The sequence below is a fragment of the Kitasatospora sp. NPDC050543 genome, from assembly GCF_044457565.1.
In the GTDB taxonomy this organism is placed as follows: Bacteria; Actinomycetota; Actinomycetes; order Streptomycetales; family Streptomycetaceae; genus Kitasatospora.
Window position 1 is genome coordinate 112,758 of the sequence record NZ_JBITGZ010000008.1, and the last position, 114,239, is coordinate 226,996.

The following is a 114,239-nucleotide window of genomic DNA, read 5'->3' on the forward strand; positions in this document are numbered from 1 at the left end:
GGGCCCTCCAGGTGCAGCTCCAGGCGGTCGCAGGCGGAGGTGATCGCGCCGGTCTTCAGCCCGATCCGGCCCACGGTGACCCGGGGGTCGCAGTGCACCGCGTAGATCCGGCCGACGCCGTCCATCCCGCCCGCCTTGATCACGTCCAGCGCACCGCCCGGCATGACCTCCTCGGCCGGCTGGAAGATCAGCCTGACCGGGCGGCGCAGCTCACCCGCCCGCAGCGCCTTCGCCAGCACCAGCGCGGTGCCGAGCACCACGGCGGTGTGCACGTCGTGTCCGCAGGCGTGCGCCCGCCCGGGCGCCGTCGAGCGGTACGGCACGTCCGTCTTGGCGTCGTCGATCGGCAGCGCGTCGATGTCGGCCCGGAAGGCGAGCATCGGCGTACCGGCGGGCGTACCCGGCGGGACGAGGTCGACCGTCAGCCCGGTACCGCCGGGGAGCACCTTCGGCTCAAGACCCGCCGCCGTCAGCCGGTCGCACAGCAGGCCGGTGGTGCGGAACTCCTGGCGGCCCAGTTCCGGGTGCCGGTGCAGGTCACGGCGGAAGGCGATCAGCTCGGCCTCGAACGCCTGCACCCGGGTCCGCAGACCGGTGGCCGGACGGGTGGCGGTGAGGGAGGCCTGCTTGGCGGGCTGAGGATGGTTCATCCCAACAAGGTTAGGCCCGACTGGGGGATTTGGCCTGACTTCCGAAGAAGAAGTCCCCGGATGGGCGCATACCGGCCGCGTGGGTGGGTATGACATCTCGTTTCAGCCGCCTTCCCGGTGATGCCTGCCCTGAGCAACGATCGCCGGCCCGGTCGGACACGGCCGAGGGGCCCGAGTACGCCCCGGGCCCCTCGGCCGTGTTCCGGACGATCCCTCAGAACCGCTCCACCGGCCGGTACACGCCCCACACCTCGCGCAGCGCGTCGCAGACCTCGCCGACGGTGGCCCGGGCGGCGAGTGCCTCCTTCATCGGGTACAGCGCGTTGTCCGCGCCGCCGGCCGCCCGCCGCAGCCCGGTCAGCGCCCGCTCGACCGCCGGGCGATCACGCTCGGAGCGCAGCCGGGCCAGCCGCTCGGCCTGCCGGGCCTCGATCGCCGGATCCACCCGCAGCGGCTCGTACGGCTCCTCGGCCGCCAGCTGGAAGCGGTTCACCCCGACGACCGTGCGCTGCCCGGAGTCGGTCTCCTGCTGGATGCGGTACGCGGTGCGCTCGATCTCCGCCTTCTGGTAGCCGCTCTCGATCGCGGCCACCGCGCCGCCCATGTCCGCCACCTTGCGCATCAGCTCGACGGCTGCCTCCTCGACCTCGTCGGTCATCCGCTCGACCACGTAGGAGCCGGCGAACGGGTCGACGGTGGCCGTGACGTCGCTCTCGTACGCCAGCACCTGCTGGGTGCGCAGCGCGAGCCGGGCGGACTTCTCGGTGGGCAGCGCGATGGCCTCGTCGAAGCTGTTGGTGTGCAGGGACTGGGTGCCGCCGAGGACGGCCGCCAGCGCCTGGATCGAGACCCGGACCAGGTTGACCTCGGGCTGCTGGGCCGTCAGCTGCACCCCGGCGGTCTGGGTGTGGAAGCGCAGCATCTGCGACTTGGGGTTCCTGGCGCCGAACTCCTCGCGCATGACCCTGGCCCAGATCCGCCGGGCCGCCCGGAACTTGGCGACCTCCTCCAGCAGGGTGGTGCGCGAGACGAAGAAGAAGGAGAGCCGGGGCGCGAAGTCGTCGACGTCCATGCCGGCGGCCACCGCGGTGCGCACGTACTCGATGCCGTTGGCGAGGGTGAAGGCGATCTCCTGCACGGGGTTCGCCCCGGCCTCGGCCATGTGGTAGCCGGAGATGGAGATGGTGTTCCAGCGGGGGATCTCGGCCCGGCAGTACTGGAAGACGTCCGCGATCAGCCGCAGAGAGGGCTTCGGCGGGAAGATGTAGGTGCCGCGGGCGATGTACTCCTTCAGGACGTCGTTCTGGATGGTGCCGGTGAGCCGGCCGGACGGGACGCCCTGCGACTCGCCGACCAGCTGGTAGAGCAGCAGGAGCAGGGCGCCGGGCGCGTTGATGGTCATCGAGGTGGAGACCTCGCCCAGCGGGATGCCGCCGAAGAGCACGCTCATGTCCTCGACGCTGTCGATGGCCACGCCCACCTTGCCGACCTCGCCGGCCGCCAGCGGCGCGTCCGAGTCGTAGCCCATCTGGGTCGGCAGGTCGAAGGCGACCGAGAGGCCGGTGGTGCCGTTGGCGATCAGCTGCTGGTAGCGGGCGTTGGACTCGGCGGCGGTGCCGAAGCCCGCGTACTGCCGCATCGTCCACGGGCGGCCGGTGTACATCGACGGGTACACGCCCCTGGTGTACGGGTACGCGCCGGGCTCGCCGAGCCGCTGGGCCGGGTCCCAGCCGGCCAGGTCCTGCGGACCGTACAGCGGCTCGATCGGGAGGCCGGACTCGGTACGGCGCGGTTCGGCTGCCATGGACGTCTCCGCTGGGTGGAAGGAGCGGTGGTCGGGCCCGGCCGATGCCAGGCCGGCCGTCTCGCAATCTAGCGGGCGGCGGCCTCGCCCGGCAGGTGGCACGGCTGGGGCCGCGCGGTCGGATCGGCGGGCGTGGTTGAGATGATCGGATCAACGACTGAAGTGTTTCCTAGGGAGTGGCGATGAGTGAGCAGAAGGTGGCCGTGGTCACCGGTGCCAGCAGCGGGATCGGCGCGGCCACGGCACGCCGGCTGGCCGCCGAGGGCTTCGACGTGGTGCTGACGGCGCGGCGCACCGACCGGATCGAGGCACTGGCCAAGGAGATCGGCGGGCGCGCCCACACCCTGGACGTGACCGACCGCGCCGCCGTGGACGCCTTCGCCGCCACGGTCGGCCGGGTGGACGTGCTGGTCAACAACGCGGGCGGCGCGATCGGCGCCGAGCCGGTCGAGTCCGGCGATCCGGCCGACTGGCTGGCCATGTACGAGGTCAACGTGCTCGGCGTCCTGCACGTCACCCAGGCGCTGCTGCCCGCGCTGCGGGCCTCCGGGGACGGCACGGTGCTGATCCTCTCCTCCACCGCCGCCCTCGCGGCGTACGAGGGCGGCGGCGGCTACGTGGCCGCCAAGCACGCCGCGCACACCATCGCGGCGACGCTGCGGCTCGAACTGTGCGGCGAGCCGATCCGGGTGATCGAGATCGCACCGGGCATGGTGAAGTCCGAGGGCTTCGCGGTGACGCGCTTCCGGGGCGACGAGGACAAGGCGGCGGCCGTGTACGCGGGTGTCGCCGAGCCGCTGACCTCGGAGGATGTCGCCGACACCGTCGCCTGGGCGGTCACCCGCCCCTCCCACGTCAACATCGACCTGCTGGTGGTGCGCCCCCGCGCGCAGGCCGCCAACCACAAGGTGCACCGCGCCTGAGGCAGACACGTAAGCCGGGCAGCCCGGCCGGATTACAAATCGATGATCTTGGATTGATGCCCGGTCGGTAGACAACGGACCATGACATCACTCCGGGCTGCCCGCCCCCGCCTCCTGCTGGCGTCGCTCGCGGCCGGCACCCTGCTGCTCGGCACCGCCTGCAACAACCCCGCCGGCTCCGGTCGCGACCAGGCCGCCGCCACCGCCACGGCGGCCCCCGTGGCCGGGCCCACGGGGGCCGACAACCCCGCCCTCGCGCCGTTCTACGGCCAGGCGGTCAACTGGTCCACCTGCCCGGCCGACCCCGGCGCCGCCCAGACCGAGCCCGCCGCGACGCAGTGCGGCACGCTGCACGTCCCGCTCGACTACACCCACCCCGGCGGCGACGCCCTCGACCTCGCGCTGATCAGGCGCCCCGCCGCCAGAGCCGACCGGCGGATCGGCTCGCTGGTGGTCAACCCCGGCGGCCCCGGCGCATCCGGCGTCGACATGGTCAGGCACGCCACCACCGAGTTCGACGGCGCCCTGCACGAGCGCTTCGACATCGTCGGCTTCGACCCGCGCGGCACCGGCGCCAGCTCCCCCGTCACCTGCCTGGACGACAAGCAGCGTGACGCCCAGGACCAGGTGGACCTCCCCCTCGACCCGCAGGCCCGCCAGGCGCTGCTCTCCCAGGAGAACCGGGAGCACGACGCCGCCTGCCGGGCCCGCTCGGGCAGGCTGCTGCCCTTCGTCGGCACCCGCAACACCGCCCGCGACCTGGACGTGCTGCGCCAGGTGCTGGGCGACCGCAAGCTCAACTACCTCGGCATCTCCTACGGCACCTACCTGGGCGCGCTCTACGCCGAGGAGTTCCCGGGGATGACCGGCCGGCTGGTCCTGGACGGCGCCGTCGACCCGGCCGCCGACGTACTCGACCGCCAGATCGCGCAGCTCACCGGTTTCGAGGCGGCGCTGGGCCGCTTCGCCGCCGACTGCGCCCGCGACCACGCCGCGGACTGCCCGCTCGGCGGCGACCCGGCGACGGCCGCCAAGATCGCGGCCGAGTTCCTGGACGGCCTCCAGCAGAACCCGCTGCCCACCCGGGACGGCCGCCGGCTCAACCGCGGGCTGGGCTGGCTCGGCACCATCGGGTTCCTCTACGGCGACGACCAGACCGGCTGGGAGCTGCTGCGCTCCGCCCTCGGCTCGGCGATGCGGTCGAAGCAGGGGGACGCCCTGCTCGCCGCCGCCGACGTGTACAACGGCCGCGACAGCAGCGGCCACTACGACCCCTCCCAGGACGCCGGGACCGCCATCAGCTGCGCGGACCACGCCCACCCGGCGCCGTCCGCCGCGCGCGCCCAGCAGGTGTACGCCCAGCTCAGGCAGCAGGCACCGCTGCTGACCAAGGACTCCGCCCCCGAGGACTACACCACCGAGGGCTGCGTGACCTGGCCGTTCCGCACAAGCGAGCGGGCGCACACCGTCCGGGCCGAGGGCAGCGCACCGATCCTGGTGGTCGGCAGCACCGGTGACCCGGCCACCCCGTACGCCGCCTCCGAGGCGCTGGCCCGGGGCTTCGCCAATGCGACCCTGCTCACCCGCGAGGGCGAGGGGCACGGCGCGTTCGGCAAGGACAACGACTGCATCGCCTCGGCGCTGACGGCCTACCTGGTGGACGGCACCCTGCCGGCGGCCGGGACGCGCTGCGCGAAGTAGCCGGAGAGGGGCGGGTAGCCGGAGAGGGGCGGGTAGCCGCAGGAGGAGTGGGTGGCCGCGAGGGCAGCTGGAGGCTGAGGGGCCGCAGGTGCAGCGGGTAGCACAGCCGGATGGGGAGAGCACTGACAAGCAGGTGTCAACGTCACAACTTGATAGCTCGATCGGGTGAATTCCGCGCGTGCTCTCCCCAACTGATGACTGCTCAACTACCGTGGTGCCGCTGCCCGGCCGATCCCGGTACCACCCGGATCGGCCCCATAATTCGCCAGTGCCTCGCACAACGACACGGCGTCGCGCAACCAACCGCGCAACCATCAGCGCACCGGTCACCGTCCGCACTCCCGTACGGCGCGAATCCAGACAGCTCCCCCGCCGTGCCGCCCGCTTCCCTTCCCGCCCTCACGAGGAGGACCCGCTGGCCAGCGACGTCCCGCCACAGCGGCTCGACCCTCCACCGGACCCCGTCCGGGGGGACCCGCGCTCGGAGCCGACGCTCGTCGGGCTGCACCGCTTCAACGAGGCCGACGCCGGCGCGGCCGAGGAGGCCCTCCTCGCCTGCTGCGGAAGCCACCGCTGGGCCCTGCGGCTCGCCGCACACCGGCCCTACCCCGACATAGAGTCCCTGCTCGCCGCCGCGAGCGAGGCCTCCTACGACCTGCGCCCGGCGGACCTCGCCGAGGCGCTGGCGGACGAGAGCTGGATGCCGCAGCCGCTGCTGGGCATGCGCGCGCCCGGCAGCCAGGCCGCGCACACCGCGCTGCGGGCGGCCCACGCCGCGTACGAGGCCCGGTTCGGGCACGTGTTCGTGGTCTGCCTGGAGGGCGTCGACCCCGAGGAGATGCTCGACACCGTGCTCTCCTCGATCCGCACCCGGCTGGCGAACGACCTGGACGAGGAGCGGCTGATCGCGGCGGACGAGCTGCGCCGGATCGCGCTGACCCGGCTGGAGCACCTGGTCGCCACGCCCACCGAGGCGGGGGCGCGCTGAGCGTCCCCGCCGCGCGCTACCGCCCGGCCTGCGCGGCCCGGAGCTTGGCCACCTGCTGCCGGACGACCCGCTCGTCCGGCACGGTGGCCGGCTCGGCGCCGACGCCGACGGTACTGAAGACCGCCAGCACCGAACCGACCCGCACCAGCACGGCACGCTGGGAGAGCACCGCCGTACCCGATTCATTCGTCAGGGTGAACCCCGTCACCCCGTCGGCTCCCCCCGGCGTGGGCGCGTCGTCACGGCTCAGCCGGTGCCTGGTCCGGCCGCCCTGGCGGCCCGTGGCGCCCCCCTTGCCCGCCGCCGGCGCGGCCGAGCTGAAGGCCGTGCACTGCCCGAGCACCCGCTCCAGCTCGGCCTGCAACTGCGTTGCCCGGCCCGGCCCGTAGGCCAGCAGCCCGGCGTACACACTGCCCTTCGGGTCGCTGGCCGCGGCCACGCTCAGGTCCGTCTCGGCCACCGGCCGGGAGGCGGGGTTCGCCGGGGTCACCGCGTCCAGCACCGGCTGGCAGGCCGGTAGGTCGGCGGCCTCGCGCTCCCCGCTCCGGCCGGTCTCACCGTGACCGGGTGTCATCACCGTCACGGTGTAGCCGGGGCCCATGTCACTGTCACCCAGCGCGGCGGCCCGCAGCTCTGCGGCGGACAGTTCGCGGGACGCGCCGGCCCGGTCGGCCGAGGAGGAACCCGCCCGGTCGGCCGAGGAGGACCCGGCCGCGGCACAGCCGGTGGTGAGCAGCAGCGCGGCCGCGAGCGCGAGGGCGGGGCGGCGGGAGGGGCGGAGCGGCACGGGGGCCTCGGCAGTGGTCGCGGGCGGACAGGCCGCCACCGTAGCGCAACCGGACGCTCACGCTGCGCGACGGGTTCCCGTCGCATTAGGCCGCACGTGCCTGATTGATCACACCCCGGCCCCCCGGAGGCGGTTCCCGACAGCGCGTCGATAGGATGCTGGCGGCCGGAGGACCGTACCGGCCGGGCTGACCGACACCGAAGCCGGCCGAGCCCCCGATCCGCTTCCGGAGGGTTTTTCCGTGCCGGCTGGAACGCTGTACCGCGGCCGGGAAGGCATGTGGAGCTGGGTGGCTCATCGAGTCACCGGCGTCCTCATCTTCTTCTTCCTGTTCGCCCATGTCCTCGACACCGCACTGGTGCGTGTGTCGCCCGAGGCCTACGACTCCGTCATTCAGACGTACAAGACGCCGCTGGTGAACCTGATGGAGTACGGCCTCGTGGCCGCCATCCTGTTCCACGCGCTCAACGGCCTGCGGGTCGTCGCCGTGGACTTCTGGTCCAAGGGCCCGAAGTACCAGAAGCAGATGCTCTGGACCGTCGTCGGTGTCTGGGTCGTCCTGCTGGCGGCCTCCTTCTACCACATCCTCCAGCACACGCTGCTCACGTGGTTCGGGAAGTGATCGGCATGCCTACGGATTACACGTACACCGACGCCGTGGTGGTTCCCTCCGCCCAGGCCCACACCGGCAAGGGGCTCGGCACCGGCAACGCCGCCGACGCCTTCGTGGTGGAGCCGCCCCGCACGCGTACCAAGAAGACCCCTCGCCGTACGCGTACCAACTTCGAGATGCTCGCCTGGCTGTTCATGCGCCTGTCGGGCATCGTCCTGGTCGTGCTGATCCTCGGCCACCTGCTGATCATGCTGGTGCTCGACGGCGGCGTCTCCAAGATCGGCTTCGCCTTCGTGGCCGGCCGCTGGGCCTCGCCGTTCTGGCAGGGCTGGGACCTGCTGATGCTCTGGCTCGCCATGCTCCACGGCGCCAACGGCATGCGCACGGTCATCAACGACTACGCCGAGAAGGACTCCACCCGGCTCTGGCTGAAGGGCCTCATGGGCGCCGCCACGGTGTTCACCGTGCTCCTCGGCACCCTGGTGATCTTCACCTTCGACCCAAACATCTGAGCCGCAGCACCTAATCGGCAATCGGCAGAGGCCAGAGGCGAGTTAGAACCCCCATGCAGATTCATCAGTACGACACCGTCATCGTCGGCGCAGGCGGCGCCGGCATGCGCGCGGCCATCGAGTCGACCCAGCGCAGCCGTACCGCCGTGCTGACCAAGCTCTACCCCACCCGGTCCCACACCGGCGCGGCCCAGGGCGGCATGTGCGCCGCCCTCGCCAACGTCGAGGAGGACAACTGGGAGTGGCACACCTTCGACACGGTCAAGGGTGGTGACTACCTGGTCGACCAGGACGCCGCCGAGATCATGTGCAAGGAGGCCATCGACGCCGTCCTCGACCTGGAGAAGATGGGTCTTCCCTTCTCCCGGACCGAGCAGGGCCGGATCGACCAGCGCCGCTTCGGCGGCCACTCGCGCAACCACGGCGAGGCCCCCGTCCGCCGCTCGTGCTACGCGGCCGACCGCACCGGTCACATGATCCTCCAGACGCTGTTCCAGAACTGCGTCAAGCACGGCGTCGAGTTCTTCAACGAGTTCTACGTGCTCGACCTGCTGATCAACGACGGCAAGACCGCCGGCGTGGTCGCGTACGAGCTGGCCACCGGCGAGATCCACGTCTTCCAGGCGAAGGCCGTCGTGTTCGCCTCCGGCGGCACCGGCAAGTTCTTCAAGGTGACCTCCAACGCCCACACCCTCACCGGTGACGGCCAGGCCCTGGTCTACCGCCGTGGCCTGCCGCTGGAGGACATGGAGTTCTTCCAGTTCCACCCGACGGGCATCTGGCGCATGGGCATCCTCCTCACCGAGGGCGCCCGCGGCGAGGGCGGCATCCTGCGCAACAAGGACGGCGAGCGCTTCATGGAGCGCTACGCCCCCGTCATGAAGGACCTCGCGTCCCGTGACGTGTGCTCCCGCGCGATCTACACCGAGATCCGCGAGGGTCGCGGCTGCGGCCCGGACGGGGACCACGTGTACCTCGACCTGACACACCTGCCGCCGGAGCAGCTGGACGCCAAGCTCCCGGACATCACCGAGTTCGCCCGGACCTACCTCGGCATCGAGCCCTACACGGACCCGATCCCGATCCAGCCCACCGCGCACTACGCCATGGGCGGCATCCCGACCAACGTCGAGGGTGAGGTGCTGCGCAACAACACCGACGTCGTTCCCGGCCTGTACGCGGCCGGCGAGGTCGCCTGCGTGTCCGTGCACGGCGCCAACCGCCTGGGCACCAACTCGCTGCTGGACATCAACGTCTTCGGCAAGCGGGCGGGCATCGCGGCCGCCGACTACTCCTCGACGGTCGACTTCACCGAGCTGCCCGAGAACCCGGCGGACAAGGTGCAGGCGCTGGTCGACGGCCTGCGCGAGTCCACCGGCACCGAGTCGGTCGCGCAGATCCGCAAGGAGCTGCAGGAGACCATGGACACCAACGCCATGGTCTACCGCACCGGCGCGACCCTGAAGCAGGCGGTCGAGGACATCGCGGCGCTGCGCGAGCGGTACAAGAACGTCGCCATCCAGGACAAGGGCTTCCGCTACAACACGGACCTCCTGGAGGCCGTCGAGCTGGGCAACCTGCTCGACCTGGCCGAGGTTCTGGCGGTCTCCGCGCTCGCCCGCGAGGAGTCGCGCGGCGGTCACTACCGCGAGGACTTCCCGACCCGTGACGACGTGAAGTTCATGCAGCACACCATGGCGTACCAGGAGGTGGCCGAGGACGGCAGCACCTCCATCCGCCTCGACTACAAGCCGGTCGTCACGACCCGCTACCAGCCGATGGAGCGTAAGTACTGATGAGCACTCCGACTGTGGAGAAGCACTCGGCCGCTCTGGACGCGGCCGAGGCGGGCGGTGTCCAGCTGATCACCGTCACCCTCCGGATCCGCCGGTTCAACCCGGAGGAGCACCCGGAGCCGGTATGGGTGGACTACCAGCTGGAGATGGACCCGAAGGAGCGCGTCCTGGACGCGCTCAACAAGGTCAAGTGGGAGCTGGACGGCACCCTGACGTACCGCCGCTCCTGCGCTCACGGCATCTGCGGCTCGGACGCGATGCGGATCAACGGCCGCAACCGGCTGGCGTGCAAGACCCTGCTCAAGGACGTCAACCCGGAGAAGCCGATCACGATCGAGGCCATCAAGGGCCTGACGGTCCTGAAGGACCTGATCGTGGACATGGACCCGTTCTTCCAGGCGTACAAGGACGTCATGCCGTTCCTCATCACCAAGGGGAACGAGCCGACCCGCGAGCGCCTGCAGTCCGCCGAGGACCGCGAGCGCTTCGACGACACCACCAAGTGCATCCTGTGCGCCGCGTGCACGTCGTCCTGCCCGGTCTTCTGGAACGACGGCCAGTACTTCGGCCCGGCCGCGATCGTCAACGCGCACCGCTTCATCTTCGACTCGCGCGACGAGGGCGGCGAGCAGCGGCTGGAGATCCTGAACGACCGCGAGGGCGTGTGGCGCTGCCGCACCACCTTCAACTGCTCCGAGGCCTGCCCCCGTGGCATCGAGGTCACCAAGGCGATCCAGGAAGTGAAGCGGGCGCTGGTCACCCGCCGCTTCTGATCGTCCGATCGCAGCAGTACAGGCGCAGGGGCCGTCCGGATCCGTCCGGACGGCCCCTGCGTCGTTGCCGCGTCAGCGCAGGGCGCCGAGGTCCTCCGGCGAGTCGGGGTGCCACGGCGCGTAGAAGTCGTACGTGACGGTCCGGCTCACGTTGCCGGCGTTGTCCACCGCCTCGACGCGGAGCTGGTTGGTGCCCCAGTCGGGCACCTTGAGGTCGAGCGTGACGCTCCCGTCCGGGCCGGGTCGTACGGCGTCGGGGCGGTCGCAGCCCATGAAGATCCCGCCGGTGTTGCCCAGGGCGTAGCGGTAGCAGGCGATGCCGGAGGCCTCACCGCCGCCGGCCGGGGCCTGGTCGGCGCCGGTGATGGTGAAGGCGCCGGTCTGCCCCGCGTACTTGCCGGGCTTCTGGCCGGAGCCGAGCACCGGGAAGTCCGGGGAGGTGACGGAGAACCTGACGTCCGTCAGGTCCACCCGGAAGTGGCAGTCGGGCGTGGGGGCCGAGATCCTGTGGCCCTGGATCGCCCGGGCCCGCCAGGCGTAGCTGTGGCCGTCGGTGAGGCCGGTGACGCCCCGCAGCGTCGCCCGACCCGTGCCGGCGCTGTCGGCGGTGCCGTGGAAGACGCTGCTGTCCGACCCGGTGGTCAGGTCCCAGACGTCGAAGCGGGCGGAGAGCGTGGTGCCGGTGGTGCTCGCGGCGATGGGTGAGTCCACCGTGGCGTTGAGCGTCGGGCCCTCGATGGTCCGGCCGATCCAGCCCGGGGTGGTCGTCGGATCGCAGGCGTCGGTGACGACCCCGGTGGAGGCGGTGGCCGGGCGGGGGCTCGCCCACGGTGCGGAGACGGTCGACCCCCCGGCCGCCTCCGCCACGGCGGGCGTCGCGAGCAGGCTCACCGCGAGCATCGCGGCACCCGCTGCGGCCACCCGCCGAAGGGATTGCTTCGTTGTCAAACGGTCCACTGTGCCGCCCCGCCCCTGAGTCGCAAATACGTTCGCGCCGAGTACACGTCGTGGTGATCATTCCAGCGGGCGGCCGGAGCGGGCAACAGCTATCGGGCTCAGTCCGGCAGCGACTGCTTCCGCGTGCCGCGCAGGCCGCGCACGCCGACCGCACCGACCAGCGCGCCGAGCACGAAGGACGTCACGGCCAGCGTCAGGTGCACCCAGAAGAAGGCGGTCGGCTGGGAGTGGTCGCCGTCGGTGAAGGCCTGGCCGCCGGAGTCCTTCCAGAGGTTCTTGACGAAGGTGGTCCAGATGATCAGGGACCAGACCCCGAAGGCGGTCAGGAACCAGGACGTACGACGGCTGAGCTTCACGATGCGGTCCTCGGGCGGGCGGGAATGGGCGTCCCGCCCAGTATGCGCAGTGGGCCGGACGGCCGAGGGACGACCCCTCCTGCGAGGGACGCACCGGGGGTCGCAGACGGCCGCACTCGTAAATGGGTACGGTCTTCGAGTGCACACACGCCCTCATCTCGCACACCGCGCGGCCGCCCTGGCCGCCGCCGTCTCACTCTGCGCGGCTCCGGCCGCCGTCGCGGCCCCGCAGGAGGACCCGCCGCCACCCTCGGTGATCGGCGGGGAGAGACTCGGGCTGCCCGGTGTCCAGGTCTCGCCGCTGGACGGTGCCCCACGAGTGCCAGGCGATCTCTCCGCGCAGTCCTGGATAGTCGCCGACGCCGCGTCAGGCGAGGTGCTGGCGGCCAGCAATGCGCATCGACGGCTCGCACCCGCGAGCACGCTGAAGATCCTCTTCGCGGACACCGTGCTGCCGAAGTTCGACCGGTCACTGGTCCACCGGGTCGACCCGTCGGAGCTGATGGGGATCGGCCAGGGCAGCAGCCTGGTCGGCATCAAGGAGGACCTGGACTACCGGGTCGAGGACCTCTGGCGGGGGGTCTTCCTCAGCTCCGGCAACGACGCCGTGCACGTCCTGGCGCACATGAACGGCGGGGTCCAGGAGACCGTCACCGAGATGCAGACCCGCGCGGAGCAGTTGCAGGCCCACGACACCCGGGTGATCTCCCCGGACGGGTACGACCAGGACGGCCAGCTCTCCTCGGCGTACGACCTCACGCTCTTCGCCAGGGCCGGCCTGCGCAACCCCGACTTCCGGGCCTACTGCGCCACCCGCGACGCCCAGTTCCCGGGCGCGTTCGACAAGAACACCGGGCAGCGCGGCAGCTTCGGCATCGCCAACACGGACCGCCTGCTGGGCAAGTACCCCGGCCTGATCGGCGTGAAGAACGGTTTCACCACCAACGCCGGCTCCACCTTCGTCGGCGCGGCCGAACGCGACGGGCGCACCCTGCTGGTGACCGTGATGCACCCGACGACGTATCAGAAGGTCTACGACGAGACGGCCGAGCTGCTCGACTGGGGCTTCGCCGCGGCGGGCAAGGTCACCCCGGTGGGGAAGCTGGTGGAGGAGAAGGCCGCGAAGGCCCCGCCGTCCGCCTCGCCCTCCCCCGCCGCGTCGGCGTCGGCTTCCACCCCGCCCGCCGGGCACACCCCGGTCGCCGGGCAGGCCGGCGGTACGGCCGGGGAGCGGCCCGGCCGCAGCGATGTCGCCCAGGCCCCGCCGCCCGCCGGCTCCACCGGCCCGGGGCCGGCCGGGTGGCTCGCCATCACCGTGGGCCTGGCGGCGGCCGCCTTCACCGCCGCCAGGCTGCTGCTGCGCCGCGGCCGGCGCAGCCCGGGCTCGGCGGCGCCCGCCGCCGCGGAGCCCGAGGGCGGCGGGACGGGCCGCCGCCCCTGAGGCACGGCCGCGGCAGGCTCAGGCGGAGCGGGCCCGGCGCTCCCGGGCGGCCTGCAACCTGCGGCGCACCGCCCGGGTGGCGATCGGGGGCAGCAGGTCCAGCGCGAGCCTGCGGGCCGCCGAGCGAGGCGCGGGGCCGGACCGGGAAGCGGCCGGGGCCTGCGCCTCGCTCGGCGGCTGCGGCTTCTCGGGCTCCTCGGTGGCCGGCTCCTCGATCGGGGCCGGCGGCTCCAGCGGGTTGACGCCCGCGCCGCCGAAGCGCAGCACCGGCCGCCCCGCGATGGTCTCGTGCTCCAGTGCCCAGCCCTCGCCGGTCCAGTCGTGCTGGAGCAGCGCCTGCTGGATCTCGGACGGATCCCCCCAGGTGCCGTAGAACTTCTGCGTGCTCAGACAGATCGGCCGCAGCCCGTGGACGAACACCGCCTCCCAGACCGCGGCGGAGACGCCCGGGGTGTGCTCGGAGCGGAAGTCGTCCAGCGCCACCACGCCGTTCTTGCGCAGTGCCGCGCGGGCGACCCGGATGTCCCCGGCCACGTGGTCGTACAGGTGGGAGGCGTCGATGTGGACGAAGCGGCAGCTCTCCGGCGCGATGCGGTCGCCCTCCAGCACCGAGGTGGTGGCCTGCACGATCTGGGGCAGCTGCGGGTGGAACGCCAGGTAGTTGGCCTCGAAGGCCTTCCGGGTGAGGGTCTGGCGGTAGGACATGGACATCTCGTCGGCGTTGGGGTCGTCCGGGGCCTCGGAGTCGAACAGGTCGCAGACCGTGAAGGTCTCACCGGGCCGCAGGTGCCGTCCGATCAGGATGGCGCTGCGCCCCAGGTAGGTGCCCATTTCCAAGAGGTCGCCCGCGCCGGCGTCCGGGTCCTGATCGTCCAGGATCCGGGTGAAGAGCAGCTGGTCCACGGGCCAGAACCAGCCGGGTACGTCATCCAGGCGACGGGGGGCGCTCTGGACCGCGGGGGATTCGGAGTCGGGATCGGCACTGGGCACGGGCATCTCCTGGGATGTGCGGCCGCGGGGGCAACCGCCGAGTGCGCCTGCCGCGGGGGCGGCAGAGTGCTGTGATCCTAGTCACTCGGGCGGTCATCCGCGACGGCTGCGGCGGCCTGCTCCGCCTCCTGCTCGTCGGCGGTCCGCAGCGCCCGCCGGGCCTGCTCCCGGGCCCGCTCCCGAGCCGCCGCGGGGTCGGCCAGCGCCGTCCAGGAGACGCAGTACATCAGCAGCCGGCAGACGAAGTTGATCCACAGCAGCAGCGCCACGGGCACGCCGAAGGCGCCGTACACGCTCCTGCCCGCGACGGAACCCAGGTAGGACGAGAGCAGCACCTTGAGCAGCTCGAAGCCGACCGCACCGATCAGCGCGCCCTGCACGACGGCCCTTCGGCGCTGGCCGCCGATCCGCGGGAAGGGCGCCAGCAGGTAGGCGAAGAGCAGCGTGTCGCAGATCACCGCGATGACCAGTCCGGCCGCGGTCAGCAGGTAGCCGCCGGGGCCGCTGCGGCCCAGGCCCAGCGCCCCCGCCAGCCGCCCGGCCAGGGTCGTACCGGCCGCGGTGGCGCCCAGGGAGACCAGCGAGACAAGCCCGAGGCCGACCAGCACCAGGCAGTCCCAGGCCTTGCGCACCACCGGGTTGCCGGCCTCCTCGGGCAGCAGCCAGATGTCCCGGATGGATCCGCGCATGGTGTCCACCCAGCCGAGGCCGGAGATCAGCAGCAGGAAGCCGCTGATCAGGCCGACGGTGCCGGCGTTGGCCACCAGCGAGGGCAGGTCGAGGGAGTCGGACAGGCCCGGCAGCTGGTCGGAGATCCGCTGCTGCAGCTCCGCCACCCGGGAGTCCGTCAGGGTGGCGACGGCGATCGCCAGAGCCACCGTGAGCAGCGGGAAGAGCGCGAGGAAGCCGAAGAAGGTGACGGCGCCCGCCAGCCGGTTGCCCCGTACCGCGGTGAAGTGCTCGTGGACGCGGTACGGGTGGCTGCGCAGCACCTTCGCGACGACCGGGCCGACGACCGGCAGACGGGTGAGGAATTCCATCGCGGTGGTCAACCTGCCCTTGGGGTCGTCGGACGGCCGGGAACCGGTGAGAACGTCCCGTTTATACCCGGCCGGCCGCGCGGATCACCTCAGGCTCCCCGGGCCGGGCCCGGGTCAGCCCCGGCGAAGCACGCGCCTGGTGCGGGCGAGCGCCCGGACGGCCTGGTAGGTGGTGTAGCGGCCGTTGCTGAGCAGTTCGGTGCGTACGCCGTCCGCCCCGGCCGGGGGCCGGTAGCCGGCCGGGCGCAGCCGGGCGCAGTGCTCGGCCGCGCGGCGGAAGTACTCCCGGCGGTCGCCGGGCGGGATCCGGCCCGGCTTGCTGACCACGGTGTTGAGGTGGTGCAGCATCCGCCCGTAGACCACCGGGCGCCAGCGGTCCAGGTCGGGGCGGCTGTCCAGGAAGGCGAAGACCCGGTCGTACTGGTCGAAGACGTCGAAGTGCTTGCGGCTGGCGGTGGCGAGGATGTTGCCGCCCTCCTCGCGCTGGCGGTAGTGGACGCCGACCTGGTCGAGCAGGGTGATCCGGCCCGCGGCGAGCAGCGCGGGGAAGGTCCAGGGGGTGTCCTCGTAGTAGCCGGCGGGGAAGGTCAGGCCCTGCTCGGCGACGAAGTCGCGGCGGTAGGCCTTGTTCCAGACGACCATCAGCAGCTCCAGCAGGTCGGGGCGCTGGTCGAGGTCGAAGACGGCGGGGCCGGAGCGGGCGAACACGGGTGCGGAGTTGGCGCGTACCACCCGGCCGTCGGCGTACGTACGGGCGTAGTCGTAGACCAGGATGTCGGGGTCCTCGCCGGCCCTGAGCCGCTGGTCGACGGCCTGGAGCAGACCGGGGGTGAGGGTGTCGTCGCTGTCCAGGAAGATCACGTACTCGCCGGTGGCGACCTCCAGCCCGGCGTTGCGGGCCCGCCCGAGGCCGACGTTCTCCGGCAGGTGCAGCACCCGGATCCGCTCGTCGCCGCGCGCCGCCCCGTCGAGGATCGCGCCGCAGTCGTCCGGCGAGCGGTCGTCCACCGCGATCAGCTCGAAGTCCCCGAAGGACTGCGCGAGTACCGATTCGAGGCACTCCGTCAGGTACTCCCGCACCTGGTAGACGGGGACGATCACGGTGAATCGGGACATTTGCCACTCATTCTGGGTGCGCGGGCGGGTGATGCGATGACGCGGCGTACGGCGGCACTCACGCGCCAGCCGCAGACTAGCCGCCCGCATCCGCCCGGGGGGAACGAGCCCGAGCCCGCCCCGGCAGCGGCGGGTAGGATCCAAGCACACGTCTGCATCCGGATACCGGCTGTGACCAGCGCACTACACCACCGGTCACATCTCCTCCCCAATCGAAAGGCCTGCGCAGCCGATGGCTCCCCGCCTCTCCGTCGTCGTCCCGATCTACAACGTCGAGCGATACCTCGTCGAGTGCCTCGACTCGATCGCCGCCCAGACCTTCGAGGACTTCGAGTGCGTCATGGTCGACGACGGCTCCAAGGACGGCAGCGCGGCCCTCGCCGAGGCCTACGCGGCCAAGGACTCCCGGTTCCGGCTGGTCAAGCAGGTGAACAAGGGCCTCGGCGCCGCCCGTAACACCGGCATCCGGCACCTGACCGAGGGCACCGAGTTCCTCTGCTTCGTCGACAGCGACGACTCCATGCCGCCGAGCGCGTACGAGCTGATGATCAGCACGCTCGAGGAGACCGGCTCCGACTTCGTCACCGGCAACGTGCTGCGCTTCCGCGCCGTGGGCTACTACCAGTCCGGCGGGCACAGCAAGCCGTTCAGCGAGACCCGGCTGAAGACCCACGTCACCGAGCTCCCCTCGCTGGTCACCGACCGCACGGCGTGGAACAAGGTGTACCGCCGCTCGTTCTTCGACGCGGCCGGCCTGCTCTACCCCGAGGGCATCCTCTACGAGGACGCCCCGGTCAGCGTGCCGCACCACTACCTCGCCAAGAGCGTGGACGTGCTCTCCGAGCCGATCTACCACTGGCGCGAGCGCGAGGTCGGCGAGATGTCGATCACCCAGATGCGCACCAACCCGAAGGGCCTGATCGACCGGGTCAAGTCCGTCGAGCTGGTCCGTGCCTGGCTGCAGAACCGGCCCGAGCCGCGCTTCCGCGAGTACCTGAAGTCCTACGACGAGAACACCCTCGTCGAGGAGATCCCGATGTTCTTCTGGTCGGTCGTCGAGGGCGACGCCGAGTACCGGGCCGCGTACATCAGGGACGTCAGCCGGCTGCTCCGGGCGATCGGCCCCGACCAGGTCCGCAAGCTGCGCGCACCGCTGCGGCTGAAGTACCACCTGACCCTCCAGGGCCGGATCGACGAGTTCGTCGAGCAGATCAAGTTCGAGGGCGAGACCCGCGGGGCGGCGCCCGCGCGTGGCCTGCTGCGCCCGTACGCCGACTACCCGTTCCTGCGCGGCGGACGCAAGAGCGTGCCCACCGACGTGCTGCGGCTGGACAACTCGCTGGTCATGCGCAGCCGGATCTACGAGTCCGCCTGGCAGGACGGCAAGCTCCAGCTCACCGGGCACGCCTTCCCCGAGCAGCTCGGCGCCGAGAACAAGCACGACATGGTCCGGGCGCTGATCCTGCGCGAGGCCAAGGGCCGCCGCGTGGTCGCCGTCCAGACCAAGACGCAGTACAGCCCCGAGGCCACCGCCAGCTCCCCGCACGACCTCTACAGCTGCGACTGGGCCGGCTTCACCGCCTCGATCGACCCCAAGCGCCTCAAGCACCGCGGGAAGTGGAAGGACGGCTCCTGGCGGGTGCTCATGGCGGGCGCCGGCAAGGGCGGCGTCTACAAGGGCCGGGTGAACGCCGGCTGGAGCGACAGCGCCGCCTACCTCCCGGCGCGCTGGATGGACGAGGACGTCCGGATCGTCCCGTGGACCAAGTGGAGCGACATCTACCTGCGGGTGGAGACCACCAAGGCCCGGGTGACCCGTCTGGAGGCCTCCGGCGGCCGGCTGGAGATCACCGGCACCGCCCGCTCCGGCCTCGACCTGGTCGGCGCCCGGCTGCGGCTGACCCACGTCGAGTCCGACCGCGCGCTGTACTTCCCGCTGGAGACCGGCACCCCCGTCGGGCGCAACGTGCCGTTCACGGCCGACGTCGAGATCGCCGAGATGACCGCCGTCCGGGAGGCCTGGGCCGCCCTGGACACGGTCGCGGACATCCGGATGCGCGACCGCTGGGACACCGCGCTGGAGCTCGCCGACGCGACCGCCGTACCGGTGGTCATCGACGAGCGGAACGGTCCGCTGGGCCACATCAACCACCCGCTGAACGAGACCTCCGAGCCGACCGAGCGCCGGGCGCTGTACTCCAAGCCCTCCCCGAGCGGTTACCTCCAGTTCGCCGACCAGGTGCTCCAGCCGCTGGTGGAGTCGATCGAGCCCCGCGGCGCGGACGGCTTCCTGCTGAGCGGCAGCTTCCCGCTGGGCGGCACCCACCGCTACGAGCTGGTGATACGGCACAGCTGGCGGGAGGAGGACCACTGCTACCCGGTGGAGATCGCCGACGGCCGCTTCCGGGCCGCGCTGCCCCCCGTGCCGACCGCCTCCTTCGCCGGCAGCGTGCCGCTGCACCAGGGCACCTGGGACACCTTCTTCCGCCCGGTGGGCGCGCTGCCGGAGACCGACTGGCCGCACGCGCTGATCTCCCCGGCCTGCTACGAGACCATGCCGCTGGAGGTCGAGTCGCGCGGCAAGCGGATCGTGCTGGAGCGGCGCTTCTACGACGGCATCTCGATGGAGTCGCACTCCGCGCTGCTGCCCGAGGAGCGCAGCGGCTACCGCCAGCGTGAGCTGCGCAAGACGGAGTACCCCGCCGCGCGTCAGAAGCCGCTGCGCGACACCGTCCTCTACAACGTCGCGCTCGGCGGGCACTACGCCGACTCGCCGCGTGCCATCCACGAGGAGCTGGTGCGGCGCGGCCTGCCGCTGGAGCACCTGTGGGGCACCGACGACCTCCAGGCGGACCTGCCGCAGACGGCGCGCGGGCTGCGGCTGTGGAGCCCCGAGTGGTTCGAGGCGCTGGCCACCGCCAAGTACGTCGTCACCAGTGCGCACCTGCCGGACTTCTTCATCCGCCGCCCCGACCAGGTGGTGCTGCAGACCTGGCACGGCACCCCGCTGAAGCAGATCGGCCACGACTTCGAGAAGGTCTGGTTCACCGACGCCAACTACCTGAAGCAGCTGGACAAGGAGGTTCCGCAGTGGAGCCTGCTGGTCTCCGGGAACACCTTCTCGACCCCGGTGCTGCGGCGCGCGTTCGGCTTCAAGGGCCGGATCCTGGAGAGCGGCTACCCGCGTAACGACGTGCTCTTCGCAGCCGACCGGGAGAAGACCGCCGAGCAGGTCAGGGAGCGCCTGGGCCTGCCCGAGGGCAAGAAGGTCGTGCTCTACGCCCCGACCTTCCGCGAGGACCGCCGCCGGCCCAACGGCGGTTACCAGCTGGACCTGCGGCTGGACCTGGACATGGCCCGGGCCGCGCTGGCCGAGGACCAGGTCTTGCTGGTGCGCGGTCACAGCGTGATGTGCGGGCAGATCCCCGGCGCCGGCGACGGCTACGTCTGGGACGTCGCCAGCTACCCCGACATGGCCGAGCTGCTGCTGATCGCCGATGTGCTGGTCACCGACTACTCGTCCTCGGTGTTCGACTTCGCCAACACCGGCCGGCCGATCATGTTCTTCACGTACGACCTGGAGCACTACCGCGACAACCTGCGCGGCTTCAGCATCGACCTGGAGGCGGAGGCGCCCGGCCCGCTGGTGGCCACCTCCGAGGAGCTGGTCGCGGCTCTGGGCCGGATCGACGAGGTCGCCGCCGAGCACGCGGAGCGCTACACGGCGTTCCGTGAGGCGTACTGCGACCTGGACGACGGCCAGGCCGCCGCCCGGGTGGTCGACGGACTGCTGGAGGCCTGACCCCGGTACACCGCGAGCCGGTGTCCGGTGCACGTTCCGTGCACCGGACACCGGCTCGCTGCTTACACCGGCGGTGAGTCCGGGCGCTCGAAGGGGCTGGGCACCGGGAAGTAGTCCTGCAGGAACGAGGTGACCAGCCGGTCCTGCTCCTGCCGGGGTACACCCTCGATGGCGCCGTCGTTGAGGCAGATGATGTCGGTGGGGCGCCATTCGAGCAGGTCGGGGAGCTGGGCGAGCGAGTCGTAGCGGTCGACGTCGAGGTGCCGGTGGTCGATCCAGCCCCAGATCGCCTGGCCGGAGAAGTAGCCGAGGTAGGCGGCCAGCGTGATCGGGGCGATGTCGGTGCCCGAGCGGAAGGTCGAGCGCGCGGTCGCGCCCAGCTCCTCGCCGAAACGTTCCGCCGCCTCGGCCAGCAGGCTGCGGCGCAGCGCGTGCGGGACGTGGCTGAGCACCTTGGTGGTGGTGCGCCCGCACTCCCGCTCCAGCAGCTGCCGGGTGGTCTTCTGCGAGGCGACGTACTCGTCGTCACCGGGCTCGACCCCGCCCGGCGGGATGATCCTGGAGTCGAAGACGAACTGGCTGGCGCCGTTGCCCAGGAAGAACTGCTCGGGCCGGACGGGGCGGGCGAGGAAGACGTCGTCGTTGAAGTAGACGAAGTGCTCGCCGAGGCCCGGGATCCGGTGCAGCTGGGTCTCGATGGCGTGTGAGTTGAACACCGGCAGGGCGTCCGGGGCGGCGAAGATCTCCCGGTGCGAGACCACCGTGACGGCGGGATGGTCGGTGTCCAGCCAGCTCGGCGTCTGGTCGTCGGTGACCAGGTAGACGTGCCGGATCCAGGGGGCGTACATCGCTATCGAGCGCAGGCAGTAGCGCAGTTCGTCGCGGTTGCGGAAGCGCTCGTCGCCATCGCCCTGGAGCTCGACCGGCTCCACCGGCTCCACCGGCTCCACATCCTGCCCCGGCGCCCCCGCGCCCCGGGCGGCCCGCGCCCGGGCCCGGCGGCCAAGCCAGGCGGGGTCGGTGTCGTCCACCCAGGTGATCACCGCGTCGACGGGGAAGGTGACCTCCTCCGCCCTGGGCCGGGTGAAGGCGTCCGCGGTCGGATAGTCCCGCCCGCCGATCCGTACGGTGCCGGTGCGCTCCAGCGAGGGCACCCACCAGCCGTACGGGGTCTCGGAGATGGAGGCGATCGCACCGTGGGAGGGCGCGGCGGAGTCCCAGAACTCGATGTCGCAGCCGTGGTCGCCGGCGTACCCGAGGGTGCCGCGGCTCGTCACCACCGGCCGGTAGATCCGGACGCCCTTGACCTTGACCGGTGGCTCCTCGTCCGGAGGCTGCTCGTCCGGAGGCCCCGAGAGCTCCGACGAGTCCGGTGGCTCCGGTGGCTCCGGTCGCTCCGGTGGGGGCGTCGGCTCCAGCCGGGCCACGGCGGCCGGCAGGTCCTCGGCCAGCCCGGTCGCCAGCGTCACATCGTGGCCGAGCAGGTCGGCGTACACCGGCAGGCCCGTGAAGCGGTCCGCGAGCGCGTGCAGGACGGCGGCGCGGTGGCCCGGTGCGATGGCGAGCCGGTAGCGGGCTCTGCCGTCCGGCAGCGGGGAGAAGGCGATGCCGGCGTCGTCGAGCACCTCGGCCACCATGGTGAGGGCGGCCAGGAACGCCTCGCCGGAGAGCAGGTCGTCCCGGACCTCGGCCAGCTGTCCGCGGTGGCGGACGAGGCCCGGGTGCGCGGCCAGCAGCCGGGCCTCACCCTCGGCCGTCGGATCCACCTGCTCGACCGGCTCGACCGGCTCAGGGGGCTGGAGCGCCTCGTGTCGCTCGGGCGGCTCGGGTTGCGGCTCAGGCTGCCGGGGCGGTTCGGGTGACGGCTGCTCCACCGCGGGCGCGACGGTGGCCAGGGCCCCGGTGGCCGGCTGCGGGCCGGCCCTTCTGGCAGCACTGCTCAGGGCCCGGCCTGCCCAGCGACGCATGATCTCTCCCGTTTGCCTGGATGCCCGACCGACCCGGGCCCCCCAGGGACCGATCGCGCGCCAACAGTAACGGAAGCCTTGCATCCGGACGAAGGGCAGGCATCCGGGGAGAGGCCGAGTGCCGCCACCTCCCGCGAACGGACCGCGGACCGCCCGTGGGCGGAGTCGGCCCGGAGCGGCCGGGAGTGGACCCGAAGCAGGCCGGGAGCAGGCCCGCCGCGGGTCAGCGTCCGCCGAAGGTGTACGTCCGCCAGGGCCGCCAGACCTCGTCGGCGTCGAAGCGGGAGAGCCCGAAGCCCGGCACGGGGAAGGCCGCCTGGAAGGTCCGGGCCTTCTCGTATGCCTCGTCGAGGATCTCCTCGGGCAGCCCGTGGGCGACCGTCACGTGCGGGTGGTAGGGGAAGGAGAGTTCGCGGGCCAGTGGCCCGGAGCGGACGGCGGCCTCCAGCAGCCGGCACTCGTGCGCGCCCTCCTCCACCCGGACGAAGACCACCGGGGAGACCGGCCGGAAGGTACCGCTGCCCTGGAGCAGCATCCGGAACGGCCGGTGCGCGCGGGCGACGGCCGCCAGGTGCTCCTCGACCAGCGGCAGCCGCTCGGCCGGCAGCTCGGTCGGCGGCAGCAGGGTGACATGGGTGGGTATGGAGCGCGCCAGCGGGTCGCCGTGACCGGCTCGCGCGTCCTGGATCTCGGCGCCGTACGGCTCCGGGACGCTCACGGACACGCCGATGGTGACGACCTCGGGCAGGTCGCCACCACCGGGGAGAGTCGTCAGCGGCATCAGTGCTCGGCGGCCGGCAGGCCGGTCGGCTTCAGGAAGCCGATGCGGTCGTAGACGGCCTCCAGCGTCGCCCCGGCCACTTCCCGGGCCTTGTGAGCGCCGAGCGCGAGCACCCGGTCGAGCTCGGCCGGGTCGTCCAGGAAGCTCTGGGTGCGCTGCTGGAACGGCGTCACCCACTCGGTGAACACCTCGGCCAGCTCGGTCTTCAGGGCGCCGTACATCTTGCCCTCGAAGTGCGCGACCAGCTGCTCGATGCTCTGCCCGCTGAGGGCGGAGTGGATCCGCAGCAGGTTGGAGACGCCGGCCTTCTCCTCCTCGTCGTAGGAGACCACCGTGCCGGTGTCGGTGACGGCGCTCTTGATCTTCTTGGCGCTGACCTTGGGCTCGTCCAGCAGGTTGACCAGACCCTTGGCCGAGGCCGCGGACTTGCTCATCTTCGCCGTCGGGTCCTGGAGATCCAGGATCTTGGCCGTCTCCTTGAGGATGTACGGCTTGGGGACGGTGAAGGTCGGCGCGTAGCGGGTGTTGAAGCGCTCGGCGAGGTCGCGGGTGAGCTCCAGGTGCTGGCGCTGGTCCTCGCCGACCGGCACGGCGTCGGCCTGGTAGAGCAGGATGTCGGCGATCTGCAGGATCGGGTAGGTGAACAGGCCGACCGAGGTGCGGTCGCTGCCCTGCTTGGCCGACTTGTCCTTGAACTGGGTCATCCGGGCGGCCTCGCCGAAGCCGGTGAGGCAGTTCATCACCCAGCCGAGCTGCGCGTGCTCCGGCACGTGGGACTGGACGAAGAGGGTGCAGCGCTCCGGGTCCAGGCCCGCGCCGAGCAGCTGCGCGGCGGAGATCCTGGTGTTCTCGCGCAGCACCTTCGGGTCCTGATCGACGGTGATCGCGTGCAGGTCGACGACCATGTAGAAGGCGTCGTTGGCCTCCTGGAGGTCAACCCACTGGCGCACCGCGCCCAGGTAGTTGCCGAGGTGGAACGAGCCCGAGGTGGGCTGGATCCCGGAGAGCACCCGGGGGCGGTCCTTGACCGGACCGTTGACCGCTGCGTTGACCATGTCGGCCATTGTTCCAGCTTCACCGACCGCTCATGAAACGTCTTCGGCTGGAGGTTCCGACAGTGTGACAGCACTCACTCTGATCCGGGCGATCCGGCGGCCCTCCAGCTTGGCCACCGTGAGCAGCACACCGTCCTCCATCCGCACGTGGTCGCCGTCACAGGGCAGCCGGCCGAGCTCGGCGACCACGTAGCCGGCCACCGTCTCGTACGGACCCTCAGGAAGTGTGACGCCCGTCTCCTCGGCGAAGTCGCCCAGGTTGAGCAGCCCGTCGAGCTCCATGCCGCCGCCGGCCAGCCGGCGGGTGGGGGTCTCCTGCGAGTCGTACTCGTCGCGGATCTCGCCGATCACCTCCTCGACCAGGTCCTCCAGGGTCACGATGCCGGCGGTGCCGCCGTACTCGTCGACCACGATCGCCAGGTGGTGGCCCTCGCGGCGCATCTCGCCCATCGCCTCCAGCACCCGCTTGGTGGCCGGCAGCAGCTTCACCGGGCGGGCCAGGTCGCGTACCCGGACGGCCTGTTCGCCACGGGCCCCGTACAGGTCGCGGACGTGGACGAAGCCGACCACCGCGTCGTACGAGCCCTCGACCACGGGGTAGCGCGAGTGCGGCGAGGAGCCGGCCTGCTCGCGGACCTCGGGCAGCAGGCGCTCGGCGTCCAGGAAGGTGACCTCGGTCCGCGGCACCATCACCTCGCGCAGCTGCCGCTCACCGGCCGCGAAGACGTCGGCGATCAGCGCCCGCTCGTCGCTGCCCAGCTCGGTGTTGGCGGCGACCAGGCCGCGCAGTTCCTCGGAGCTCATGCTGCCCCGGCCGGCCGAGGGGTCGCCGCCGAAGAGCCTGACCATCAGGTTGGTGGAGTGGCCGAGCAGCCAGATCGCCGGGCGCAGCACCACGGACATCACGTCGACCACGGGTGCGGCGAGCAGCGCGATGGAGTCGGCGCGCTGGAGGCCGATCCGCTTGGGTGTCAGCTCGCCGAGGACGAGTGAGACGTAACTGATCACCAGGGTCAGCCCGACCAGGGCCACCGCGTCGGCGAGGCCCTCGGAGAGCCCGAGGTCGACGAAGAGCGGGGCGACCTTGCCGGCCAGGGTGTCCGCGCCGAAGGCGGCGGAGAGGAAGCCCATGCAGGTCACACCGACCTGGACGGCCGCCAGGAAGCGGTTCGGGTCGGCGGCGAGGTGCGCGGCCCGGGCCGCCCGCCGGGTGCCCTTGGCCTCCAGGGCCCGGATCTGGCCCTCCCGCAGCGAGATCAGCGAGATCTCGGCGACGTTGAACAACCCGCCCAGCATGATGAAGACCAGGACGAGCGCGGCATCCCCGAGGGTTTCGTTCACGGTGGGTCAGTGTACGGCTGCGGCCGGGCGCCTCACTCCGCACTCGCCGTCCGGCTCGTGCGGGGTGGGGCACCCGGCCGCGGGGTGCGCGTCAGGCTCAGATCAGGCCGAGCTCGGCGACGGCGTCGCGCTCCTCGACCAGCTCGGCGACCGAGGCGTCGATCCGGGCGCGGGAGAAGTCGGAGATCTCCAGGCCCTGGACGATCTCGAACTTGCCGTCCTTGGTGGTGACGGGGAAGGACGAGATGATGCCCGGCTCCACGCCGTACGAGCCGTCGGAGACGATGCCCATCGAGGTCCAGTCGCCCTCGGCGGTGCCGTTGACCCAGGTGTGGACGTGGTCGATCGCGGCGTTGGCGGCCGAGGCGGCCGAGGAGGCGCCACGGACCTCGATGATCGCGGCGCCGCGCTTGGCGACGGTCGGGATGAAGTCGTTCTCCAGCCAGGCCTGGTCGTTGACCAGCTCGGCGGCGTTCTTGCCGGCGACCTCGGCGTGGAAGATGTCCGGGTACTGGGTGGCCGAGTGGTTGCCCCAGATGGTGAGCTTCTTGACGTCGTTGACGGTGACGCCGGTCTTCTTGGCGAGCTGGGCGACCGCGCGGTTGTGGTCCAGGCGGGTCATCGCGGTGAACCGCTCGGCCGGGACGTCGGGCGCGTTGCGCTGGGCGATCAGGGCGTTGGTGTTGGCCGGGTTGCCGACCACCAGGACCTTGATGTCGTCCGCGGCGTGGTCGTTGATGGCCTTGCCCTGCGGGCCGAAGATGCCACCGTTGGCCTGGAGCAGGTCGCCGCGCTCCATGCCGGCGGTACGCGGGCGGGCGCCGACCAGCAGGGCCACGTTGGCGCCGTCGAAGGCGGTGGCGGCGCTGTCGGTGATCGTGATGTCGCGCAGCAGCGGGAACGCGCAGTCGTCGAGCTCCATGGCGACGCCCTCGGCGGCCTTGAGGCCCTGCGGGATCTCCAGCAGGCGCAGGTTCACCGGGACGTCCGCGCCGAGCAGGTGGCCCGAGGCGATGCGGAACAGCAGCGCGTAGCCGATCTGGCCGGCCGCTCCGGTGATGGTGACATTGACGGGGGTGCGAGTCATTTTTGCCTTCTCCAGCGATCGCCAGTACCGCGCTCCACGCGCGCCCGACGCGCTGGAGCCGAGGGTGATCTCTCGACGTCGAGAGACCCGGCGTCAGGCTATCGCAACGCGACGCCGTCGAGGGCGTGTGGTCGTGGCTGGTGCGTCACACAGCGCTGCCACCGCAGCACGCCCGTGCCACCCGGCGGTTCCACGGGCGGTGGTTCCATCGTGTGGATCCAGCATGCGGCGGCTCCACCGGGCGACGGCTCCACCGGGCGGCGCCTGCACCACAACGCGCTTCCACCCTACGCGAGCGGCGCCGTCCGTCCACAGGCTGTGGACGACGCCCCTCGCGAAGGATCACGGCTGTCCCCGGCCACTCAGTTGTTCGACCGGCCGACGAGCTGGCCGATGTTGTCGAGCAACCGCATCTTCAGCCACGGATCGGGCTGGGCGACCAGGGTGAGCAGCACGACCGCACTGCCGAGGACCAGCAGCACGATCACGTCCGTGAAGCGGCTGCGTACGGCCAGCATGCCGACCTCCGGCAGGACCAGCCGCAGCAGCGCGCCGAGCAGCAGCCCGCCACCGACCACCATCAGGCCGTACTTGAAGCCCTCGTGCCCGCCGAAGAAGGTGAGCGCCAGTCCGGCGACGACCACCGACAGGACCAGCGTTATCGGCCACTGCCGGACGGGCAGCGGATGGCTGCGGCCCAGGGCGGCCGCCGAACCCTCCGGTGGCAGGATGCCCGCGGTCTTCATCGGCCTGCGTCGTGACCGGGCCGGTCGTGATTCGCTCATGGCCCGCCGTCCCTAGGGGTCAGATACCGGCGCGGCGCTCGGCCGCCTCGACGATGTTGTTCAGGAGCATGGCGCGGGTCATCGGGCCCACACCGCCGGGGTTCGGGGAGATCCAGGCCGCGACCTCCGCGACGCCCGGGTGCACGTCACCGACGATCTTCCCCTCGCTGCGGCTGACACCGACGTCCAGCACGGCCGCGCCCGGCTTGACGTCCTCCGGCTTGACCAGGTGCGGCACACCGGCGGCGGCCACGATGATGTCGGCCTTGCGCAGGTGGTAGCCCAGGTCACGGGTGCCGGTGTGGCACAGCGTGACGGTGGCGTTCTCGCTCTTGCGGGTGAGCAGCAGGCCGATCGAGCGCCCGACCGTGACACCGCGGCCGAGCACGACCACCTCGGCGCCGTTGATCTCCACCTGGTGGCGGCGCAGCAACTCGACGATGCCGAGCGGCGTGCACGGGAGCGGGCCCTGGATGCCGAGCGCCAGCCGGCCGAGCGACGTGGGGTGCAGGCCGTCGGCGTCCTTGTCCGGGTCCATCAGTTCGAGGACGGGGTTCGGGTCCAGGCCCTTGGGCAGCGGGAGCTGGACGATGTAGCCGGTGCAGGCCGGGTCGGCGTTGAGCTCGCGGACGACGTCCTCCACCTCCTGCTGGGTGGCGGTGGCCGGCAGCTCACGCTGGATCGAGGCGATCCCGACCTCGGCGCAGTCCTTGTGCTTGCCGTTCACGTACCAGCGGCTGCCCGGGTCGTCGCCGACCAGGACGGTACCGAGGCCGGGGACGATGCCCCGCTCTTTGAGAGCCGCCACTCGGACGGCTAGTTCGGACTTGATCGCGGCGGCGGTGGCCTTGCCATCGAGAATCTGGGCAGTCATGGCCCCATTGTCCTGGATCGCGGAAGCTGCCCGCACCCCCCGGCGGGCACTGCCCGGCGGACGCCGCCCGGCGGACGCGCACGGATACGCACGGACACGGACGGACACGGAACGTGCGGTTCGAGTTGCGGTTGCGCCACAGTTACGTGCACGCGCGGAGAGCCGCTGGACACGGCCCCGCCGTCCGGACACGATATGCGGGCAATCCCCGCCGTCCACGGCCTGGTGACGGGCCGCCGGAGGCACGGCGGGGGCGTCCTCGGGGGAAGAACAGTGAGCGATCCGTACCAGACAGCGCCGGCGCGGGCGCGCGACGGCCGCTGCGCGTCGATCGGCGGGCCGGCCGCGCAGCAGCAGCCCCGGCCGTACTCGCGATGACCGCCACGACCGGGAACACCCTGACCGCCCGCTGGCGCCGCAGCGCCGGCTCGCTCCCCGGCGCGCTGCTGCGGGTGCTGCTGCTGGGAGGTGGCGGTGCGCTGGCCGCCGTGACGGTGGCCGCGCTGCACGACGCGCACGACCCCGGGGTGCTCTGCCCGCTGCGCCTGCTCACCGGTGTCCCCTGCCCGCTGTGCGGCAGCACCACCGTCTTCATCGAGGCGGGCCACGGCAATTGGCCGGCCATGGCGGCCGCGAACCCGGTCACGGTCGCGGTGGCGGCCGCACTGCTGATCGCACCGCTGGGCGCCGGCCGCTGGTGGTCGCGGCTGCCGGGCAACCGCAGAGGCACGCTGATCGGCGCGGCCGCGGCGCTCGCCTGGGTCTGGCAGCTGCACCGGCTCGGCATCTCCCGGCCCTGAAGACCCCTCACCCACGCGGGCCCGGGCGCAATCCGCTCCCCTCCTGTCGGCCCACTCCGCTAATGTCCCACCCGGTCGGCAAGACTCACTGCCCGTCCGTCCCAGGATCGTCCTGAATCCGTCCCCTGTCCCATCCTGCCCGGAGGCATCGATGAGCTACCCGCCCGACCCGAACAACCCCTACGGCCAGCAGCCGCCGCCCGGCTACGGCTACCCCCAGCAGGCCCCGCCGCCCGGCTACGGCTACCCGCAGCAGCCGGCCCCGGCCCCCGGCTACGGCATCCCGCAGCAGGCCCCGCCGCCCGGCTACGCCTACGCGCAGCCCGGCACGATCCAGGCCAACAACGGCTACATCAACATCGCCAACCTCGGCAGCGTGCAGATCGCCACGATGGGGCAGCGCTTCCTGGCCCGTCTGGTCGACGGCCTGGCGATCACCGCGATCATCGGCCTCGCGATGGCCCTGGGCCTGGCCAGCGCGGTGGGCATCGCCAAGGACACCAAGACCTGCACCTACACGCCGGGCGACATGACCGGCTACCAGAACTGCCTGCACGAGCAGACCCAGGCCGCGAGCAGCATGTTCGCCGTGCTGATCACGATGAGCCTGGTGATCTGGGCCTTCCAGCTGCTCTACGAGTGGCTGATGGTCGCCCTCGCGGGCGCGACGCTGGGCAAGCTGGCGCTGGGCCTGCGGGTCGTCAAGGAGGCCGACGGCCAGGTCCCCGGCATCGGCGGCGGCTTCGTCCGCTTCATCATCCCGATCGTCGGGTACTTCGTGTGCGGTATCGGCCTGTTGCTGGTCTACCTGTCGCCCTTCTTCGACAACTCCGGGAAGCTGCAGGGCTGGCACGACCGTGCCGCAGGCACCGTGGTGATCAAGAAGTAGCGCAGGACGCGGACATGAAGCGGCCCGCCGCCCCCGTGGGGGTGGCGGGCCGCTTCGTCGTGTCCGAGCCCCGTCGGCCCGTCAGTCGTACGGGCCGGGCCGGCCGGTGCGTCAGTGGAAGAAGTGCCGGGTGCCGGTCAGGTACATCGTCACGCCGGCCTTGGCGGCGGCCGCGATGACCTCCTCGTCGCGGACCGAACCACCGGGCTGGACCACGGCCTTGACGCCGCCCTCCAGCAGGATCTCCAGGCCGTCCGGGAACGGGAAGAAGGCGTCCGAGGCCGCGTACGAGCCCCGCGCCCGCTCGCCGGCGCGCTGGACCGCCAGCTTGGCGGAGTCCACCCGGTTCACCTGGCCCATGCCGACGCCGACCGAGGCGCCGTCCTTGGCCAGCAGGATCGCGTTGGACTTGACCGCCCGGCAGGCCCGCCAGGCGAAGGCCAGCTCGGCCAGCTCCTCGGCCGACAGGGCGTCACCGGTGGCCAGCGTCCAGGTCGACGGGTCGTCGCCCTCCGCGTGCAGCCGGTCGGTCTCCTGAAGCAGCACCCCACCCGAGATCGGGCGGGCCTCCTTGTGGTTGCAGGGCGCCTCGGGAGCGCGCAGCACCCGGATGTTCTTCTTACGGGCCAGCACCTCGACGGCGCCGTCCTCGTACCCCGGGGCGACGACGACCTCGGTGAAGATCTCGGCGATCTGCTCCGCCAGCTCCACGGTGACCGGACGGTTGACGGCGATCACGCCGCCGAACGCGGACAGCGGGTCGCAGGCGTGCGCCTTGCGGTGTGCCTCGGCGACGTCCGCGCCGGTGGCGATGCCGCACGGGTTGGCGTGCTTGATGATCGCCACGGCCGGATCGGCGTGGTCGTACGCGGCACGGCGGGCGGCGTCGGTGTCGACGTAGTTGTTGTACGACATCTCCTTGCCGTGCAGCTGCTCGGCGCCCGCCAGACCACCGGTGCCGTCGCTGTACAGCGCGGCGCCCTGGTGCGGGTTCTCGCCGTAGCGGAGCACGTTCTGACGCTCGTACGTGGCGCCCAGGAACTCGGGGAAGCTCTCGTCGCTCGGTGCGTAGCCGGCCTCGAACCAGGAGGCGACGGCCACGTCGTAGGCGGCGGTGTGCGCGAACGCCGCACCGGCCAGGCGCTTGCGGGTGGCCAGGTCGAAGCCGCCGGCCTGGACGGCCGCGAGCACGTCCGCGTAGCGGGCCGGGTCGACCACGACGGCCACCGACGGGTGGTTCTTGGCGGCGGCCCGGACCATCGACGGCCCGCCGATGTCGATCTGCTCCACGCACTCGTCCGGGGTCGCGCCGGAGGCGACGGTGGCCTTGAACGGGTACAGGTTCACCACGACCAGGTCGAAGGGCTCGATGCCCAGCTCGGCCAGCTGCGCGCGGTGCGACTCGAGCCGCAGGTCGGCGAGCACGCCGGCGTGCACGCGGGGGTGCAGCGTCTTCACACGCCCGTCCAGGCACTCCGGGAACCCGGTGAGCTCGGAGACCTCGGTCACCGGCACGCCCGCGGCGGCGATCCGGCCGGCCGTGGAACCGGTGGAGACCAGCTCGACCCCGGCTGCGTGCAGGCCCTTGGCCAGCTCCTCCAGCCCGGTCTTGTCGTACACGCTGACCAGGGCGCGGCGGATGGGACGGACGTTCTCGGAGACGGGGGGCGTGGTGCTGGCGGCGGCGCTCATGCCGGGATCCGTACCTTTCGGTCTTCAATGCGGTGGCCTTCGCGGGCCAGCCGGCCCACGACCTCGACGAGCAACTGGCGCTCGACAGTCTTGATGCGCTCGTGCAGCGCGTCGCCGCCATCGGCATGGTCGGCGTCGGTGACCTCCACGACGCCCTGCGCGATGATCGGCCCGGTATCGACACCGCCGTCCACCAGGTGGACGGTGCAGCCGGTGACCTTCACCCCGTACGCGAGCGCGTCGGCGACGCCGTGGGCGCCGGGGAAGGCGGGCAGCAGGGCGGGGTGGGTGTTGACGATCCGCCCGGCGAAGGCCGCGACGAACGCGGGCCCGAGGATCTTCATGAAGCCCGCGGTCACCACGAGGTCCGGCTCGTACGCCGCGATCGCCGCGGTGAGGGCGCGGTCCCAGTCGGCACGGTCGGGGTAGTCCTTCACCCGGTGGACCAGGGTCGGCAGGCCCGCGCGCTCGGCGCGCTCCAGCCCGGCGATGCCCTCGCGGTCGGCGCCGACGGCGAGGATCTCGGCCCCGTACGCGGCATCGGCACTCGCGTCGATCAGGGCCTGGAGGTTGGTGCCGGAGCCGGAGACCAGGACCACCAGACGAGCCGGGCCGGGCGTGCGGGGCGGGAAGACTTGGGCGGGGGCGGCGGCCACTGCGCGATTCTCCGTAGGTCGGTGCGCCGCCCGCTGGTACGTCCACCGGTGGTGGGGCCACTACGAACGGCTGGTCGAGCGGGCGCGGCACGCGGATATCCCCGCTGCGTTGCGGGGCCCGGGAACCGTGGTGAGCTGCTGACCGTCACCACGATAACGGCTGGTCGGACGGCGTCAGAAACGCCCTGACGGCGCTACGCGCGTAGTTGAGACCGGGATCTCGTCTCGGGCCGGACGGCAGGCCGCCGATGGGCTCGGGCGGGCCTGCGGGATCATTGGAGGCGGGCACTGGCTCTGGACCGCCCCACCGACCGAGAAGGATTGGCTGACACGATGAGCAGCGGCGACAACACCGGTGAGCGCAACCCCTTCGCGCCGCCGCCGGCGGATGCCCCGGACCAGCCGTGGCAGCCGCGCGCGCCGCAGCGTCCGGCGGGGAGCCGACCCGAGGCGCCGGACGCGCCGGACGCGCCGGGCTCGTCGGGTGCGCCGGGCTCGTCGGGTTCCTCCGGTTCCGACGAGCGGCCGCAGGTGCCGCCCCCGCACCCGTGGAGCCCCGGCTACCAGGGCGGCTGGCACCCGCAGCCCGCGCCGCAGCAGCCGAAGTACGACCCCAGCGACCCGACCCAGCGCCGCGCCCGCAACGCGCTCATCAGCGGAATGGCCGCACTCGTCTGCGCGCTCGCCGGCATCCTGTACGTCGCGCTGTTCGTCGGCGCACTCGCCGTCTTCTGGGGGATCACCGCCCTGCGCACCGACACCAGGACGGCAGCCGGGAACACGGCGGCCCAGCGCAGCGCGGCGAACGCCGAGCCCACCGCAGCCACCCTGGCCGGCCCGACCGCCAACCCGCAGACCCCGGCCGCACTCGGCGGCCTGCTCACCGGCGGCGTGGCGGTCGTCTTCGTCTCCTGCGCGATCGGGCTCAGCCTCTACTACCAGGACTACGTCACCTGCGTGAACGACGCCCTCACCTCGACCGCCGAGCAGAACTGCAGCACCCTCGCCCCGAAGTGGTACGTCGACATCACCAGCCAGAACAACTGACCCCGGCCGGGGACCGGGCGCTCCCGGCCGGGGTCAGCACGCGGTACGGCGGGAACGCGGTAGGGGGCGGGCAGGCGGTACGGCGGGCAGGCGGTACGGCGGCCGCATGTGGCGGCGGTGGAAGCGCTGTGGCGGCGCGCGGACCACGCCCGCGCGCCCGTCCAACGGGGCGTCACCGGCCCGGCCGGGCTGTTCGGCGGAGCCGGCCGGCCGGTTCGCCGCCTACTCCGTGCCGGCCTCGTCGCTCCTCGCGGCCGGCCGGCCGATCCACCCGATCACACCGCTCTCCCCGGCGCGCAGCACCACCCGGTACGCCCGGGCCCGCAGGACCACGGCCCACCGCGCGAGCCGGTCCGCCGTCGCCGCCGCCCAGCCCCGGTCGGGCCGGGCCGGGTACCAGCGGGCCGGCCGCACCGGGCGCCCGCACACCAGTGCCCAGCGGACCAGCAGTGCGCCCGGCACGCCGCTCGCCGCGAACCAGCCGCCCGCGGCGAGCGCGAGCTGCCACGGTACGGGCCCCAGCCGGGCCATCCGCCCCGCCGCGAGGGCGCCGCCACAGAGCCACCCGCACGCCCCCGTGCCGGCACCGACCAGCAGCGCGGTGGCCAGTACGGCCACGACCGTCGCCGCCGGGCGCCAGGGCTCCGCACCGCCCGCCCCTGATACCCCCTCCGGCGCGTCCGCCACGTCTGCGATGTCCGTCCCGTAGACATCGCCCGTCCCGTACACATCGCACGGCATGCTCGCCTCGCCCGTCACATCCCGCCGGCCGGCCGCCGCGCGGCCGAGCAGCAGCACCGGCACCACGGCCGCCAGGGGCGGCAGCGCGCATGCCAGCAGCCGCCAGCCGCCGGCGCCCGGCTCGGGCAACAGCGCGAAGAGCGGAAGGTCGGGCACCGGCCCGAGCGTGGCCCCGGTCGGCGCCACCACCGTCCCGGTGCCCACCGCGAAGCCGGGCCCCAGCGCATAGGCCGCGCCCCAGCACACCGCGTTCGGGAGCAGCGCCACCGAGAGCAGCAGCAGTCCGAGGACACCCGCCGGGCCGCCCCCGGCCACCGGGGCGGAGCGTCCGCCACCGAGCCCGTCCAGTACCGCCGCCGTCGCGACAACCGTCGCGCCACCCGCCAGCAGCCCGTACGCCCAGGCCGCCGCCGCGAGCCGTACGGGCCGGCGGCAGCCCGGCGGCCGGGCCCAGGCCGGGATCCGGGTCGGCGGGAGCCGGTGGACCACCGGCCGGTTCTCCTCCGGCCGCCGTACCGACCAGGCCCCCGCCCCCACCGCACCGGCCGCCAGTACGGCCACCGCCGCCAGGTCCGCGAGCACCCGGGCCCGCAGCGCGCCGTAGTCCGCGCACTCCAGGGCGACCACGACGGCGACCGCCAGATACCCCCCGCAGAGCGCCAGCGGCGCCCGCCACCAGGGCGCCCGGACGGCGGACCGCGCCCCGAGACGGGTGCCCGCCCGGTACAGCTGCCGTGCCAGCAGGACGGTGGTCAGCAGTGGCGTGACCGTCATGGGCGAGCCCAGATCGCCCCTGGCCAGCGGGCCGCCGTGGCCCAGCAGCCAGAGCGCCCCGGCCAGCCGGACGGCCCCGGCCGCTGTGTCGTCCGCATAGGGCGTCACCACCCAGAGGCCGAGGATCGGCGCCCCCACCACGGCGAGCCCCAGCAATGCCGCCCGCACACCGGCGAGCAGGTCGCCCCGGAACCGCCGGGCGCCCAGCTCGCTTGGCAGATCCAGGATCGGACGGCCCATCAGCTGCGTCATGCGCCTCATGGTGCCAAGGCGACTCGCCCTGCACGGTGAAGAGGCAAACCACCGACGTGTCCCAGATTATGGGCTTATGCGCATTTTCAGTCCCCGACGCCAGCCCGGCGCCGCCACCCCGGCCCGGAACGTCTGATGGGCAGGCCGCCGACGGCCGAGCATGCCGCCGACAACCCCACACCCCGGACCCGCCTGACCGGCCCGTCCGGCCCGAACGGCCGCCGCGCCGCCCCGGACGCCGCCGGCCGGCCGGGGTCGCTGACGCCACGTGAGGCCCAGGTGTTGTCCCGGCTCGCCGGCGGCGAGGAGCTCCCGCAGATCGCGGCGGCGCTCGGCATCGCGCCCGGTACCGTGCGCAAGCACCTGCGCCGGGCGATGCACAAGCTCGGCGCCCGCAGCGTCGCGGAAGCCACCGTCCTCGCCGCCCCGCCGACGACGTGCGCCGCCCGGGCCGACCGGGCCGACGCGCCGAACGCAGCGTCGGCCGGCCCGGATGCCGCTCGGCCCACCGGAGCGGAGCCGGGGAGCGCGAAGGCTGCGGGCGCAGCGACGGGGAACGCGGGCCCGGGGAACGTGGAGGCGGGGAACGTGGAGGCGGGGAGCCCAACGGCGGCTACGAGCACGGCGGCGCCGGCGAGCCCGGCGGCGAAGTCCGGCGCCGGCGGCGCGCGGGCGCGGGGCAAGGAGCGTGACGGGGCCGGCAACCGGCCCGCCGACCTCGTCGTGTCCGTGCAATCGGCCGCCACGACGGCGGGTGACACCGGCGAGGCGTCGGCGCCGGCCGGTCAGGGTCAGGGTCAGGGCGGGGACGACGAGGGGCCCCCGGGCAGCCGTGGCGTGGTTGACGCGCCGGCCGAGCAGGACGGGAGCGCCCACCAGCGCCCAGCGGCCGCCGGCCTCGACGGGGTCCGCCGAGCCGCGACCGGCAGGCAGCAGCCGCCGCGTGCCGCCGGGGCGCAGCCGGGGCGCCCGCAGCCCACCCGGCCCGAGCCCGGGCACCCGGAGCCCGGACGCCGACCGCCCACCCACACCGGACCCATCGTCGCCGCCACCGCCGCCACCGCGCCTGCCCCTGCCCGCACCGAAGCCGGGGACAGGAGCTCCGGCAGCCTGCCCGCGAGCGTCCGGGCCGCCGGCCCGGAACCGGCGGCCGCGCCCCCGGCCGGACCGCCCGCCGCCCCCTCCTCCGAGACCCTCGCAACCGTCGAGCCCGTCCAGACCTCCGCGAGCTCCGAGAGCTCCGAGAGCTTCGAGAGCTTCGAGAGCTTCGAGAGCTTCGAAGGCTTGTACGAGGCCGCCCACACGCGTCTCGTCCGGCAGATCTTCCTGCTCACCGCCTGCCACCACCGCGCCGTCCACTGCGTCCGGCTGGCCTTCGGCGCCGCCCAGCGGCAATGGCCGGAGGTGTCCGCCGGGCCCGATCCCGAGGGCCGGGTACGGGCGTGGGCCGCCGAGGCGGCGCTGTCGCCCTGGCATCGCGGCGGCCCCCGGCGCGCCCACGCCTGGCGGCTGCCGCACCGCCGGATCAGGGTGCGGCCCGCGGACGAGGCGCAGGCCGTGCTGCCGGACCACGACCGGCTGACCGACCACGACCGGGCGCTGCTCAAGGCTCTGATGCGGCTCTCCAGGCCGCAGCGCCGCGCGCTGGTGCTGCACGACGGGCTCGGGCTGCCGGCCGCCGCGGTAGCGGTCGAGGTGGAGTCGAGCACCGCAGCGGCCGAGGGCCGGGTGTGGGCGGCGCGGGCGGCGCTGGCCGAGGCGGTGCCCGAGCTGGTGGGCGCCGACCCGACGGCGCCCGGCTTCGGCGACCGGCTCAGCGGGCTGCTGTACCGGGCCGGCGCACGCGGCTGCCCCGCCCCGCATCGGCCGCCCGTCCCGCTGCTGCGGGCGCGGTACAGCGCGAGCACCGCCGTCCGGACGGGTACCGCCGCACTGATCACCGCTGCGATGGGCACCGCGGTGGTCACCACGCTGCTGGGCAGCGGGCCCACCGAACTGTTCCGTACGCCGGTCTCCGAACCGGTGCTGGTCTGCAGTTCGACCGAGAGCGGCAGTGCCGGGCCCACCGCCCCGGGCGGGCCGGCGCCGGGGCTCCACAGCGCGTGGTGCAGTTTCACGCCCGGTGAGCCCGCCGTGGTCACGCCGCCGCTGCCACCGCCGGTCGCGCGGTGGGGGCCCGGACCGGGCGCGGATCGGCTGTCGGCGGACACCGCGGGGCCGCTCGCCCCGCCGACCGCGTGTTCCCGCTGGGCACCGCACCCCTGCCCGGCTCCGCCGCGGAGCGGACCTCCGCCCGCACCCCTGCTCGCACCGCTCGGGCCGAGCTGACCGGCTCGGCGTCGGGGCTCGGGTCCGCCGCCCAGCGCCCCGCAAACACGAGGGCGCCCCTCGCCGGACCCGAGGTCCGGCGAGGGGCGCCCCTGTGAGCGGAAGGCGTCAGCCGATGAGCTCGCGCGCCAGGCGGGCGGTCTCGGACGGCGTCTTACCGACCTTGACACCGGCGGCCTCAAGGGCCTCCTTCTTCGCCTGCGCGGTGCCCGAGGAGCCGGAGACGATGGCGCCGGCGTGGCCCATGGTCTTGCCCTCGGGGGCGGTGAAGCCCGCGACGTAGCCGACGACCGGCTTGGTGACGTGCTCGGCGATGTAGGCCGCGGCACGCTCCTCGGCGTCGCCACCGATCTCACCGATCATCACGATGATCTCGGTCTGCGGGTCCTCCTGGAACGCCTTGAGGGCGTCGATGTGGGTGGTGCCGATGACGGGGTCGCCACCGATGCCCACGGCCGAGGAGAAGCCGAGGTCGCGCAGCTCGTACATGAGCTGGTAGGTCAGGGTGCCGGACTTCGAGACCAGGCCGATCTTGCCGGCCTTGGTGATGTCCGCCGGGATGATGCCGGCGTTGGACTGTCCGGGGCTGATCAGGCCCGGGCAGTTCGGGCCGATGATCCGGGTCTTGTTGCCCTTCGAGCCGGCGTAGGCCCAGAAGGCGGCCGAGTCGTGGACCGGGACACCCTCGGTGATGACGACCGCGAGGTCGATCTCGGCGTCGATCGCCTCGACGACGGCGTCCTTGGTGAACTTCGGCGGCACGAAGATGACGGTGACGTCGGCACCGGTCTCCTTCATCGCCTCGGCGACGGTGCCGAAGACGGGCACCTCGGTGCCGTCGACGTCAACGGTGGTGCCGGCCTTGCGCGGGTTCACGCCACCGACGATCTGGGTGCCCGAGGCGAGCATGCGGCGGGTGTGCTTCATGCCCTCGGAGCCGGTCATGCCCTGGACGATGACCTTGCTGTCCTTGGTAAGGAAGATAGCCATGGTGTTAGTCCCCTTCCTTACTTGGCGTTCGCCAGCTCGGCGGCGCGGTCGGCCGCACCGTCCATGGTGTCCACCTGCTCGACGAGCGAGTGGTTGGCGTCGGTCAGGATCTTGCGACCCAGCTCGGCGTTGTTGCCGTCGAGGCGGACGACGAGCGGCTTGGTGACGGCCTCGCCCTTCTCCTCCAGCAGCGCCAGCGCCTGCACGATGCCGTTGGCGACCGCGTCGCACGCGGTGATGCCGCCGAAGACGTTGACGAAGACGGACTTGACGTCCGGGTCGCCCAGGATGATCTCCAGGCCGTTCGCCATCACCTCGGCGGACGCGCCGCCGCCGATGTCGAGGAAGTTGGCGGGCTTGACGCCGCCGTGGTTCTCACCGGCGTACGCGACCACGTCGAGGGTGCTCATGACGAGACCCGCGCCGTTGCCGATGATGCCGACCTGGCCGTCGAGCTTGACGTAGTTGAGGCCCTTGGCCTTCGCCGCCGCCTCGAGCGGGTTGGCGGCGGCCTTGTCCTCGAGCGCCTCGTGCTCCGGCTGGCGGAACTCGGCGTTCTCGTCCAGGGAGACCTTGCCGTCGAGCGCGATGATCTTGCCGTCGCCGGACTTGATCAGCGGGTTGACCTCGACGAGGAGCGCGTCCTCGGCGATGAAGACCTTCCACAGCTTCTGCAGGACGTCGGCGACCTGGTCGGCGACCTCGGCCGGGAACTTCGCCGCGGCGACGATCTCGGCGGCCTTCTCCGGGGTGCAGCCCTCGTTGGCGTCGACCGGGATCTTGGCCAGCGCGTCCGGGTTCTCCTCGGCGACGACCTCGATCTCCACGCCGCCCTCGACGCTGGCCATGGCCAGGAAGGTGCGGTTGGTGCGGTCCAGCAGGAACGAGACGTAGTACTCGTCCTTGATGTCCGCGGTCTGGGCCAGCATCACCTTGTGAACGGTGTGGCCCTTGATGTCCATACCGAGGATCGCCTCGGCCTTGGCGACCGCGTCGGCCGGGTCGGCGGCGAGCTTGACGCCGCCGGCCTTGCCACGGCCACCGACCTTCACCTGAGCCTTGACGACGGCGCGTCCGCCGAAGCGCTCGGCGATGGCGCGAGCGGCTTCGGGGGTCTCGATGACATCACCGTCAAGCACGGGTACACCGTGCTTGGCGAAGATGTCCCTCGCCTGGTACTCGAACAGGTCCACGTGTGTTCGTCCTTGTTCGTGGTCGCGGATTGTGTCTCTACGAGCGTGCCACGGCAGGATCTTCGCTGCGGGTCGTCGGGGCGGTGCAGGTACGCAGAATTACGGCCTTGCGGCCCACACAGCCACGGGCGCACACGTCAATCAACACGCGCGTCACGTCCGTCTGGCAGGTTATCCCCGCACGACGGGAGTGATTCGCCCGGGACCGGGTCGGGTTTGGTGAGAACCGTCACAACGGGCGTATGGCAAGGCCTCGCGCGCCGCCGACCGGGTACGTACGGGCTTCACTCGTCCGGGTGAAAGCAGGTAGGGCGCCGTTACCACTCGTCACCCGCCGTCACCTCTCCCGGTCAGGGACGGGCAGCGGACGCTTCTCGATCGCCGCCGCCATGATGTCCGGGAACGCGTCCGGCGTGCAGGCGAAGGCCGGCGCCCCGAGCGCCGCCAGCGCGGCGGCGTGCGCGTGGTCGTAGGCCGGGGCGCCCTCGTCGGAGAGCGCGAGCAGCGCGATGAACTGGACGCCCGAGGCCTTCATCGCCGCCACCCGCTTGAGCATCTCGTTGCGGATCCCACCCTCGTAGAGGTCGCTGATCAGCACCACGATGGTCTCGGACGGCCGGGTGATCCTCGACTGGCAGTAGGCCAGCGCGCGGTTGATGTCCGTACCGCCGCCGAGCTGGGTGGCGAACAGGACGTCCACCGGATCGCTCAGCTGCTCGGTGAGGTCGACGACCGAGGTGTCGAACACCACCAGCCGGGTGTCCAGGCTCTTCATCGAGGCGAGCACGGCGCCGAAGACCGCCGAATGGACGACGGAGGGCGCCATCGAGCCGGACTGGTCGATGCAGAGGATGACGTCCTTCTTCACCGCGCGCTGGGCCCGGGCGTAGCCGATCAGACGCTCGGGCACGACGGTGCCCTGCCCGTCCGGCCCGGCGTCCGGCAGGTAGTTCTTGAGGTTCGCCCGGATCGTGCGGTCCCAGTCGATGTCCCGGTGGCGCGGACGGTTCACCCGGGCGCTGCGGTCCAGCGCGCCGCCGAGGGTGGCCCGGGTGCGGTCCGCCAGCCGGCGCTCCAACTCGGCCACCACCTTGCCGACCACCGCTCGGGCGCTCTCCCGGGTCGTCTCGGGCAGCGCGTGCTTCAGCGACAGCAGCGTGCCGACCAGGTGCACGTCCGGCTCGACGGCGTCCAGCATCTCGGGTTCGAGGAGCAGCTGGTCCAGGCCGAGTCGGGAGATCGCGTCCTGCTGCATCAGCTGGACGACGGAGGTCGGGAAGTACTCCCGGATGTCCCCCAGCCAGCGGGCCACCTGCGGCGCCGAGCCGCCGAGCCCGGCGCTGCGCGAGGACGGCCGGGCCGGCCGGCCCTCCTCCGACGCGCCGCGGTACAGCGCCGCGAGCGCCCCGTCCATCGCGGCGTCCCGCCCGGCGAGCCGGTGCCCCGTCCCGTCGGCCTCCCCGCCGAGCACCAGCCGCCAGCGGCGCAGCCGCTCGGCAGCGGGGTCGGTGGGCTGTGCGGTGGTGGCGGCCATCGGGCGCTCCTTCGGTGAGAGGGAAGTCGGGAACTCACAGGACGGGACGGGAGGGAGGAGGCACTCCTGCTCCCTCCGGCCGGACGACCGGACGACCACGTGGGGACGACCGTATCGACGGGCACCGACAGCGGCGGGCCCGGCGCGGGGCGGGGCCGCCCGACGGCGGCGGGACGGCGGGATGGTGGCGGGCCCGGTTGGGCGAGGCCCGGCAGGCGGGGCGGTGGTGGCAGAGGCGCCCGGCCGGAGTGGGAAGTCGGACCGGCCGACTTCCCGCTCCGGGTCAGGCGCCGCGACGGTCGGGCTGGCGGGGGATCCGCAGGCCCGCCGGGACCGTGGCCGGGCCTGGCGCCGGGGCCGAGAGGCCCAGCAGGAGCGCGAGGGTGGGCAGGGCGGCGTCCGCGCGGCTCTGGTCGAGGTCCGGCCCCGGGCCGGCCACGGGTGCGGACGCACCGCCGAGCGGCCCCGCGGCGACGCGTTCGCCGACCGTCCGGCGCACCCCCGCCTCCAGGCCCGAGAACGTCCGCCGCAGCAGCGGCAGTACGTCGGTGAAGGACTCCCCCGGGACGGCGGTGAGCCAACCGTCCAGCAGCTCCAGCAGCCGGGCGTCGTGGAGCAGCAGGGCTCCGCCGCCGGACAGGAAGCCCTCGACCCAGCCGGCCGCGTCGGCCGGCGCGTTGGCCGCCGACAGCACCAGGCCCATCCGCCGCCCGGCCTCCGCCGAGTCCAGCCGGCCGTCGTCCAGCAGCAGCCGCACGGCCCGGCCGCGCAGCAGGCCGGGCACGCCGGTCGCCGGGCCGGCGGCGGGCTCGCGCCGGGCCAGGGACCGCAGGGCGGCCGCCCAGCGGTCCGCGAGCGTGCCGGCGCCCTCCTCGGGGGCGAGCAGCCCGATCGCGGCGTGCACCTCGTCGAGGTGACCGCGCATGGCGGCGGCGCCCTCGGCGTCCAGGCCGGTGCAGGCGGGCGGCAGGCCGACGCAGATCCGCTCGGCCAGGCCACGGGCGACCGCGTCCAGTGCGCCGCCGTCGGTACCGCGGACGTCGCCGTAGCGCAGGGCGCGGACCAGGGCGGGCAGGGCGCCGGCCAGATGGGCCACGTCGGTGTCCAGGGCGGCGCGGTCCGCGAGCCCCCGCATCACGGCGGGCAGCGCGGCCGAGAGCCCGGCGAGCAGACACTGCTCCACCAGTCCGGTGAGCGCGGCGAGTTCGCCGGCGTCCGCGGCGTTCTGCACGGCCTTGCCGGTGGCCGCGCCCTCGACGGTGGTGCCCCACTGGGCGGCCTCGGCGACCCGGACCGCGAACTCCGGCTCCCAGCAGAGCCGCCAGCTCTCGCGGAAGGTGCCGGTGGAGTTGACGGTGGAGCGGCTCGGGGTGCCCCAGCCGATGCCCAGCAGCCGCAGCCGGTGCAGCAGCCGGGAGCGGGCGGCGTCGTTCTCCTTGCGCAGGTCCAGGTCGAGGTCGCGGGGCTGGGCGTCCGGCTTGAGGCGCAGGGTGCGCTGGAGCCGGGTGAGGTCCCGCTGGAGCGGTACGGCGGGCGCGGCGTCCGGGACTTCGCCGAGCGCGTCGCCGATCACCAGCCGGTCGTGGACCAGGGCGAGCGGGACGTCGGAGCCGTCGCACATGACGGACCTGATGGCGTCGAGTGTCTCGGTCAGGCCGGCCAGCGGCCGGCCGCGCATCACGGCGAGCGTGCCGGCCAGCCGGACTGCCTCGATCACGTGCGCGGAGGAGACCGGGTGATCCTCGGCGCGGAGCAGCTCGGCGGCCATGGTCACCCAGCGCACGACCGCCGCGGTGCCTGGCTCCTGGCGGCCGTCGGTGTGACCACCGGTGTGACCGTCGGCGTCGTGCCGGGTGCCGGGCTCCTGGCCTCCGCCAGCCTGCGCCTCGCCGCTGGTGAAGAGGTGGTGGTACCAGCCGGGCGAGAGGATGCCGGCGCCGTAGCCGGTGTGCTGGGAGAGCCTGCGGTGCGTCCACGGCACCCAGGTGATCTCCGTCCTCACCTTCCTGGGGAGGGTGGCGAGCAGCGCGCGGTCGTGGGCGACCGTCGGCATCCGCTCCAGCGCGGGGACGTGCCAGGCGCCGCAGACGACCGCGATCCGCTGGTGTCCGGCCCGGCGGGCGGCGCGGATCTGCTGGCGCATGTACGCCTCGCGCAGATCGTCCCGGCGGGCGGTGCCGCCGCTTTCGGTGCCGTCCCCGGCGGGGCCGGCCTGCTCCCGCAGGGCCGTCATGGCCTCGGCCACGGCGGCGAAGGGCGCCAGCGCGTCGGCGCCGGGCGAGCGGTGTTCGACCACGTCCTCCCACCAGCGCTCGGCGTCGTCGTGCCCGGCGGCCTGGGCCAGGGCCCCGATCGGATCCCGGGCGGCGAGCGCGAGCAGGGTGGGCTCCCCGTCCGGGGAAGTGCCCCCCGGCACTTCCCCGGACGGGTCGCCCTCCTCCCGGGCGAAGCCGTACGCCGCCGGGAGGTCGATGAAGCGGACGGGGAGCTCACGCTCCACCCCGTACCGGATCGCCACCCATTCCGGTGAGAAGACCGCGAAGGGCCAGAACGCGGCCCGGCCCGGGTCGTCCACCGCGTGGGCGAGCAGGGCGACCGGCGGCACCATCTCCTTGTCCGCCGCCAGCTCGACGATCGGATCGGCCTCCGGCGGCCCCTCGATCAGCACCACGTCCGGTCGCAGCCGCTCCAGCGCGGCGGCCACCGCGCGGGCCGAGCCCGGGCCGTGGTGGCGTACGCCGAGCAGCGTCACCTCTGCGTCTGCGCTCATCGCGCCCTCCCCTTCTCGAAGTCGGTGCGGCTCAGCGGGTGTTCTCGCGGGCGGCGCGGTAGAAGTCCTTCCAGCCGTCCCGCTCGCGGACCACCCCCTCGACGTACTCGCGCCAGACCACCTGGTCGGCGACCGGGTCGCGCAGGACTGCGCCGAGGATGCCGGTCGTCACGTCGCCGGCTCGCAGCACGCCGTCCCCGAAGTGGGTGGCGAGGGCGAGGCCGTTGGTGACCACGGAGATCGCCTCGGCCGTCGAGAGGGTGCCGCTGGGTGTCTTGACCTTCGTCCGGCCGTCGGTGGTGATGCCGTCCCGCAGCTCGCGGAAGACGGTGACCACCCGGCGGATCTCCTCCGCCCCGCCGGGCAGTTCGGGCAGGTCGAGCGAGCGGCCCAGCTGCCCGACCCGGCGGGTGACGATGTCGACCTCCTCGTCCAGCGTGGCGGGCAGCGGCAGGACGACGGTGTTGAAGCGGCGGCGCAGCGCGCTGGAGAGCTCGTTGACGCCCCGGTCGCGGTCGTTGGCGGTGGCGATCAGGTTGAATCCGCGCACGGCCTGGGTCTCGCCGCCCAGCTCGGGGACGGGCAGCGTCTTCTCCGACAGGATGGTGATCAGACTGTCCTGGACGTCGGCCGGGATGCGGGTCAGCTCCTCGACCCGGGCGATCTTGCCGTCGGCCATCGCCCGCATCACCGGCGAGGGGACGAGCGCGTCCCTGCTGGGGCCGTGGGCGAGCAGCTGGGCGTAGTTCCAGCCGTACCGGACGGCCTCCTCCGGGGTGCCGGCGGTGCCCTGGACGAGCAGCGTGGAGTCGCCGCTGATGGCCGCGGCGAGGTGCTCGGACACCCAGGTCTTGGCCGTGCCGGGCACGCCGAGCAGCAGCAGGGCGCGGTCGGTGGCGAGCGTGGTGACGGCGACCTCGACGATCCGGCGCGGGCCGACGTACTTGGGCGTGATCACGGTGCCGTCGGGCAACTCGCCACCCAGCAGGTACGTCGCCACGGCCCACGGCGAGAGCCTCCAGCGCTCGGGGCGCGGGCGGTCGTCCTGGGCGGCGAGCGCGGCGAGTTCGGCGGCGAAGGCGTCCTCAGCGTGCTCACGCAGGACCTCGGTGGCGGTGCTCGTCGCGGTCGTCGTAGCCGTCGTAGCCGTCGTGGTCGTCATAGGGGCTCCTTCTGGTCTGCCGCCGGACACACCTGTGTCAGGGGTCGCGGGCGGCGGGGTGATCGGTGGGAGCATCGGCGCAGATGTCGGCGGACCGGTTCGTACAACTGTTCCGGCCTGCGAGAACAACCATGCACCGAGCCACTGACAACGGCCGCCGGCCGGGCACCCGCACGCTGACCGGTGATCAGTTCGCCCGGCCCGGTTGTCAGTACCTCGCCCTAACGTCCTGGGCATGGAGGAACGCTGGAGCACCGAACACGTCCTTTCCCTCGCACCTGACGCCGCGTCGCTCAAGGCGGCGGGCAAGCTGTCCTCACCCGCACCCTGGTCGCAGACCGGCGCGGGCGAGGGCGCGCTCTGGGGCCAGTGCAAGGGCAGCGGCAGCACGCCGTACCGGACGGTCGTCGAGCTGGCCACGCCGGCCTACAAGTGCAGCTGCCCGAGCCGGAAGTTCCCGTGCAAGCACGCGCTCGGACTGCTCCTGCTCTGGAGCGGCAGCCCCGAGGCCGTACCGGACGGCGCCGAGCCCGCCGACTGGGCCGGCGACTGGCTGAAGGAGCGCAGCCAGCGCGCGGAGCAGGCCGTCGAACGCCGCGCGGCCAGGGCCGAGGCCGCCGCCGCGGACCCGGCCGCCGCGCACCGCCGGGCCGAGCGCCGCTCCGCCCGGGTCGCCGCCGGCGCGTCCGAGCTGCGGCTGCGCCTGGCCGACCGGATCCGGCACGGCCTCGCCGACCCGGCGGGCGGCGCCGACCGGTGGGAGGAGGTCGCCGCCCGGATGGTCGACGCCCAGGCCCCGGGTCTGGCCACCCGCGTCCGCGAGCTCGCCACCGCATCACAGGACCAGCTCCTGGAGGAGTACGCCATGCTGCACCTGCTCGCCACCGCCTACGGCCGGGTCGGGGACCTGCCCGACGGTCTCGCCGCCACCGTCCGGTCCCGGGTCGGCTTCACCACCGAGGCCGCCGACCTGCTCGCCGGTCCGACGGTCCGCGACCGCTGGCAGGTGCTCGGCACCCGGGACACCGCCGACGAGCGGCTCACCACCCGCCGGCTCTGGCTGCGCGGTGCCAAGACCGGCCGCCCGGCGCTGCTGCTCGCCTTCGGCCGCCCCGGCCAGGCCCCCGACCTCGCGCTGCCCACCGGCCACATCCTGGAGGCCGAACTCGCGTACCACCCGGGCGCCCGCCCGCTGCGCGCCGTCCTCGGCGCCCGGCACGGCGCACCCGCCCCCGGCCCGCAGGCGCCCCCCGCCGGGCTCGATCCGGCACAGGCGATGGCCGAGTACGGCGCCGCGGTCGCCGACGACCCGTGGCTGGAGTCCTGGCCCACCGTGCTGAGCGAGGTCGTCCCCGTCCTCGGGCCCGAGGGCTGGCAGCTGACGGACGGCCGGCACGCGGTGCCCGTCCGCAGCGGCAGCGTCCCCGAGGCCGCCCTGTGGCGGCTCGCCGCCGTCTCCGCCGGCCGGCCGGTCACCGTCTTCGGCGAGTGCGGCCACCGCGGCTTCGCCCCCGTCACCGCCTGGGACGCCGAGGGCCGCCCGGCGGGACTCGCGCAGTGAGCGGCGCGGGCCCTGCCCGGCGCCCGGCCGAACCGAGCCGCGGAGCGGCACCGCCCACAGCAGCGAGCAGCCCAGCGCCGGGCCCGGCAGCGAGCGGCCCCGCAAAGCCGCCTGGCGCAGAGGCCGGTACCGCAGACCGAGGCGCCGGGCGCCGGCGAAGTGGGGGTCGCAGCCCCGGAGGCCTCAGCAGAGGAGAGCAGACGTGACGACCAGCCAGACCGACCACACCGACCACACCGGTCGGACCACCGGGCCCGGCGGAGTGGGCGGAACGACCGCGGCCGCCCCTGGCGACCCGTGGGAGGAGCTCAGCACCATCGCGCTGCTGGGCACCGACCGCCGGCCGCTCCCCGAGCCCGGCGGCCCACCCGCACTGGCGGCCGCCGCCGCGGCCGTCGACCGCAGCGACCCGGCCGGCGCACTGCTGGAGCTGGCCGCCCTGACGGCGGTCCGCCGCCGCGCCGGAGCCAGGGCCGCCGAGGCCCCGCCGCCCGGCCCGGCCGCGCCGGACGACCCGCGCCCCGAACTGCCCGCGGCCGCCGCCCGCCGGCTCGCCGTCCTGGTCGGCGGGCGGGCCGGCGGCGCGGGGGCGGCCGGCAACGGCACCCTGGCCAACCTGACCGAGCTGCTCCCGCAATGGCTCGCCACCGCGCGGGCCCGCGGCTACCGCCCGCCCGCCGCCCTGGTGCCCGCGCTGCTGGACAGCGCCCGGGCCCGCAGCGAGCTGCGCGGCGACGTGGTCGCGCTGACCGGGCCGCTCGGCCGCTGGCTGGCCGGGCAGAACCAGGACTGGCGGTTCGTCCTGCGCACGGCCACGCCCGAGGAGCCCGCCGCCGGCAACGGGGCCGGCAGCCCGGACGACGTCCGTCCCCCCACGGGTGACCGGACCTCCGCCGGTGACCGGCCCTCCGCCGGTGACCGGCCCTCCGCCGGTGACCGGCCCTCGGCCGGCGGCCCGCCGCCCTCCGGCGATCAGATCTGGCACGAGGGCCTGTTCGCCGAGCGCGTCACCCACCTCACCCTGCTGCGCCGCCGGGACCCGGCCGCCGGACTCGCCCTGCTGGAGTCCACCTGGGCGACCGAGCGCGCCGAGGACCGCCTGCTCTTCCTGGACGCCCTCCAGGAGGGCCTCTCCCCGGCGGACGAACCCTTCCTGGAAGCCGCCCTGGGAGACCGCAGCAAGAACGTGCGGTCGACGGCCGCCGAGCTGCTCTCCACCCTGCCCGGGTCCGCGCTCGCCACCCGGATGGCCGAGCGCGCCCGCAACGCCGTGCGCCGATCCGAGGACGGCCGTCGGCTGCTGGTCACGCCACCGGCCGAGTGCGACGCCGGGATGCAGCGCGACGGCATACCCCCCAAGTCACCGACCGGCCGGGGCGAACGGGCCTGGTGGTTCGGCGAGATCGTCGCCGCCACGCCGCTGGCCGCCTGGACGGACGACACCGGGCTGACCCCGGATCAACTGCTCAGGCTCCCCGTCGGGGGCGGCGACACCAGCTGGGCCGACGATCTGCGGGAGGCCTGGGCCCGCGCCGCCGTACGCCAGCACGACGCCGACTGGGCCCGGGCACTGCTCGGCCCGGCGCCCCGGCCCGGACGCGGTGGCAAGGCCCGCACCGCCGGCGCGCCCGCCAAGCTGCTCTCCGTCCTGCCGCCCGCCGAACGGGCGGCCTGGACGGCGGCCTTCATCCAGGCCCACGGCCTCGGCGAGGCCTTCCAGCTGCTGGGTGCCTGCGCCACCCCGTGGACGCCGCCGCTCTCCACCGCCGTGGTGGCCGCGCTGGAGCGGGCCGCCGCCTCCGGCGCGTACCCGTGGAGCCACAGCGGGGTGCTCGGTATGACGGAGCGGGCGCTGGCCCCGGAGACCGCCCCGGCCGTCGAGGCGCTGGCCGCCGACGCGGCGCCGGACACCGCATGGGCGGAGACCTTCGCCCGGCTCGCCGGGACGCTCCGCTTCCGCGCCGCGATGCTCGACGAGCTGGAGGCCTGACCCGGCTCCGGGCAGGCCGGCGCCGGCCGACCCCGGACGGGCCGGGCGGCGACTCGGAAGGGCGCGGCGCCGGCCCGAACGGGCCCGGGGCGATGTGGCGGGCCCGGGGCGATGCGGCGGGCCCGGGGCGATGCGGCGGTCCTGTGGCGCCGGGGGCGCTGCGGGCCCGCCCGCCGGCCTCAGCTGGCGACGCGGAGGTTCGCCTCGACCCAGGCGACGACGTCCCGGGTCGGCGTGCCCGGGGTGAAGATGTCCGCGACGCCGAGCGCCTTCAGCTCGGCGATGTCGTCCTCCGGGATGATCCCGCCGCAGAAGACCTTGATGTCCTCGGCGTCCCGCTCCCTCAGCAGCTCCAGCACCCGGGCGCAGAGCGTCATGTGGGCCCCGGACAGGATCGACAGGCCGATGCCGTCCGCGTCCTCCTGGATCGCGGTGTCCACCACCTGCTCCGGCGTCTGGTGCAGGCCGGTGTAGATGACCTCCATACCGGCGTCGCGCAGGGCGCGCGCGATCACCTTCGCGCCGCGGTCATGGCCGTCGAGCCCCGGCTTGGCGACCACCACACGGATCGGCCCTGACACACCCATCACTGCCTCCTGGACCTCGTCGTCCACCACCCCACCGGACGTCATCGGGTGTGGGCAGGGTTAACCAGCAATAACGAACCTGAGGGGAGGTTAGCGCCACCCGGCCCGGTTGGCCGTTTCGCCTGTACAGACGAGGGGAAAATCACAACACCGCGTCCCCGCCACGATCCCGGGGAGCCATATGACCATTCCGTTCCAGCGGGCCGCCGACGCCGTTCGGGGCGCGGGCACCGAGGCCGCCGCCTTCGCCGGACACGTGGTCCGCTACCCCACCGGAATCCACCGGGAGCACCTCCCGCCACCCGGTCGCGCCTGCCCGGCGCACCCCACGCCCGCCGGCGCGCCACCGCACCACGGGCCGGTGCTGCTCCTGCACGGGTTCATCGACAACCGGGCGGTCTTCCGCCCGCTGCTGCGCGCCCTGCACCGGGACGGCTGGACGCACCCGCACGCCCTCAACCACTCCCCGCTCACCGGCGACATCCGCGCCGCCGCCGTCCTGCTGGCCCGGCACGTCGAGCGGGCCCGGCACACCCACCACGGCGCACGGATCGCCCTGGTCGGGCACAGCCTGGGCGGGCTGATCAGCCGCTACTACGTCCAGCGCCTCGGCGGGGACGAGCACGTCCATACGGTGATCACCCTGGCGACCCCGCACGAGGGGACGCATGCCGCCCGGCTGCCCAACCCCTTCCCGATCACCCGGCAGCTGCGGCCGGGCAGCGAACTGCTCGACGAGCTGCGGCTGCCCGCCCCGCACTGCGGCACGCACTTCACCGCGTTCTGGGGCGAACTGGACGAGATCGTGCTGCCCGGCCGCAACGCCCTCCTGCACCACCCGGACCTGTCGGCGGAGAACATCGCGGTGCCCGGCGTCGGACATGTCGCACTGCCCGCGGACGCCCGGGTCCTGGCCGCGGTACGCCGGATCCTCGCCCGCCGCGATGCCGCCGACGCCGACGCGGCCACCGATGCCGACGAAGCCACCGCGGCCGACGGGACCGGCCGAGCCGTGGCCACCACCCGGCCGGGGCCCGACACCGCCGACATCCCCGCGCCCCGCCCGGGCCCGGGCGGGGGCCGCCGCCCCGCTCCCGGCCTCAGGAAGATCAATCCACTGAATGACCGTCAGGCCTCTTGACATCCGGACTTTTGTCCGGACTCCGCCAGAACGGCTACAGTCTCGCCTGTTTCTCCTCTGACTCGAGGAACCCCCAAGGATTCTCCGTGGAGGCACCCCCGATGGCATCCGCAGGCGCCCGGCCCACCCGCGCGGAGATGCGCAACGCCGCCCGCGCGCAGTCGCGCGCCCAGCGCCGTGACGCCGCGAAGGCAGCCACCCGCTCCGCCCTGCTGAGTGTGGCGCTGCCCTCGGTGGCCGCGCTCGGGGTCGCCGGCGCGGCGGCCACCACGGTGCACGGTGACTCCGGCCGCCAGACGGTCGCCGATCCCGCGCCGGTCACCGAGGCCGCCACCGCGGCTGCCCCCGTCACGGTGCCGGCCGAGCTGCCCGTACCCTCGGCGGGTGACGAGGCCGGACGCGCCGCCCGCGGCGAGACCAGGCCCGCCCTGTCGGCGGAGGAGCCCACCGAGCCCACCGAGGCGCCCAAGCCGGTGGAGCGGCCCAAGGTGTCGCTGCCGGTCGCGGCACACGGGCTCAGCGCGACCTTCGGGCAGGCCGGCACCCACTGGACGGCCCGGCACACCGGCATCGACTTCCCCGTCCAGGGCGGGACCCCGGTGCTGGCCGCCACGGACGGCACCGTGCGCACGCAGTGGAACTCGGCGTACGGCTACATGGCGATTGTGAAGTCGCCGGACGGCGTGGAGTCCTGGTACTGCCATCTGCGCTCGTACAAGATCCGCAAGGGCCCGGTGAAGGCCGGGGACGTGATCGCCTACTCCGGCACCAGCGGCAACAGCACCGGCGCGCACCTGCACTTCGAGATCCGGCCGGACGGCGGCGCCCCCGTCGACCCGCTGGCCTGGCTGCTCGGCCAGGGCCTCGACCCGCGCTGAGAACCCGCCCCGAACGCCCACCCGGAGCGCGCCCACGCTGAGAATCCACGCTGAGAATCCACGCTGAGCAGCCGCCCTGGGAGCCGCCCCGGGAACGGACCGCACACTGCCCCGGACCGACCGCACGCCGGGACCCGCAGCGCCTGACGCAGCCTGAGCCCGTCCGGCCCACCCGGCCCACCCGCACCGGCACAGCGCGGGCGGGCGGGCGGGCGAGTCGCGCCGGGCCGAGGCGGCCCGGGCGCTCAGCTCAGAGCTTCTCCACCGGCGCGTACCGCAGCAGCAGCTGCTTGCGCCCCGTCGAGCCGAAGTCGACCGTCGCCTGCGCCTTGTCACCGACGCCACTGGTCGCCACCACCGTCCCGAGGCCGAAGGTGTCGTGGGTGACCCTGTCCCCGACCGCCAGCCCGACCACCTCCCGCTCGGTGACCTTGCGCGCCGACTGGCCCCAGCCCGCCTTGGGCGAGGCGGCCGCAGCACCGCGCGCCGACCCGCGGGACCCACCGCCGGACAGGCCCCCGCGGGACCCCGACAGACCCCCGCCCGAGTACCCGCGCGAGGCCGGCAGCGCCGCCGCACCCGTGCGCTTCCACTCCACCAGCGTCTCCGGGATCTCCTCCAGGAATCGCGAGGCCGGGTTGTACGAGGGCTGCCCCCAGGCGCTGCGCAGCACCGAGCGCGTCAGGTAGAGCCGCTGCCTGGCCCGTGTCAGGCCGACGTAGGCCAGCCGGCGTTCCTCCTCCAGCTCCTTGACCTGGTTGAGCGCCCGCATGTGCGGGAAGATGCCGTCCTCCATGCCGGTGAGGAAGACCACCGGGAACTCCAGGCCCTTGGCGGTGTGCAGGGTCATCATCGTGATGACGCCCGCGCCGTCCTCGTCGTCCGGGATCTGGTCGGAGTCGGCGACCAGCGCGACCCGCTCCAGGAAGTCGGCCAGTGAGCCGACCGGCGGCGCGCCGTCCTCGCCCGCGTCGGGACGCTCGCCCGGGTCCTGCTCGTACTCCAGGGCGACGGAGGCCAGCTCCTGGAGGTTCTCCACCCGGGTCTCGTCCTGCGGGTCGGTGGAGGACTGCAACTCGGCCAGGTACCCCGTCTCCTCCAGCACGGCCTCCAGGACGGCGGCCGGGCCGGCACCGGACTCCACCACCTGGCGCAGCCCGGCCAGCAGCTCGTTGAACTTGCGCACCGCGTTGGCCGAGCGCGCGGCCATGCCGTACGCCTCGTCGACGCGCAGCAGCGCCTGGGCGAAGGAGATCCGCTCGCGGGCGGCCAGGGCCTCGATCATCGCCTCGGCGCGGTCACCGATGCCGCGCTTGGGGACGTTGAGGATCCGGCGCAGCGGCACGGTGTCCTCGGGGTTGGAGAGCACCCGCAGGTAGGCCAGGACGTCCCGGACCTCCTTGCGCTCGTAGAAGCGCACCCCGCCGACCACCTTGTACGGCAGGCCGACCCGGATGAACACCTCCTCGAACACTCGCGACTGGGCGTTCGTCCGGTAGAAGATCGCCACGTCGCCGGGGCGGGCGCTCCCGGTGTCCGTCAGCCGGTCGATCTCGTCGGCGACGAACTGCGCCTCGCCGTGCTCGTCGTCCGCGACGTAGCCGATGACCTTCTCGCCGTGCTCGCCGGCCGTCCAGAGCTTCTTCTCGCGGCGGCTGGTGTTGCGCTCGATGACGGCGTTGGCGGCGCTGAGGATGGTCTGGGTGGAGCGGTAGTTCTGCTCCAGCAGGATGGTGGTGGCGTTCGGGTAGTCCTCCTCGAACTGGAGGATGTTGCGGATCGTCGCGCCGCGGAAGGCGTAGATCGACTGGTCCGCGTCACCCACCACGCAGAGCTCGGCGGGCGGCACCTGGGCCAGCGCGGCCGCCGCCGGGTTGACGAAGTCTCCGTCCACGGTGCGCTTGGCCGCGCCGGCCGCGGTGCCGCCGCTCAGCTCGCGCACCAGCATGTACTGGGCGTGGTTGGTGTCCTGGTACTCGTCGACCAGGATGTGCCGGAAGCGCCTGCGGTAGTGCTCGGCGACGTCGGGGAAGGCCTGGAGCAGGTTCACCGTCGTCATGATGATGTCGTCGAAGTCCAGCGCGTTGGCCTCGCGCAGGCGCCGCTGGTAGAGGAAGTACGCCTCGGCGAGCTTCTTCTCCATCGGGTTCGCCGCCTGGTCGGCGTACGTCTCCTCGTCGATCAGCTCGTTCTTGAGGTTGGAGATCTTCGCGGTGAAGGACTTCGGCGGGAACTGCTTCGGGTCGAGGTCCAGATCTCGGCAGACCAGGGCCATCAGCCGCTGCGAGTCCGCCGAGTCGTAGATCGAGAAGCTGGAGGTGAAGCCCAGCAGCTTGCTCTCCCGGCGCAGGATGCGCACGCACGCGCTGTGGAAGGTGGACACCCACATCGCCCGGGCCCGCGGGCCGACCAGCTGCTCGACGCGCTCGCGCATCTCCCCGGCGGCCTTGTTGGTGAAGGTGATCGCCAGGATCTCGCCGGGCTGCACCGCGCGCGCGCCCAGCAGGTAGGCGATCCGGTGCGTCAGCACCCGGGTCTTGCCCGAGCCGGCGCCGGCCACGATCAGCAGCGGCGCGCCGGCGTGCAGCACCGCCTCGCGCTGCGGGTCGTTCATGCCCTCCAGCAGCTGCGCCGGGTCGACCACCGTCCGGGCGGCGCCGTTGCGGTGCCAGGCGTCGCGCTCGGTGGCGGCGGCGTAGTCGGTCTGGAACAGGTCCGCCGGGATGGCCTCCTCGTACGCGTCGTACGGGACGTCCTCCTCGTACGGCGGAGGCTCCTCGTCGATGGGCGGAGCGGCGGGCGCGGCCACCGGCGCGGAGGCGGACGCGGCGGCGGGCTGCTTCGACCGGGACGCCGCGGACTTCTTCGCGTCGGGCAGGTCGAAGCCGGGGAGCGGGAGGTCGTCAAAGAGGCTACTCATGGCACTCCGAGTCTATGACCCAGCACCGACAATCCCGGGCGGAACGGTTTGCCCGCCGCTTCGGTCAGCTCCGGCGCCGTTGCGCACCCCGATCCGCTCCCACCCGGTACCGGAAGCACCAGTTCCGTAGAAATCCGGGCAGAGCCGTAACTCCGCCCACGGCCGCCCCTACGGCGGGGCTAGCGTCCCGGTCCTGAGCCGGCCGCCTCGGCGCGAGCGGCCGGAGCGAAAGGAGAACGCCGCCATGGCGTCGCACGCATCGCACAACCCGCCCAGGAGACCCGCGGCCCACCGCAAACCCCGGCCCGGGCTGTTCGCCGGCCTGCGGGCCGGCCGCACGGTCGCCACCGTCGCCGGCGCGGCCGCCGCGGCCGGGGTGTTCGCCCCGGCGGTGCACGCCGAGCCGAGGCCGAGCAGCGAGCAGGTCCGGGCACAGGTGGACGAGCTGTACCGGCAGGCCGAGCAGGCCACCCAGCGCTACGACGGCGCCAGGGAGCAGACCGACGCCCTTCAGCAGCAGGTGACCGCGCTCCAGGACGAGCTGGCCCGCAAGACCGCTGCGATGGAGTCCACCCGCGCCCGGCTCGGTGACCTGGCCGCCGAGCAGTACCGCAGCGCCGGGCTCTCCCCCGCGATGCGCCTCGCGCTCTCCGACGACCCGCAGCAGTTCCTCCAGCGCGCCGGGATGCTCGACCAGGCCGGCGCCATCGAGCGGCAGGCCCTGGAGCAGTACGGCAGCCAGCGTCTGGTCCTGGACACCCGGACCGCCGAGGCCCAGCAGCGCCTGGACGACCTCGCCCGCCACCAGCGGGAACTCGCGGCCGAGAAGGCCACCGTCCAGGACCGGCTGGCCAGGGCCCAGGCCCTGCTCGCCCAGCTGAGCGCCGACGAGCGCGCGGCCCTGGAGCGGCCCGCCGCGGACCGGGCCTCGCGCGGCGCCGGCCGGCCGGCGCTCGACCCGGGCACCACCCCCACCGTTGCCACCGGCCCCACCGGGCAGGCCCCCGCCTCCGGCCGGGCCGCCGCGGCGCTCGCCTTCGCCCGTGCGCAGCTCGGCAAGCCCTACGTCTGGGGCGCGACCGGCCCGGACTCCTACGACTGCTCCGGGCTCGTCCAGGCCGCCTGGGCCGCCGCCGGCGTCGGCCTGCCGCGCACCACCTACGCCCAGATCGACGCCGCCCCGCGCATCGCACGCGGCGAACTACGCCCCGGGGACCTGGTGTTCTTCTACTCCGGCGTCAGCCACGTCGGCCTCTACACCGGCGACGGCCAGATGATCCACGCGCCGCACCCGGGCGCGCCGGTGCGGTACGAGAGCGTGGACGTGATGCCCTTCGCCGGCGCCGTCCGCCCGGCCTGACCACCGGCGCCCACCCCCGGAGCCACCGGAACAGCCGGACCCACCGGAGCGCAGGGTGGGCCCGGAGCCACGGGACCCGCCGGCCGAACGCCGAAAGGGCCCTCCCCCGACGGGGAGAGCCCTTCCACCGACCGGGCCGGGCCCGGCACTCCTCAGACGAGCCGGCGGGCCGTCGCCCACCTCGTCAGCTCGTGACGGTTGCTCAGCTGGAGCTTGCGCAGCACCGCCGACACATGGCTCTCCACCGTCTTCACCGAGATGAACAACTGCTTGGCGATCTCCTTGTACGCGTACCCGCGCGCGATCAGGCGCAGCACCTCTCGCTCGCGCTGCGTGAGCCGGTCGAGGTCCTCGTCCACCGGCGGGGTGTCGGTGGCGGCGAAGGCGTCCAGCACGAAGCCCGCCAGCCGGGGTGAGAAGACCGCGTCGCCGTCGGCGATCCGGAAGATCGCGTTGACCAGGTCGGTGCCGGTGATGGTCTTGGTGACGTAGCCGCGCGCACCACCGCGGATCACACCGATCACGTCCTCGGCCGCGTCCGAGACGGACAACGCCAGGAAGCGCACCCCCTGCGGGTCGCCCATCAGCGGCGCCGAGCGGCGCAGCACCTCCACACCGCCGCCGCCGGGCAGGTGAACGTCGAGCAGCACGACGTCCGGCCGGGCCTCGGCGACCACCTTCACGGCCGAGTCGACGTCGTCCGCCTCACCGACCACGTCGATGCCCGTCACCTCGGTACGGCCGATCTCGGCCCGCACGCCGGTACGGAACATCCGGTGGTCGTCGACCAGGACCACTCGCGCGACCCGCTCGGGCCCGCCCCCGGCCGCCGCCCCGGTCGCATCCGCACTACCGGCCCCACCCGCAGGCTCAGTCATCTGCTCTCTCCATCTCCAGCTCGACCTCGGTGCCGCCGTCCGGCGCGGGCCGCACCCGGGCGGTGCCGCCGTTGCGCTTCATCCGGCCGATGATCGACTCACGTACTCCCATCCGGTCCTCGGGCACCGTCTCGGGGTCGAAGCCCGGGCCGTGATCGCGCACGAACACCGACACCACCCGCCCCTCCACCTCGGCGTAGACCTGGACCGGTCCCCCGCCACCGTACTTGGCCGCGTTGACCATCGCCTCCCTCGCGGCCTGCATCTGCGCGGCGATCCGCTCGTCCATCGGGCAGTCGCCGACACAGACCAGCTCCACCGGCACCCCGTGCCGGTCCTCGACCTCGGCGACGACCTCGCGCAGGCGCTCGGCCATGGTGTCCGGCGCGGCCTCCGCGGCGGCCTCCGGGCGGTAGAGCCAGAGCCGCAGTTCGCGCTCCTGCGCGCGCGCCAGCCGGAGCACCTCCTTGGGGTCCTCTGCCCGCCGCTGGATCAGGGTCAGGGTGTGCAGCACGGAGTCGTGCACGTGGGCGGCGATCTCGGCCCGCTCCTGGGCCCGGATCCGGGCGGTGCGCTCGGCGCCGAGGTCCTGCCACATCCGCAGCGCGTACGGGCCGACCAGCACCAGCACCCCGGCCAGCACCGCCAGCGAGGCCTCCAGCACGGAGGCGAGGGTGGAGCCGGTGCCCTGCAGGGCGAGGAAGGCGATGATGCCCGCCGCGACCAGCAGCACGCCGGCGCCGACCCGGGTGTAGGCGCCGCGCCTGCGCTCGCCCTCCTCCAGGCCGAACCAGCGCTGCCAGCGCGAGTCGTCGGCCTGACGCCACACCAGCGCCACACCGACGCCGATCGCCAGCAGCGGCCAGGCGTACGGCTTGGCGGTCTGGATGCCGAGCGCGTTGAGCAGGACCATGAGCCCGATCACCAGCAGCACCAGCGCGACCAGCTGGCCGATGCCCTGCCGCCCGCCGGCGCCCCGGCCCGCGCCCCGCTCCCCGGCCCCGACGGTGTCCGCCGGTTCGGCCTGCGCCACCGAGCCCGCAGCGGCCGGCTCGCCCTGGAAGGTGTGCTGGAGCAGGTCACGCAGCCGTCCGACCCGGCCGCGGCGGCCCTTGCGCGGTGCGACGCCCGCGGCCTGCCCCGGGCCCACCGCGACGAAGGCGCCCTTGATGTACGCCCACTGCGCTCCGCTGCCCGGCGCCGGCTCGCCGATGCCGATCGGCACCACGAACCAGAACGCCGCGTACAGCAGCGCACCGATCCCCTGGGCGAAGAAGAGCAGGACGAACGCCGCCCGCACCCAGGTGACCGGCAGCCCGAGGTGCACCGCGAGCCCGTGCGCCACGCCGCCGAGCATCCGCCCGTCCGGGCTGCGGTAGAGCCTGCGGTACGGCGGACGGTCCTGGGCCGGGGGCACGGGGGCGGCCCCCGCCGCCGGCGGCTGGTCGGGAGTGAGGGAATGGGGATCGGTACCGGGTGCTGCCACGCCACCGATCGTTCCACGCGCGCGGGGCCCGACGCATCAGGGTGCGGCCCCTAGCCCGTCTCAGGGACAAGTCAGGGTGCGGACAGGGGCCGGGCCGGTTGGGCGGCGCCGCTCCACCCACCAGGATGGAGCCATGACGGACGACCACCTCACCCCGGGAGCCGGGGCCGACGCCCCACCCGATCCGGACCGCCCCCCGCTGACCCGCTCCGAGCACCACCGCGTGGTGGCCGGCGTCTGCGGCGGCCTCGGGCGACACCTGGACATCGACCCGGTGGTCTTCCGGGTGGTGGTCGCCGTGCTCTGCCTCTCCGGCGGCCTCGGCCTCTTCCTCTACGGCCTGGCCTGGCTGATCGTCCCGACCGAGGAGCCGGCCGGCAAGGGGGACGGCAAGGGCGGGCGCACCGAGCTCCAGCGGGTGCTCACCGGGCGGGTGGACGGGCAGTCGGTCGGCGCGGTGCTGCTGACCGTGATCGGCACCGGGGTGTTCTTCTCCTCGATGGGCGACGGCGACCAGTTGTTCCCGCTGCTGCTGCTCGGCGGCCTGGTCTTCCTCGCGGTGCGCCACGACCCCGAGCAGCGCCGCACCCACCACCTGCGGGACCGGCTGCGCGGGGACGGCCGGCGCAGCGGGCACCGACCCGGCGGCCCGTACGACCGGCTCCAGCCCCAGCCGCCGGTCACCGGCCCCCACCCCGAGCAGCCGTGGGAGGCCGTCCGCGAGCAGCACGCCCGGGCCCGTGAGGCCGGGACCGTCCCGCAGGACACCCCGCACGCCGGCCCCAGCGGCTACCTCTGGGACCCCCGCCACCCCGAGCGCAACCCGTACGCCGGGCCCGCGACCGCGCCGCCCGGCGCCCCGGCGCAGCCCTGGTGGCAGCGGAGCGACCTGCCGGAGGGCGACCCGCTGCGCAAAGCCGACGAGCCCGCTGCACGGCCGGCCCGCAGCACGGCGCAGCGCCAGGCGGGCACCTACCTGGGCTCGCTCGGGCTGCTGCTCTCGGCCGGCGCGGCCGCCACCGTGTGGTGGGCCGTGGACCGGCACGGCTCGACCGCGCTGCTCTCCACCGTGCTCGCCGTCGTCCTGCTCGGCCTCGGGCTGACCCTGCTGGTCGGGGCGAAGGCCGGCCGGGCGCGCTGGCTGGTCGTGCCCGCACTGCTGCTCACCCTCGCGCTGGTCGGGCTCGGCAACTCGCAGGCCACGGTGAAGTCCGCCTTCGGTGACCGGGTCTGGACCGCGACGAGCGCGAGCGCGGTGGAGGACGAGTACAACCTCGGCGCCGGCAACGCCCGGCTGGACCTGCGCGGGCTGGACCCGGCGGGCGCCACCGTCGCCAGCGAGGCCAGGCTCGGCGCGGGCACGCTGACCGTCCAGGTGCCGGCGAACGTCGAGGTGAGGCTGCAGACCCGGAACGGGCTGGGCAGCACCGAGATCACCGGGATCGAGGGGATCAGCGACAACACCAGGCACACGTACCAGCTGCACCCGCTGAACGGACAGGCATCGAAGGGCACGCTCGACCTCAGGCTGCTGGTCGGGCTCGGCGACATCAAGGTGGTCCAGTCGTGAGGAAGCACCGGCTCGACCCGTTCTCGCTGATCGCGGGCGGGCTGTTCACCGTGATCGCCACGCTCTACCTGGTGGCCTCGCTGAACGACTTCTCGGTGAACGGGCGGGTGGTCATCCCGCTCACCCTCGCCGTGCTGGGCTTCGCCGTGCTGGTCGCTGCGGTGGTGGCGATGGCCCGGCGCGGCCGACGGCCCGCGGCCGCGGCACCCGGCGCAGCCGACGCACCCACCCCGCCCGGCCCCCCGAGCCCGCCCGCACCACCGGCCGCGCCCGGCGCCCCCACGCACGACACGGACGGCTGGTCCCACGGCAGCCGGTGACCGGTGACACGTCGACGCCGCGGCCCGACCGGGCCGCGACGTCGACGCCGATACCGGGTTCGGGTATCGGTAGCGGCGGGGTGGCGCCTCAGCTCTGGACGGCGCCGAGGTTCAGCTTGTCGCCGTCCTTGGTCACGGCGTACCGGGGCAGCGGCTTGGTGGCCGGGCCGTTGATCACGGCGCCGGTGGCCGCGTCGAACCGGGAGCCGTGGCACGGGCAGTACATCTGCCCGTTCTTCGGGGCGTCCACCGCGCAGCCGGAGTGGGTGCAGACCGAGGAGAGCGCGCAGTACTGGCCGGCCTTCGGCTGGACGATGTAGATCGCGTCACCCGTGGCCGGGTCCTTCACCTGGGCCGAACCGCCGACCGCGACCGCCGAGGCGGCCACCGACACGACCGGGCCGGTGCTCTGCGGCGGCTGGGTCGGGGCCGCGGTCTGCCGGCGCTTGGTGCTCCTGTCCCGTCCGAAGGTGGCCGTCAGCGAGCCGCTGAGCAGCCCGGCGCCGCCGATCGCCACCGCGGCGATGCCCCCGTCGACCAGCGCCCGGCGCCTGACCTGCCCCTCTGGGAGCCCGCGGGAGCGGTCCCGGCGGGCGCGCCTGGCGAGGTAGCCGTCCAGCGAGAGCTCCGGCGTGCCGGCCAGGACCAGCGGGATCCAGGCCATCAGGTACACCAGGTCGTTGCCGAGGTAGTACGGCGAGACGTTCCAGCTGACGGTCAGCCAGAGGCTGAGGTTGATCAGCGCCCCGCCGGTGGCGGCGATCCGCCCCCAGAGGCCGAACAGCGTGCCCAGGCCCACCGCCAGCTCACCGAAGGCGATGGTGAGCGCGAAGAAGGTGGGGTTGTCCAGTGCCGGGCCGAGCAGGAAGCCGATCGGGCTGGTGCCCTTGACCGCCTGGGTCTGGGAGACGAACGAGGCCGGATCGACCGCACCGGCCAGGTAGTGCGAGTCGGACAGCTTGTCCAGCGCGGCGTACACGAAGGTCACACCGAGGAACAGCCGCAGCGGCAACAGCGCGTACCGCGAAGCCTGCTGACGGCGCAGATTCGCCCGTGCGACCCCGTCGGCCCGCTCCCCGCCGGCCGCGTTCGTGCTGGCTCCCGACATGCCTCCACCTTCCCTCGCGGCCCGCCAGCCTGACAGGTCCGGTCCGATTCTGCCCGTTCCCGAGCACTTTCCGTGGGAGGGCCCCCCTCGGAGCCCCGGCACCGCGAACGGCCGCGCCATCGCTCCCTCATGTACGGGGGCGACGGCGCGGCCGTTCAACGCCGGTGGGAGTTACTCCCACTCAATGGTGCCCGGCGGCTTGCTGGTGCAGTCCAGCACCACCCGGTTGACGTCCTTGACCTCGTTGGTGATCCGGGTCGAGATCTTCGCCAGCACGTCGTACGGCAGCCGCGACCAGTCGGCGGTCATGGCGTCCTCGGAGGACACCGGACGCAGCACGATCGGGTGGCCGTAGGTACGGCCGTCACCCTGGACGCCGACACTGCGCACGTCCGCGAGCAGCACGACCGGGCACTGCCAGATCTCGCGGTCCAGGCCGGCCGCGGTCAGCTCCTCGCGGGCGATGGCGTCGGCCTCACGGAGCAGGTCCAGACGCTCCTTGGTGACCTCGCCGACGATCCGGATGCCCAGGCCCGGGCCCGGGAAGGGCTGGCGCTGGACGATCTCCTCCGGCAGGCCGAGCTCCTGGCCGACCATCCGGACCTCGTCCTTGAACAGCTTGCGCAGCGGCTCCACCAGCTGGAACTGGAGGTCCTCCGGCAGGCCGCCGACGTTGTGGTGGGACTTGATGTTGGCGGTGCCGGTGCCGCCACCGGACTCCACCACGTCCGGGTACAGGGTGCCCTGGACCAGGAACTCGACGGACTCGCCGTGCTCGCCGGCCTCGGCCACGATCTCGGCCTGGGCCTGCTCGAAGACGCGGATGAACTCACGTCCGATGATCTTGCGCTTCTCCTCGGGGTCGCTGACCCCGGCGAGGGCGTTCAGGAAGCGCTCCTGCGCGTCGACGACCTTCAGCCGGACGCCGGTCGCGGCGACGAAGTCCTTCTCGACCTGCTCGGTCTCGCCCTTGCGCATCAGGCCGTGGTCGACGTAGACGCAGGTCAGCTGGTCCCCGATGGCCTTGTTGACCAGGGCCGCGGCGACCGCGGAGTCCACGCCACCGGAGAGACCGCAGATGGCGCGCTTGTCGCCGATCTGCTCGCGGATCAGGGCCACCTGCTCGTCGACCACGTTGGTGGTCGTCCAGCTCGGGGAGATCCCGGCGCCGCGGTAGAGGAAGTGCTCCAGGATCTGCTGGCCGTGCGTGGAGTGCAGCACCTCGGGGTGGTACTGGACGCCGTACAGCTTGCGCTCGTCGTTCTCGAACGCGGCGACCGGCACCACCTCGGTGGAGGCCGTGACGGTGAAACCCTCGGGCGCGGCGGAGCAGGCGTCGCCGTGCGACATCCACACCGACTGCTCGGCCGGGGTGCCCTCGAAGAGCGTCGAGCCGCTCTTGCTGACGTGCAGGCCCGTACGGCCGTACTCACGGGCACCGGAGTTGTCGACGGTGCCGCCGAGGGTGATCGCCATCAGCTGGAAGCCGTAGCACATGCCGAAGACCGGGACACCGGCCTCGAAGATCGCGCGGTCCAGGCGCGGGGCGCCCTCCTCGTAGACCGAGGACGGACCGCCGGAGAGGATGATCGCCTTCGGGTTCTTGGCGAGCATCTCGGCGACCGGCATGGAGCTCGGCACGATCTCGCTGTAGACCCGTGCCTCACGCACCCGGCGGGCGATGAGCTGGGCGTACTGGGCACCGAAGTCGACGACCAGGACGGTGTCGACCGGCGGTACGGAGTGGTCGGGGGTAGCAGAGGACACGGACGGCCTTCCGGCAGCGGAACGGGAGGTGTCGCGCCGCGTGCCCCGTGCGGGCGGCGGCGGCGGGTGACAGGTGGGGGTGTCTGCCCCCGAGTCTACCGGGCTGCCCGGACGTGCCCCCTTCACCCGGTTGCCGCACCTCGCCACCGTGACCCGTTCCGGCGGCGGATCGTTGTTCCTGGCGACCGTACGACCGCGTCACACCCTCCAGGTGCGACGCCCCGGCCCCGGCTGCGGGGTGGTGCCGTACGGGCTTGCAGGACCACGCGTGGAGCTCTCGTCCCAGTCCACCGGCGCGCGTGGCGCCGCCGCGCTCCCGGCTCAGCCGGGCGCGGCCCGCCGTGGGACCGTGCGCGGGTGATGCGGCCGGCCAGCAGGGGACAGCGACCCCGGCCGCGACTGGACCAAGGAGGTGGGGCGGTCGGTGCCCGGGGACGCCCGGAGCCGGCCGCCGCACCCCCGGTCCGGCCCGCCGGTCCGCCGGCCCGATTTCGCCCGTTCCGCTGCGCCCGGCCTGTTCCACCGGCGCACTGACGCCGTACTTCGCGCCGCCCAGCGCCGCCGTGCGCGTCGCCGTGCACCCGGCCGCATCAGCTACTCACCGTGATCATCAGGCGGGCCGCCCACGGCCGCCGAAGGGCTTCGCGCGGGGCTTGCGCAAGGCCTCGTCCGGGGTCCGCAGGCGGGGCCCGGCGAAATTGGACTGTGCCGAAACCCGCCGAACCGGTTGCAGAGTAAGGGCTACGTCCAGCACGATGCTGGTTGAGGGGTTCGTCCGACGACCGTCCTGCGGTCGGCGGGCAGCCGTGCGGATGCCGCCGCGAAGCGACGGTGACAACGGTTATCACCTCACGCTCAGTGAGCGGCGGCCGGGCCGATATGCCCGCGTCGACCCGCGCACGACCGCGCACGCGCGCCGCACATCCGGCCACCCACGCCGGGTGGCGGCGCGAACATCACAGCCATCTCGACACGACGGCGCTCTTCCCCCGGCGCCGTCACTCCAGCACCGGCGCAGCCCTGGCGCCGAGTGCTGAGCGACAAAGGGCCCCGTTCCCCCGCGGGGCCCTTTGCCCTTTCCGGCAGCACCTCCGTCGCCCGCCTCCTGCGACGGACGACGGACGCGCGAAGGGCGCCCGTCGGGCTTCCGGTGGCGCCGCCTCACTTACGCCAGACGCTCGGGTCCTCCGCAGCGCCCGACTCGTCCCCGTGCGAGTCGAGCAGGTCGGTCGGCGCCGCCACAGCCGGCGGCGCGACGTCGGGCACGGCACCCGGCACGGCGTCAGGCGCGGTGAGGTCCCCCGGCCCGCCCTGCGTCGGCACCGAGCCGAGCGGCGAGGCCGGAGCCTGGGTGCCCGGGGTGGGCGGCGCACCCTCGAAGCCCGCCCCGGTCGTGGCCGGCCGGCTGCCGCGCCCGAACAGCAGCGGCACGCCGAGCGCACCCGCCGCCGCCCAGACCGCATTCGCCAGCAGCACCGACAGGGCCAGCAGCCCCAGCGAGGTGTGCCCGCCCGCCCCCGGCCCCCGGCTGACCGAGTCCGGAAAGTAGTCCGAGTGCTCCCTGTACCGCAGGGTGCTGCTCAGCGCGGCACCCGCGATCAGCATCAGCAGGCTCAGCGCGCCCGCGTAGACGGCGGCCAGCCTGAGCCGGTCCGCGGAGTCCAGCTGCCGGCGGTGCGCCGTCCAGCCGAGGAAGAGCGCGCCGGCGACCGCCAGCAGGGCGGCCCAGCGCCAGTCGGCGGTCAGGCCCTGCATGTCGAAGAGCGAGAGATGCGCCAGGTTGTCCTCACCCGCTTCGAACCGGCTCCCGGAGCCGGCGTAGGGGCTGCGGTAGGAGCTGCCGTCGCCCGCCGCGAAGGTCGCGCCCGAGCCGTACCCGAGCAGCAGCAGGCCCAGGTTGGGCAGGAAGGCCAGCGCGGCGACGGTCAGGTTGGCCTCGCCCTGGGCCGCGACGATGACGAACGCCGTCAGCGCGGCGAGGCCCACCGTCACGGCCAGCACGCGTCCGGCCGTGAGCGCGGCGACCGCCCAGCCCCGGACCGCCCGGCTGCGCCAGGCCGCCCAGCGCAGCGCGTCCGTGCCGTAGACGGTGAGCGCGAGCAGCCCGGCGAGCAGGAAGGCCCAGCCGGCCGACTGCAGCCAGCCCGCGTCGACTCCGACTCCGAAGACGGACAGCAGGCGGTCGTAGTCGCCGTAGTCGACCGGCGTCCCCCGACCGCGCACCGGCGGCCGCCAGTCGCCGCCGCCGAGCAGCCCGAGCAGCAGGGTCACCGCCGCGGCGACCAACGCGGTGCGGGCCGCCTCGCCGCAGGCCTGCTGCCGGGTGAGCTGCCCGCCGCCGTGCGCGGCCTGCCGCCGGTTGAGCCCGGCCCGCAGGCCGAGCCAGAGTGCCAGCAGCCACAGCACGGTGACCGTCATCGGCACCACCCGCAGGCTGTACTCGGCGTTCGCGCCGGAGCGGACTCCGCCGGCGAGGACGGCCTCGAAGGGCGCGCCGAGGGCGGCCAGTGCCGCCGCCAGCGCGGCGCCGTAGCGGATGCCGAACGGGGCCGCGAACTCGCCTCCGTAGCTGGTCGGCACAGCCGTCACCAGCGCCGCGAGCAGCAGCACCGCCGTCGGTGCCACGATCGCGCGCAGGGCCGGGCGCCAGTCGGCGCCGGTGGTCCAGCGCAGCGCCGCGGGCTGCGCACCCGCCGGGTCGTACGGCGTGCCGCCGGCCCAACCGCCCACCACAGGCGGCGTGGTGGGCACTCGGGCCGGCGGCGGCGGAAGCACGGGCGGAGTGCCGGGCGCGACCGTGGGCAAGGCTGCGGGCGGAGCCATGGGCGGAGCCGACGGTGGTGGTGGCGGCGGTGGCGGCGTGAGCGGCCGCCCGCAGGACGCGCACCGCTGCCCGCCCTCCCCCGAAGCAGCGTCGCACGATGCACAGATGGCCATACCAGCAATCCCCCATCCCCGCAGGTCTCCTGACCCGGGCCCCGTTTATCCCACCGGGCGTCGCGGGCTGTCAACTGCCATGGACGCGACGAACAGGGGCCCGGTTTCAGGCCTCCGGGCGAGCCTCCGCCCGGTCGTCGCCCTGCTCCACCCGCCTCTTGGGCACCTCCGGCACGGCGAGCAGCGGCAGCCGCAGAGCGCCGAACGCACCGTCGGGCACCGCGGGCCTCGTCGGCACCACGGCGGCCACCCGCCGATAGCCCTCGCCCTGCGCCGGACGCGGGTCCGTCTCGCCCTTGTTGGGCCACATCGACATCGCCCGCTCGGCCTGCGCGGTGATGGTGAGGGAGGGGTTGACGCCCAGGTTGGCGGAGACGGCCGAGCCGTCCACCACGCTGATCCCCGGGTGCCCGTACAGCCGGTGGTACGGGTCGACGACGCCCGTCTCCGGGGCGTCGCCGATCGGGCAGCCGCCGAGGAAGTGCGCGGTCATCGGGATGTCGAAGACCTCGCCGACGGTGCTGCCCGCGAAGCCGTTGATCTCGGCCGCCAGCGCCACCGCTCCCGCCTCGGCGGCCGGGATCCAGGTCGGGTTGGGTGCGCCGTGACCCTGGCGTGAGGTCAGCTTGCCCTTGCCGAGGCCCTTGTCCTTCAGTGAGACGGTGATCGAGTTGTCCAGCGACTGCATCACCAGACCGATGATGGTCCGCTCCGACCAGCGGTGCTTGTTCATCGACTGCGCGAGGACCACCGGGTGCCGGGCCGCCGTCAGCGCGTAGCGCAGCCAGCGCGGCCCGCGGCCGCCGCCCTTCACCTGCATGATCGACATCAGGCCCATCGCGTTCGAGCCCCTGCCGTAACGGACCGGCTCGATGTGGGTGTTCTCGTCCGGGTGGATCGAGGAGGTGATGGCGACACCCCGGGTGAAGTCCACCCGGGCGCCGTAGCGCCGGTCGGTGGTCTGCGCGCCCACCAGCGCCTCGGAGTTGGTCCGGGTCAGCTCGCCCAGGCGGCCCGAGATCCGCGGCAGGTGACCGCGGTCGCGCATCCTGTGCAGCAGCGACTGGGTGCCGTAGGTGCCGGCCGCGACCACCACCCTGGCCGCCGTGAGGGTCCGGGCCCCCGCCTTGACCGGGTCCGAGGAACGGGAGTCGGTGCGCCGCACGTCCACCGCGAAGCCCTCCCCGCGCTCGCGGATCCGGGCCACGGTGGTCAGCGGGTGGATCTCCGCGCCGCCGCGCTCGGCCAGGAAGAGGTAGTTCTCGGTCAGCATGTTCTTGGCGCCGTGCCGGCAGCCCGTCATGCACTCGCCGCACTCCACGCAGGCCCGGCGCCGGGGCCCGGCACCGCCGAAGTACGGGTCCTCGATCTCCGCGCCCGGCGCGGCCTTGGCGGTGCCGTCCGAATCCTTGCCGTCGCCGAAGAACACCCCGACCGGCGCGAGGTGGAAGGTGTCCCCGACGCCCATCTGCTCGGCGGCCGCCTTGAGATGGACGTCCGAGGGGGTCACCGTCGGGTTGGTACGCACGCCGAGCATCCGCTGCGCCTGGTCGTAGAAGGGCGCCAGCTCCGCCTGCCAGTCGGTGATGTGCTGCCACTGGCGGTCCTCGAAGAACGCCTTCGGCGGGACGTACAGCGTGTTGGCGTAGTTGAGCGAGCCGCCGCCGACGCCGGCACCGCCGAGCACCAGGACGTTCGCCAGCAGGTGGATCCGCTGGATGCCGTAGAGGCCGAGCGCCGGGGCCCAGAGGTAGTTGGCGATGTCCCAGGAGGTCTTGGGAAGTTCGTCCCTCGCGAAGCGGCGCCCCGCCTCCAGGACGGCCACCCGGTACCCCTTCTCGGTCAGCCGCAGGGCGGAGACCGAGCCGCCGAAGCCGGAGCCGACCACGATCACGTCGTAGTCGTACTCATCACCGTTGGGGGACTCCACCATGTGCCGCTGCTCCTTCGAGATGCCGGATGCCGAACGGGGGACTGCTTGCCGAACCTGCGTGCCGCACCTGCGCGGCGTACGTGCGCGGCGTACCCGCGTGCCGCGCCTGCGCGGCGGGACCATGTGCGGCCGGGCCGCCCGAAGCTCAGGGCCCTGGGTTCAGGGGGCCGTCCGAGCCTCGGGGCGGCCCGCGGGAGGCCGCCGCCCTACTTGAAGCCCAGGGCCTTCAGTGCCCTGAGGCCGGTGGTGAACAGGGCGGCGAACTTCTCGTCGTCCATGCCCAGCGAGGGTCCGATCGGCAGCAGCCGCTGGCTGGCGATGGTCTGCGCCTCGGTGAAGCGCAGGATGCCCTCCGAGCCGTGCCGCCGGCCCAGCCCGGAGTCGCCCATCCCGCCCATCGGCGAACCGACCGAGCCGTACGCGGCCGCGTAGGCCTCGTTGATGTTCACGGTGCCGGTGTGCAGGCGGGCCGCGATCGCCCGGCCGCGCCGCTGGTCCCTGGTCCAGACGCTGGAGTTCAGGCCGTAGGAGGTGGAGTTGGCGGCGGCCACCGCCTCGTCCTCGGTGTCGAAGCGGTAGATCGAGACGACCGGGCCGAAGGTCTCCTCGGCGCAGACGGCCATCTCGGGCGTGACGCCGTCCAGGATGGTCGGTTCGAAGAACAGCGGGCCGAGGTCGGGCCTGGCCCGCCCGCCGGCCAGCACGCGGGCCCCGGCCTTGACGGCCTCCTCGACATGGCGGGTGACGGTCTCCAGCTGGCGTTCGGAGACCAGCGAGCCCATGTCCGCGCCGTACGCCAGGCCGCCGCCCAGCCGCAGCGCGCTGGTCCGCGCGGCGAAGCGGGCCAGGAACTCGTCGGCCACCGAACGGTGGACGAGGAGGCGCTCGATGGAGATGCAGAGCTGGCCGGCGGAGGAGAAGCAGGCGCGGACGGCGCCCTCGGCGGCCTTGTCCAGGTCGGCGTCGGCGAGCACCAGCAGGGCGTTCTTGCCGCCGAGCTCCAGCGAGGCACCGACCAGCCGGGCGGCGGCCTGCTGGGCCACCTCGCGCCCGGTGCGGGTCGAGCCGGTGAAGGAGACGTAGTCGGCGTGCCGGACGACGGCCGGACCGATCACCGGGCCGTCGCCGATCACGATCTGCCACAGGTCCGCGGGCAGTCCCGCCTCGATCAGCAGCTCGCGGGCCCAGAGCGCGGTGAGGGCGGTCTGCGTGTCCGGCTTGTTGACCACCGCGTTCCCGGCCACGAAGGCGGGCAGGGCGTCGCCCACGGAGAGTTCGAGCGGGTAGTTCCAGGGCGAGATCTGCCCGATGACGCCCTTGGGCCGGCGGGCCTCCAGGGTGTGCGTCAGCACCGGCAGGGCGCCGCCCCGGCGCCGGTCGCGCAGGTAGCGCTGGGCCGAGCGGCCGTAGTGCCGGGCGGCGAGGGCGGCGCCGAGCACCTCCTCGAAGGCGTGCAGCCTGGCCTTGCCGGTCTCGGCCTGGATCAGGTCGAGGATCTCGTCCTGGCGGCGCAGCAGCAGGTCGTGGAAGCGCAGCAGGACGGCGGCGCGCCGGCGGACGGGCAGCGCGGCCCAGTTCTTCTGCGCCCGCCGGGCCAGCTCGTACGCCACCTCGACGTCGGCGGGGCTGGACTGCGGCAGGGTGGCCAGCCGCTCGCCGGTGAGCGGTGCGGTGGTGTGCACCAGCTCCGGATCACCGGCGGTGGTGATGCCCGCGGCCAGCCGGGCGACCACGGCCGGGGTGACCGCCGAGGCGACGGTACGGGCGCCGCCCGGCGCGGCGGGGTTGCGCCCGGGCTGTGCGGAAGCCTGGGCGAGGGCCTGTGCGTCTGCCGTGAGGTCGGTCATGCGGCGAAGCCTAGGCGCTCGGCGGCCGGTGCGATACCCGTCGGTAACAGAAAACTGTCTGTGTCCGACGTACTGCGGGGCGCGCCACCGGGGAGACGTGTCGGTGACCGACATACCGCCGGCCGACGCGGCGAAGCATCGGTGACCGAGCTTTCACCGCCCGGCCCGCGACGGGCCGGCCGGGCAGGTGGGCCCGGGCAGGTGGGCCGGGGGGGTGGCTCAGTGGATGGGCGTGAAGTGGTTGAGCACCGTGGTGAAGCGGTTGGCGCCTTCCTTCCAGTCCACGTCCCGGTCCGGGCAGGAGAGGTAGATCGCGTAGGAGGTGCCGTTCTCGTCGATGAACTCCTCCTCGATCGCGTGCCGGCGCCCGCCCTCCTTTGCCGCGTAGGTGAACTCCCAGACCGCCGCCTCCTGGCCCTTGAACCGGGCGCCGGTCAGCTTGATCTGGCGGTAGTCCTTCAGCTTGCCGACGGTGGTCTCCATCTCCTCGAAGTGGTCGAGCGGCTGGACACCCTGGCCGACCGCCACGGCGAACTGGAGGTAGTGCACGTTGTTGTCGGGGCTGTAGAAGATCTGGTTGCCGTCCACCGTCCGCAGCCACGGGGGCGAGGCCACCGGCAGCGGGAACCGGAAGCCCGCCGGATCGTCCACCCAGCGGTAGCCTGCCGGTGCGGCCGGACCGGAGGGGCCGGCCGTCGGGGTGCCCGAGGCGCTGGGCTGCGGGTTCGGCACGTTGTGCGTGCCCCGGCTCACGAAGTACGCCGCGCCGGCCGCCACCAGGGCGGTGGCGAGGCCGATCGCGGCCAGCCACAACACCTTCCGCCCCCGCCGGGCCGGCCTCCCGGGCACCGCCCGCCCGTTGACGGCGTGCGTCTCGGCGGCGGCCACCGGGGCCGGGTGCGCCACGGCCGGCGCGGCAGCCGGCGGGGCAGTCGCCGGCGCGGGCACCGGGGCAGCCGCCGGCGCGGTCGGCCCGGTGGGCGCCGCATCCTCGGCGGACGCACCGGCCGGCTGCTCGGTACGGTCCACCACCGGCACCGACTGCGTCGGCTCCTTCTGCGCGCTCCCCGGCGCCGGCCGGAAGCCGATGGTGTGACCGTCGGTCACCTCCGCCAGCATCCGCATCGCCTCGTCGGCCGTGGGCCGGTCCTCCGGCGCCTTGGCCATCAGCGCGGCCAGCACCGGGCCCAGCGCCCCGGCCCGGCGCGGCTCCGGCAGCGGATCGGCCACCACCGCGGCCAGCGTGGTCAGCGGTGAGGTACGGCGGAACGGCGACTCCCCCTCCACCGCCGCGTACAGCGTCGCGCCGAGGCCCCACAGGTCGGAGGCCGGGCCCGGGCGCTCGCCCTGGGCACGCTCCGGCGCGAGGTAGTCCGGCGAGCCCACCAGGTCACCCGGGCGGGTCAGCTCGGCCGAGCCCTCGAAGGTGGCGATGCCGAAGTCCAGCAGCACCACCCGGCCGGTGCCGCGTTCCAGCAGCACGTTGGGCGGCTTCACGTCGCGGTGCAGGACGCCCAGTTGGTGGCCCCGGTGGAGGGCGGCCAGCACCTGCATCCCGACCTCGGCGGCCTCCCGGGGCAGCAGGGTGCCGTCCTGGCTGATCACGTCGGCGAGCGAGCGGCCGTCGACCAGCTCCATCACGATCCACGGGCGGCCGTCCTGCTCCAGCACGTCATGGATGGTGATCACGCCGGGGTGCTTGATCCGCGCGGCAGCCCTGGCCTCACGCTTCATCCGGGACTGCAGGATCTCCAGATCCTCCTCGGAGAGGTGGCGCACGGTCAGCTCCTTGACCGCCACCTCGCGGTCGAGCATGCGGTCCCGGGCCCGCCAGACGGTGCCCATACCGCCCCGGCCCAGTCTCTCCCCGAGCTCGTAGCGGCCCGCCAGGACCCGCTCCACCTCGGCCGCCTCCGACCGATCCTGCACGCTCATGGCGACCGCTCCCCCTCATCCACCTGCCGTCACCGTGACGGAGGGCCCGGTGCGCCGCTGACCACTGTTCGAATCATCCTTCACGCACAGATTAGGCGGCCCAGGTCACACCTGGAATCCCGCCCCGGTCGCGAGTGAGGCCGATGCTCTGGCGCCTGAGCCGTCAGCCCGCGAACAGAACCACCGCCGCCAGCGCCACCAGCAGCGCCACCAGCACCCCGGCGACCAGCAGCGGCCCGAGCAGCGCGGGCGGCACCACGGAGCGCCGGGAGGCGCGCGGCGCCGCCGACCGCTCCCGGGGCTCCTCGCGCGCCCTGCCGCCGGGGGCCCCGAATCTCAGCCCCACGCGCGCGGCACCGCGCTGACGCACCACCAACGGGCCGGCCGGCCGCGGCACCGGCAGCAGCACCGGCGACGGCGGACCGTACGGCTCCGGCGCGCCCGCCAGCAGCTGCGTCAACTCCTGCCGCACCTGCACCGCCGTGGGCCGGGCCCCCGGATCGCCCTGGAGCAGCCGCTCCACCAGCGGCCGCAGCGGCCCGCAGCCCTCGGCCGGCTCCCGCCGGTCCTCGCGCAACGCCGCCAGCAGGCCCGGCAGATCGTCCTGCGGGTACGGGCCGTGCCCGGTGAGCAGCCGGAACATCAGCACGCCGAGTGCCCAGCAGTCCCCCGCCGCCCCGCCGTCCATCGGCCAGCGCTCGGCCTGCGCGCCCAGCAGTCCGGCCCGCACCTCGTACCTGCGCCGCCCGCCCGGCCCGCCGAGCTCCTCGCAGAGCGCCTCCTGCGCCACACCGGGCAGCAGCCCGCCCAACAGCGCGGCGCCGTCCTCGCAGACCAGCACCGAGTCGGCCGACACGTTTCCGTGGGTCAGCCCCGCCTCGTGCAGGGCCCGCAGTGCCCCGGCGAGGTCCGCCGCCAGCTCGGCGACCCGGTACGGCGGCACCGGCCCGTCCTGCGCCAGGTCCGCGAGCGGCGCACCGCCACCCGGGTGCTCCTCCACCGTCCACAGCACCTCGGCGTCGACGAACACCCCGCGTCCCTGGAGCAGCCTGGGATGCCCGGGCACCCACTGGGCGACCCCGGCCACCCTGGCGACCAGCCGCTCCCCCTGGGCCTGTGACGGGTCCTCCCCCACCTCACCCGGCGTCAGCAGCCCGGGCAACTCCAGGCCGCGCAGCAGGACGTCCCCGCCCGTCCGCTCGTCCACCGCGAGCGCGCGCAGGGACTGCGGACGGTCCGTCACCCGGTAACGCCCCGACAACACCTGCCCCGGGCCAGCTCGCATCCGCATTCCTCTCGTCCCCGCCAGCGTACGTGCCCGGCTGGGTACGCTCGGCCCATGGACTGGACCGATCTGATCGATGTGGCCTTCGACGTGGCCGGCAACAGCAGCAGCGACCACCGTGCGGCCGCGGTACGGACGATGGAGAGCACCGTCCTCCCCGGCGAGCAGCCGGTCGCGGCCACCGCCGCCCGTCACCCCGACCACTTCCGCAAGGGCGCCCTGGTACTGACCAACCAGCGGCTGCTCTTCCTCAAGGACGGGAAGCCTCCGATTCCGGTTCCGCTGGAGGCCGTCACGGACGTGACGGTCACCCGGACCCGGATCAACGGCGAGGTGATCAAGGTGGTGGCGCTCACCGGCGCCCACCGCTTCGACGAGGTGGTCAAGGCCGAGCCGTTCGCCGAGCAGGTCCGCGTCAGCGCCCGCGCCGCACGCAACGCGGCCCAGGCGCCGGCCCCCGCCGCGGGCCCCGCGCCCGCCGGCGGCGGCGACCTGCTCGACCAGCTCGAACGCCTGGCCGCCCTGTACACCGCGGGCGCCCTCACCGACGAGGAGTTCGCCCGGGCCAAGCACCGGCTGATCGGCTAGGCCCTACCCCGGCCGGGCACGCCCGGCAGGCCCCCGGCAGGCGGAGTCAGGGCGCCGGCTGGAAGGTGTCGTAGCTGGTCTGCCGGGCCTCGGTGCTCGCCGCGCCGCTCCAGTCGTCGACCGGGACGGTCCAGTAGATGGCGTAGCCGTACTTGGCCTCGCCGGTGACGAAGCCGCGGTTGAGCGAGTGCGTACGCGGGTTGGCGCCGGAGATCCACTCCCAGTCCGCGGCGTTCGTCCACTGGCGGTAGGTGACCGCCTGGAGAGCGACCCGCTGGTAGTTGGTGACCTGCGCCATCAGGCCGGGCTCGGAGCTCTGCCAGTCCGCCAGGGCGCTCTTGCCCGGGCTGGTGGTCCACTCGATCACCAGGGTGCTGCCGTTGGCCTTGAAGGTGCGGCGGTTGCTCGTCGAGGCCGACTCCTTCAGCCAGTCCGGCAGGACGATCGAGAAGCCGGACGGGTCGCGGTACTCGTGGTAGCCGGCCTTGACGGCGGTGGTCGGCGGCGCGGCCGGGGTGGTGGCCTGGGTCGGGGTGGCGGCGGGCGTGGTCGCGGTGCTCTGCCCCGGGGTCGGCGCGGCGCCCTGCGACGGGGTCTGCGCCGTGCTCGGCGAGGGGCTCTCGGAGGCGGTCTGCCCCGGGCCCGCCGAGGTTCCTGAGCTCGCCGTGGCACCCGTGGTCGCCGCACCCGTGCCGGCCGCGCCGGAGGCGCCGGACGAGGTCGCCGCCGACGCCCCGGCGGCCGAGTTCTCGGAGGCCGTCGTCACCGAGCCCGAACCCGTCCGGCCGGCCGCCGCGTTCGACCCGCTGAACGCCTTCACCAGGGCCACCGCTCCGGCGATCAGCACCAGCACCAGCACGACCGCGGCCACCAGCACCGCCTTGCGGCGCCGGCCGCCGAGCGGCAGCGTCTCGCCCCGGGACCACTCCCCGGCCCTCGGCGCGGCCACCGGGCCGCCCGTCGCCTCGGCGGGCACGGTGGCCGCCGGCGCCGCCGGCGCGGCCGTGCCCTCGTCCCTGGCCCGGCTGCCGACCCGCACCGTCCCGAGCAGCCCGCCCGGGCGCTTGGCGCCGCCCGCCGAGCCCTCGTCAGCGCCCTTGGCGCCCTTGGCCGGCTCCTGCGCCGCCGCCACCGGGCTGTCCGAGGTCTGCCCGGTCGAGGCCGGCTTCCCCGCGTCCTTCGCCGCCGGTGCCTGCTCGGCCGCCGGCTCCTGCTTCGCCGCCGGCGCCACCGGCACCGCCTGCTGGGTGGTCGCCTCGGCCCGGCCGGTGGCGTCCGCGACGATCCGCTTCAGCATCGAGCGGGTCGCCGAGGCGTCCAGCCGCTGTGCCGGGTCCTTCTCCAGCAGCCCCTCGATCACCGGCCGCAGCGGCCCGGCGTTCAGCGGCGTGCCCAGGTCCTCGGTCATCACCGCGGTGAGCGTCGCGAGCGCCGAGCCCCGGTCGTACGGCGGCTTGCCCTCCACCATCGCGTACAGCGTGCCGCCCAGCGACCACAGGTCGGCCGGCGGCCCGGGCTTGTGCCCGCGGGCGCGCTCGGGGGATATGTAGGAGGGCGCGCCGACCAGCATCCCGGTGGAGGTCACCGAGGTGTCGCCCTCCACGCTCGCGATGCCGAAGTCGGTGAGCACGACCCGGCCGTCCTCGCCGATCAGGACGTTGGACGGCTTCACGTCACGGTGCAGGATGCCGTGGCTGTGCGCGGCACCGAGCACACCCAGCAGGTCGAGCGCGATCTCCGCGGCCCGGACCGGCTGGAGCGGGCCGTCCTCCTTGATGACCTCGGCCAGCGAGCGGGACTCGACCAGCTCCATCACGATCCACGGCCGCTCGTCCTCCTCGACCACGTCGAAGACGGTGACGGCCGCGGTGTGCCGGATCCGTGCGGTCGCCTTGGCCTCGCGGAGCGTACGGACGATCAGCCGGTGCTTCTCGTCCTCGTCGACACCGCCGTGCATCCGCAGTTCCTTGACCGCGACGATCCGGCCGAGCATCTCGTCCTCGGCCCGCCAGACGGTACCCATACCGCCGCGACCGAGCACCGCGTTCAGCCGGTAGCGGCCGGCCAGAAGGCGGCCGGTGGAACCCTGCGCCTGGGTCATTTGGAGCGTTCCCCCATGTGCTGCTGGCGGTCGAGGTGACGGCGCGTCGGCCCGGCGTCGGGCTCCGAACGCCAAGCCTCCATCATCCCCTGTCCCGGACCCCCGCGACCACCCGGCCCCGGTCCGGTTGACAGCGAACCCCGTACCTGCCCGGCGCTCTGTGCCCGACCTGTGATCAAAATCCTGTGTCGAGGCCCACATCGGCGCTGCTAGCGTTCGACGCCGCTCGTCCACACCGCCCTGGGGGATTCCATCATGACCGCACCCGCTCCCGGCTCTGACAGCCAGTCCGGCCCGGCCGCCGCCACGCACTACACCGTACCGGCGCAGCAGCAGGAGGCCCCGGCCGGCTATGTCGCACCGGGCATGCCGGGGGCCCCGGCGCCGTACGCGTACGCGGAGCTGCCCGCCCGCCCGTCGTCTCCGAACATACCCGGCGCGGTCGCGGCCGCCCTGGGTGCGGCACTGGCCGGCGCCCTGGCGTACGGGTTCGTCATGAAGGCCCTGGAGCGTGAGTTCGGCCTGGCGGCGGTGGCGCTTGCCGCGGCCGTCGCCTGGCCGCTGGGCAAGCTCGGCGGCCGCAACCCGGTCCTGCCGGTGGCCGGCGCGGCGCTGTCGGCCCTGGCGCTCTTCCTCGGCCAGTTCTTCTGGGGCGCGCTGATGCTGCACGAGATCGCCGGGGCGCCGTTCGGCGAGCTCTTCGGCTCGGCGCTCGACGTGACCTTCCGGGTGTGGAAGGAGGACCGTGACTTCTACGACGTCCTGTTCTACGGTCTCGCGCTCTACGTGGGCTTCTCCAGCACTAGGCGCTGGGGCTCCGACGACTGACCCCCGTCCCGTCGCCGGACGAGGGGCCCGCACGCACGACGACCCCCGCCGCAGTTGCGGCGGGGGTCGTCGCGGACGGGCGTCAGGCGTGGTGCAGCGCCGGGTTGACCGTCACCTCGACCCGCTGGAACTCCTTGAGCTCCGAGTAGCCGGTGGTGGCCATCGCGCGGCGCAGCGCGCCGAAAAGGTTCATGGTGCCGTCGGGCGTGTGCGAGGGACCGGTGAGGATCTCCTCGGTGGTGCCGACCGTGCCGAGGTCCATCCGCTTGCCGCGCGGCAGCTCCTCGTGGACGGCCTCCATGCCCCAGTGGAAGCCCCGGCCGGGCGCGTCGGTGCCGCGCGCCAGCGCCGCGCCGATCATCACGGCGTCGGCGCCGCAGGCCACGGCCTTGGCGATGTCGCCGCTGTAGCCGACCCCGCCGTCGGCGATGACGTGCACGTACCGGCCGCCGGACTCGTCCATGTAGTCCCGGCGCGCGGCGGCCACGTCGGCCACCGCCGTCGCCATCGGGACCTGGATGCCGAGCACGCCGCGCGTGGTGTGCGCCGCGCCGCCGCCGAAGCCGACCAGCACGCCCGCCGCGCCGGTGCGCATCAGGTGCAGCGCCGCGGTGTAGGTGGCGCAGCCACCGACGATGACGGGCACGTCCAGCTCGTAGATGAACTGCTTGAGGTTGAGCGGCTCGGCCGCGCCCGAGACGTGCTCGGCCGAGACCGTGGTGCCGCGGATGACGAACACGTCGACGCCGGCGTCCACGACGGCCTTGGAGAACTCGGCGGTGCGCTGCGGTGAGAGCGCGGCGGCGGTCACCACGCCGGAGTCGCGGACTTCCTGGATCCGCTGCTTGATCAGGCCGGCCTGGATCGGCGCCGCGTAGATCTCCTGCAGGCGGCGCGTGGCGGCGGCCTGGTCGGTGATGGCGGCGATCTCGTCGAGCAGCGGCTGCGGGTCCTCGTACCGGGTCCACAGGCCCTCGAGGTTCAGCACGCCCAGCCCGCCGAGCCGGCCGATCGCGATGGCCTGCTGGGGGGAGACGACGCTGTCCATCGGGGCGGCCAGGAACGGCAGCTCGAATCGGTAGGCGTCGATCTGCCAGGCGATCGAGACCTCCTTCGGGTCGCGCGTACGACGGCTGGGGACGACGGCGATGTCGTCGAAGGAGTACGCCCGGCGGCCGCGCTTGCCTCGCCCGATCTCGATCTCAGTCACTTCGAGCCCTTCTGCTTTTTGCTGCTCATACCCGCCGGGTCACCCCGGCCGCCCCCAGTATCCCGCACGGGCGCGCCCGCGTGGCGCCGACGGCCACGCGTCGGGACGGCGTGCGCCGAACGGCGAGGGGCCCGCCACCTGCCGGTGGCGGGCCCCTCGGGTCGAGCCGGTGTCAGGGGCGGCTGTAGTTCGGCGCCTCGACGGTCATCTGGATGTCGTGCGGGTGGCTCTCCTTGAGGCCCGCGGAGGTGATCCGCACGAAGCGGCCCTTGGTCTCCATCTCGGCGACGGTGGCGGCACCCACGTAGCCCATGGTCTGGCGCAGGCCGCCGACCAGCTGGTGCAGCACGGCCGCCAGCGGGCCCCGGTAGGGCACCTGGCCCTCGATGCCCTCGGGGACGAGCTTGTCGTCGGAGGCCACCTCGGCCTGGAAGTAGCGGTCCTTGGAGTACGAGCGGCCCTGGCCGCGCGACTGCATGGCGCCCAGCGAGCCCATGCCGCGGTAGGACTTGAACTGCTTGCCGTTGATGAACAGCAGCTCGCCCGGGGACTCCTCGCAGCCGGCCAGCAGGCTGCCGAGCATCACGGTGTCGGCGCCGGCGGCCAGCGCCTTGCCGATGTCACCGGAGTACTGCAGGCCGCCGTCGCCGATCACCGGCACGCCGGCCGCCTGGCACGCCACGGCGGCCTCGTAGATCGCGGTGACCTGCGGAACGCCGATGCCGGCGACCACGCGGGTGGTGCAGATCGAGCCCGGGCCGACACCGACCTTGACGCCGTCCACGCCCGCGTCGATCAGCGCCTGGGCGCCGTCGCGGGTCGCCACGTTGCCGCCGATGACGTCCACGCCCACCGCGGCGCGAATCTTGGAGATCCAGGCCAGCGCGTTGCTGCTGTGCCCGTGCGAGGTGTCGACCACCAGGAAGTCCACGCCGGCGGCGACGAGCGCCTGGGCCCGGTCGAAGGCCTCGGCGCTGGCACCGACGGCCGCGCCGACCAGCAGCCGGCCCTCGGCGTCCTTGGCGGCGTTCGGGTACTTCTCCGCCTTGACGAAGTCCTTGACGGTGATCAGGCCCTTGATCCGGCCCTCGTCGTCGACCAGCGGCAGCTTCTCGATCTTGTGCCGGCGCAGCAGGCCGATCGCGTCCTCCCCGCTGATGCCGACCTTGCCGGTGATCAGCGGCATCGGGGTCATGATCTCGCGGACCTTGCGGGCCCGGTCGGACTCGAAGGCCATGTCGCGGTTGGTCACGATGCCCAGCAGCTTGCCGTCCTCGTCCGCGATCGGCACGCCGCTGATCCGGAACTTGGCGCAGAGCGCGTCGGCCTCGCCCAGGGTGGTCTCCGGGCCGACGGTGATCGGGTCGGTCACCATGCCGGACTCGGAGCGCTTGACCAGGTCGACCTGGTTGACCTGGTCCTCGATCGAGAGGTTGCGGTGCAGGACGCCGACGCCGCCCTGGCGGGCCATCGCGATCGCCATCCGCGACTCGGTGACCTTGTCCATCGCCGCGGACAGCAGCGGGATGTTCACCCGGACGTTGCGCGAGACCCGCGAGGAGGTGTCGACCTGGTTCGGCAGCACCTCGGAGGCCCCGGGCAGCAGCAGGACGTCGTCGTACGTGAGCCCGAGCATCGCGAACTTCTCGGGTACGCCTGCGGCGTTGTATGACATGGCGGGGAGTACCTTCCGTGGCCGGCCGAATCGATCTGCACGCGCCCAGCTGAGGGTGGGGGCGCGTTCGCTCACTGGGGGAGGACGAGCTGCCGAGGTACGGCCTCGTCCACCCGCGCGCTCACCGGCACAGGCTCAGGCCGTCGCAGCGCCCGGCGCCCTGGAGGAACCTCCAAGGGAACCTCACCCGCACCGACGAAACTTTGGCGACCTGCCCAGGCGCCGATACCCCATGGTACTGGCACCGGGAATGTCGCTCGCGCCCCCTTGACAACACCGGCCGGGCATGGGCGATTCCAGGGCCCGTACGTGCCGGGACGACCGGTCGGACGACCGGGTGAACCCGCCGGGGCGGGGCCCCTCGACGGACCGTGCGGCGTCCGCCGGGCGCACGACGCGTACCCACCGGGTCGTGCTCCGGCGGGACGGGCCGGGCAAGCCCTAGGAGGACTCCTCCGCCAGCGCGCGCAGCCGGCTGAGCGCCCGGTGCTGGGCGACCCGGACGGCGCCGGGCGACATCCCCAGCACCTCGCCGGTCTCCTCCGCCGACAGCCCGGCGGCCACCCGCAGCAGCACCAGCTCACGCTGACGGGCGGGCAGGTTGGAGAGCAACTCCTTCGCCCAGGCGGCGTCGCTGCTGAGCAGCGCCCGCTCCTCCGGGCCGAGCGCGTCGTCGGGCAGCTCCGGCATGTCGTCCGGCGGGATCACCGTCGAGCCGGGCCCGCGCATCGCGGCCCGCTGGAGGTCGGCGATCTTGTGCGCGGCGATGCCGTAGACGAAGGCCTCGAACGGGCGGCCGGTGTCCCGATAGCGGGGCAGGGCGCAGAGCACGGCGACACAGACCTCCTGGGCCACGTCGTCGACGTGGTGCCGCGCCCCGCCGGGCAGCCGGACCAGCCGGCCGCGGCAGTACCGCAGTGCCAGGGGGTGCACATAGGCCAGCAGGGCGTCGATCGCCGGACCCTCGCCGCGTACGGCGGCCATCACCAGCTCGCCCACCAGCGGCGATCCGCCGGTGCCGAGCACCGGCGCACGTTCCGGGCCGTCGTGGGCCGAATCGGAGGGGAGATCGGACGGGGAATCGGCCAGGGGATCGGCGGCGGCGTCCGCGTACGACGACTCCCGACCCGGGCCGGAGGGCTCCGCCTCCTCTGGGTCCGCCTCGCCGAGGGCGGCGGCAACGTCGTCGCGCATCGGTCCATGGTGCCTCGTCGAGGCGGAAAACGCGGCACCGCGTCCGGAGTTGTGCACCGGAACGTTATGCGCCGCCACTTTGGGTACCGGCATGCCCTGGCCCGCCGACGTCCGCACAGTGCCGCCTCCCGCCCCGCTGTCCGCCGAGTGTCCTGCGGCTGCGTCGTGCGCCGCAGTGCCTGTCCGCTCGTCCCCGAGGTGCTCCACTCCTCCATGGTGCAACCTCGGGACCGTAACGTCACACGCCTGCGCGAGGGCAATCGCGGGGAGGGTGCCCCGGGCGGCCGGCCGGCCACTGGTCAGCGGACCAGGCCCCAGCGGAACCCGAGGGCCACCGCGTGCGCGCGGTCCGAGGCGCCGAGCTTCTTGAAGAGCCGCCTGGCGTGCGTCTTCACGGTGTCCTCGGAGAGGAACAGCTCGCGGCCGATCTCGGCATTGCTCCGGCCGTGGCTCATCCCCTCCAGGACCTGGATCTCACGCGCCGTCAGCGTGGGAGCCGCTCCCATGTCGGGGCTGCGCAGCCGGCGCGGGGCCAGCCGCCAGGTCGGGTCGGCGAGGGCCTGGGTGACGGTGGCCCGCAGTTCGGCGCGCGAGGCGTCCTTGTGCAGGTAGCCCCGCGCCCCGGCGGCCACCGCGAGGGCGACGCCGTCCAGATCCTCGGCGACGGTGAGCATGATGATCCGGGCGCCCGGGTCGGCGGACAGCAGCCGCCGTACTGTCTCGACCCCGCCGAGGCCGGGCATCCGGACGTCCATCAGGACGAGATCGGAGCGGTCGGCCACCCAGCGGCGCAGGACCTCCTCCCCGTTCGTCGCGGTGGTGACCCGGTCGACGCCGGGTACGGTCGCGACGGCGCGGCGAAGCGCCTCGCGGGCGAGCGGGGAATCGTCGCAAACGAGAACGGAAGTCATGACCGTCCTCCGCAGCTGATCCGCGTCACGTTGAGCCTCCTGGCTGGTACGAATCTCTCCGACACGGCCGATTGGCGACAGACTCCGTGCAGATCGCCATCTCCCCGCGATCGTTCCCGACGTCCGGCGCCCGCTAACCGCCTCCGCACATCCAACGACCGTCACTCGAATGAGTTACGGCCTTCAGGGCCATCTCCACCACTGTACGTGGCCAACCCATTACGGATCAGCCGCATCGCGGTGCACACGCCGCACTTTTGTGCAGCTCGCGCGCCGTCCGCGTGCGACGCGTACGCCGATGCCCGGCCGCGCGCCCCGCCGGCCACCCGATTGCCACGCCCGCGCACGCCAAACCTCATGCCCTCTTTGCCCGTTTTTATAGCTTTTGTACGGTCATTGACTGTTGTGCCACTCTGTGGGTGACTTGTCCATGAGGTTGCCTTAAGTCATATTTCCAGGTGTCCACACCAGCGCATCGAAGCCTCGCCGAGTCGAGCCCAGGTCGGCGAGGCACGGACGAGCCCTTGAAGGGAATGAGCCATGGCAGATTTCTCCCGCCTCCCCGGCCCCAACGCGGACCTCTGGGACTGGCAGCTCTCCGCCGCCTGCCGCGGCGTGGACAGCTCGCTCTTCTTCCACCCGGAGGGCGAGCGCGGGGCCGCGCGGAGTTCGCGTGAGGCGAGTGCCAAGGAGGTCTGCATGCGCTGCCCGGTCCGCACCGAGTGCGCCGCGCACGCGCTGGCGGTGCGCGAACCGTACGGTGTCTGGGGCGGGCTGACCGAGGACGAGCGTGAAGAGATGATGGGCCGCTCGCGCAACCGGCTGGTCGAGGTGCCCCTCACCATGCCGACGGGCGTCCAGCGCTGACACACCCGGCTTCAGCCGCTGTGGAGAAACGTTTCTCCAGTGGCACCCCGGTCGGCCGTCCCCGGGCCGGATGACGGCGTGTCAGCGGCTCTGCGCCGCCCCTGCCAGCCGGTCCAGCATCAGCGCCACCGCCGGCACCCCGGCCAGGTCCGGCAGGGTGAGCGCGACCACCTGCCGCAGCGCCGGCCCGCCCGAGGCGGCGCGCACCGGCACCGCCGACACACCGTCGTGGCGCGCCGACTCCAGCGCCAGCCCCGGCAGCACCGCCACCCCGAGCCCCGCGGCGACCAGGCCCAGCACCGCCGGGTAGTCGTCCGTCGCGAAGTCGATCCGCGGCTCGAAGCCCGCGCCCGCGCAGAGCTCCACCAGGTGACCCCGGCACTGCGGGCAGCCCGCGATCCACTGTTCCCCGGCCAGTTCGGCCAGATCCACCGGCCGGCTCTCGTCCCGCCCGGCCAGCGGGTGCCCGGTGGGCAGCAGGCCGATCAGCGGGTCGTCCAGCAGCGGCCTGACCACCAGGTCCGACCAGTCGTTCGCGGCCGCCGAGGCCGCGGCCTCCAGCACCGCCTCCGCCCGCGCCTCGCGCGGGGTGCCGTGCGGCGCCGGTTCCGGGCGCCCACCCGGGGAGTCGGGGTAGCGGAAGGCCAGCGCGACCTCGCACTCGCCACCGCGCAGCATCGCCAGCGACTCCGGCGGCTCCGCCTCGACCAGCGACACGCGGACCCCCGGATGGGTGCCCCGCAGCCGGGCGACCGCCGGCGGCACCAGGGTGGAACTCGCGGTCGGGAAGGACACCAGCCGCACCCGCCCGGCCCGCAGACCCGCGATCGCCGCCACCTCCTCCTCGGCCGCGGAGAGCCCGGCCAGGATCCCGGTGGCGTGCTTGAGCAGCACCCGCCCGGCCTCGCTGAGCTGCATGCCGCGCCCGGCCCGGACCACCAACGGGGTGTCCACGGACTTCTCCAGGGCCTTCATCTGCTGGCTGACGGCGGGCTGGGTGCAGCCCAGCTCGCGGGCGGCGGCGGAGAAGGAGCCGGTGCGGGCGACGGCGCGCAGGACACGGAGATGGCGAGCCTCGATCATGGCTCAGTTATAAGGCATTCTTTGCCATGTGCAAAATTCTTGTGATATCTGGCGGGGCATCGGCGGTCCGGACCGACCGCAGCATCCCACGGACGGACGCACCAGGACGCACCAGGACGTACCGCGGCCACACCGGGACGCACCGCGGACACCCCACGACGCGCCGACGGCGCACCCGCGGGCAGAACGCCGCAGGCCCGGCCCGCACCACGAGGGGTGCGGGCCGGGCCTGCGGTTACCGAACGGGCGTCAGTGCGAGTGGCCGTGGCCACCGTGCGAGTGACCGTTGCCGGCCTCCTCGTCGGCCGGCTTCTCCACCACGAGGGTCTCGGTGGTGAGCAGCAGCGAGGCGATCGAGGCGGCGTTCTCCAGGGCGGAGCGGGTGACCTTGACCGGGTCGATGACGCCGGCCTTCAGCAGGTCGCCGTACTCGCCGGTGGCCGCGTTGTAGCCCTGGCCGTTCTCCAGCTCGGAGACCTTGGAGGTGATGACGTAGCCCTCCAGGCCGGCGTTCTGGGCGATCCAGCGCAGCGGCTCGGCGAGCGCCTTGCGGACGACCGCGACACCGGTCGCCTCGTCACCCGACAGGCCCAGGCCGCCGTCCAGCACCTTCTGGGCGTGGACGAGGGAGGCGCCGCCACCGGCGATGATGCCCTCCTCGACGGCCGCGCGGGTCGCCGAGATGGCGTCCTCCAGGCGGTGCTTGCGCTCCTTGAGCTCCACCTCGGTGGCGGCGCCGACCTTGATGACGCAGACGCCGCCGGCCAGCTTGGCCAGGCGCTCCTGCAGCTTCTCGCGGTCCCAGTCCGAGTCGGTGTTGGCGATCTCAGCCTTGATCTGGGCGACGCGGCCGGCCACGGCCTCGTGGTCACCGGCACCGTCGACGACCGTGGTGTCGTCCTTGGTGATGGTCACGCGGCGGGCGCTGCCCAGCACGTCCAGACCGGCCTGGTCGAGCTTGAGGCCGACCTCCTCGGAGATGACGGTGGCACCGGTCAGGGTGGCCAGGTCGCCCAGGATGGCCTTGCGGCGGTCACCGAAGCCCGGGGCCTTGACGGCCACCGCGTTGAAGGTGCCACGGATCTTGTTCACGACCAGGGTGGAGAGCGCCTCGCCGTCCACGTCCTCGGCGATGATCAGCAGCGGCTTGGAGGCACCGCCCTGCAGGATCTTCTCCAGCAGCGGGAGCAGCTCCTGGATGGAGGAGATCTTGCCCTGGTTGATCAGGATGTACGGGTCCTCCAGGACCGCCTCCTGACGCTCCGCGTCGGTGACGAAGTACGGCGAGAGGTAGCCCTTGTCGAACTGCATGCCCTCGGTGAAGTCGAGCTCCACGCCGAAGGTGTTGGACTCCTCGACGGTGATGACACCGTCCTTGCCGACCTTGTCGATCGCCTCGGCGATGAGCTCGCCGACCTGCGGGTCCTGCGCGGAGAGGGACGCGACGGCGGCGACGTCGTCCTTGCCCTCGATCTCGCGGGCGCTGGCGAGCAGGTGCTCGGAGACGGCGGCGACGGCCTTGTCGATGCCCTTCTTCAGGGCTGCCGGGCCGGCACCGGCGGCGACGTTGCGCAGACCCTCGTTGACCAGGGCCTGGGCCAGCACGGTGGCGGTGGTGGTGCCGTCACCCGCGACGTCGTTGGTCTTGGTGGCGACCTCCTTGACGAGCTGCGCGCCGAGGTTCTCGTACGGGTCGTCGAGCTCGACCTCACGGGCGATGGTGACACCGTCGTTGGTGATGGTCGGGGCGCCGAACTTCTTGTCGATGACGACGTTGCGACCCTTGGGGCCGATCGTCACCTTGACCGTGTCGGCCAGCTTGTTGACACCGCGCTCCAGCGAGCGGCGGGCGTCCTCGTCGAACTGCAGGATCTTCGCCATGGTTCCCATTCCTCCGGGGAGTTACTGCGTACGTGAGCCAACAACCACGCCCCGGGCCCCTGTCAGTGTCGACACGGATCCGGGGCGGGCTGGTACGTCTTACTTCTCGATGACCGCGAGGACGTCACGGGCCGAGAGGACGAGGTATTCCTCGCCCTTGTACTTCACCTCGGTGCCGCCGTACTTCGAGTACAGGACGATGTCGCCGACGGCGAGGTCGAGCGGAAGACGCTGGCCGTCCTCGAAGCGACCCGGGCCGACGGCCAGGACGACGCCCTCCTGGGGCTTCTCCTTGGCGGTGTCCGGGATAACCAGGCCGGAGGCCGTGGTGGTCTCGGCGTCGAGCGGCTGGACCACGATGCGGTCCTCGAGCGGCTTGATGGCAACCTTGCTGCTGGTGGTCACGTCCGAGCTCCCCTTCGGAGATTACGGGGTTGTCTAACAGGTAGGGGCGATCTGCGGGCCTGCCGTCGCGGGGGTCAGACACGCTTCATCGCGTTAGCACTCTCCCGGTGGGGAGTGCCAGGAACGACCATAGGCCGGTGTTAGCACTCAGTCAACCAGAGTGCCAACGGCGTGGCCGGGGGATCTGAGTAGCCGTACTCATGTACGAGCCCAGCGCCCGCCCGCAGACTGCTCGTATGACTGCCGCCACCGCGACCACCGGGCGCCCCGCACGGATCGGCCCCACGCTGCGCCGGGACATCCTGCTGACGCTCGGCCTGCTGCCGGCCCAGGCGCTCTGCGCGGGCGGGCTGGCCTTCCTGACGGTCATGGGCCTGTTCGGCTTCGCGGAGGCCGACCAGGGCGTGCCGGCGATGCTCACGCTGGTGATCGGCCCGGTGCTCACGCTCGCGGTGCCGGTCGTGGTCGCCGCGCTGTTCGCCAGGGCCGGGTACCGGGTCGTGCCGGCCGCGAGCATCATGCTGCCGTTCGTGCTGGGCATGGCGCTCAAGTACCTCTGAGCCCGCGCCGGAGCGGGGAGAATGGGCGGGTGGAGACCGAGAACCTGCAGGACCTGCTGAGCCCCGAAGGGCAGACCCTCCTCGCCGAACTGCGCGAGTTCGCCCCCGGCGAGGAGCTGGCACTGGCCACCCGGCTGCGCCGCGAGCACAGCGCCGAGCTGGTCTCCGCCGCGTTCGCGCAGGCCCGGCTGCGGCAGCGGGCCCGGGCCAAGTTCGGCGACGACGCCGACCTGATGTACTTCACGCCCAACGGCGTCGAGCAGTCCACCCGCCGCAGCGTCGCCGACTGGCGGGCGCAGCGGTTCGCCGCGCTCGGCGTACGGCGGGTGGCCGACCTCTGCTGCGGGATCGGCGGGGACGCGATCGCCCTGGCCAGGGTCGGGATCGCGGTCCTCGCCGTCGACCGCGACCCGCTGGCCTGCGCCGCCGCCGAGGCCAACGCGGCCGCCCTGGGCCTGACCGAGCTGATCGAGGTGCGCTGCGCGGACGTCACCGAGGTCGACGTGGCGGGCTGCGACGCCGTCTTCACCGACCCGGCCCGGCGTACCTCGCGCGGGCGGGTCTTCGACCCCCAGGCGTACTCACCGCCGCTCTCCTGGGCGATCGAGGCCGGCCGGCGCACCCCGATCGGCGCGCTGAAGATCGCCCCGGGCATCCCGCACGAGCTGGTGCCGCCGGACGCGGAGGCGGAGTGGGTCTCCGACCACGGCGACGTCAAGGAGGCGGTGCTCTGGTTCGGGACGAAGGCCGGACACCGGCACCGCGCGACACTGCTGCCGCACGACCGCACCCTGACCGGTGGTCACCTGCCCGACCCGCCGGCCGGGCCGATCGGGCGCTACCTCTACGAGCCGGACGGCGCGGTGATCCGGGCGCACCTGGTCGCCGAGGTCGCCGAGCAGGTCGGCGGCACGCTGATCGACCCGATGATCGCGTACATCACCGCCGACCGGCTCGTCCAGACGCCGTACGCGCACGCCTACGAGATCACCGATGTGCTGCCGTTCAACGTCAAGAAGCTCAAGGCGCTGCTGCGCGAGCGCAAGGTGGGCACCGTGGTGATCAAGAAGCGCGGGATCGCCATGACGCCGGAGGAGCTGCGGCACAAGCTCAGGCCCGAGGGCCCGAACACCGCGACCGTCATCCTGAGCCGGGTCGGCGACTCCCACGTGATGATGATCGGATCACCTGCGGCCAACCCCACGCTCCGGCCCACGGACTAGGCCGGTGGCTGGATGTAGTCCTCCAGCCGGGCCACCGCGAAGCCCTGTTCCTGGATCCGGGCCAGCAGCTCGCCGAACATCTCGGTCATCGTCTCGCCCTTCAGGTCCTTCGGGCCCCGGAAGTGCGCGAGGACTATGTCACCGGGCTTCAGCTTCTTGTCCGCCGCCTGGTACTGCATGTCGTGGATCTGCATCGACTCGCGCCAGAGCACGATCGCGCGCGGACCGCACTGCTGCACCGCCGTGTTGAGCACGGGGGTGTGCGCGCCGTCGCCGTACGGCGGGCGGAAGAGCAGCGGCGCGGCGCCGTACTGCTGGGTGAGCGCGGACTGCGCCGCGCAGACCTCGTTCTTCTGCACGTCGGCCGGCTTGGTGCTCATCGCCGGATGGTCCACGGTGTGGTTGTGGATGTGGTTGCCGAGCGCCTGGAGTGGCTTGAAGTAGCCGTAGTCGTCCTTGACGATGTCGCGGGTCAGGAACATCGAGACCGGGACCTTCAGGTCGGTGAGCATCTCGACGAAGCGCGGGTCCTTCTCGGCGCCGTCGTCGATGGTGATGAAGACGACCTTGTCGCCGGTCGATATCTCGCTGAAGACCGGGACGGGGCCCGAGCGGGTCAGCTTGACCGGCTTGTCGGCGGGCGCGGCGGGGGCCGCCGGCAGCGGCTGGAGCTTCCACTTCGCCCAGGCGCCCGCCCCGCCGCCCGGCGCCGCGGTCGGCGCCGAGGCGTCCGCGGACGGCTGCCGCACCCCGGGTGCGGCGGCCGGCGTGCCCTGCGCGGAGGCCGCGGCCCGTTCCGGAGCGGCCCGGTGCGCGGGCGCCTCACCGCCGCAGCCGCTGACGGCCAGTAGCAGAGCCGTCCCCCCGAGTACGCCCGCCCGCGCCCTGCCCCACCCGTACGTCTTCAACGCCCCGCGCTCCCCGGTCCATCCAGTCGACTCTCCCCGGGGAGCACGCTATCGGCCCCTCCTGCGGTTGCGGCGCCCGGGCCGTGCGCAGGCGCAGCAGGGCACCCGACGGCGCCCGGAGAGCCACGGGGACGGGCGGGAACAGGCCACCGCCCGGCCGGCCGCGTGGGCTACTCGACGTGCTCGCTGGCGAAGGCCCAGCGGTGCACCGGCCGGCCGAGCAGCTCGGCCGGCGGGTCGGCGACCGGGCCCGGGTCGCCGCTCCACCAGGTGATCAGCAGCACCCGGTCACCCGTGGCGGTGAACACCTCGGTGCGCTCCAGGCCCGCCGCACCGCGCAGCGCGGGCAACGCGCCCGCGTGCACCCAGGCCAGCAGCTCGGCGCCGCGGCCGGCCGCCGCCCTGGCCTCCCACATCGCGGCGGTGGTCACCCCCGCCCGCCCTGGGCCCGCAGCGCCGCCAGCGCCTGGCCGTGCACATCGCCGTGCTCGGGCGCGGCCGCCGGCACGTGCACCTCGGTGACGGGCAGCGAGGAGTCGGCGGACAGGTCGAAGGCCGACGGCGCACGGTCGCGCCAGACCATCTCGGAGCCGAGCGCGGCGACCATCGCGCCGTTGTCGGTGCACAGACCCGGCCGCGGGACGCGCAGCCGGATGCCCGCCTTGTCGCAGCGCTGCTGCGCCATCTCGCGCAGCCGGGAGTTGGCCGCCACGCCGCCGCCGATCATCAGGTGGTCGACGCCGTTGTCCCGGCAGGCCTTGACGGCCTTTCGGGTCAGCACGTCGGTGACGGCCTCCTGGAAGGAGGCCGCGACGTCGGCGACCGGCACGTCCTCACCGGCCCGCCGCTTGGCCTCCACCCAGCGGGCGACGGCGGTCTTCAGACCGGAGAAGGAGAAGTCGTACTCCGGGTCCTTGGGGCCGGTCAGCCCGCGCGGGAAGGCGATCGCCTTCGGGTCGCCCTCGCGGGCCCTGCGGTCGACCACCGGGCCGCCGGGGAAGCCCAGTCCGAGCACCCGGGCGACCTTGTCGAAGGCCTCGCCGGCCGCGTCGTCGATGGTGGCGCCGAGCGGGCGGACGTCGCTGGTGATGTCCTCGCTGAGCAGCAGCGAGGAGTGGCCGCCGGAGACCAGCAGGGCCATCGTCGGCGAGGGCAGCCGGCCGTGCTCCAGCTGGTCCACGCAGATGTGCGAGGCCAGGTGGTTGACCCCGTACAGCGGCTTGTCCAGGGCCCAGGCGTACGCCTTGGCCGCGCTGACCCCGACCAGCAGCGCGCCGGCCAGGCCGGGGCCCGCCGTGACGGCGATGCCGTCCAGGTCGGTGGCCTTCACCCCGGCGGTGTCCAGCGCCCGCCGAATGGTCGGGACCATCGCCTCCAGGTGCGCCCGGCTGGCGATCTCGGGCACCACGCCGCCGAAGCGGGCGTGGTCGTTGACGCTGGAGGCGACCGCGTCGGCGAGCAGCGTGGTGCCGCGCACGATGCCGACGCCGGTCTCGTCGCAGGAGGTCTCGATGCCGAGGACGAGCGGTTCGTCAGCCATTGCGGGTGCCCTTCACTTCGTACTGCCTCACGTCTTGCTGCGGGTCGTCGAGGCGCATCACCAGCGCGTCGACGTTGGCGGGCTGGTAGTACCCGCGCCGGATCCCGACCGGCTGGAAGCCGAAGCGCTCGTACAGGCGCTGCGCGCGCGGGTTGTCGACCCGCACCTCCAGCAGGAGTTCGGCGCAGCCGCGCCGGGCGGCCTCCTGGATCAGGTCCGTCAGCAGGGCGGCGCCGAGGCCGCCGCCCTGGTGGCGCTCGTCGACGGCGATGGTCTGCACGTCGCCTTCGCCCGCCACCACCATCAGCCCGGCGTAGCCGGCGACGGTGCCGTCGGCGGTGGTGGCGACGGTGTAGTGCCGGGTGCCGCCGAGGTGGGTCTCGGCGAGTTCGGACCAGTACATGCCGGTGGACCAGGCGTCCTCGGGGAAGAGCCGCAGCTCCAACTCCATCACCGGTTCGATGTCCCACCAGCGCATCGGCCGCAGGGTCGCCGCCGTGGCCGGCCCCGCGGTGGGCGCGCTCGGCTCGCTCACGCCGGGAGCACCGCCTTGTACCCGGCGGGCACCTGGGCGTCGGGGCGGCGCAGGTACAGGGGGAGGTTCGGCATCAGCTCGCGGCCGGCGGCGAGCTCCGCGGCGGCGAAGGCGGCCAGCGCGCCGGCCGAGACGTGCTCGGGGCCGTGGGCGCCGGGGAAGGCGTCGGGGTAGAGCAGCGCGCCGGCGCCGACGGCCTGCGCCTGGGGCGTCAGCTCGGCGGGGCGGTCCACGGCGGGGCCCTCGACCCGGACGCCCTCGGCGTCGTACGCGGCCCAGTAGACCTCCTTGCGGCGGGCGTCGGTGGCCACGGTGAACGGGCCGCCGAGGCCCTCGGCGCGGGCCTGGTGGGCGATCGCGTCGAGCGAGCAGACGCCGTGCACGGGCACGTCCAGCGCGTGGCCGAGCGCGGCGGCGGTGACCAGGCCGACCCGCAGGCCGGTGTAGGGGCCGGGGCCGACGCCGACGGCGATGCCGGTGAGCCGGTGCTTGTCGACGCCGGCCTCCCGCAGCACCTGTTCGATCGAGGGCAGCAGCAGTTCGCCGTGCCGTCTGGCGTCGAGCTGGTAGGTCTCGGCGAGGACGGCCGTACCGTCGTGGACGGCGGCCGTGACGGCGGGGGTAGCGGTGTCGAACGCGAGCAGCAGCACGGGTCCAGGTTAGAGGGTCCGCGGGATCGACAAGTTGTGCCGGTTCGGAACACACGTCCGGATCGGTGCGGAGCCACCCGGCGGACCTGGCACGATTGGGGCCGACGGTTCCGGACGGCGGTGGGAGCACACGTGGCGAAGATGGGTCCTGGAGTGGTGGTCACCGGGCTGACCCTGGGAGCCCTGGCGGTGGTGAGCCTGCTGGCCTTCCAGGCCAACGGCGCCGAGAACCGCGCGGGCGGCCCGCGGCCCGTCGCGAGCGTCACCCCCACCGGGCAGACCGCGACCGCCACACCCTCCGCCTCGGCCACCCCGACCGCCCCCGCGCTGCCCGCGAACTCCGGCAGCGGCCTGCGGGTGGTGTACTCGCTCGGCACCCACCACGTCTGGCTGGTCGACCCGAAGAAGGACCCACAGGTCCAGGCGAACTTCGCGGTCACCCCCGGCACGCTGGAGCCGACGCCGGGCAACTACCCGGTCTACAACCGCCGGGCGCAGGGCACCGGCACGGACAGCAAGCAGATCGAGCACGTGGTGCTCTTCGCCCAGCTGAACGGCACCGTCTTCGGCTTCAGCGCGGCGCTGGACGGCTCGACCACGCCGCCCGACCCCAAGACCAAGACCGGCGCGATCCGCGGGAGCCGGCAGGACGGGCAGCTGCTCTGGGACTTCGCCCCGAACGGGACCAAGGTCGTCGTGGTGCCGTAGCCCGCGCTGTCGGCCTCGCTGGCACTGTCGGCCTCGCCCGCGGTGTCGGCCCGGCCCGCGGTGGGGCGTGGCCCGTACGCGAAGCGGGGGTGGAGCCGACTGCGCTAGGCGGCGCGCGGGCTCTCCCGCCCGGCGGGCGGCTGCGGCTGCGAGGCGGGCACCGGCACCGGCACCGGCACCGACGGCAGGCGCTCGGGCGGGGTGGACACCGCCTCGGCCGCCGCGCACGCGGCCAGCAGGGCCCGCATCGGGACCCCCGGGGCCGTACGGGCCGGCTCGCCGACCCGGTCGCGCGGCGCGCGCCCGGGGGCGGGGGTGGTGCTCGACATGGCGCCTCCCTAGTTAGGCAGACCTAACCGCAGCACCCATCCCATCACGCCCGGCCACCCGGCCGCAACACGTTCCCGACACCCTGTCGGAAACCTCAGCCCCCCGCCAGCGCCGTCAGATCCACCCCGTCCCAGCGCGCACCGAGCCCGGTCAGCACGACCCGCCTGGGGTCCAGGTCGTCCTCGGGCGCGCTGCCGCCCAGGGCGCGCTCGATCCGCACCTCCAGCCGGGCCTCGGACAGCTCCTCGACCTTGCCCTCGCCCCACTCGACCACGACCACCGACTCGGGCAGCGAGACGTCCAGGTCGAGGTCCTCCATCTCGTCCAGCCCGCCGCCCAGCCGGTACGCGTCCACGTGCACCAGTGCCGGGCCGCCGACCAGTGAGGGATGCACCCGGGCGATCACGAACGTCGGCGAGGTGACGGCGCCGCGCACGCCCAGGCCCTCCCCCAGCCCGCGGGTCAGCGTGGTCTTGCCCGCCCCGAGCTCACCGGAGAGCAGCACCAGGTCCCCCGGACGCAGCATGGCCGCGAGCTCCCGGCCGAGCCGGCTCATCCGCTCGGGCGTGGGGACGGTCAGAGTGGCGTGCGTGCCCATGCGTGTGTGCTGCCCTTCGATCCGTGCGGCGCCGCCTGCCGGCTGCCTCCGCTACGGTGCCACATCGGCGTGCCCGCGTGCGCCGGGCCGCCTTTCGCCCGGCTATCGGACGGTATCGACCCGTGGCCGGGGCCGACCGCCTCCACCCCCGCTCGGGAGGTGTCCGTGCCCTCCGCTACCGTCCTGCTCCTGAAGATCGTCGGGCTTCACCGGCCGCCCCCTCGGGCGGGCCGCGATGAGCCCGCCGGTCCCCTGTACTGCCGGGCCCTCCCCCCTGCCCGGCCACTTCCGTGAGGTCTGTCATGAAGCTCCGTCGCGGTCTCGCGATATCCGCCGCCGTCACCGTGGTCTCGGCCTCCGCCCTGGCCGCCGCCACCCCGGCCGCCCTCGCCACCCCGGCGCTCGGCCACCCCGCCGTGGCCGCCCCGGCGGACGCCCGCACCAGCGCCCCGACGCTCTCCGTCAAGGGCTTCCCGGCCCAGATCACCGCCGGTGAGCCGGCCGTCACCTTCTCGGCAGTGTTCAGCAACACCACCGGCCTGGACCTGATCTTCCTCCCGTTCCTGCGGGTCCGCGCGGACCACACCGACCTGCTGCCCGAGCAGCAGCGGGTCCGGTACCAGGACGTCGACACCAACGCCTGGCACGACGCCGTCGCCATCTCGGCGATCGCCGACCAGCCGGGCGCGCCGATGGTGCTCGGCCCGGTCGACGCCGCGGGGCAGTCGACCGAGGACTCCTGGCTCTACATCCCGGCCGGCGAGTCGCTGGCGATCCCGCTGAAGTTCGCCCTCACCGCGGACGCCAAGGCGGACACCGCGGACGTCGAGTTCCTCACCAGCTGGATCGACCTGGACTCGCTGGCGTCCGAACGGTACTCGGTCGGCAGCGCCGACGCCCGCTTCAAGATCGTCGCCCCGGGTGGCAGCACGGCGAGCCCGTCCGCGACCACGAGCGCGAGCGCGACCGCCACCACCCCCGCCTCGGCGACCCCCAGCCACCCCGGGTCGGCCTCGCCGTCCGCCTCGGCCACGGTCACCCCGACGGCCACCGCCACCGCCGGCCCCAGCGCCTCGCTCACCGGCACGCCGTCCGCGAGCGCGTCCGCCACCGCGAGCGCCCGGCCCACCACCCCGGCCGCCCCCGCGCCGGTCACCTCCGGCACGGCCGCACCCGCCACCGGCCAGGGCGGCGGCGCCGTCCCCGCCGCCGCCCTCACGTCGGCCGAGCTCGGCCGGCCCAAGGCCTCCGCCGCCACCGTCGCCAAGGCCAAGGCGAAGGCCGCCACCCGCCCCTCCGGCGGCGCCAACCTCGCCACCACCGGTGGCGGCGACGACAGCACCGGCCTCGCGATCGCCGGCGCCGCCGTCCTGGCCGCCGGCGTCGGCACGCTCGTCGTGCTGCGCCGCCGCAAGGGCGGCACCACCGGCGCCTGACACCAGGACGCCGCTGCCCGGGCCCGCACCCGGGGCCCGGGCAGCGAGGGATGCCGCAGGTGCGGCGGGCAGCGGCGGATGCGCCCCCGGTCAGTCCGGCGGCTGCGCCAGCTCCAGTACGCCGGCCGGCAGCGGGGCGGCGCCCCGGTACTCCGCGGCCCGGCGCAGCAGAGCCGCCAGCCGCTCGTCCACCAGCTCGGGGCGCTCCAGCATCACCAGGTGCCCGGCGTTCTCGACCAGCAGCAGCTCGGCGCCGGGCAGCTCCCGGGCCATCACCTCACTGTGCTGCGGCGGGGTGAGCAGGTCCCGCGTCCCGGCCAGCACCAGGGCCGGGATGCCCCGCAGCGCGGCCAGCGCCGCCCGCTTCTCGTGCGCCCCGAACGCCGGGTAGAACTCGGCCACCACGTCGATCGGGGTGGCGTCCAGCAGCTGCTCGGCGAAGCGGGCCACGCCCGGGTCGACGTCCTTGCTGCCGAAGGAGAACCTCCGGTAGAAGACGGCGGCGAAGTCCGCGCCGAACCTCCTGGTCGCCTCCACCAGCTCCACCTGACGGCCCAGCAGCTTCACCACTCCGGGTGCCACCCGCTTGAACAGCCTGGCGCCGACGACGGGCAGGCCGAGGGTGACGGTGTCCCAGTCCCCCGCCAGGGTGCCTATCAGCGCGACCCCGGCGACCCGCTCCCGGAACAGCTCGGGGTGCTGGTCGGCCAGCGCCATCACCGTCATGCCGCCCATCGAGTGGCCCACCAGCACCAGCGGGCCCTGCGGTGCGACGGCGTCGATCACGGCCTTCAGGTCCGCGCCCAACTGGTCGATGCTCGCGGGCTCACCGGCCAGGTACGAGCGGGAGCGCTCCGAGCGGCCGTGGCTGCGCTGGTCCCAGAAGACCAGCCGCATGCCCTCGCGCAGCGCGGCGCGCTGGAAGTGCCAGCTGTCCTGGTTGAGGCAGTACCCGTGGCAGAACACCACCGTCAGCGGCTGGTCCGCCGTCGCCGCCGCCATCCCGAAGCCCAGGCGGCTGCCGGCCCTGACCAGCGCCCCGGACCCGCCGAGCACGCCGGGCAGCGCACTGCGGTCGACCGGCCCCGGCTCCTGGCGCCGGCGCACGAACCAGCCGCGCCGGGGGCCCGGGCCGCCGTTCTCCTCCGGGTGCACCTGCACCGGGCCGGGCCAGTCCGTGCCGTCAAGCTCCACGTACAGCTCGGTGCCGTCCGGGGCCGGGACGGTGCGCGGGCGCCCGCGCAGCGAACCGTACGGCGCGCTGGCGTCCAGTTCCTCGCGGGCCCGGCGGCGCATCGCCCGGCCCATCGTCAGCCGCTCGATCGCCACGCCGGCGGCGGCGCCCGCCGCGACCACGCCGACCGAGATCCCGATCAGGCCCGCCCGGCTGACACCCGCCGAAGCGCTCTCGGCGGCCCGCGCCACCGCCGCGATCGGATTGGCGCCGGACTCCTCGCTCACTGCGCCGTGCCGCCGACGTACCGGCGCGGCACCCGGCCGCCGATCCGGGTGACGATCTCGTACGCGATGGTGCCCGCGGCCCGCGCCCAGTCCTCGGCGGTGGGCTCGCCGCGCTCGCCGGTGCCGAACACCAGCACCTCCTCACCGACCTCCGGCGTGTCCCCGCCGAGGTCGACCACGAACTGGTCCATCGCGACCCGGCCCGCCACCGTCCGCCACTTGCCCGCGATCTGCACCGGCCCGGCGTTGCTGGCGTGCCGGGGAACGCCGTCGGCGTACCCGACCGGGACGAGGCCCAGGGTGGTCGTACCGGGCGTGGTGTAGTGGTGGCCGTAACTGACGCCGTGCCCGCCGGGGACCTCCTTGACCAGCGCCAGCCTGGTCGTCAGCGACATCACCGGGCGCAGCCCGAAGTCCGCGGGGCCGCCGACCTCGGGCACCGGCGACAGGCCGTACATCGCCAGGCCCGTACGCACCAGGTCGTAGTGCGACTGCGGCAGCAGCAGCGTCGCCGGCGAGTTCGCCAGGTGGCGCACCTCGGCGCGCACCCCCGCGCTCTCGGCGGAGGCGACGGCGGCCGCGAAGCTGTCCAGCTGGGCCTGGATGGACGGGTGGCCTGGCTCGTCCGCAGCAGCGAAGTGCGACCAGAGGCCGACCACCCGCAGCATCCCCGCCGCCTCGGCGCGCAGCGCGGCGGCGACCAGGTCGGCCCAGTCGTGCGGCTGGCAGCCGTTGCGCCCGAGCCCGGTGTCGGCCTTGAGATGCACCCTGGCCGGCCGCCCGGTCGCCCGGACGGCCTCCAGCAGTTCGTCCAGCGCCCACCGGCCGCTGATCGAGATGTCGACGTCCGCGTGCAGCGCCTGCTGCCAGGGGCCGCCCGGGGTCCACAGCCAGCACAGGATCCGGGCCTGCTCCGGGCCGATGCCGCCGGCGCGCAGCGCGAGGGCCTCCTCGGGCATCGCGGTGCCGAGCCAGGTCGCCCCGGCGGCCACCGCCTCGCGGGCACACCGCAGGGCGCCGTGGCCGTAGGCGTCCGATTTGACCGTGGCCATCACAGCGGGGCCGTTGATCCGCTGCCGCAGCGCCACCACGTTGGCACGCAGGGCGGCCAGGTCGATGGTCGCCTCGGCGCGTACGCCATCGGTGAGTGTGGCCGTGCCGGTCGTCTTCGCAGTTGTCATCGGGGTCAGTCTCCCAGACCGCGCGCGCTCCCCGCTGAACACCCCTTCGGCGCGCCCCCCGCGCACCCCTTCGGCGCCGGGGACGCCGCACCGGAAGTCGGCCCCGGCCGACTGCTCGTGCGCCGGCCGGGCGGCCCGGGACCGGGGCGTCGCGCGCCCGGTCCCGGCCGGGGCCCGGCCGAGCCGGCTCAGCGCACACTCCGTCCCTCAGCCCTGCTCGGCCACGCTCAGCCCTGCTGCCCGCACACGTCCAGCCAGGCCGCCGGCAGCGCGTGCGCCACGTCCAACGCCGTCAGCGGGGTGCCCTCGGCGGCGGCGCGGCGCCCGGCCAGGCCGTGCAGGTAGGCGGCGGCGCAGGCGGCGTCCAGCGGGGGCAGGCCCGCCGCCAGCAGCGATCCGGCCAGGCCGGACAGCACGTCACCACTGCCCGCCGTGGCCAGCCAGGACGTCCCGGTCGGGTTGACCCCGGCGGCGCCGCCCGGCTCCGCCACGACCGTGGTCGAGCCCTTGAGCAGCACCGTCGCCCGGTACAGCGCCGCCAGCTCCCGCGCCGTGCGCAGTCTGGCGGCCGCCGGCCGGCCGGCGTCCTGCGGCGCCGCGGCGCCGGCGCCCGCGAGCAGCCGCGCCGCCTCGCCGGCATGCGGGGTGAGCAGCGTCGGCGCACTGCGCCCGGCCAGGCCCGACGGGCCCAGCCGGGCCAGCTCGGTCAGCCCGTCCGCGTCCACCAGGACCGGCACGTCACTCGCCAGCGCCTCCCGCAGCGCCTGCTCGGCGCCCTCTCCCCCGCCCGGGCCGACCACCCAGGCCTGGACCCGCCCGGCCCCGGCCGGCCCCGCCTCGGTGACCAGTACCTCGGGGAAGCGCCGGACCACCTCCTCGGCCGCCGTCCCCACGTACCGCACCGCGCCCGCGCCGCCCCGCAGCGCCCCCGCCACCGCGAGCAGCGCCGCACCGGGGTAGCGCGCCGAGCCGGCCGCCACGCCCACCACCCCGCGCCGGTACTTGTCGCTCTCGACGTCCGGCACCGGCAGCAGGGAGGCCAGGTCCTCGTGCTGGAGGCACCACACGTCCTCCGCCGGCAGCTCCAGCCCGATCCCGACCAGCTGGACGGCACCCGCGTACGAGGCCCCCGGGTCGATCAGCAGACCGGGCTTGTACGTCCCGAACGTCACCGTGACGTCGGCCCGCAGCGCCGCGCCCGGCACCTCCCCGGTGTCGGCGTCCACACCGCTCGGCACGTCGACCGCGACCACCACCGCCCGCCGCTCGGCCGCCGCGTACGGCTGCGCCTCGGGCCGCAGCCCGCCCCGGCCACCGATACCGACGATGCCGTCCAGCACCAGATCCGCGCACGAGAAGTCGGCCACGCCGACTTCCTGTTCCACCACCACCCGGCCGCAGGCCGCCCGCAGCGCCGCCAGGCCGCCGGCGTGGGCCCGCTCGGGCGCGAGCAGCACGGCCGTCACGGCGGCGCCGCGCCGCGCCAGCAGGGCGCCGGCGTACAGCGCGTCACCCCCGTTGTCCCCGCTGCCGGCGAGCACCACCACCCGGGCGCCGTACACCCGGCCCCGACGGCGGATCAGCAGCCGGGCGCAGGTGGCGGCCAGGCCGGCCGCCGCGCGCTGCATCAGCGTGCCCTCGGGCAGCCGGGCCAGCAGCGCGGCCTCCGCCGCCCGGACCTGTTCGACACGATGAGCGCGGCGCATGAGGGGCCTCCCGTGGGCTCAGCCTTCGGCGATGACTACCGCCGACGCTACGCCCGCATCGTGACTGAGCGACACGTGCCACGAGCGGACGCCCAGTTCGGCGGCGCGCGCCGCGACCGTTCCGCTCACCCGCAGCACCGGCCGCCCGGACGGCTCGGTGTGCACCTCGGCGTCCGTCCAGTGCAGCCCGCCGGGCGCGCCCAGCGCCTTGGCCAGCGCCTCCTTGGCCGCGAACCGCGCGGCGAGGGAGGCGGTGCCACGCCGCTGCCCGGACGGCAGCAGCAGCTCCGCCTCGGTGAACAACCGCTCGGCCATCCCCGGCGTACGCTCCAGGGCGGCCCCGAACCGCTCGATCTCGGCCACGTCGATCCCGACCCCGATGATCACCCTTGACACTCCTCCGCGACAGTCGCCCGCTGCCGGGGACCTTACGGCACACTTTCGAGTGAGCACCGCTACGAACCCCCGCCGCTGTCGGTCCGCACCCCTACCGTCTGGCACGGCAAGGACCAACAGGAGGGAGAAGGGCCATGGCCGCCATGCCAGCAGTCGAGCACCCCTGAACGAGGACGACCTCCTCAACGCGTTCCTGGAGCTGGACACACCGGCCGGGTTCAAGGCCGAGCTCATCGAAGGGGAGATCGTCGTGACCGCACCGCAGGACGGATCGCACGAGACGGCGTTCGCCCTGCTCAACCGGCAGTTCATGCGAAAAGCCGCGATCGAGTTGGACCTCGCGGGCAACAAGGGCCTGATCACGCCCAGGGGGCGGTTCATCCCCGACGGCACGATCAGCGCGGTTGGCCACCTCGAGACGGCGGAGCCCTGGGCCGGCACAGCGGGGGTTCTACTGGTCTTCGAGGTCACCTCCACCAACCCCACCAAGGACCGCGAGGCCAAGCGCCTCGGCTACGCCGCCGCCGGCATTCCCTGCTACCTGCTGGTCCACCGCACCGACGGGGTCGTCAAGCTCTTCACGGACCCGGAGGGCAGGGACTACACCGCCCACACCCAGGTCGCCTTCGGCAAGCCGCTCGACCTGCCGGCGCCGTTCTCCTTCACGCTCGACACGGCGCCCCTGCGGTAGGGCGCAGCCACCGCAGGGGCGCCAGTCGGGCACCGGCCGCCGGCTACTCGACGGTGACGGACTTCGCCAGGTTGCGCGGCTGGTCCACCTCGTGCCCCTTGGCCGTGGCCAGCTCACAGGCGAAGACCTGCAGCGGCACGGTCGACACCAGCGGCTGGAGCAGCGTCGGGGTGGCCGGGATGCGGATCAGGTGGTCGGCGTACGGGGTGACGGCCTCGTCGCCCTCCTCCGCGATCACGATCGTCCGCGCACCGCGCGCCCGGATCTCCTGGATGTTGGAGACGATCTTGTCGTGCAGGATCGAACGCCCGCGCGGCGAGGGCACGACCACCACGACCGGCAGCCCCTCCTCGATCAGCGCGATCGGCCCGTGCTTGAGCTCGCCCGCCGCGAAGCCCTCGGCGTGCATGTACGCCAGCTCCTTGAGCTTGAGCGCACCCTCCAGGGCGACCGGGAAGCCCACGTGCCGGCCGAGGAACAGCACGGACTTGGCGTCGGCCAGCGAGCGCGCCAGCTCCCGCACCGGCTCCATGGTCTCCAGCACCTGCTCGATGGCCTGGGGCGCGTCGCCGAGCTCCTTGATGACGGCGAAGATCTCGTCGCCCCACTTGGTGCCGCGCACCTGGCCCAGGTAGAGCGCGACCAGGTAGCAGGCCACCAGCTGGGTCAGGAACGCCTTGGTGGACGCAACCGCGACCTCGGGGCCGGCGTGCGTGTACAGCACCGCGTCCGACTCGCGCGGGATCGTCGAGCCGTTGGTGTTGCAGATCGCCAGCACCTTGGCGCCCTGCTCACGCGCGTGCCGCAGCGCCATCAGGGTGTCCATGGTCTCGCCGGACTGCGAGATGGCGATGACCAGCGTCCGCTCGTCCAGGATCGGGTCCCGGTAGCGGAACTCGGACGCGACCTCGACCTCGCAGGGGATGCGGGTCCAGTGCTCGATCGCGTACTTGGCGATCATGCCGGCGTGGAACGCCGTGCCGCAGGCGACGATGACGACCTTGTCGACCGTGCGCAGGTCCGAGTCGGAGATCCGCAGCTCGTCGAGGGTGAGCCGGCCGTCGGTACCGATCCGGCCGAGGAGGGTGTCGGCGACGGCCTTCGGCTGCTCGGCGATCTCCTTGAGCATGAAGTAGTCGTAGCCGCCCTTCTCGGCGGCCGAGGCGTCCCAGTCCACGTGGTACTCGCGCACGTCGGCCGGGGTGCCGTCGAAGTTGGTCACCGTCACACCGTCGTGGCGCAGCTCGACGACCTGGTCCTGGCCGAGCTCGATCGCCTCGCGGGTGTGCGCGATGAACGCGGCGACGTCGGAGGCGAGGAAGTTCTCGCCCTCGCCGCGCCCGACCACCAGCGGCGAGTTGCGGCGGGCGCCGACGACCACGTCCGGGGCGTCCGCGTGCACCGCGACCAGCGTGAACGCACCGTCCAGGCGACGGCAGACCACGCGCATGGCCTCCGCCAGGTCACCCTGGTACGCCTCGCCCAGCAGGTGCGCGACGACCTCGGTGTCCGTCTCCGAGCGCAGCGTGTGGCCCCGCTCGGCGATCTCCGCGCGCAGCTGCGCGAAGTTCTCGATGATGCCGTTGTGGACCACGGCCACCCGCGCCGCGTCGTCCAGGTGGGGGTGGGCGTTGGCGTCCGTCGGGCCGCCGTGGGTGGCCCAGCGGGTGTGGCCGATACCGGTGGTGCCGCCGGGGAGGGGGGTCTCGGCGAGCGACTTCTGCAGGTTCGCGAGCTTGCCGGCCCGCTTGTCGGTGGCCAGGCTCCACTGCCCGTCGGAGTCCAGGGTCTGCACCGCGACCCCGGCGGAGTCGTAGCCCCGGTACTCCAGGCGCTGCAGGCCTGCGATTACTACGTCAAGGGCGGGCTGAGCGCCCACATATCCAACAATTCCGCACATGCGTGCCAGCATAAGGGCCGCTTTGCCCCGCGATTCCCCGCTCCCCGAATCGATGCGTGACAGACATTACAACGGCCGTAACGCTGCGCACGGCCCACAATGGGCATGTGCTGACCGAACTCTGTACGCGGGGCGCCGCCGCCTCGCCGGGCCCCTCCCCGTCGCCGTACGTGGACCTGAGCCGGGCGGAGTGGAGCGCCCTGCGCGAGCGCACCCCGCTGCCGCTGACCGCCGAGGAGGTCGAACGGCTGCGCGGCCTGGGCACCGCCCTGGACCTCAACGAGGTCGAGGACGTCTACCTCCCGCTGTCCCGGCTGCTGAACCTCTACATCCACGCCACCCACGAGCTGCGCGGCGCGGTCGGCACCTTCCTGGACACCCCGGACACCGAGCGCACCCGCACCCCGTTCGTGATCGGCGTGGCCGGGTCGGTGGCGGTCGGCAAGTCGACCACCGCGCGGCTGCTCCAGGCGCTGCTGGCCCGCTGGCCCGAGCACCCCCGGGTCGAGCTGGTCACCACCGACGGCTTCCTGCTCCCCAACGCCGAGCTGCGCCGTCGCGGCCTGATGGCCCGCAAGGGCTTCCCGGAGTCCTACGACCGCCGGGCGCTGATGCGCTTCGTCGCGGACGTGAAGGCGGGCAAGGACCGCGTCTCCGCCCCGGTCTACTCGCACCTCGTGTACGACATCGTGCCGGAGGAGCGCCTGACCGTCGAGCGCCCGGACATCCTGATCGTCGAGGGCCTGAACGTCCTCCAGCCGGCCCTGCCCGGCCACGACGGCCGCACCCGGCTGGCGGTGGCCGACTACTTCGACTTCTCGATCTACGTCGACGCGCGCACCGACGACATCGAGAGCTGGTACCTGTCCCGCTTCAAGAAGCTGCGGGACACCGCCTTCCTGGACCCGAACTCCTACTTCCGCCGCTTCACCGAGGTGCCGGAGGAAGAGGCGCTGGAGTACGGCCGCCAGGTCTGGCGCACCATCAACAAGCCCAACCTGCTGGAGAACGTGCTGCCCACCCGGGGCCGGGCCACCCTCGTCCTGCAGAAGGGCGGCGACCACAAGGTCCGCCGCGCGCTGCTGCGCAAGCTCTAGCGCCGACCCGAGTACGCGTCAGGGCCCCCGCCGAAGCGGGGGCCCTGACGCGTACTCAAGCCTGCACCCAGGCGCCCGATCAGGCCGATGCTCAGCCGAGGTGGGTGAGCACCGCCTTGGCGAGCCGCTCGGCGACGGCCTTCGCCTGCACCTGGTCCGCGGCCTCGACCATGACCCGCACCAGCGGCTCGGTACCGGAGGGGCGCAGCAGCACCCGCCCGGTCGCGCCCAGCTCGGCCTCCGCCTCGGCGACGGCCTCGGCCAGCTCGGCGCAGGTGCTCACGCGGCTCTTGTCGACGCCCTTGACGTTGATCAGCAGCTGCGGCAACCGGGTCATCACGGCGGCCAGGTCGGCCAGCGGCTGCTTGGTGGCGGCCAGGCGGGCCCCCAGCATCAGGCCGGTCAGCGTGCCGTCGCCGGTGGTGGCGTGGTCCAGCAGGATCACGTGGCCGGACTGCTCGCCGCCCAGCGCGTAGCCGTGCTCCTTCATCGCCTCCAGCACGTAGCGGTCACCGACCGCCGTCTGCACCAGGTCGATGCCCTCGCGCTCCATGGCCAGCTTGAAGCCGAGGTTGGACATCACGGTGGCGACGGCGGTGTTGCCACGCAGGGTGCCGGCCTCCTTCATGGCGACGGCGAGGATCGCGATGATCTGGTCCCCGTCGACCTCGTTGCCGTCCGCGTCGGCGGCCAGGCAGCGGTCGGCGTCACCGTCGAGCGCGATGCCGAGGTCGGCCCGGTGCTCGGTCATCGCGGCGCGCAGCTTGTCCAGGTGGGTGGAGCCGACGCCGTCGTTGATGTTGAGGCCGGTCGGCTCGGCGCCCAGGGTGTAGACGACCTCGGCGCCGGCCCGGGCGAAGGCCTCGGGGGCGACGCGGGCGGCCGCGCCGTGCGCGCCGTCGATGACGACCTTGATGCCGTCCAGGCGGTTGGGCAGCACGCCGATCAGGTGGGCGACGTACTTGTCGAAGCCCTCGGTGTACTCGCGGACCCGGCCGACGGCCTCACCGGTCGGACGCTTCCAGGCGTCGCTGCCCAGCGAGTACGTCCGGTAGTGCGCCTCGATGGCGTCCTCGATCCGGTCGTCCAGCTTGTGGCCGCCGCGGGCGAGGAACTTGATGCCGTTGTCCGGCATGGCGTTGTGGCTGGCCGAGAGCATCACACCGAAGTCCGCGCCCAGCGCGCCGGTGAGGTACGCCACGGCGGGGGTGGGGAGCACACCGACCCGCAGGACGTCGACGCCCGCGCTCGCCAGACCGGCGATGACCGCCGCCTCCAGGAACTCGCCGGAGGCGCGGGGGTCGCGGCCGACCACGGCCACCGGCCGGTGCCCTTCGAACGCGCCGGCGTCACCCAGCACGTGGGCAGCCGCCACCGAAAGTCCCAGCGCCAGCTCGGCCGTCAGGCCCTCGTTGGCCACACCGCGTACGCCGTCCGTACCGAAGAGTCGTCCCACTGTCCCGTCCTCCATTGCCGCTGCTGGCAGTAAATCTGATCGATTCCCCGCCGCCGCGCAACGGCCGGGGAGCACGACGCCCCGGAGTACACGGGGTACTCCGGGGCGTATGAGCGCAACCGGGGGGTGCACGCCACCAGGGCGGTACGCACCCCCCGGGGCGCGACTAGCGCTTGCTGTACTGCGGCGCCTTGCGGGCCTTCTTGAGACCGGCCTTCTTGCGCTCGACGGCACGCGCGTCACGCATCAGGAAGCCGGCCTTCTTCAGGGCAGCGCGGTTGTTGTCCACGTCGGCCTCGTTCAGGGCACGGGCGACGCCGAGGCGCAGCGCGTAGGCCTGACCGGAGACGCCGCCACCCGAGATGCGGGCGACAACGTCGTAGCGACCGTCGAGCTCAAGCAGCTTGAAGGGCTCGTTGACGGTCTGCTGGTGCACCTTGTTGGGGAAGTAGTTCTCCAGGGTGCGGCCGTTGATCTTCCAGACGCCGGTGCCGGGGACGATGCGCACGCGGGCGATCGCCTCCTTGCGACGGCCGAGGCCGGCGCCCGGGATGGCCTCGCCGAAGCGGCCGGCCAGCGACTCGGAGGTGTAGCTCTCCTCGGAGGTGAACTCGTCGGCGACGACGGTCTCGTCGAACTCGACCTCAAGGGTTTCAGTGGTCTCGGCCACGGTGTTCCTCAGCTCCTGCTAATTGGGATGGGGTTTTGGTGGCCGGACTTACTGCTGCGCGACCTGGGTGATCTCGAACGGCACCGGCTGCTGGGCAGCGTGCGGGTGCTGGTCGCCCGAGTAGACCTTCAGCTTCGAGAGCATCTGGCGGCCCAGGCTGTTCTTCGGGACCATGCCCTTGATGGCCTTCTCGACGGCCTTCTCCGGGTTCTTGTCCAGGAGGTCGTCGTAGCGGACCGAGCGGAGACCGCCCGGGAAGCCGCTGTGGCGGTAGGCCAGCTTCTGGGTCTTCTTGTTCCCAGACAGGTGCACCTTGTCCGCGTTGATGATGATGACGAAGTCACCAGTGTCAACGTGCGGCGCGTAGATCGCCTTGTGCTTGCCCCGGAGGAGGTTGGCGGCCTGGGAGGCCAGGCGGCCGAGCACGACGTCGGTCGCGTCGATGACGTGCCACTGACGCTGGACGTCGCCGGGCTTGGGGCTGTACGTACGCACGGTCGTAGCCTTCGCTTTTCAGTGAGTGAGTCCTGACAGGAGCACCTGGACGAAGCGATCAGCCTGGTCCCGCTTGGACGCAATTCAAGGGGGAGCCGCTGGTCATTGGTCTGGTGTCTCCGGCGTACCGACCTCTCACGTGAGATGGAGCGAGCCAATACGCACAACAAGCGCCCAGCCTACCGGCCAGGTCCGTACGGGTCAAAAACGGCCCGCCGACCGCGCTCCGCGACCCGCCTCCGGCCGCCTCTCATCGCTCCCGAACGACCCGCGTCTCGTCCCAGACCGGCTCGGGTGCCTCGTACACCCGGCCGTCCGAGCCGAACACCAGGAACCGGTCGAAGGTACGGGCGAACCAGCGGTCGTGCGTCACGCACAGGACGGTGCCGTCGAAGGCCTCCAGGCCCTCCTGGAGCGCCTCGGCGCTCTCCAGGTCCAGGTTGTCCGTGGGCTCGTCCAGCAGCAGCGCGGTGACCCCGGAGAGCTCCAGCTTGAGGATCATCAGCCTGGCCTGCTGGCCGCCGGAGAGCGACTCGAACTTCTGCTCCTCCTGCCGGTCCAGCTCGTAGCGGCGCAGCACGCCCATCGCGGCACTGCGGCTGAGCGCGTGCTCCTCCTCGATGATCGAGCGGACCGTCCGCCCGAACAGCTCGGGGTGCGCGTGGGTCTGGCGGAAGTGGCCGGGCACGACCCGGGCGCCGAGCTTCCAGCTGCCGGTGTGGGCGACGCTCTCGTCCCCCGCGAGCATCCGCAGGAAGTGCGACTTCCCCGAGCCGTTGGAGCCGAGCACCGCGACCCGCTCGCCGTAGAAGACCTCCAGGTCGAAGGGCTTCATCAGGCCGGTGAGCTCCAGCTTCTCCAGCGTGACGGCCCGCACGCCCGTCCGGCCGCCCTTGAGCCGCATGGTGATCGACTGCTCACGCGGCGGCTCCTCCGGCCGGCCTGCCTCCTCGAACTTCTTCAGCCGGGTCTGCGCGGCGGCGTAGCGGGTGGCGAGGGCGTGGCTGACGGAGGCCGCCTGGCGCAGGGTGACCACCAGCTTCTTCAGCTTGGCGTGCTCCTCGTCCCAGCGCCGGCCCAGCTCCTCGAAGCGCGCGAAGCGCTCCTTGCGGGCCTCGTGGAAGGAGTCGAAGCCGCCGCCGTGCACCCAGACGCTGCTGCCGCCGCCACCGAAACCGGCCTCGACGCTGATGATCTTGTCGGCGCAGCGGGAGAGCAGCTCACGGTCGTGCGAGATGAACAGCACGGTCTTGGAGCTGGCCGAGATGGCCTCCTCCAGCCAGCGCTTGCCCGGCACGTCCAGGTAGTTGTCCGGCTCGTCCAGCAGCAGCACCTCGTCCGGGCCGCGCAGCAGCGCCTCCAGTACCAGCCGCTTCTGCTCACCGCCGGAGAGCGTGTTCAGTCCGCGGAACTGCGCGCGGTCGAAGGGCATCCCCAGGGCCGCCATGGTGCAGACGTCCCAGTCGGTCTCGTAGTCGTAGCCGTCGGCGTCGGCCCAGTCGGAGAGCGCCTGCGCGTACGCCATCTGGGTCTTCTCGTCATCCTGCGCCATCATCGCCAGCTCGGCGGCGTCCACCGCCCGGGCGGCCACCGCGATCCTGGCCGGCGCGACGGAGACCAGCAGGTCGCGTACGGAGGCGTCGGCGGGCAGCGCGCCCGGCGTCTCGCGCTGGTCCTCGCGGCCGGTGGTGCCGACGAACTGGCGCATCACGCCCAGGCCGCCGCTGACCGTCACCGAGCCGCCGTGCGGCTGGATGTCACCGGCGATCATGCGCAGCAGCGTGGTCTTGCCGGCACCGTTGGCGCCCACCAGGGCGACCGCCGCGCCCTCCCCCACCCGGAAGGACGCGTCGTCGAACAGCACCCGCCCGTCCGGCAGGTAGTACTCAAGGTGCGAAATCTCGACGTGTCCCATAGTCGGGATTTTGCCAAGCCGAGGGCCCAGGTCCCAAACGGATTACCCGACGGGGCTCTGCCCGGGCAGGGTGCGCATCCGCCGGGCGGCCCGGTTGCGCTCCGCCAGCTGGTCGTCGGCGGGGTAACCGACCTCCTCCAGGGTGAGCCCGTACGGCCGGATGACGTTGACCGCGGAGTTGCGCACCCCGCCCGCCAGCACCTGGCCGGGGAACTCCACCGGCCGGTGCCCGTCGCCCACCAGCAGCATCGCGCCGACCAGGGCGCGCACCATGTTGTGGCAGAAGGCGTCCGCCCGCACCGTCGCCACCGCCAGCGAGCCGGCCACTCCGGCGGTGTGGCTGTCGGCCGGGACCCGCTCCCAGTACAGGTCGAGCAGAGTGCGGATGGTCGTCGCGCCCTCGCGCTTCTTGCAGTACGCGGCGAAGTCGTGCTCGCCCAGCAGCAGCTCGGCCGCCTCGTTCATCCGGTCGATGTCCAGCGGCCGGTCGTGCCACAGCACATGGCCGCGCAGCAGCGGGTCCACCCCGCCGGGGTGGTCGGCGACCCGGTAGGCGTAGCGGCGCCAGATCGCGGCGAACCGCGCGTCGAAGCCGGCCGGCGCCTCGGTGAGCGAGTAGATCCGGACGTCCCCCGGCAGCCGGCCGGCCAGCCGGCGCAGCAGCTTCTCGCCGTGCGCGGCCCACAGCTCCACCGGCAGGTCGACGTGCGCGACCTGGCCGCGCGCGTGCACGCCGGCGTCGGTGCGCCCGGCCACGGTGAGGTCGTACGTCTCCTCGCTGCGGGTGACGATCCGCAGCGCGCTCTCGATCTCGCCCTGGACCGTCCGGCGCCCGGGCTGACGCGCCCAGCCGGAGAACTCCGCACCCTGGTACGCGAGGTCCAGCCGGATCCGGACGGTGCCCTCGGCGGGCCCCTCCTGCTGTCCGGCCTGCTCGTGGCATTCCTTGACCACTGCTACTCCTGCTGCTGCTACGGCGAAGAACGAGGAACGGGCCCGCTCCCCCAGCGAACTGGGAGAGCGGGCCCGGACTCACACCCGAGGGTGTCAGGCGGTCTCGACCTCGGGGGTCTCGTCAGCCTTGGTCTCGGCGGCCTGCTCGGCCTCCTTGACGGCGCGCTTGGTGGCACCCTCGGCCTCGCCGACAGCGGTCTGCGCGACGGTCAGCGCCTCGACCAGCTCGATCACGGCCATCGGGGCGTTGTCGCCACGACGGGGACCGATCTTGGTGATACGGGTGTAACCACCCGGGCGGTTCTCGTAGCGCGGCGCGATCTCGGTGAAGAGGGTGTGCAGCACGGAGACGTCGGTGATCGTCTTGCGGACGATACGACGGTTGTGGATGTCGCCGACCTTGGCCTTGGTGATCAGCTTCTCCGCCAGCGGGCGCATCCGACGGGCCTTGGCCTCGGTCGTGGTGATGCGGCCGTACTGGAACAGCTCCCGGCAGAGGCCGGCGAGCAGCAGCGGCTCGTGGTGCGGGCCGCCGCCGAGGCGGGCACCCTTCGCGGGACGGGGCATGGTAGCTCCTTCAATCTCCGAATCCGGCCGTATCAGGTACCGGAACGGGCGGCCGGGCACGGTTGCCCGGACGGCTTAGTCGGGGATCCGGGGGTGTCCCCCGAAGATCCCTGCTTGCGAACAGGGGCGGCCCGGGGGCCACCCCCGCCCAAAATCAGTACTGCTCGGTCTCCGCGTAACCCGCGTCGTCCAGGTCGTCGGCGCCGAAGGCGTCGGCGGCGGCGGTCGGGTCGAATCCGGGCGGGCTGTCCTTGAGGGCCAGGCCCATGCCGGCCAGCTTCGCCTTGACCTCGTCGATCGACTTCGCACCGAAGTTGCGGATGTCGAGCAGGTCGGCCTCGGAGCGGGCGACGAGCTCACCCACGGTGTGGATGCCCTCGCGCTTGAGGCAGTTGTACGACCGAACGGTGAGCTCCAGCTCCTCGATCGGCAGCGCCAGGTCGGCGGCCAGGGCGGCGTCCGTGGGGGACGGGCCCATGTCGATGCCCTCGGCGTCGATGTTCAGCTCGCGGGCGAGACCGAACAGCTCCACCAGGGTCTTACCGGCCGAGGCCATGGCGTCCCGGGGGCGCATGGCGGGCTTGGTCTCGACGTCGACGATCAGCTTGTCGAAGTCGGTCCGCTGCTCGACACGGGTGGCCTCGACCTTGTAGGTGACCTTCAGCACGGGGCTGTAGATCGAGTCGACCGGGATGCGGCCGATCTCCTGGCCGGAGGCCTTGTTCTGGACGGCGGAGACGTAGCCGCGACCGCGCTCGACGGTCAGCTCCATCTCCAGCTTGCCCTTGCCGTTGAGCGTGGCGAGCACGAGCTCGGGGTTGTGCACCTCGACACCGGCCGGGGGCGCGATGTCGGCTGCGGTGACCACACCCGGGCCCTGCTTGCGCAGGTACATCACGACAGGCTCGTCGTGCTCCGAGGAGACGACCAGCTGCTTGATGTTGAGGATGAGGTCGGTGACGTCCTCCTTGACACCCGGCACGGTGGTGAACTCGTGCAGGACGCCGTCGATCCGGATGCTGGTGACAGCAGCGCCGGGGATCGAGGAGAGGAGCGTGCGGCGCAGGGAGTTGCCGAGGGTGTAGCCGAAGCCCGGCTCCAGCGGCTCGATCACGAACCGCGAGCGGAATTCGTCGACGACCTCTTCGGTCAGCGAGGGGCGCTGAGCGATCAGCATGTTCTGGATCCTCCAGTTGTCTTCGGCACCCACTATTTGATGCCGACAGGAACCAAGCGTACGGGGTCCCGTAGGAAACGGGACCCCGTACGAGGCTTGTTGCAAACCACGTGCCCGAAGCTCCCTCGCCCGGGGGCGAGGGGGGACTAACGGGTCAGACGCGGCGGCGCTTCGGCGGACGGCAGCCGTTGTGCGGGGTGGGGGTGACGTCCTGGATCGAGCCCACCTCCAGGCCGGTGGCCTGGAGCGAACGGATCGCGGTCTCGCGGCCGGAGCCCGGACCCTTGACGAAGACGTCGACCTTGCGCATGCCGTGCTCCTGCGCGCGGCGGGCGGCGGCCTCGGCGGCCATCTGCGCGGCGAACGGGGTGGACTTGCGCGAGCCCTTGAAGCCGACGTGGCCGGCAGAGGCCCAGGAGATCACGTTGCCCGAGGGGTCGGTGATCGAAACGATGGTGTTGTTGAACGTGCTCTTGATGTGGGCGTGCCCGTGAGCGACGTTCTTCTTCTCCTTGCGGCGCACCTTCTTGGCGCCGGCAGCCTGACGACCCTTGGGGGGCATAAGTCTGTTTCTCCTACTGAGGTGGTCGGTCCGCTAACCCGCGGGCCGGAGGGATGTCCGGTTAACGGGCGGACTACTTCTTGCCCGGCTTCTTCTTGCCGGCAATCGCGCGACGCGGGCCCTTGCGGGTACGCGCGTTGGTGTGGGTGCGCTGACCGCGGACCGGCAGGCCGCGGCGGTGACGCAGACCCTCGTAGCAGCCGATCTCGACCTTGCGGCGGATGTCGGCGGCCACCTCACGGCGGAGGTCACCCTCGACCGTGTAGTTGGCGTCGATCCACTGCGCGAGCTTGACGAGGTCTTCCTCGGAGATGTCGCGAACGCGGACGTCCGGGTTGACACCGGTCTCGGCCAGCGACTGCTGGGCGCGGGTACGGCCGATGCCGTAGACGTACGTGAGGGCGATCTCGATCCGCTTCTCGCGGGGGAGATCAACGCCGGCGAGGCGTGCCATTCATGGCTCCTGTGTTTCTTCAGAGGTCTTACGTGCCGCCTACTCCTTCGCCTCTCGACGATGGAGCCCCGGCCTCTGACCGGGGGTGGCAGTCCGTCTCAGGACGGATCGGGCAGCCCGCTTATGACGTTGTTCGCGTCGCGCGAAGTACTACGAGAAATGCTGGGAAGGATCAGCCCTGGCGCTGCTTGTGGCGCAGGTTGTCGCAGATCACCATGACCCGGCCGTGGCGGCGGATCACCTTGCACTTGTCGCAGATCTTCTTGACGCTCGGCTTGACCTTCATGTTTCAGGTTCTCCGGGTCTAGATCTGACGTTTGCTTACTTGTAGCGGTAGACGATCCGGCCGCGCGTCAGGTCGTAGGGGCTGAGCTCCACCACGACCCGGTCGTCCGGGAGGATACGGATGTAGTGCATCCGCATCTTGCCGCTGATGTGCGCGAGGACCTTGTGACCGTTCTGCAGCTCAACCTTGAACATGGCGTTCGGGAGAGACTCGATCACGGTGCCCTCGATCTCAATGGCGCCTTGCTTCTTTGCCATGAACTGCGAGATCCACCTTCCGGGACCGGCTACCGTATGCGGCACGCTCGTGCGAACCTGGGTTCACCCCGACCCCGGAGGGAAGAGGGCGTGCTAAAGCACGCTACGAGTGAGCCGACGGTCCATCCTACGCCAGCCTCACGCGTACGGCCAAAACCGGGGTCACCACTGGGCGACCACGACGATCGGCTCGACGTGCGCGGTGCAGGCCGAGCAGCGCCGGGCGGCCTGCGGTATCTCGGTCAGGCACTCGGGGCAGGGGCGCTTGACGACCTTGGGCTTCTTCGGCAGGTAGCGCGCGGTGGCCTTGGTCACCGGCAGCACCACGCAGAAGTACAGCACCGCGGCGGTCATGAAGAAGGCGATCAGCACGTTGAGGAACTGGCCGTAGGGGAAGGTCACCCCGCCGACGCTGAACTTGTAGGTGCTGAAGTCGCCGGCCGCGCCGACCACCACACCGACCAGCGGGGTCAGGAAGGCCGACACGAAGCCGGTCACCACACCCGTGAACGCGGCACCGATCACGACACCGACCGCCATGTCGATGACGTTGCCGCGCATCATGAAGTCCCGGAAGCCCTTGAGCACCGCTGTCCCCTTGTTCCTCGTACTGATGTGGTCCTCGTACTGGTGAAGCCCGGAAGCCTATCGAATGCCGGGCCCGCGGCAAAACATGACAAAGGGCCTGGAAGATCGATCTTCCAGGCCCTTCGCTGCTTCCGGACGGAGCCGCAGGTCAGCCCAGCGGGTCCGGCGCGGCCGTGACGCCGAGCCTGGCGAGCTCCGCCTTGCCGCCGTCGAAGGCGGTCAGCACCAGCGGGCCCTGCTCGGTGACGGCCACCGAGTGCTCCCAGTGCGAGGCCCAGGTGCCGTCGTTGGTGACGACCGTCCAGTCGTCCTCCAGGACGGAGGTGTGCGGGGTGCCCAGCGAGACCATCGGCTCGATCGCCAGCACCGTGCCGGGCACCAGCTTCGGGCCCTTGCCGCGGCCGCGCTCGACGTAGTTCAGCACGTGCGGCTCCATGTGCATCGCGGTGCCGATGCCGTGGCCGCCGTAGCCCTCGGTGATGCCCCACTTGCCCTTGGGCGGCAGCGGCTGGCGGCGGATGAAGCCCTCGATCGCCTTGGAGACGTCGACCAGACGGTTGTTCTTCTTCATCTGGGCGATACCCGCCCACATCGAGCCCTCGGTGACCTTGCTGAGCATCTCGACCTCGGGCCGGACCTCGCCCACCGCGACGGTGATCGCGGCGTCGCCGTGCCAGCCGTCCACGATCGCGCCGCAGTCGATGGAGATGATGTCGCCCTCCAGCAGCACCCGCTCACCGGGGATGCCGTGCACGACCTCGTTGTTGACCGAGGCGCAGATCACCCCGGGGAACCAGAGACCACCGTGGTGGGCGCGGAAGTTGGAGGTCGCGCCGTTGTCCGCGATCACCTTGGCCGCGATGTCGTTGAGGTCCTGGGTGCTCACCCCCGGCGCCACCGCCTCACGGCAGGCCTTGAGCGCCTCGGCGACGACCAGCCCGGCCACCCGCATCTTCGCGATCTGCTCGGGGGTCTTGATCTCCACCATCTGGTCACGCCTTCCTTGGTTTGCCGCCCGGTCCTTGCCGGACGGCCGTGCACTCATACCACCGTACGACGCCGTACGGCCGCGCCGCCCCGCCAGGGGCACCGCGGCCGTACGTCTGCCGTGAATCTCAGCTGTCCCGCTTCAGCGCCTCGATCGCGCGCTGGGTGACCTCGTCGACCTTGCCGAGCGCGGGGATGGTCGCGACCAGACCCTGCTGGACGTAGTAGTCGATGATCGGCTCGGTCTCGGTGTGGTAGACCTCCAGCCGGGTCCGCACCTTGTCCTCGGTGTCGTCCGAGCGCTGGTACAGCTCGCCGCCGCACTCGTCGCAGACGCCCTCCGCCTTCGGCGGGTTGTAGTCCACGTGGAACACGTGGCCCCCGTCGTTGCGGCAGAGCCGGCGTCCGGCGATCCGCTTGACGACCTCGTCCTCGGGGACCTCCAGGTCGAGCACGCCGTCGAGGGCGATGCCCCACTCGGCGAGGATCTCGTCGAGCGCCTTGGCCTGCACCAGATTGCGCGGGAAGCCGTCGAGCAGGAAGCCCTTGCCGGCGTCCGGCTGGGTCATCCGGTCCTTGGCCATGCCGATGGTGATCTCATCCGGCACCAGCCGACCCGCGTCCATGTACGCCTTGGCCTCGAGCCCCAGCTGGGTGCGCTGGCCGATGTTGGCGCGGAACAGGTCGCCGGTGGAGATGTGGGGAATGGACAGGGTCTTGGCGAGCAGGTGCGCCTGAGTACCCTTCCCGGCCCCGGGAGGTCCGACGAGGACGATACGCATCAGCGGAGGAACCCTTCGTAATTGCGCTGCTGGAGCTGGCTCTCGATCTGCTTAACAGTTTCGAGTCCGACGCCGACGACGATGAGGACGCTGGTGCCGCCGAACGGGAAGTTTGTCTGCTGTCCGAAGGCGACCAGGGCGATCATCGGGATCAGCGCGATCACACCCAGGTAGAGCGAGCCCGGCCACGTGATGCGGGTGAGCACGTAGTTCAGGTACTCGGCCGTCGGGCGGCCGGCCCGGATACCCGGGATGAACCCACCATACTTCTTCATATTGTCGGCAACTTCTTCGGGGTTGAAGGAGATGGCGACGTAGAAGAAGGCGAAGAAGACGATCAACAGGAAGTACGTGGCCATGTAGATCGGGTGGTCGCCCTTGACGAAGTTGTCCCGGATCCACACCGCCCAGCCGGCCTGGCTGCTGGTCAGCTGCACCACCAGGGCCGGGATGTACAGCAGCGACGAGGCGAAGATGACCGGGATGACACCGGCCTGGTTCACCTTGAGCGGGATGTACGTCGAGGTGCCGCCGAAGGCGCGCCGGCCGATCATCCGCTTCGCGTACTGGACCGGGATCCGGCGCTGGGCCTGCTCGACGAAGATGACGAGCATCACAACGAGGATGCCGACCGCGACGACGGAGAGGAACTCCACCCAGCCGCCACCGATGGTGCCGGACTTCTTGATCGCCCACATCGAGCCGGGGAAGCCGGCCGCGATGGAGGTGAAGATCAGGATGGACATGCCGTTGCCGATACCGCGGTCGGTGATCAGCTCACCGAGCCACATCACCACGGTGGTGCCGGCGGTCATCGTGAGGACCATCAGCGCGATCCGGAACACCGAGGTGTCCGGCACGATCTGGTTGGCCTGCGGGCAGCCGGCGAACAGCGCGCCGTTGGAGGCCGTCGCGACGATGCCGGTGCCCTGGAGCACGGCGAGCGCGATGGTCAG

98 protein-coding genes and 1 pseudogene (2 of these 99 cut by a window edge) are annotated in these 114,239 nt (G+C 73.1%); 29 read left to right on the forward strand and 70 right to left on the reverse strand.

Annotated features, from left to right (window positions below; all coding sequences use genetic code 11):
* Both ACIBH3_RS12660 and ACIBH3_RS12665 read right to left on the reverse strand, forming a co-directional pair.
* Nucleotides 1-650, reverse strand: the 5' portion of a protein-coding gene (locus ACIBH3_RS12660; protein WP_396311941.1) for an amidohydrolase. It extends 598 nt beyond the left edge of the window; only the first 650 of its 1,248 coding nucleotides appear in the window; it begins with the start codon at nt 648-650; its stop codon lies off the left edge, out of view.
* Between the two features lie 214 nt (nt 651-864).
* Nucleotides 865-2,454, reverse strand: coding sequence for a methylmalonyl-CoA mutase (locus tag ACIBH3_RS12665; protein ID WP_396311942.1), 1,590 nt, complete (start codon nt 2,452-2,454; stop codon nt 865-867).
* Between the two features lie 182 nt (nt 2,455-2,636).
* Between ACIBH3_RS12665 and ACIBH3_RS12670 the strand changes: the two genes are divergently transcribed.
* From ACIBH3_RS12670 to ACIBH3_RS12680, 3 genes are all read left to right on the forward strand, one after another.
* A complete protein-coding gene (locus ACIBH3_RS12670) occupies nt 2,637-3,377 on the forward strand; it encodes an SDR family oxidoreductase (protein ID WP_396311943.1) in 741 nt (246 codons plus the stop codon).
* An 81-nt stretch (nt 3,378-3,458) separates the two neighbouring features.
* Nucleotides 3,459-5,078, forward strand: coding sequence for an alpha/beta hydrolase (locus ACIBH3_RS12675; RefSeq protein WP_396311944.1), 1,620 nt, complete (start codon nt 3,459-3,461; stop codon nt 5,076-5,078).
* Nucleotides 5,079-5,580: 502 nt separating this feature from the next.
* On the forward strand, nt 5,581-6,066 hold the full coding sequence (locus tag ACIBH3_RS12680; RefSeq protein WP_396312083.1) for a 2-oxo-4-hydroxy-4-carboxy-5-ureidoimidazoline decarboxylase: 486 nt from the start codon (nt 5,581-5,583) through the stop codon (nt 6,064-6,066).
* A gap of 16 nt (nt 6,067-6,082) precedes the next feature.
* Here the strand turns inward: ACIBH3_RS12680 and ACIBH3_RS12685 are convergent, their stop codons facing one another.
* The gene (locus tag ACIBH3_RS12685) at nt 6,083-6,853 is read right to left on the reverse strand and encodes a hypothetical protein (protein WP_396311945.1); all 771 of its coding nucleotides are present in this window, start codon (nt 6,851-6,853) and stop codon (nt 6,083-6,085) included.
* A gap of 241 nt (nt 6,854-7,094) precedes the next feature.
* Between ACIBH3_RS12685 and sdhC the strand changes: the two genes are divergently transcribed.
* Genes sdhC through ACIBH3_RS12705 form a run of 4 tightly spaced genes read left to right on the forward strand, consistent with a single transcriptional unit; the run spans nt 7,095 to nt 10,547 of the window.
* On the forward strand, nt 7,095-7,475 hold the full coding sequence (gene sdhC, locus ACIBH3_RS12690) for a succinate dehydrogenase, cytochrome b556 subunit (protein ID WP_396311946.1): 381 nt from the start codon (nt 7,095-7,097) through the stop codon (nt 7,473-7,475).
* Nucleotides 7,476-7,480: 5 nt separating this feature from the next.
* The gene (locus ACIBH3_RS12695; protein WP_396311947.1) at nt 7,481-7,978 is read left to right on the forward strand and encodes a succinate dehydrogenase hydrophobic membrane anchor subunit; all 498 of its coding nucleotides are present in this window, start codon (nt 7,481-7,483) and stop codon (nt 7,976-7,978) included.
* A gap of 53 nt (nt 7,979-8,031) precedes the next feature.
* A complete protein-coding gene (sdhA, locus tag ACIBH3_RS12700) occupies nt 8,032-9,774 on the forward strand; it encodes a succinate dehydrogenase flavoprotein subunit (protein WP_396311948.1) in 1,743 nt (580 codons plus the stop codon).
* Entirely contained in the window at nt 9,774-10,547 is a 774-nt protein-coding gene (locus ACIBH3_RS12705) for a succinate dehydrogenase iron-sulfur subunit (RefSeq protein ID WP_396311949.1), read from the forward strand. Before sdhA ends, ACIBH3_RS12705 begins: the two co-directional genes overlap by 1 nt.
* A gap of 72 nt (nt 10,548-10,619) precedes the next feature.
* On the opposite strand, the gene ACIBH3_RS12710 is transcribed toward ACIBH3_RS12705, so the two are convergent.
* Nucleotides 10,620-11,495, reverse strand: a complete 876-nt coding sequence (locus tag ACIBH3_RS12710; RefSeq protein ID WP_396311950.1) for a hypothetical protein — start codon at nt 11,493-11,495, stop codon at nt 10,620-10,622.
* A 107-nt stretch (nt 11,496-11,602) separates the two neighbouring features.
* Complete coding sequence (locus ACIBH3_RS12715; protein ID WP_396311951.1) at nt 11,603-11,860, reverse strand: SCO4848 family membrane protein; 258 nt, start codon at nt 11,858-11,860, stop codon at nt 11,603-11,605.
* 139 nt (nt 11,861-11,999) lie between these two features.
* On the opposite strand from ACIBH3_RS12715, the gene ACIBH3_RS12720 reads away from it, so the two are divergent.
* Nucleotides 12,000-13,301 carry a D-alanyl-D-alanine carboxypeptidase family protein gene (locus tag ACIBH3_RS12720; protein ID WP_396311952.1) on the forward strand — a complete coding sequence of 434 codons (1,302 nt, stop codon included), beginning with the start codon at nt 12,000-12,002 and terminating at the stop codon, nt 13,299-13,301.
* 18 nt (nt 13,302-13,319) lie between these two features.
* Here the strand turns inward: ACIBH3_RS12720 and ACIBH3_RS12725 are convergent, their stop codons facing one another.
* The 3 genes from ACIBH3_RS12725 to ACIBH3_RS12735 form a co-directional block, all read right to left on the reverse strand.
* Nucleotides 13,320-14,297: a class I SAM-dependent methyltransferase gene (locus tag ACIBH3_RS12725; protein WP_396311953.1), complete on the reverse strand. Its 978-nt coding sequence runs from the start codon at nt 14,295-14,297 to the stop codon at nt 13,320-13,322.
* Nucleotides 14,298-14,368: 71 nt separating this feature from the next.
* A complete protein-coding gene (locus ACIBH3_RS12730) occupies nt 14,369-15,331 on the reverse strand; it encodes a YihY/virulence factor BrkB family protein (RefSeq protein WP_396311954.1) in 963 nt (320 codons plus the stop codon).
* A 114-nt stretch (nt 15,332-15,445) separates the two neighbouring features.
* The gene (locus ACIBH3_RS12735; RefSeq protein WP_396311955.1) at nt 15,446-16,447 is read right to left on the reverse strand and encodes a glycosyltransferase family 2 protein; all 1,002 of its coding nucleotides are present in this window, start codon (nt 16,445-16,447) and stop codon (nt 15,446-15,448) included.
* Between the two features lie 232 nt (nt 16,448-16,679).
* Between ACIBH3_RS12735 and ACIBH3_RS12740 the strand changes: the two genes are divergently transcribed.
* Complete coding sequence (locus tag ACIBH3_RS12740; protein WP_396311956.1) at nt 16,680-20,249, forward strand: CDP-glycerol glycerophosphotransferase family protein; 3,570 nt, start codon at nt 16,680-16,682, stop codon at nt 20,247-20,249.
* 62 nt (nt 20,250-20,311) lie between these two features.
* Here the strand turns inward: ACIBH3_RS12740 and ACIBH3_RS12745 are convergent, their stop codons facing one another.
* The 7 genes from ACIBH3_RS12745 to ACIBH3_RS12775 form a co-directional block, all read right to left on the reverse strand.
* The gene (locus ACIBH3_RS12745) at nt 20,312-22,216 is read right to left on the reverse strand and encodes a stealth family protein (RefSeq protein ID WP_396311957.1); all 1,905 of its coding nucleotides are present in this window, start codon (nt 22,214-22,216) and stop codon (nt 20,312-20,314) included.
* Between the two features lie 223 nt (nt 22,217-22,439).
* On the reverse strand, nt 22,440-22,997 hold the full coding sequence (locus ACIBH3_RS12750) for a 2'-5' RNA ligase family protein (protein ID WP_396311958.1): 558 nt from the start codon (nt 22,995-22,997) through the stop codon (nt 22,440-22,442).
* Nucleotides 22,997-24,052, reverse strand: coding sequence for a tryptophan--tRNA ligase (trpS, locus tag ACIBH3_RS12755; protein WP_396311959.1), 1,056 nt, complete (start codon nt 24,050-24,052; stop codon nt 22,997-22,999). Before trpS ends, ACIBH3_RS12750 begins: the two co-directional genes overlap by 1 nt.
* A 30-nt stretch (nt 24,053-24,082) precedes the next feature.
* A complete protein-coding gene (locus tag ACIBH3_RS12760) occupies nt 24,083-25,393 on the reverse strand; it encodes a hemolysin family protein (RefSeq protein ID WP_396311960.1) in 1,311 nt (436 codons plus the stop codon).
* 97 nt (nt 25,394-25,490) lie between these two features.
* Complete coding sequence (locus tag ACIBH3_RS12765; RefSeq protein WP_396311961.1) at nt 25,491-26,480, reverse strand: malate dehydrogenase; 990 nt, start codon at nt 26,478-26,480, stop codon at nt 25,491-25,493.
* A 362-nt stretch (nt 26,481-26,842) separates the two neighbouring features.
* Complete coding sequence (locus ACIBH3_RS12770) at nt 26,843-27,265, reverse strand: DUF3017 domain-containing protein (protein ID WP_396311962.1); 423 nt, start codon at nt 27,263-27,265, stop codon at nt 26,843-26,845.
* A gap of 19 nt (nt 27,266-27,284) precedes the next feature.
* On the reverse strand, nt 27,285-28,139 hold the full coding sequence (locus ACIBH3_RS12775) for a bifunctional methylenetetrahydrofolate dehydrogenase/methenyltetrahydrofolate cyclohydrolase (RefSeq protein ID WP_396311963.1): 855 nt from the start codon (nt 28,137-28,139) through the stop codon (nt 27,285-27,287).
* Nucleotides 28,140-28,513: 374 nt separating this feature from the next.
* Here ACIBH3_RS12775 and ACIBH3_RS12780 point away from each other — a divergent pair, with 374 nt between their 5' ends.
* Together ACIBH3_RS12780 and ACIBH3_RS12785 are read left to right on the forward strand one after the other, a co-directional pair.
* Nucleotides 28,514-28,939: a DUF2752 domain-containing protein gene (locus ACIBH3_RS12780; protein WP_396311964.1), complete on the forward strand. Its 426-nt coding sequence runs from the start codon at nt 28,514-28,516 to the stop codon at nt 28,937-28,939.
* Between the two features lie 151 nt (nt 28,940-29,090).
* Nucleotides 29,091-29,828, forward strand: a complete 738-nt coding sequence (locus ACIBH3_RS12785) for an RDD family protein (RefSeq protein WP_396311965.1) — start codon at nt 29,091-29,093, stop codon at nt 29,826-29,828.
* Between the two features lie 111 nt (nt 29,829-29,939).
* Here the strand turns inward: ACIBH3_RS12785 and purH are convergent, their stop codons facing one another.
* Together purH and purN are read right to left on the reverse strand one after the other, a co-directional pair.
* Entirely contained in the window at nt 29,940-31,520 is a 1,581-nt protein-coding gene (gene purH / locus ACIBH3_RS12790; RefSeq protein ID WP_396311966.1) for a bifunctional phosphoribosylaminoimidazolecarboxamide formyltransferase/IMP cyclohydrolase, read from the reverse strand.
* Nucleotides 31,517-32,176, reverse strand: a complete 660-nt coding sequence (gene purN / locus ACIBH3_RS12795) for a phosphoribosylglycinamide formyltransferase (protein WP_396311967.1) — start codon at nt 32,174-32,176, stop codon at nt 31,517-31,519. Before purN ends, purH begins: the two co-directional genes overlap by 4 nt.
* 333 nt (nt 32,177-32,509) lie before the next feature.
* Between purN and ACIBH3_RS12800 the strand changes: the two genes are divergently transcribed.
* Complete coding sequence (locus tag ACIBH3_RS12800) at nt 32,510-33,223, forward strand: hypothetical protein (RefSeq protein ID WP_396311968.1); 714 nt, start codon at nt 32,510-32,512, stop codon at nt 33,221-33,223.
* A 222-nt stretch (nt 33,224-33,445) separates the two neighbouring features.
* Here the strand turns inward: ACIBH3_RS12800 and ACIBH3_RS12805 are convergent, their stop codons facing one another.
* Nucleotides 33,446-34,990, reverse strand: coding sequence for a DUF6350 family protein (locus tag ACIBH3_RS12805; protein ID WP_396311969.1), 1,545 nt, complete (start codon nt 34,988-34,990; stop codon nt 33,446-33,448).
* Between the two features lie 135 nt (nt 34,991-35,125).
* Here ACIBH3_RS12805 and ACIBH3_RS12810 point away from each other — a divergent pair, with 135 nt between their 5' ends.
* Nucleotides 35,126-37,318, forward strand: a complete 2,193-nt coding sequence (locus tag ACIBH3_RS12810) for a LuxR C-terminal-related transcriptional regulator (protein WP_396311970.1) — start codon at nt 35,126-35,128, stop codon at nt 37,316-37,318.
* 108 nt (nt 37,319-37,426) lie between these two features.
* Here the strand turns inward: ACIBH3_RS12810 and sucD are convergent, their stop codons facing one another.
* From sucD to ACIBH3_RS12835, 5 genes are all read right to left on the reverse strand, one after another.
* Nucleotides 37,427-38,308 carry a succinate--CoA ligase subunit alpha gene (gene sucD, locus ACIBH3_RS12815; RefSeq protein ID WP_396311971.1) on the reverse strand — a complete coding sequence of 294 codons (882 nt, stop codon included), beginning with the start codon at nt 38,306-38,308 and terminating at the stop codon, nt 37,427-37,429.
* A 17-nt stretch (nt 38,309-38,325) separates the two neighbouring features.
* Entirely contained in the window at nt 38,326-39,501 is a 1,176-nt protein-coding gene (gene sucC, locus ACIBH3_RS12820; RefSeq protein WP_396311972.1) for an ADP-forming succinate--CoA ligase subunit beta, read from the reverse strand.
* Between the two features lie 337 nt (nt 39,502-39,838).
* On the reverse strand, nt 39,839-41,035 hold the full coding sequence (locus ACIBH3_RS12825) for a VWA domain-containing protein (RefSeq protein ID WP_396311973.1): 1,197 nt from the start codon (nt 41,033-41,035) through the stop codon (nt 39,839-39,841).
* Nucleotides 41,036-41,318: 283 nt separating this feature from the next.
* A complete protein-coding gene (locus tag ACIBH3_RS12830; RefSeq protein WP_396311974.1) occupies nt 41,319-43,805 on the reverse strand; it encodes a DUF5682 family protein in 2,487 nt (828 codons plus the stop codon).
* 31 nt (nt 43,806-43,836) lie between these two features.
* Nucleotides 43,837-44,967 (reverse strand): AAA family ATPase, encoded by a 1,131-nt coding sequence (locus ACIBH3_RS12835; protein WP_396311975.1) that lies wholly within the window; start codon nt 44,965-44,967, stop codon nt 43,837-43,839.
* A gap of 235 nt (nt 44,968-45,202) precedes the next feature.
* Here ACIBH3_RS12835 and ACIBH3_RS12840 point away from each other — a divergent pair, with 235 nt between their 5' ends.
* Nucleotides 45,203-46,528 (forward strand): SWIM zinc finger family protein, encoded by a 1,326-nt coding sequence (locus ACIBH3_RS12840; RefSeq protein ID WP_396311976.1) that lies wholly within the window; start codon nt 45,203-45,205, stop codon nt 46,526-46,528.
* A 202-nt stretch (nt 46,529-46,730) separates the two neighbouring features.
* Entirely contained in the window at nt 46,731-48,518 is a 1,788-nt protein-coding gene (locus ACIBH3_RS12845) for a DUF5691 domain-containing protein (RefSeq protein ID WP_396311977.1), read from the forward strand.
* A 179-nt stretch (nt 48,519-48,697) separates the two neighbouring features.
* On the opposite strand, the gene ACIBH3_RS12850 is transcribed toward ACIBH3_RS12845, so the two are convergent.
* Nucleotides 48,698-49,105: a cobalamin B12-binding domain-containing protein gene (locus ACIBH3_RS12850; protein WP_396312084.1), complete on the reverse strand. Its 408-nt coding sequence runs from the start codon at nt 49,103-49,105 to the stop codon at nt 48,698-48,700.
* A gap of 181 nt (nt 49,106-49,286) precedes the next feature.
* Between ACIBH3_RS12850 and ACIBH3_RS12855 the strand changes: the two genes are divergently transcribed.
* On the forward strand, nt 49,287-50,246 hold the full coding sequence (locus ACIBH3_RS12855) for an esterase/lipase family protein (RefSeq protein ID WP_396311978.1): 960 nt from the start codon (nt 49,287-49,289) through the stop codon (nt 50,244-50,246).
* Nucleotides 50,247-50,347: 101 nt separating this feature from the next.
* The gene (locus ACIBH3_RS12860; RefSeq protein ID WP_396311979.1) at nt 50,348-51,124 is read left to right on the forward strand and encodes a M23 family metallopeptidase; all 777 of its coding nucleotides are present in this window, start codon (nt 50,348-50,350) and stop codon (nt 51,122-51,124) included.
* A 250-nt stretch (nt 51,125-51,374) separates the two neighbouring features.
* Here the strand turns inward: ACIBH3_RS12860 and pcrA are convergent, their stop codons facing one another.
* A complete protein-coding gene (gene pcrA / locus ACIBH3_RS12865) occupies nt 51,375-54,044 on the reverse strand; it encodes a DNA helicase PcrA (protein WP_396311980.1) in 2,670 nt (889 codons plus the stop codon).
* Between the two features lie 244 nt (nt 54,045-54,288).
* Between pcrA and ACIBH3_RS12870 the strand changes: the two genes are divergently transcribed.
* Entirely contained in the window at nt 54,289-55,404 is a 1,116-nt protein-coding gene (locus tag ACIBH3_RS12870) for an NlpC/P60 family protein (protein WP_396311981.1), read from the forward strand.
* Nucleotides 55,405-55,556: 152 nt separating this feature from the next.
* On the opposite strand, the gene ACIBH3_RS12875 is transcribed toward ACIBH3_RS12870, so the two are convergent.
* Together ACIBH3_RS12875 and ACIBH3_RS12880 are read right to left on the reverse strand one after the other, a co-directional pair.
* Complete coding sequence (locus ACIBH3_RS12875) at nt 55,557-56,282, reverse strand: LuxR C-terminal-related transcriptional regulator (RefSeq protein ID WP_396311982.1); 726 nt, start codon at nt 56,280-56,282, stop codon at nt 55,557-55,559.
* Nucleotides 56,275-57,768, reverse strand: a complete 1,494-nt coding sequence (locus ACIBH3_RS12880; RefSeq protein WP_396311983.1) for a PspC domain-containing protein — start codon at nt 57,766-57,768, stop codon at nt 56,275-56,277. Before ACIBH3_RS12880 ends, ACIBH3_RS12875 begins: the two co-directional genes overlap by 8 nt.
* Nucleotides 57,769-57,901: 133 nt before the next feature.
* On the opposite strand from ACIBH3_RS12880, the gene ACIBH3_RS12885 reads away from it, so the two are divergent.
* Both ACIBH3_RS12885 and ACIBH3_RS12890 read left to right on the forward strand, forming a co-directional pair.
* A complete protein-coding gene (locus tag ACIBH3_RS12885; RefSeq protein WP_396311984.1) occupies nt 57,902-59,338 on the forward strand; it encodes a PspC domain-containing protein in 1,437 nt (478 codons plus the stop codon).
* Complete coding sequence (locus ACIBH3_RS12890; RefSeq protein WP_396311985.1) at nt 59,335-59,658, forward strand: hypothetical protein; 324 nt, start codon at nt 59,335-59,337, stop codon at nt 59,656-59,658. Before ACIBH3_RS12885 ends, ACIBH3_RS12890 begins: the two co-directional genes overlap by 4 nt.
* An 88-nt stretch (nt 59,659-59,746) precedes the next feature.
* Here the strand turns inward: ACIBH3_RS12890 and ACIBH3_RS12895 are convergent, their stop codons facing one another.
* The 8 genes and pseudogenes from ACIBH3_RS12895 to ACIBH3_RS12930 all read right to left on the reverse strand — a co-directional run bounded on the left by ACIBH3_RS12895 (nt 59,747) and on the right by ACIBH3_RS12930 (nt 72,470).
* Nucleotides 59,747-60,175 carry a Rieske (2Fe-2S) protein gene (locus ACIBH3_RS12895; RefSeq protein ID WP_396312085.1) on the reverse strand — a complete coding sequence of 143 codons (429 nt, stop codon included), beginning with the start codon at nt 60,173-60,175 and terminating at the stop codon, nt 59,747-59,749.
* 69 nt (nt 60,176-60,244) lie between these two features.
* A pseudogene (locus ACIBH3_RS12900) lies at nt 60,245-60,766 on the reverse strand (DoxX family protein); the annotation flags it as partial.
* A 171-nt stretch (nt 60,767-60,937) separates the two neighbouring features.
* Entirely contained in the window at nt 60,938-62,533 is a 1,596-nt protein-coding gene (gene guaA, locus ACIBH3_RS12905) for a glutamine-hydrolyzing GMP synthase (protein WP_396311986.1), read from the reverse strand.
* A 1,161-nt stretch (nt 62,534-63,694) separates the two neighbouring features.
* Entirely contained in the window at nt 63,695-65,263 is a 1,569-nt protein-coding gene (locus tag ACIBH3_RS12910; RefSeq protein WP_396311987.1) for a hypothetical protein, read from the reverse strand.
* Between the two features lie 313 nt (nt 65,264-65,576).
* Nucleotides 65,577-67,403 (reverse strand): GMC oxidoreductase, encoded by a 1,827-nt coding sequence (locus ACIBH3_RS12915; protein ID WP_396311988.1) that lies wholly within the window; start codon nt 67,401-67,403, stop codon nt 65,577-65,579.
* A 206-nt stretch (nt 67,404-67,609) separates the two neighbouring features.
* Complete coding sequence (locus tag ACIBH3_RS12920) at nt 67,610-69,250, reverse strand: succinic semialdehyde dehydrogenase (RefSeq protein WP_396311989.1); 1,641 nt, start codon at nt 69,248-69,250, stop codon at nt 67,610-67,612.
* Between the two features lie 219 nt (nt 69,251-69,469).
* Nucleotides 69,470-71,185 (reverse strand): serine/threonine-protein kinase, encoded by a 1,716-nt coding sequence (locus ACIBH3_RS12925; protein ID WP_396311990.1) that lies wholly within the window; start codon nt 71,183-71,185, stop codon nt 69,470-69,472.
* A 163-nt stretch (nt 71,186-71,348) separates the two neighbouring features.
* Complete coding sequence (locus tag ACIBH3_RS12930; protein WP_396311991.1) at nt 71,349-72,470, reverse strand: hypothetical protein; 1,122 nt, start codon at nt 72,468-72,470, stop codon at nt 71,349-71,351.
* A 54-nt stretch (nt 72,471-72,524) separates the two neighbouring features.
* Here ACIBH3_RS12930 and ACIBH3_RS12935 point away from each other — a divergent pair, with 54 nt between their 5' ends.
* Nucleotides 72,525-73,058, forward strand: a complete 534-nt coding sequence (locus tag ACIBH3_RS12935) for an SHOCT domain-containing protein (protein WP_396311992.1) — start codon at nt 72,525-72,527, stop codon at nt 73,056-73,058.
* Between the two features lie 46 nt (nt 73,059-73,104).
* Here the strand turns inward: ACIBH3_RS12935 and ACIBH3_RS12940 are convergent, their stop codons facing one another.
* A complete protein-coding gene (locus ACIBH3_RS12940; RefSeq protein ID WP_396311993.1) occupies nt 73,105-75,159 on the reverse strand; it encodes a serine/threonine-protein kinase in 2,055 nt (684 codons plus the stop codon).
* Between the two features lie 255 nt (nt 75,160-75,414).
* Here ACIBH3_RS12940 and ACIBH3_RS12945 point away from each other — a divergent pair, with 255 nt between their 5' ends.
* Nucleotides 75,415-75,987 carry a hypothetical protein gene (locus tag ACIBH3_RS12945; protein ID WP_396311994.1) on the forward strand — a complete coding sequence of 191 codons (573 nt, stop codon included), beginning with the start codon at nt 75,415-75,417 and terminating at the stop codon, nt 75,985-75,987.
* Nucleotides 75,988-76,069: 82 nt separating this feature from the next.
* Here the strand turns inward: ACIBH3_RS12945 and ACIBH3_RS12950 are convergent, their stop codons facing one another.
* From ACIBH3_RS12950 to ACIBH3_RS12965, 4 genes are all read right to left on the reverse strand, one after another.
* Complete coding sequence (locus tag ACIBH3_RS12950; RefSeq protein ID WP_396311995.1) at nt 76,070-77,197, reverse strand: GuaB3 family IMP dehydrogenase-related protein; 1,128 nt, start codon at nt 77,195-77,197, stop codon at nt 76,070-76,072.
* Nucleotides 77,198-77,369: 172 nt separating this feature from the next.
* Entirely contained in the window at nt 77,370-78,872 is a 1,503-nt protein-coding gene (gene guaB, locus ACIBH3_RS12955; protein WP_396311996.1) for an IMP dehydrogenase, read from the reverse strand.
* 441 nt (nt 78,873-79,313) lie between these two features.
* A complete protein-coding gene (shbA, locus tag ACIBH3_RS12960; protein WP_396312086.1) occupies nt 79,314-79,898 on the reverse strand; it encodes an RNA polymerase sigma factor ShbA in 585 nt (194 codons plus the stop codon).
* A 467-nt stretch (nt 79,899-80,365) separates the two neighbouring features.
* On the reverse strand, nt 80,366-80,977 hold the full coding sequence (locus tag ACIBH3_RS12965; RefSeq protein WP_014136228.1) for a response regulator transcription factor: 612 nt from the start codon (nt 80,975-80,977) through the stop codon (nt 80,366-80,368).
* A gap of 540 nt (nt 80,978-81,517) precedes the next feature.
* Between ACIBH3_RS12965 and ACIBH3_RS12970 the strand changes: the two genes are divergently transcribed.
* Nucleotides 81,518-81,844, forward strand: a complete 327-nt coding sequence (locus ACIBH3_RS12970; protein ID WP_396311997.1) for a WhiB family transcriptional regulator — start codon at nt 81,518-81,520, stop codon at nt 81,842-81,844.
* Nucleotides 81,845-81,925: 81 nt separating this feature from the next.
* Here ACIBH3_RS12970 and ACIBH3_RS12975 read toward each other — a convergent pair whose 3' ends face one another.
* The 3 genes from ACIBH3_RS12975 to groES form a co-directional block, all read right to left on the reverse strand.
* Nucleotides 81,926-82,927 carry a LysR family transcriptional regulator gene (locus tag ACIBH3_RS12975; protein ID WP_396311998.1) on the reverse strand — a complete coding sequence of 334 codons (1,002 nt, stop codon included), beginning with the start codon at nt 82,925-82,927 and terminating at the stop codon, nt 81,926-81,928.
* A gap of 249 nt (nt 82,928-83,176) precedes the next feature.
* Nucleotides 83,177-84,808 carry a chaperonin GroEL gene (groL, locus tag ACIBH3_RS12980; protein WP_396311999.1) on the reverse strand — a complete coding sequence of 544 codons (1,632 nt, stop codon included), beginning with the start codon at nt 84,806-84,808 and terminating at the stop codon, nt 83,177-83,179.
* Between the two features lie 99 nt (nt 84,809-84,907).
* Nucleotides 84,908-85,213, reverse strand: coding sequence for a co-chaperone GroES (groES, locus tag ACIBH3_RS12985; RefSeq protein ID WP_049654366.1), 306 nt, complete (start codon nt 85,211-85,213; stop codon nt 84,908-84,910).
* Between the two features lie 236 nt (nt 85,214-85,449).
* Between groES and ACIBH3_RS12990 the strand changes: the two genes are divergently transcribed.
* Both ACIBH3_RS12990 and ACIBH3_RS12995 read left to right on the forward strand, forming a co-directional pair.
* The gene (locus ACIBH3_RS12990; RefSeq protein WP_396312000.1) at nt 85,450-85,773 is read left to right on the forward strand and encodes a hypothetical protein; all 324 of its coding nucleotides are present in this window, start codon (nt 85,450-85,452) and stop codon (nt 85,771-85,773) included.
* Nucleotides 85,774-85,802: 29 nt separating this feature from the next.
* Entirely contained in the window at nt 85,803-86,996 is a 1,194-nt protein-coding gene (locus ACIBH3_RS12995) for a methyltransferase domain-containing protein (RefSeq protein ID WP_396312001.1), read from the forward strand.
* Here the strand turns inward: ACIBH3_RS12995 and ACIBH3_RS13000 are convergent.
* From ACIBH3_RS13000 to tsaB, 5 genes are all read right to left on the reverse strand, one after another.
* Nucleotides 86,993-87,904 (reverse strand): polysaccharide deacetylase family protein, encoded by a 912-nt coding sequence (locus tag ACIBH3_RS13000; protein WP_396312002.1) that lies wholly within the window; start codon nt 87,902-87,904, stop codon nt 86,993-86,995. The genes ACIBH3_RS12995 and ACIBH3_RS13000 overlap by 4 nt on opposite strands.
* Before the next feature lie 170 nt (nt 87,905-88,074).
* The gene (locus tag ACIBH3_RS13005) at nt 88,075-88,335 is read right to left on the reverse strand and encodes a hypothetical protein (RefSeq protein WP_396312003.1); all 261 of its coding nucleotides are present in this window, start codon (nt 88,333-88,335) and stop codon (nt 88,075-88,077) included.
* Nucleotides 88,332-89,444 (reverse strand): tRNA (adenosine(37)-N6)-threonylcarbamoyltransferase complex transferase subunit TsaD, encoded by a 1,113-nt coding sequence (gene tsaD / locus ACIBH3_RS13010; protein ID WP_396312004.1) that lies wholly within the window; start codon nt 89,442-89,444, stop codon nt 88,332-88,334. The genes ACIBH3_RS13005 and tsaD overlap by 4 nt, the downstream gene beginning before the upstream one ends.
* Nucleotides 89,437-89,922 (reverse strand): ribosomal protein S18-alanine N-acetyltransferase, encoded by a 486-nt coding sequence (gene rimI, locus ACIBH3_RS13015; protein ID WP_396312087.1) that lies wholly within the window; start codon nt 89,920-89,922, stop codon nt 89,437-89,439. Before rimI ends, tsaD begins: the two co-directional genes overlap by 8 nt.
* 53 nt (nt 89,923-89,975) lie before the next feature.
* Nucleotides 89,976-90,629, reverse strand: coding sequence for a tRNA (adenosine(37)-N6)-threonylcarbamoyltransferase complex dimerization subunit type 1 TsaB (tsaB, locus tag ACIBH3_RS13020; RefSeq protein WP_396312005.1), 654 nt, complete (start codon nt 90,627-90,629; stop codon nt 89,976-89,978).
* A 141-nt stretch (nt 90,630-90,770) separates the two neighbouring features.
* Between tsaB and ACIBH3_RS13025 the strand changes: the two genes are divergently transcribed.
* Nucleotides 90,771-91,337: a hypothetical protein gene (locus ACIBH3_RS13025; RefSeq protein ID WP_396312088.1), complete on the forward strand. Its 567-nt coding sequence runs from the start codon at nt 90,771-90,773 to the stop codon at nt 91,335-91,337.
* 104 nt (nt 91,338-91,441) lie between these two features.
* On the opposite strand, the gene ACIBH3_RS13030 is transcribed toward ACIBH3_RS13025, so the two are convergent.
* Together ACIBH3_RS13030 and tsaE are read right to left on the reverse strand one after the other, a co-directional pair.
* A complete protein-coding gene (locus tag ACIBH3_RS13030; protein WP_396312006.1) occupies nt 91,442-91,666 on the reverse strand; it encodes a hypothetical protein in 225 nt (74 codons plus the stop codon).
* Between the two features lie 95 nt (nt 91,667-91,761).
* Nucleotides 91,762-92,265 (reverse strand): tRNA (adenosine(37)-N6)-threonylcarbamoyltransferase complex ATPase subunit type 1 TsaE, encoded by a 504-nt coding sequence (gene tsaE / locus ACIBH3_RS13035; RefSeq protein WP_396312007.1) that lies wholly within the window; start codon nt 92,263-92,265, stop codon nt 91,762-91,764.
* Between the two features lie 302 nt (nt 92,266-92,567).
* On the opposite strand from tsaE, the gene ACIBH3_RS13040 reads away from it, so the two are divergent.
* Nucleotides 92,568-93,701, forward strand: a complete 1,134-nt coding sequence (locus ACIBH3_RS13040) for an LPXTG cell wall anchor domain-containing protein (RefSeq protein WP_396312008.1) — start codon at nt 92,568-92,570, stop codon at nt 93,699-93,701.
* Between the two features lie 90 nt (nt 93,702-93,791).
* Here the strand turns inward: ACIBH3_RS13040 and ACIBH3_RS13045 are convergent, their stop codons facing one another.
* From ACIBH3_RS13045 to ACIBH3_RS13060, 4 genes are all read right to left on the reverse strand, one after another.
* A complete protein-coding gene (locus ACIBH3_RS13045) occupies nt 93,792-95,162 on the reverse strand; it encodes an alpha/beta fold hydrolase (RefSeq protein WP_396312009.1) in 1,371 nt (456 codons plus the stop codon).
* Nucleotides 95,159-96,343 (reverse strand): alanine racemase, encoded by a 1,185-nt coding sequence (gene alr / locus ACIBH3_RS13050; protein WP_396312010.1) that lies wholly within the window; start codon nt 96,341-96,343, stop codon nt 95,159-95,161. Before alr ends, ACIBH3_RS13045 begins: the two co-directional genes overlap by 4 nt.
* 227 nt (nt 96,344-96,570) lie before the next feature.
* Nucleotides 96,571-98,049, reverse strand: coding sequence for an NAD(P)H-hydrate dehydratase (locus ACIBH3_RS13055; RefSeq protein ID WP_396312011.1), 1,479 nt, complete (start codon nt 98,047-98,049; stop codon nt 96,571-96,573).
* Nucleotides 98,050-98,067: 18 nt separating this feature from the next.
* Nucleotides 98,068-98,436: a holo-ACP synthase gene (locus ACIBH3_RS13060; protein ID WP_396312012.1), complete on the reverse strand. Its 369-nt coding sequence runs from the start codon at nt 98,434-98,436 to the stop codon at nt 98,068-98,070.
* Nucleotides 98,437-98,644: 208 nt separating this feature from the next.
* Here ACIBH3_RS13060 and ACIBH3_RS13065 point away from each other — a divergent pair, with 208 nt between their 5' ends.
* Nucleotides 98,645-99,136 carry a Uma2 family endonuclease gene (locus ACIBH3_RS13065; protein WP_396312089.1) on the forward strand — a complete coding sequence of 164 codons (492 nt, stop codon included), beginning with the start codon at nt 98,645-98,647 and terminating at the stop codon, nt 99,134-99,136.
* Between the two features lie 43 nt (nt 99,137-99,179).
* Here the strand turns inward: ACIBH3_RS13065 and glmS are convergent, their stop codons facing one another.
* Nucleotides 99,180-101,036 carry a glutamine--fructose-6-phosphate transaminase (isomerizing) gene (gene glmS, locus ACIBH3_RS13070; RefSeq protein WP_396312013.1) on the reverse strand — a complete coding sequence of 619 codons (1,857 nt, stop codon included), beginning with the start codon at nt 101,034-101,036 and terminating at the stop codon, nt 99,180-99,182.
* A 107-nt stretch (nt 101,037-101,143) separates the two neighbouring features.
* Between glmS and coaA the strand changes: the two genes are divergently transcribed.
* Nucleotides 101,144-102,133, forward strand: coding sequence for a type I pantothenate kinase (gene coaA, locus ACIBH3_RS13075; protein ID WP_396312014.1), 990 nt, complete (start codon nt 101,144-101,146; stop codon nt 102,131-102,133).
* 91 nt (nt 102,134-102,224) lie between these two features.
* Here the strand turns inward: coaA and glmM are convergent, their stop codons facing one another.
* From glmM to secY, 15 genes are all read right to left on the reverse strand, one after another.
* Nucleotides 102,225-103,589, reverse strand: a complete 1,365-nt coding sequence (gene glmM, locus ACIBH3_RS13080; protein ID WP_396312015.1) for a phosphoglucosamine mutase — start codon at nt 103,587-103,589, stop codon at nt 102,225-102,227.
* 166 nt (nt 103,590-103,755) lie between these two features.
* Nucleotides 103,756-104,259, reverse strand: a complete 504-nt coding sequence (gene rpsI, locus ACIBH3_RS13085; protein ID WP_396312016.1) for a 30S ribosomal protein S9 — start codon at nt 104,257-104,259, stop codon at nt 103,756-103,758.
* A 48-nt stretch (nt 104,260-104,307) separates the two neighbouring features.
* Nucleotides 104,308-104,754 carry a 50S ribosomal protein L13 gene (gene rplM / locus ACIBH3_RS13090; protein ID WP_396312017.1) on the reverse strand — a complete coding sequence of 149 codons (447 nt, stop codon included), beginning with the start codon at nt 104,752-104,754 and terminating at the stop codon, nt 104,308-104,310.
* 250 nt (nt 104,755-105,004) lie between these two features.
* Complete coding sequence (locus ACIBH3_RS13095; RefSeq protein ID WP_396312018.1) at nt 105,005-106,669, reverse strand: ABC-F family ATP-binding cassette domain-containing protein; 1,665 nt, start codon at nt 106,667-106,669, stop codon at nt 105,005-105,007.
* A 42-nt stretch (nt 106,670-106,711) separates the two neighbouring features.
* On the reverse strand, nt 106,712-107,623 hold the full coding sequence (gene truA, locus ACIBH3_RS13100) for a tRNA pseudouridine(38-40) synthase TruA (RefSeq protein ID WP_396312019.1): 912 nt from the start codon (nt 107,621-107,623) through the stop codon (nt 106,712-106,714).
* Nucleotides 107,624-107,716: 93 nt separating this feature from the next.
* The gene (rplQ, locus tag ACIBH3_RS13105; protein WP_073924288.1) at nt 107,717-108,190 is read right to left on the reverse strand and encodes a 50S ribosomal protein L17; all 474 of its coding nucleotides are present in this window, start codon (nt 108,188-108,190) and stop codon (nt 107,717-107,719) included.
* A gap of 154 nt (nt 108,191-108,344) precedes the next feature.
* Nucleotides 108,345-109,367 (reverse strand): DNA-directed RNA polymerase subunit alpha, encoded by a 1,023-nt coding sequence (locus tag ACIBH3_RS13110; RefSeq protein WP_030055844.1) that lies wholly within the window; start codon nt 109,365-109,367, stop codon nt 108,345-108,347.
* A gap of 154 nt (nt 109,368-109,521) precedes the next feature.
* Nucleotides 109,522-109,929, reverse strand: coding sequence for a 30S ribosomal protein S11 (rpsK, locus tag ACIBH3_RS13115; protein WP_073924289.1), 408 nt, complete (start codon nt 109,927-109,929; stop codon nt 109,522-109,524).
* A gap of 73 nt (nt 109,930-110,002) precedes the next feature.
* Complete coding sequence (gene rpsM, locus ACIBH3_RS13120; RefSeq protein WP_396312020.1) at nt 110,003-110,383, reverse strand: 30S ribosomal protein S13; 381 nt, start codon at nt 110,381-110,383, stop codon at nt 110,003-110,005.
* A 172-nt stretch (nt 110,384-110,555) separates the two neighbouring features.
* Nucleotides 110,556-110,669, reverse strand: coding sequence for a 50S ribosomal protein L36 (rpmJ, locus tag ACIBH3_RS13125; protein ID WP_003956441.1), 114 nt, complete (start codon nt 110,667-110,669; stop codon nt 110,556-110,558).
* 35 nt (nt 110,670-110,704) lie between these two features.
* The gene (gene infA, locus ACIBH3_RS13130) at nt 110,705-110,926 is read right to left on the reverse strand and encodes a translation initiation factor IF-1 (RefSeq protein WP_003956442.1); all 222 of its coding nucleotides are present in this window, start codon (nt 110,924-110,926) and stop codon (nt 110,705-110,707) included.
* Nucleotides 110,927-111,088: 162 nt separating this feature from the next.
* On the reverse strand, nt 111,089-111,514 hold the full coding sequence (mscL, locus tag ACIBH3_RS13135) for a large conductance mechanosensitive channel protein MscL (RefSeq protein ID WP_396312021.1): 426 nt from the start codon (nt 111,512-111,514) through the stop codon (nt 111,089-111,091).
* Nucleotides 111,515-111,662: 148 nt separating this feature from the next.
* Nucleotides 111,663-112,502: a type I methionyl aminopeptidase gene (gene map / locus ACIBH3_RS13140; RefSeq protein ID WP_396312022.1), complete on the reverse strand. Its 840-nt coding sequence runs from the start codon at nt 112,500-112,502 to the stop codon at nt 111,663-111,665.
* Between the two features lie 127 nt (nt 112,503-112,629).
* Nucleotides 112,630-113,283 (reverse strand): adenylate kinase, encoded by a 654-nt coding sequence (locus tag ACIBH3_RS13145; protein WP_396312023.1) that lies wholly within the window; start codon nt 113,281-113,283, stop codon nt 112,630-112,632.
* Nucleotides 113,283-114,239: the 3' portion of a preprotein translocase subunit SecY gene (secY, locus tag ACIBH3_RS13150; protein WP_396312024.1), read on the reverse strand. The gene runs 354 nt beyond the window's last position; 957 of the gene's 1,311 nt are visible here — the last part of the coding sequence; its start codon lies off the right edge, out of view; the stop codon is at nt 113,283-113,285. Before secY ends, ACIBH3_RS13145 begins: the two co-directional genes overlap by 1 nt.

Bases quoted from the DNA above. Each gene is read 5' to 3' on its own strand.
- ACIBH3_RS12875 (WP_396311982.1), bottom strand. From the start codon at position 56,282: ATGACTGAGCCTGCGGGTGGGGCCGGTAGTGCGGATGCGACCGGGGCG.
- ACIBH3_RS12990 (WP_396312000.1), top strand. From the start codon at position 85,450: ATGACTGCCGCCACCGCGACCACCGGGCGCCCCGCACGGATCGGCCCC.
- ACIBH3_RS13145 (WP_396312023.1), bottom strand. From the start codon at position 113,283: ATGCGTATCGTCCTCGTCGGACCTCCCGGGGCCGGGAAGGGTACTCAG.
- tsaD (WP_396312004.1), bottom strand. From the start codon at position 89,444: ATGGCTGACGAACCGCTCGTCCTCGGCATCGAGACCTCCTGCGACGAG.
- ACIBH3_RS12810 (WP_396311970.1), top strand. From the start codon at position 35,126: ATGGGCAGGCCGCCGACGGCCGAGCATGCCGCCGACAACCCCACACCC.
- ACIBH3_RS13110 (WP_030055844.1), bottom strand. From the start codon at position 109,367: ATGCTGATCGCTCAGCGCCCCTCGCTGACCGAAGAGGTCGTCGACGAA.
- ACIBH3_RS12840 (WP_396311976.1), top strand. From the start codon at position 45,203: ATGGAGGAACGCTGGAGCACCGAACACGTCCTTTCCCTCGCACCTGAC.
- ACIBH3_RS12730 (WP_396311954.1), bottom strand. From the start codon at position 15,331: ATGGAATTCCTCACCCGTCTGCCGGTCGTCGGCCCGGTCGTCGCGAAG.
- ACIBH3_RS12830 (WP_396311974.1), bottom strand. From the start codon at position 43,805: ATGAGCGCAGACGCAGAGGTGACGCTGCTCGGCGTACGCCACCACGGC.
- rpsM (WP_396312020.1), bottom strand. From the start codon at position 110,383: ATGGCACGCCTCGCCGGCGTTGATCTCCCCCGCGAGAAGCGGATCGAG.
- ACIBH3_RS12915 (WP_396311988.1), bottom strand. From the start codon at position 67,403: ATGGTGGAGTCCCCCAACGGTGATGAGTACGACTACGACGTGATCGTG.
- ACIBH3_RS12885 (WP_396311984.1), top strand. From the start codon at position 57,902: ATGACGGACGACCACCTCACCCCGGGAGCCGGGGCCGACGCCCCACCC.
- ACIBH3_RS12780 (WP_396311964.1), top strand. From the start codon at position 28,514: ATGACCGCCACGACCGGGAACACCCTGACCGCCCGCTGGCGCCGCAGC.
- infA (WP_003956442.1), bottom strand. From the start codon at position 110,926: ATGGCAAAGAAGCAAGGCGCCATTGAGATCGAGGGCACCGTGATCGAG.
- ACIBH3_RS12970 (WP_396311997.1), top strand. From the start codon at position 81,518: ATGGCAGATTTCTCCCGCCTCCCCGGCCCCAACGCGGACCTCTGGGAC.
- ACIBH3_RS13095 (WP_396312018.1), bottom strand. From the start codon at position 106,669: ATGGGACACGTCGAGATTTCGCACCTTGAGTACTACCTGCCGGACGGG.
- trpS (WP_396311959.1), bottom strand. From the start codon at position 24,052: ATGGTCAACGCAGCGGTCAACGGTCCGGTCAAGGACCGCCCCCGGGTG.
- ACIBH3_RS12735 (WP_396311955.1), bottom strand. From the start codon at position 16,447: ATGTCCCGATTCACCGTGATCGTCCCCGTCTACCAGGTGCGGGAGTAC.
- map (WP_396312022.1), bottom strand. From the start codon at position 112,502: ATGGTGGAGATCAAGACCCCCGAGCAGATCGCGAAGATGCGGGTGGCC.
- rpmJ (WP_003956441.1), bottom strand. From the start codon at position 110,669: ATGAAGGTCAAGCCGAGCGTCAAGAAGATCTGCGACAAGTGCAAGGTG.
- ACIBH3_RS12695 (WP_396311947.1), top strand. From the start codon at position 7,481: ATGCCTACGGATTACACGTACACCGACGCCGTGGTGGTTCCCTCCGCC.
- ACIBH3_RS12975 (WP_396311998.1), bottom strand. From the start codon at position 82,927: ATGATCGAGGCTCGCCATCTCCGTGTCCTGCGCGCCGTCGCCCGCACC.
- ACIBH3_RS12835 (WP_396311975.1), bottom strand. From the start codon at position 44,967: ATGACGACCACGACGGCTACGACGGCTACGACGACCGCGACGAGCACC.
- ACIBH3_RS12930 (WP_396311991.1), bottom strand. From the start codon at position 72,470: ATGCGAGCTGGCCCGGGGCAGGTGTTGTCGGGGCGTTACCGGGTGACG.
- pcrA (WP_396311980.1), bottom strand. From the start codon at position 54,044: ATGAGTAGCCTCTTTGACGACCTCCCGCTCCCCGGCTTCGACCTGCCC.
- ACIBH3_RS12670 (WP_396311943.1), top strand. From the start codon at position 2,637: ATGAGTGAGCAGAAGGTGGCCGTGGTCACCGGTGCCAGCAGCGGGATC.
- ACIBH3_RS12750 (WP_396311958.1), bottom strand. From the start codon at position 22,997: ATGCCGCTGACGACTCTCCCCGGTGGTGGCGACCTGCCCGAGGTCGTC.
- ACIBH3_RS13025 (WP_396312088.1), top strand. From the start codon at position 90,771: ATGGGTCCTGGAGTGGTGGTCACCGGGCTGACCCTGGGAGCCCTGGCG.
- ACIBH3_RS12785 (WP_396311965.1), top strand. From the start codon at position 29,091: ATGAGCTACCCGCCCGACCCGAACAACCCCTACGGCCAGCAGCCGCCG.
- alr (WP_396312010.1), bottom strand. From the start codon at position 96,343: ATGACAACTGCGAAGACGACCGGCACGGCCACACTCACCGATGGCGTA.
- sucD (WP_396311971.1), bottom strand. From the start codon at position 38,308: ATGGCTATCTTCCTTACCAAGGACAGCAAGGTCATCGTCCAGGGCATG.
- rplQ (WP_073924288.1), bottom strand. From the start codon at position 108,190: ATGCCCCGTCCCGCGAAGGGTGCCCGCCTCGGCGGCGGCCCGCACCAC.
- sdhA (WP_396311948.1), top strand. From the start codon at position 8,032: ATGCAGATTCATCAGTACGACACCGTCATCGTCGGCGCAGGCGGCGCC.
- ACIBH3_RS12860 (WP_396311979.1), top strand. From the start codon at position 50,348: ATGGCATCCGCAGGCGCCCGGCCCACCCGCGCGGAGATGCGCAACGCC.
- ACIBH3_RS12800 (WP_396311968.1), top strand. From the start codon at position 32,510: ATGAGCAGCGGCGACAACACCGGTGAGCGCAACCCCTTCGCGCCGCCG.
- rimI (WP_396312087.1), bottom strand. From the start codon at position 89,922: ATGCGCTGGTGGGACATCGAACCGGTGATGGAGTTGGAGCTGCGGCTC.
- ACIBH3_RS12850 (WP_396312084.1), bottom strand. From the start codon at position 49,105: ATGGGTGTGTCAGGGCCGATCCGTGTGGTGGTCGCCAAGCCGGGGCTC.
- ACIBH3_RS12740 (WP_396311956.1), top strand. From the start codon at position 16,680: ATGGCTCCCCGCCTCTCCGTCGTCGTCCCGATCTACAACGTCGAGCGA.
- ACIBH3_RS12920 (WP_396311989.1), bottom strand. From the start codon at position 69,250: ATGACCGACCTCACGGCAGACGCACAGGCCCTCGCCCAGGCTTCCGCA.
- ACIBH3_RS12805 (WP_396311969.1), bottom strand. From the start codon at position 34,990: ATGACGCAGCTGATGGGCCGTCCGATCCTGGATCTGCCAAGCGAGCTG.
- guaB (WP_396311996.1), bottom strand. From the start codon at position 78,872: ATGTCATACAACGCCGCAGGCGTACCCGAGAAGTTCGCGATGCTCGGG.
- purH (WP_396311966.1), bottom strand. From the start codon at position 31,520: ATGAGCGCCGCCGCCAGCACCACGCCCCCCGTCTCCGAGAACGTCCGT.
- ACIBH3_RS12855 (WP_396311978.1), top strand. From the start codon at position 49,287: ATGACCATTCCGTTCCAGCGGGCCGCCGACGCCGTTCGGGGCGCGGGC.
- ACIBH3_RS13055 (WP_396312011.1), bottom strand. From the start codon at position 98,049: ATGCGCCGCGCTCATCGTGTCGAACAGGTCCGGGCGGCGGAGGCCGCG.
- ACIBH3_RS12765 (WP_396311961.1), bottom strand. From the start codon at position 26,480: ATGACTCGCACCCCCGTCAATGTCACCATCACCGGAGCGGCCGGCCAG.
- ACIBH3_RS12725 (WP_396311953.1), bottom strand. From the start codon at position 14,297: ATGCCCGTGCCCAGTGCCGATCCCGACTCCGAATCCCCCGCGGTCCAG.
- rpsK (WP_073924289.1), bottom strand. From the start codon at position 109,929: ATGCCCCCCAAGGGTCGTCAGGCTGCCGGCGCCAAGAAGGTGCGCCGC.
- ACIBH3_RS12825 (WP_396311973.1), bottom strand. From the start codon at position 41,035: ATGGCCGCCACCACCGCACAGCCCACCGACCCCGCTGCCGAGCGGCTG.
- tsaE (WP_396312007.1), bottom strand. From the start codon at position 92,265: ATGGGCACGCACGCCACTCTGACCGTCCCCACGCCCGAGCGGATGAGC.
- ACIBH3_RS12745 (WP_396311957.1), bottom strand. From the start codon at position 22,216: ATGCGTCGCTGGGCAGGCCGGGCCCTGAGCAGTGCTGCCAGAAGGGCC.
- ACIBH3_RS12870 (WP_396311981.1), top strand. From the start codon at position 54,289: ATGGCGTCGCACGCATCGCACAACCCGCCCAGGAGACCCGCGGCCCAC.
- ACIBH3_RS12925 (WP_396311990.1), bottom strand. From the start codon at position 71,185: ATGAGCGTGCAGGATCGGTCGGAGGCGGCCGAGGTGGAGCGGGTCCTG.
- groL (WP_396311999.1), bottom strand. From the start codon at position 84,808: ATGGCGAAGATCCTGCAGTTCGACGAGGACGCCCGCCGCTCGCTGGAG.
- ACIBH3_RS13040 (WP_396312008.1), top strand. From the start codon at position 92,568: ATGAAGCTCCGTCGCGGTCTCGCGATATCCGCCGCCGTCACCGTGGTC.
- ACIBH3_RS12665 (WP_396311942.1), bottom strand. From the start codon at position 2,454: ATGGCAGCCGAACCGCGCCGTACCGAGTCCGGCCTCCCGATCGAGCCG.
- ACIBH3_RS13030 (WP_396312006.1), bottom strand. From the start codon at position 91,666: ATGTCGAGCACCACCCCCGCCCCCGGGCGCGCGCCGCGCGACCGGGTC.
- glmS (WP_396312013.1), bottom strand. From the start codon at position 101,036: ATGTGCGGAATTGTTGGATATGTGGGCGCTCAGCCCGCCCTTGACGTA.
- ACIBH3_RS12940 (WP_396311993.1), bottom strand. From the start codon at position 75,159: ATGACCCAGGCGCAGGGTTCCACCGGCCGCCTTCTGGCCGGCCGCTAC.
- ACIBH3_RS12775 (WP_396311963.1), bottom strand. From the start codon at position 28,139: ATGACTGCCCAGATTCTCGATGGCAAGGCCACCGCCGCCGCGATCAAG.
- ACIBH3_RS12705 (WP_396311949.1), top strand. From the start codon at position 9,774: ATGAGCACTCCGACTGTGGAGAAGCACTCGGCCGCTCTGGACGCGGCC.
- ACIBH3_RS12675 (WP_396311944.1), top strand. From the start codon at position 3,459: ATGACATCACTCCGGGCTGCCCGCCCCCGCCTCCTGCTGGCGTCGCTC.
- ACIBH3_RS12945 (WP_396311994.1), top strand. From the start codon at position 75,415: ATGACCGCACCCGCTCCCGGCTCTGACAGCCAGTCCGGCCCGGCCGCC.
- ACIBH3_RS12935 (WP_396311992.1), top strand. From the start codon at position 72,525: ATGGACTGGACCGATCTGATCGATGTGGCCTTCGACGTGGCCGGCAAC.
- ACIBH3_RS12770 (WP_396311962.1), bottom strand. From the start codon at position 27,265: ATGAGCGAATCACGACCGGCCCGGTCACGACGCAGGCCGATGAAGACC.
- ACIBH3_RS12965 (WP_014136228.1), bottom strand. From the start codon at position 80,977: ATGACTTCCGTTCTCGTTTGCGACGATTCCCCGCTCGCCCGCGAGGCG.